This is a genomic window from Mycetohabitans endofungorum (assembly GCF_037477895.1).
Classification (GTDB): Bacteria; Pseudomonadota; Gammaproteobacteria; order Burkholderiales; family Burkholderiaceae; genus Mycetohabitans.
The window spans coordinates 1,672,476-1,787,818 of the sequence record NZ_CP132744.1 but is presented as its reverse complement, the minus strand read 5'-3'; the positions used below and the strand labels follow the sequence as shown (position 1 = coordinate 1,787,818).

Genomic DNA, 115,343 nt, shown 5'->3' with positions numbered 1-115,343 from the left:
GAGCAAGTCGGCATAGACCTGATCCTGATCCTGGTAAGGAACGACCTGGACGCCCTTGGGCGCCCAGTGCGTCTTTGCATATGTTTCTTGAATGGTGCCTTGTTCGACGCCCACGCGCTTACCTTTGAGCGATTCCGGCGTCGGCTGGATGCTCGAACCGACCTTGGCTACCAGTCGCGTCGGCGTGTTGAACAGCTTGGCCGAAAACGCAACCCGCTTGGCGCGCTGCGGCGTCATCGTCATTGACGACAGCACGCCGTCGAACTTACGCGCCCTGAGTGCGGGAATCATGCCGTCGAAATCGTTTTCGACCCACACGCACTTGGCATGTAAGCGACGGCAGATCTCGTTGCCTAGATCGATGTCGAAGCCGACCAGTTTGCCGTCCGCGGCCTTCGATTCGAAAGGCGGATAGCTCGCGTCGACGCCGAAGCGGATAGTGGACCAGTCCTTGGCGTAAGCGCTGGCGGATACGCTGAAGGCGACAACCGCGACAGACACAGCGGCAAATAGCTTTTTCACTTTTAGTTCCCTTTGAGTCTTGGTGGGTTGTGGATTCTCATGCATCCCTTCTGTGAAAGGAACGTTTCGGCGGATGCATCATGCACGAACCGGTGAGCCGTGCGTGCTGCTTCTGCGCCGCGCAGAGTAGCAGTCTAGAAACGCCGCGTCGAGAGGGCGGCGCTCAAGTATTATTAATAGGGACAGGCGGCTTGTCGGATATTGACCGTTGAAAGGTCGTGCGTTGGGCCGTTCATCCGGGCAAGCTCATCTGGCGCACTGATGATTCCATCGATTTCCATCGGCCTGCCGGCTTCGGCATCCTGCAACATCGATGTCTTGAATGCACCGAGTTGGCGCGTCTGAGCATTGCGTTGCTCGACACTCATGCCCATGTCCAACCCCAGCTTCGCACCGATGGCTTGCGCTTCCCGCATCACTTCGGCAACCAGGCGTGCTGTGAGCGGATCGTCCAAGATTACGTCGGCGGTTGAACTGGTGAGCACGCTGATTGGGTTCATCGTCACGTTGCCCCACAGCTTCGCCCAAATCTCATGTTGGATCGAAGAGGCGAGCGACCCGTCGAAACGGGCGTCTTGCAGCAGCCGGACAATGTCATGCTGGACCGCGTTGCCGGTGTCGTGCGGTGCCCGAGCGATCAGCAGATTCTCCTTGTTGCGCACGATCACACCGGAGTGCCGGATCAGGCATCGGTGACTATCGTAACGGCTTATCGATGTACGTGCAACCAATATGATGTGTGCGCACACATATTATAGGTGGGCGGACTAATGGAGAAGCTAACGCAGAGCGCTGGCAGAGGGATTTGATGGAGCAAATTGGTGGAGCGGATTGGCAGAGGGTATTGCCGAAAATTTTAATTAGGCGGCTTAAACAGAGCGTCGGGGTAGCAATGGTATGCTGGATGCTCGTTTCACCATAGATTGTCAATGTCCCGATCGTCCATGCGTACCCGACGTCCTGCTCCGAGCCCGTTCGAACAGCTTTTCACCTACCGGCTGCATTGGCTCAAAAAGCTGACCGACAAGGCAATGGACGACGCATTCGTTGCCCGCTTGGGGTTGCCCCTGACCGAGGCGCGCGTGCTGCTCAGCGTTGGCTCGTTCGGTCCGTTGTCGGTATCGGATCTCGGACGCGCGTCGAACCTGGATCGCAGCCAGGCGAGCCGCGCCACTGACGTGCTGGGCAAGAAGGGTTTGCTGACCAAAGAAGCGGATGAGGAAGACGGCCGTGGCGTGCGCATCGCGCTCACGGCAAAAGGCGCCTCGTTGTTTCGCAAGGCCGCATTGATTTCCCGCAAACGCAACGATGCAATTCTCGCGGTGTTGTCCGAGGCTGAACGCGCGACGCTAGCCCAGGCGCTGGACAAGATTCTCGCGAGCGTGTTGCAAGCGTAGCGTGTAGCGTGGGCATCCGGGCCGGCACATATCCGGGAAGCCAATGCCGCGTTCCCGCTGGAATGGATTGCCGCGATGATCGCATAAACGCCGTCCTCAGTATTGGAATGTTTGTTCGATCCATTTGAAGGTTTTTTCACGTAGATTAGATAGACAGGTGTGCCTATTATCGGTTTGTCGCGACTCCGATGGGCTACCCCTAGGCTTGCCCGTGCGCCGGTATCCGTCGTGGAGGACGGGATCGCGAAAATGGCGGACCTGGTTCGTGCAAGTGGCCGCGCGCTTCGGCCCTGGCGCGCCGCGGGTCCCGCTTTGCTTTACGGTATCGGCTATTCGTCGCCGGCGCGCTTGCAATTTTCAACGCATAAATAATATGGAGTCTGTCTTGAACCATTCGATTTCGAAGACGCTGACACGCATGTCTTGGGCTGTTGCGATGAGCCTTGGCCTGTTGACCGTCTCCGGCGTGGCACGCGCCGACGATGCGCAGCCGAACAGCGAACCTTGCGACGCGCCTTGGGACGCCAAGACGATCTACCAGGGCGGTGAGGTGGTCAGTTACGCTGGGCGAAACTACACTGCGGCCTATTGGACGCAGGGCAACGCGCCGGACCTGAATAGTGGCGACGGCAATACTGGCCAGCCGTGGCGTGTCGGGCAAACTTGTAACGTGGTTGCCAACGTGGCCAGCGGTAATCCGGACGCCAATTTCTCTCCTGCGACCCTGCAGTTCTTGAAGAAGAACACGGGTTTGGACGGCGAGCAGTGGAACAACATCATGAAGTTGATCAACAAGCCGGAGCAGGACTCGCTGCAATGGACAAAGTACTATGGGTACTGTCAGAACATCCACGATGATCGTGGCTATACGATCGGGATTTTTGGCGCGACCACGGGCGGTTCGAACGATACCGGGCCTGACGGTCCCGAGCTGTTCAAGACGTTCGATGCGCTCAGCGGTGCCAAGATTCTGTCTGCGGAAGGCGGACTTGCCCGCATTGGCGCGCATGGCAAGATGTCCGGCTCAATCTTGAAGATCTCGGACAGCAGTAAGACCTTTTGCAGCAAGGTGGGTGCGCAACAGAACAACCCGACGTGGCGCGAGGCGATGTGGCGCACATTCTACAACGTGGACATCCAATACAGTGTGCAACAGGCTCGTCAGCGCGGCTTTAACAGCGCGCTGACGATCGGCTCGTTCGTCGACACGGCGTTGAACCAGGGGGCGGACGGCGGCGGGGACTCGCTGAAGGCGCTGCTCGCGCGCTCCGGCGATAGCCCGAACGAGAAGACCTTCATGACGCGGTTCTATGCCGAACGGGCTAAGGTCGTCGACACGCACGACTACAATACGTCGCCCAACGGGAAGAACCGGGTCAAGCAATGGAGCAAGCTAATGGACCAGGGCGAGATGAACTTGAAGAATGCCGACGCGGCGATCGTCAAGGTCACGAACTGGCAATTGCACTAGCCGTCGGGCGCCAAGGGGCCGTGAGCCGCGGTCGATGATGGCACCTGGGCCGCCAGGTTGTCAGCCGCGGCCGATGTATCGCACCTCGATCGCCATCACGGTTATGAACTGCACGTTCGCGTCCAGCGGCAAGCCAGCCATGTAGAGCACTGCGCTGGCGACGTGCGACACGTCTATCGTCGGTTCAGCGACTGCCTGGCCGCTTAGCTAAAGGACGCTGGCGGCCCTGCGCCCGGTCAGCTTGGTCGCCCGCATTGCCGATGTCAATCTGGCCGCACGCAATGTCGTGCGCGCTACGACACGGTGGACGAGGACGCCGGCGCGACGGCGGCCATGGCATGTACTATCAAGGGGACGGCTTAGCCGGCGGAAGCGCAGGGGGCTCAGACGCTGAGCAATTCCACCTCAAATACGAGCGTTGCATTCGGCGGGATGACACCGCCTGCGCCGCGTGCGCCATAGCCCAATCGCGGCGGGATCGTTAGCCGGCGCACGCCGCCCACACGCATTCCCTGCACGCCTTCGTCCCAACCTTGGATGACCATGCCGGCGCCCAACGCGAACGAAAACGGCTGGTTGCGATCCTTGCTGGAATCGAACTTCTGTCCGTCGGTAAGCCAGCCGGTATAGTGCACGTTGACCGTCTGGCCTGCTTGAACCTGCGTGCCAGTGCCTTCAATCAAATCATCGTATTGCAGCCCGGAGACAGTCGTTACAGTGGCCATGGCGAGATTCCTTGAGTCAAAAACCGACATCGTAGCGCAAACGGCCGGGCACCGGCGGGATCGAGCTTTGCTAGAAGGGTGAGCTTTGCTGAGGTTCGGCTTCAGCCTGCCCAGCAGCGCGAGCTGGATCCTTCGCCGGCGCGGATCGTGACAGCGCCGGCGCGATGCCTATAATACCTGTCACGGCTTGGCGTTCCGGTCCGTGCTTTGCCAAACGGAGAAATTGTATTGAGTCGCTCTATTCCTGCATCGGGCAACTTCGACGGTGAGCCCGACGATGCGTTGGTCGCTCGCGCGGCCTACCTGCAGACCGTTGCCGCTTTATTTGCGCGCGATCGCGTGTTGTCGGCGGTGTCGCATGACTTGCGCAGTCCGCTCAACGGCATTCACAGTTGGATCTACGTCCTGGAGAGCAAGTTGGGGCAGGCCGAGCCCACCATTGCACGGGCATTGACCGGCTTGCGCACGGGCGTGGAACAGCAGGTACGCATCATCGAAGATGTCATTGATGCTACTCGCGAGCAAAGCAAGGCGCTGCCGCTAAACAAGACGATGCTCGACGTCGAACGTGTCGTCGCGCACGTTGTGCAGTGCCTGGATGCGACTTTCGCGCGCGAACGTGCCACGGCGATCGAAGTGTGCTGGCCGCCGTCGCGTATCTCGATTGTAGCGGACGGCGCGCGCATTGCGCAGGCGCTGTGGGCGGCGTTGGCGTATGCCGTGGACGCGTCGCGCCCTGGTGGGACGGTTAGCATGGAAAACGTCTTTGACGACGGTGTATGGCGGTCGGTCATCCGGTTCCAACCGTCTGATGCGCTGACTAATCCGGACTTGCCCCATGCGTTCGAACCATTCTTGCGCGGGACGACACCGGTGCAGGGCGCCGACGGGATGCCGCTCGCGCTGTCCGTCACGCAGCGCGTCGTGCTGGCGCACGGCGGCAAATCGAGCGCGGCGAGCGGGACCGATGGTTTCACCTCGATCGCGCTGACGTTGCCCGAGCGCGGATGAGCCAGCCGCCGGGCGCCGACCTGTCAACCGCTGGCCCGCTGTGATCATAGCGCGTGCGGCGTGCGCGTCTCGTTGGCCGTGGCGCCGGCTTGCGCGCTGCGGTGCGCGTCGGCCAGCAGCCGACCAGCGTCTGGTACAGCATCGCTTCGGCCGCGGCACCCGGCGTCCAGCCGTCGGCTTGTCCGCTGGCAACGGCGCGACGCTGCGACGTATTGAGCTTGGACCAACTGCGCCACGCGGCCAGCCATCCGTCGGTTAACTCGGACAGCACGGCCAGCCTGGCGCGCACGTCCTCGCCGCGCTTGTGGTCGTGGGTGGCGGTGTTCAGCGGTCTTCGACTCATCGCGATGTCGTTCCAACAGTTGAGGCGGCGCGCGATGCCGTGCAGCCGGGCTGTCCGGCGTCCGATACGTTACACGAGGCGCATACGGAGACGGTGCGACGGGGCTATCATCGACATCATGAACGATGCTGCTTACCGTTTTGTCGCGTGCCATCCGTGGAATGACACAGGACGCGATTTCGTCGTCGGTGACCTGCACGGCTGCACTGATGCGCTGCGCTATTTGCTAGCGCAAGTGAGGTTCCATGCGGCGCACGACCGTCTGTTTTCGGTCGGAGACCTGGTCGATCGCGGCGATCATCCCGTCGAGGCGCTTGCGTTGTTGGAGATGCCATGGTTCTTCGCGGTCAAGGGCAATCACGAAGAGGTGATGTGCGACGTGGCCGACGGCGTGTTGCCACAGACAGCCTGGGACTCGATAGGCGGTGCGTGGGCGCGCGCCCTGCCGGCCGGGATGCTGAGCCACTACGCGGCGCGCGTTAGGCGCTTGCCACTGGCGCGTGTCGTAGGCACCGGTGCGCGGCGCTTCAACGTGCTGCATGCCGAATTCTTTGGCGACGACCTCACGCTGGATGCCGCGCAATTCGACGAGCGCACGCGCGCGCACTTGCTGTGGGGACGGCAGTTGATCGCGGGCGCAGGCGACCCACGCGTGCAGCGGGGACTGTCGCATACTTACTGCGGGCATACGCCGGTGCCCGAGGTCCGCACGGTCGGCGCGCAGACGTTCGTCGATACGGGCGCGTTCTCGCCGCATGGTGCACTGTCGATAGTGGACGTGCATAGCGGCCGCATCCATGCGATCTCGACTCGCGAGGCGCTGCGGCGTGGCGCCGCGTCGTTGGACTGGCCAACGCACGGTTAGCCGACCTGGGTCAATTCGAACACGACGTCGATGCGGTTGCCGTTCCAGTTGTATTCCAGGTAGGCGGCATGGTGGCATTGCCGTAGCAGCGTGGTCCGGAACGCCGCCAGGCACTCGCCATGCGGGTCGCGCACGGAGGGATATGCGATGCCCGCGTGGCCTGCATGGCGAGCGGCTGTACCGAGCGCCTGGCCGAACGTGTAATCGTGTGGATGCAGGATGGTCGGCGCGAGGGCATCTCGTTGGTCACGCAGATCCAGCACGCTGCCTTGCGCGATAACGGTGTAGAGCCGCATGGGCTGACGCATCGGCGGCTCATGCGTCGCAGACAGGAACAACGCGGTGTGATAGCGGGTTTCGGCGATCGCGGTCCGTGCGTCGCGTGCGCAATAGAACACGCCGAATGTACCCGGCGAGAAGCGACTGCCAGCGGGATTCAGATGGGTGAGCGCCGCCATGATTGGACCGTAGCCTGGACCGAAGCGGCGCTCTTCGGGCGGCACCAAGTCGATTTCGCCGACTTCGGTGCGCAGGCGATCGTTGGTGATCGCCTCGAGCGCGTACAGCGTGTCGAAGTCGCTGGCCGATGCGACGCGATCGAATAGGTTGATCGCCGGCAAGCGTGTCGGCACGACACGGTAGGCAGGCTGCCATTGGACCCTGGCGATGGGCCAGCAGCCCGGGTCGCGCAGTGCCGCAAGTGACGGCTCGCGGGCCCTGTCTTGGATGTTGCCGGAAGGCTGGGCAGTGCTGTGCTTGTCGTTCAAGCCCAACCTCCGCGCATCGCGTCAAGATATTGCCGCACGGCGACCAGGTCGCTGAGATTGCCTGCTAGCATCCGGTCCAGCGCGCGTTTGCCGTTGAACGGTGGTGCACTGTTGGGTCGCTTCACCCAGCCGTCGGCGGCATCCGGCTGCGGTAGCAGGATCTGCAGCGCCTTGTAAATGCCGAGCAAATGCGAGAGTCGCTCGAGTGTATCGCGTGACAGTCGTGCCGCATCGGGCGCGGCTTTCCACTTGAAGAACGTCGAACGCCCCGGGGAGCCTAGCAGCACGAGTTGTTCATCAACCGACAGTTGCCAGTCGTGGGCAATATTGAAGAATGCGCGCAGTCCAGCGGCGGACATTTCGGCCAGTGTTGGCTGACGGGCAGGCGGTATCGGTGCGGCGGCGCCTTCAGCGATTCGGATCGGACGGCTCATCGGGTACCCTATCTATATATGAACTATGAATCTAATATAGTCCAGATAAAGATTTTTACAAGTCGGCCAAACGGCTAATTCGCTTCTTTAGCGCTCCGCGCTCGGTTTTGGCGTGCGAACAGCAAGTGATCTGCCACCCACACTGCGATTAACGAAAGCGCGAGACGGGGTCGCGTGGGCGTGCACACCGCGTGGTGCGTTGGCTGCCGTGCACAGCGTCGCGACAGGCGGTCTTCGAGCGGGTGAGTGCGCGTGCCGGTCATCGTGGCGGCAAACGGGGCGCGCGGCCATTAACATGCGTTGCGGCCGCTGTACCGCGCGCCGGTCGCGATTATGCGATCGTATCGACCACACCACCGTCCACACGCAATGCGGCACCGGTTGTGGCGCTGGCTTGTAGCGAGCACACGTACACGACCATGTTTGCGACTTCCTCGGGCGTGGCTGCACGACGCAGGATCGAGCTGCCGCGATGGGCCATGACGAATTCGTCAGCGACTTGCTCGACGCTTTTACCTTGTTCAAGCGCCGGTTGTTCGACCATTGCACGAAAGCCCGCCGACAGCGTGGGCCCCGGTAGTACGGCATTGACCGTGACGCCGCTGCCGGCTGCGTATTTCGCGATGCCGCGCGCGATCGACAACTGCGCGGTCTTGGATAAGCCGTACGCAAGCATGTCTGGTGGGATGTTGAGCGCCGATTTCGATGAGATGAACACCACGCGTCCCCAGCGGCGCTCCATCATGCCTTTCAAGTAGCTGCGTGTCAGCCGCACGCCAGACATGACGTTCGCTTCGAAATAGCGGTGCCAATCCTCGTCGGGCGTTGAGAAGATGTCACCGGACCCGAACACGCCGAGGTTGTTCACTAGGATGTCGACGTCGGGGAACGCGGCGCTGAACGCATCGCAACCGTGCGCATGCGACAGATCCGCGGCGAAGCCGCGCAGCGCGGCTTCCGGCACGGCCGCGCGGATCGTGCGCAATGCGTTGTCCACGCAATCCTGCTTGCGGCCGTTGACGATCGTGAGCGCGCCGGCTGCGGCCAATCCTGTTGCGATCGCGAGTCCAATGCCAGCGGTCGAGCCGCTGACGGCGGCGGTTTTTCCTGACAGATCGATTTTCATCGCGAATGCTCCCCTTGTTGAAAGTGAAAGGAGGTCGTCAGGGGGCATCGTAGCGGAAGTTTGCCCGGCCGGCTTGGCGCGCTGACCGGCACGATACCGTGCGTGTCGTTATGCGTTCAATCGTAGCGTATGCGTCGCCGGCATGAGAATCCGGTGGGGTGTCACGCCACAAAAAAATGCCGCAACTCGGGGCACATTCCCCGGTTGCGGCACCCGCTCTATGTACGCGCCGCACGACGGGCGCGGCATGTGCGTTGCGTGCTTACGCTGCAGCGTCCTTGAGCTTCTTCAGCGCGCGTGCCTTGATGCGAACCGTGGCCGGCTTTGCATCGAACCAGCGTTCCTCGCCGGTAAACGGATCCTTGCCGAAACGGCGCTTCTTGGCCGGCACGGCTTGCACCGTGATTTTCAGTAGACCGGGCAGCGTGAATTCGCCCACCCCCTTCTTGTGCACGGCGCCGAGGACCGTCTGCTCCAGCGCGGCGAGCACGGCCTTGGCGGCTTTGGGCTCGACTTGTGCGCGTTCGGCGATATGGGCGCTGAGGCTGGCCTTCGTGAAAGTCTCCTTGATCGGTGCAGCGACGCCGTTGGCGACAGCCGCCTTTTTCGCCGGGGCTTTCTTTGCAAGGGCCTTCTTAGTAGGGGCCTTGGTCGCAGCGGCTTTTTTCGCTACAGGTTTTGCAGAGGTTTTCGTCGTTGGTTTTTTCGTGGCCATCGTATTGAAATGCCCAGTAGTTGAGAACCCTCGCCGGAGCCGAGCGTTACACGTTCATCCGACGAGTGGCTTATTCTACGTTGGCTGATGCGCTTATCGCTAGCTACGTTCTCTTAAGTGCAACATCGTTGACGTCTTTTGGCTCGGCGCGCATGCAGCGATGAGGCATGTGTACCCGCATGCTGAACGCTTAGCATCGGGATATTCCTTCATCCATCCAAGAGGGGATGGTCCCGGCGGCGTGTCAGTCCGTCCGCGAGCGGCATGTACAGCGTATCCGAGTCAAGCGGTTCCGGTACGCGCTTGGATTGTTGCACCGATGTCCGCGCGCCGCGCAATGGCGCCAGCTGAGCGTGGCCTCCGCCATTCAGAGCGCGCTCGGCGCCGGCAATGACGCGGTGATCGCGTTGCAGCTGGCTGCACGGCTGCTGCTCGGTGACATGCAACGCGGGTTCATCCGCGACTATGCGGCGGCGAGACAGTCGATCAATGCTGCCCCGGACCCGCAATTGTCCCCATTGGAATGGCCGAAGCCGGCTAAGGCGGCTCGCGGTGCGAAAGCATTGCTATGAGCGCGGCCGCCTGTCGATCGGCTGCACGTCGAGCGCCTGGCTCAGTATCGGCGGCCGGTAGGCTTTCCAGCGTACTCGCACGAATGGTCGCTCGTGGCCGGACAGGTACAGGGCAATCCGTGTGACCCACCGGTGAGTCGGTGCATGATAGCTGTGCAGTGATACGGCGAGCCCGAGCAGGCTCGCGGCTACGACCCAGCGCGATACACGTGCGGCCGGGTTGGGCTCGCGCGTCGCTGCCCATGCGATCCAGCCCAGCGACACAGCTGCGCCAAGTGCGCAGCCGGCAACCACTTCGGACACCGAATGTGCATCTAGCGCGACCCGCGATACGCCGATCGCGGCACCCGCGATGAGTCCCGCGGCTAGCACTGCCAGTCGCAGCATGACCGGTGCGCCGCGCGTGCTCAGGAACGCTGCGGCCGGCAGTACCGCGCTCGCCAGCATCGAATGGCCGCTAATGCCAGTGAAATCCAGTGAGCGTATGCCAATGCCCCAGCCGAGGAAGGCCACCTTGGTAACCAGCACGAGCGCGATACCAGCAGCGAGAAAGCTGGACCACGCAAGCGCGCTGCGCCAGGTATGGCTTACGGCGAGCCACAGCGCGATGGCCGCGGCAACAGGCAGCATGGCGCCTGCTCCGCCGAACGCGGTAATGAGGGCCCAGGTGGTCGGCGCAAGGTCTGGCATGGTGGGGACAATGACGCGAAATCGACAAGGGACGGGTTGCGGTATGGCACAAGTATAACCGCGTGCATGGCGTGCCTTGGCCGCGACATTCGGCCGGGCGCCGACAGCGTTCGCGCAACAGCGGTATGGTGGCCGCGGCAAGCGCGAATCATGTCGACTGACCTGCGCGCGGGCGTTCCAGGTTCGGCAGCAGGATGGTGACGATGCCGATCAACGGCAGGAATGCACACACATGGTAGACGAACCGCACGCTGGTGATATCGGCCAGCCAGCCGAGCACGGCGGCACCCACGCCACCCATGCCGAACGCAAAGCCGAAGAACAGGCCGGCGATCATGCCTACCTTGCCGGGGACCAGCTCCTGCGCATACACGAGGATCGCGGAGAAGGCCGACGCGATCACCACGCCGATGATGACCAGCAGCACGCTGGACCAGAACAGGTTGGCGTACGGCAGCGCCAATGTGAAGGGGGCGACGCCGAGAATCGATGCCCATATGACATACTTGCGACCGATCCGGTCACCGATGGGCCCGCCGATCACCGTGCCGGCGGCGACTGACGCGAGGAAGATGAACAAATGAACCTGTGCCGATTGCACCGACAGGTGGAATTTGTCGATCAGGTAAAAGGTAAGGTAACTATTGATGCTGGCCAAGTAGAAGTATTTCGAGAATATTAACAGCATCAGCACACCGATGGCGGTTGCGATGCGCGATCGTGCCAACGCCACGCGGGCCGTGCTGGAGCGGGGCTTCTTTGTAGACGGATGGCTACGGTACCAGCGTCCGACATTGAACAGGATCACGATGCCGACCAGCGCCGCGAGCGAGAACCAGGCGATGCTCGGCTGCCCGTGCGGGATCACGATCCAAGCGGCCAGCAACGGTCCGAGCGATGTGCCGAAGTTGCCGCCAACCTGAAACAGCGACTGTGCGAGTCCGTGACGGCCGCCAGAGGCCATGCGCGCGACACGCGAGGATTCGGGATGGAACACCGACGAGCCGCAACCGACTAGCGATGCGGCCAGCAACAGTATCGGGAAAGTGCTGGCCACGGACATCAGGAGCAATCCACACAATGTGAAACCCATGCCGATAGGCAGCGAGAACGGTTTCGGGTGCTTGTCGGTGTACAGGCCCACGAGCGGCTGCAGCAGCGAGGCAGTGACCTGGTAGGTCAGCGTGATCAGCCCGATCTGGCCAAAGCTCAATTGGAAGTTGGCTTTGAGCATCGGATAAATTGCCAAGATCAATGACTGAATCATGTCGTTGAGTAGGTGCGAGACGCTGATTGCACCGAGCACCGGGAACACGATTGCGTTGGTCCGCGTGGCGGCGGCGCTGAGTGTGGCGCCGCCGGAAGTCCCAGCGGTGGCCGCGGTCTGCTTGTCGAGCGTGGACATCGATTTTTCTCGTCTGTGGGTCGAGGGCTGAGGTAGCCGATGCGGGCGTACCATCATGGTGCGACGTTGAGTTTAATTTGGCTTAAACGCGCTGTCAGGACAATTATCGTCGAGAATCTGTCAAGCTAGCCGAGCGTATCGGCGCTGCGAGCACCGTGACCGAAAAAGCCGCCGGCTCGCTTACGTCAGGCCGAGTTGACGCGAACAAGCGAGTTGATCAGTTGCGCGACAACCCTCGCCATTCATGGCGGGGAAGGATAGCGCGGATGCCGGCAGCATCCTTCTATGGCGCTAGTGCGGCGTTCGCTGCTGTTCGATGTACTGACGGACGAATTCGATGGGCGCACCACCCAACTACCGGCGAAGTAGGATGGGGACCATCGCGCACCGCCCCACGGCTTGCGCCGAATGCTCGGAGCGCTTTTCTTTCGCACCAAACGGCTCGATACACCTTTCAGGCTGTTCACCAGCGCGGACAGCGCGACCTTCGGTGGGTAGTTCACCAGAAGGTGAACGTGGGCATCCTCGCCGTTCCACTCCGGCTGGCCTGCGAATTCGGCGGCAAGCGCCCGGCAAGCAGACCGGATGCGCCGATGATGGCCGCTTTAGCGCCGCCGCGCGGCACAACGAGCTGACTCATTCTGCCTCGCTTATTCATTCACGGTATAGCCGGCATCCTCGATCGCCGCTTTCAGCGCGGCGCGGGGTTGGGTACTGTCGACCGTCACGTGGCCTCGTTCGAGGTGGACATCGACTCGGGCATGCACATCGCGCGCGTGGAGCGACTCGGTAACTGCTTTGACACAATGCTGGCAGTTCATGCCGGATACATTGAATTCGATCATGAGGGGCTCCTGTCAATAAAGCGCAAATTGATCAAATTAATCCACATCAGCGTACACCTTCCCATTGTGGCAAGGTGTAGCATTTTTACTGTATTGAATCGCACGCGGTGCATCGACAATCATGAACATAGGCCAGGCCGCGCGCGCGTCAGGCGTCAGCGCAAAGATGATCCGCTACTATGAGAGCATTGGGCTCGTGATGCCGCGCAGCCGCACCGATGCCGGCTATCGCGTGTATGGCGACAAGGAGGTTCACGCGCTGCGGTTCGTGCGCCATGCGAGGCGGCTGGGTTTTTCGGTCGTCGATATCCGGCGATTGCTGGCGTTGTGGGACGATCGCGAGCGAGCCAGCGCACAGGTCAAGTCAATCGCGCTAGGTCACGTCGCCGAACTCGAGCAGCGCATCGCGGAGCTGTCGGCGATGCGTGACACACTAGCGCACCTGGCTGCGCATTGCCATGGCGATGCGCGGCCGGATTGCCCGATCATCGAACATCTGGCGTTGGCCGACAGTGGCCCATGTACGCATTATGCATCGCTACTGCCCGAGGCAGGCGTGGCCCGCAGCCGTCGTGCGGCACGCGGACAACGTGTTGAGGCCGCGCTCACTGACGCAGCAGCATTACCCCAAAGCAGAAGTTCGCGTTCGCGAGGCTGAACACCTGTTGCCAGCGCTTTGTACGGCGAGTCGATCAGCGTGGCCGCGCCGCTCCACTGCATGCCCCGGAATAGGCGTGGTGACGATGCCGGACGGGTCGCTCGAGTCCAACGGATAGTCGCAGGACCGTGCCACATGGCGCGCCGGAGCCGAGCGCGGCGCGCAGCGGGCCACCGGATAGGCGCACCAAAAGTGTGCATTTATCAGGCTGACGATGGGCCGTGCAACGCGCTTTTTCACCGTAGTGCGTGGCAGGGCGGACGGATCCGGCGGTTCACACTGAATGGGCATCCCAAACGGGCATGCCCATTATTCGTGCAATTCGCTGGACTTTTTAGAGGCGGATTTCTATACTCGGGTTAACCCGATTAAGGGAAATCCCTGACGTCATTCCGGCGGGACGTCCCCCGGCTCCCTGGAGAATTGTGATGCTGACCTATCTGATGATGGCCTTATCGAACTGGTTCGAGAACGCCGAACGTCGCCGTCGCGAGGCTTATTTGGCGCAGTCGGCTGATATTTTCGAACTCGAGCGGCGCATTCGCGCGCTGGAACACAACGGTTACCGCTCATTCTAATCCTACGCTGCGCGGTAGGGGGAGCCGACCGAGTCGGGTTAGGATTGGCTTGATACTTGGCGGTGAAACGGGTAGGGACACCTGCACCGAAGCCGGTACAGACCACATACCGCGGCCCTGATATTCTACGCGACCCAAGCTCGTCGCCGACGAATCCTTCCCTGTCCGACTTGCCGTCGAACGGCGCGCAATGCGACATTCCGCCGCCGCGCGCGACCGGCGGCGTTCATCTGCTGCCGTCTCGTCTCTCCCGAATGGGGCCGTTGATGGCGTCCGGTTTGCCGAAACTGACGAAGCCGTCAACCGCCGGGTTCTCGTGCGCTGCGGTGACGGGAGACCGCGTTGCCGTCCGCATTCAAGCGAAACGATGTCCCATTGGCCTGGGACAACTTCATATTAATTATGCCGGTGCCGCAATGCAGTGTGGTTTGCCGCACCGCGCCGCGTTAGTCTCCCGTTTTCAGTCGCTGCCTACCTCCAGTACAAAGCGGGCTTGCCGGTCGACGCCCAGTGCGTCGACGAGCCAGGGCAAGGTTTCGTGCAGCGCCGCAGTCAGTGTATACGGCGGATTGAGCACGAACATGCCGCTGCCGTACAGCCCCAGACCGTCTTTGGGCACCGTGCCGACGCTCAGTGCTACATGCAGCCAACGGTCTTGCCGCAAGCGCTTGAGTTGAGCGGGAAAGCGCTGCGCTTCGGGCCGTGTGACTTGCGGGTACCAGATCGCATAGACGCCCGTCGCAAAGCGCTTCAGGCACTCTTGGACGCAACCCAGTGTGCGCGCATAGTCGCGCTTGTCCTCGTAGGAAGGATCGATCAGTGTCAGGGCACGCCGCGGCGGAGGCGGCAGCAATGCCTTGATTGCCTCGAAGCCGTCGCCGCCGGCGATGATCGCGCGCCGCCCGGCATCGCGAAAATTGCTGCGCAGCACGTCGATCTCTGTCGTATGCATCTCGAACAGCCGCATTCGGTCCTGCTCGCGCAGCGTCTGCCAAGCGAGATAGGGGGAGCCGGGGTAGAAACGCAGTTCGTTATCCGGATTCAATGCACGTACGGCATCCACGTAATCGGCCAGCGGCGCCGGTAGATCGGTGCGTTTCCACAGCCGCGCAATACCTGTTTCGAATTCGAGTCGCTTCTGCGCGTAACCTTCGTGCAGCGCGTACGCACCGGCGCCCGCGTGCGTGTCGATATACCAGAACGCCTTGTCCTTCTGAGCAAGATAGCGCAGAAGGTGCACGACGACGCAATGCTTGAGTACGTCGGCATGATTGCCGGCGTGAAAGGCGTGACGGTAACTGAGCATGATGCTGGGTGGGCGGGCGCGGAAAGCTCGCTATTCTACGCCTGTGAACCGGGCGCATTGCATTGCCGGGATGCGAGCGCGGCGCTGTCACTGGTGCGCGGTGCCCACAATGTGCTCAATGCCCCAGAAGAATTTCGTCGATACGATATAGCTGGCACGCGGCCAGCGAAGCGCACGCAGTGCCCCACCCATAATTTGCTCGGAGTGGCCGCCCGCGTACACCTCGGCGTTATCGAAAAAGTTCACACCGGCGTCGCGCGCGAGCCTGACGGCTATCGCATTGCAGCACGAGCCCCGGTTCCAGGCACAATAGCGCAATTCGTTCGCCGCGCGGTGTCAGACTGGGCCTGGGCATCGGTCGCCGGTCGCGATGACGCGTCACGTTAACGTTACCCACTGGCTAGGAGAAAAATCGATGTCGACTTTGAATACGAATCTGAGCGGCAAGACAGCCATCGTCACCGGTGCGGCAAGCGGGATCGGCCGCGAGATTGCCCGCGTCTACGCGCAAGCCGGCGCCGCGGTCGGCATCGCCGATCTGAACCTCGAAGGTGCGCAGGCGGTCGCACGGGAGATCGCCGAGCAAGGCGGCCGGGCGCTCGGCGTTGCGATGGACGTGACGGACGAGGATGCGGTCAATGCCGGCATCGACCAGGTTGCCGAGGCGTTCGGCTCGATGGACATTCTGGTGTCCAATGCCGGCATCCAGATTGTCAATCCGATCGAAAGCTATGCGTACTCGGACTGGAAGAAGATGCAGGCGATTCACGTCGATGGTGCGTTTCTGACCACCAAGGCGGCGCTCAAATACATGTACGCTGGCGATCGCGGGGGCGTCGTGATCTATATGGGCTCAGTGCATTCACACGAGGCGTCGCCGCTGAAATCGGCGTATGTGGCCGCCAAGCACGCACTGCTTGGCTTGGCGCGTGTGCTCGCGAAGGAAGGGGCCGCGCATCACGTGCGCTCGCACGTGATCTGTCCAGGATTCGTGCGCACGCCGCTGGTGGACAAGCAGATTCCGGAGCAGGCCAAGGAACTGGGCATCAGCGAGGAAGAGGTGGTTAAGCGCGTGATGCTTGGTGCCACCGTGGACGGCGAGTTCACTACCGCTGACGACGTCGCGCAACTGGCGCTATTTCTGGCCGCGTATCCGAGTGCAGCACTCACTGGCCAGTCGTTTCTCGTCTCGCACGGTTGGTCGATGAAGTAGCCTGCCATGAACCCCGACCCATCCGAGCGATGGGCCCCTGCTTGCGCCACCGCCGCCGTACGAGACGGTGGCATTGGTGTTGCGGGCGGCGGTGCGCTCGGTGCGATGGCACGGCGGGCGTCGCGCCATCGCTCGCCCAGGTCACTTCAATACTTGCGCGATGGCGTCGGCCACCACGTCAAGGTTGCGCGTATTGAGCGCGGCCACACAGATCCGTCCAGTGCTGACCGCATAGATACCGAACTCTTCGCGCAGACGCTCGACTTGCGCGGCGTTGAGCCCCGAATACGAGAACATGCCGCGTTGCCGGTTGACGAATTCGAAATCGCGTTGCACGCCGGCGTCCTTAAGCTTTTGTACCAGGCCGCCGCGCATCGCGCGGATGCGCTCGCGCATTTGACCAAGCTCCTGTTCCCAGAGCGCGCGCCATTCGGGATTGCCGAGCACCGCCGCCACGATCGCGCCGCCATGTGTCGGCGGATTCGAATAGTTGGTGCGAATCACACGTTTCAATTGCGACAGCACGCGCGCGCTTTCCTCATCGCCATGCGTGATGATCGTCAGCGCACCGACCCGTTCGCCGTACAGCGAGAATGACTTGGAGAATGACGAGGAGACGAATACGTCGATACCCGCCGACGCGAACAGGCGTACCGCCGCGCTATCTTCGTCGATGCCTTGCGCGAAGCCCTGGTAGGCCATATCCAGGAACGGCACCAGTTCGCGAGCCTTGACCACATCGACGATTTGCCGCCACTGCGCCTTGTCCAGATCGACGCCTGTCGGGTTGTGGCAGCAGGCGTGCAGCACCACGATCGTGCCGGCTGGATAGCTGTTCAGCGCGGCAAGCAGCGCGTCGAACTTCACACCGTGGGTCGCCGGGTCGTAGTAAGGATATGCCACAACTTCGAAGCCGGCGCTTTCAAACAGTGCGCGATGATTTTCCCAGCTCGGGTCACTGATCGCCACCTTCGCGTTCGGCTCGATGCGCTTGAGGAAATCCGCGCCGATTTTCAGCGCACCGGTTCCGCCAAGCGCCTGCGCGGTAACGACGCGGCCCTCAGCGATCAGCGGCGAGTTGTTACCCAACAACAGTTTTTGTACTGCTGTATCGTATGCGGCGATCCCATCGATCGGCAGGTAGCCGCGCGGCAACGCTTGCTCCAGCCGGGCTCGTTCAGCCTCGCGTACCGCGTGCAGCAGCGGAATCTTGCCTTCCTCGTTCGTGTAGACGCCCACGCCCAGGTTGACCTTTGTCGGACGGATATCGGCATTGAAAGCTTCGTTCAAGCCCAGGATCGGGTCGCGCGGCGCGAGTTCGACGACGGAGAAAAGAGACATGATCGTATCGGCAGTGAGTTCGAAAAGACGGCGAACGGCGGCCATGGCATGTTTGGAATCGACGCCATGCAACCACCCATTCCAGCATTGTAACCAATGCCGGCCGCATTGTTCCGCGTCGGCGGGCAGCAGAGAACTATGCCCCATTGATCTGCTCCGACGCATGGCTTGCGCCTGTGTATGGTTGCGCTGCCTTCCCGGTCACGGTGCCCGTGCTGGGACTCGAATGGGTGCCGGTGCGCGGCCGGGCGTGGCGATTTCACCGAGACTCGGCCTCATGTCGTGCCAAAACGCTATTCACCGAGACCCCGCTCGGCCTCGTGTCGTGCCAAAACGCTAGAATGTACGTTTGCTTGTCCCGGCCGGAAGGAATGACCCATGTCCGCATCGCACACCGAGAACGATAACGTGCTCGACGAGAGCAAATTCGTTGTCTTCGATGGATCGCCCTACCAGCTGTATCAGCCGTTTCCACCGGCAGGTGACCAGCCGGAGGCCATCCGCCAGCTGGTCGAGGGTATCCAGGACGGCCTCGCGTTCCAAACGCTGCTCGGCGCGACCGGCTCGGGCAAAACGTTCACGATGGCCAACGTGATCGCGCGACTCGGCCGCCCGGCGATTGTATTCGCCCCGAATAAGACGCTGGCCGCACAGCTGTATTCTGAGTTCCGTGAGTTTTTTCCGCGCAACGCGATCGAATATTTCGTGTCGTATTACGACTACTACCAGCCCGAAGCGTACGTACCGCAACGCGACCTGTTCATCGAAAAGGACTCGGCGGTCAATGAGCACATCGAGCAGATGCGGCTGTCGGCCACCAAGAGTCTGTTGGAGCGGCGTGATGTCGTGATCGTCGCGACGGTCTCGGCGATCTACGGGATCGGCAATCCGTCGGAATACCATCAGATGATCCTCACGCTGCGCGACGGTGACCGCATCGGCCAGCGCGATATCATCGCCCGGCTAATTGCCATGCAGTACATGCGCAATGATGTCGATTTCCAGCGTGGCACATTCCGCGTGCGGGGCGACACCATTGATGTGTTCCCAGCCGAGCATGCCGAAATGGCATTGCGCGTCGAGTTGTTCGACGACGAAGTCGAATCATTGCATTTGTTCGACCCGCTGACCGGGCGGGTGCGGCAACGTATCCCGCGTTTCACCGTCTACCCGTCGTCACATTACGTGACGCCCCGCGACACGGTGTTGCGAGCGGTTGAGACGATCAAGGAGGAGTTGCGCGAGCGGCTCGCGTTTTTCCACCAGGAGGGCAAGCTTGTCGAGGCGCAGCGGCTTGAGCAGCGCACCCGGTTCGATCTCGAGATGCTTCAGGAACTCGGTTTCTGCAAGGGCATCGAGAACTACTCGCGGCATTTCTCGGACGCCGCGCCTGGCGAGCCCCCGCCAACGCTGTGCGACTATCTGCCGGCTGACTCGCTGATGTTCTTGGATGAGTCGCATGTGCTGATCGGCCAGCTCAACGCTATGTACAACGGGGACCGATCGCGCAAAGAAAACCTGGTCGAGTACGGGTTCCGGCTGCCGTCCGCACTGGACAACCGCCCGCTGAAGTTTCACGAATTCGAGCGCAAGATGCGCCAGGCGGTGTTCGTGTCGGCGACGCCGGCTGCCTACGAGCAGCGCAACGCGGGCCAGGTCGTCGAGCAGGTGGTACGTCCCACCGGGCTGGTTGATCCGCAGATCGAGGTCCGTCCCGCTAGCTCGCAAGTCGATGACGTGCTGTCGGAAATCAACCAGCGCGTGGTGGCTGGCGATCGGGTGCTGGTCACCGTGCTAACCAAACGCATGGCCGAGCAACTGACCGAGTTTCTTGCCGACCACGGTGTGAAGGTACGCTACCTGCATAGCGACATCGATACGGTTGAGCGGGTGGAGATCATCCGCGACCTGCGTCTGGGCACCTTTGATGTGTTGGTCGGCATCAATTTGCTGCGCGAAGGGCTTGACATCCCGGAAGTGTCGCTCGTGGCGATTCTGGACGCGGACAAGGAGGGGTTCCTGCGCGCCGAGCGCTCGCTGATCCAGACGATCGGGCGGGCTGCGCGCAACGTCAACGGCTGCGCGATCCTGTATGGCGACACGATCACCGACTCGATGCGACGCGCGATCGACGAGACCGAGCGGCGTCGTCGTAAGCAGATCCAATACAACGAGCGCAACGGCATCGTGCCGCGTGGCGTCGTCAAGCGGATTAAGGACATCATCGACGGCGTCTACGACGTGGACGACGCGCGTGCTGAACTTCGCGCACAGCAGGAGCGCGCGAAAATCGAGGATATGTCGGACAAGCAGCTTGCGAAGGAAATCAAAAAGCTCGAAAAGCAGATGCTGGACTACGCAAAGAACCTCGAGTTCGAGAAGGCGGCGCAGACCCGCGACCAATTGGCGCGGCTCAAGCAGCGCGCGTTCGGCGCGAGCGTCGGCGACCACGTGCCGGACCTGCGCTAGACCGCGGCCGCGACGCCGCGTGGGGCGCGGGGCGCCCGGGAGTGCCCGGAGTGCCCGGAGTGCCCGGGAGTGCCCGGAGTGCCCGGAGTGCCCGGAGTGCCCGGAGTGCCCGGAGTGCCCGGAGTGCCCGGAGCGCGAGCCCGCGTGACGACGCGGTGACGAGATGTGCCGGTGCGGCGCACATTGCCGCTTGGGGTAACGCACGGATCAGTGCTACACTGGTAGTGTATTGAGAATTGTTCTTATTCCAGTTTTCACACACATTACAACGAGGAATGTCGATGGCAGTTTTTCGTCTAGTTCGTACCGCCACCGCGGTGGTGTCATTTGCACTGGCAATGGGCGCCGCAAGCGTAGCGTCGGCAGCCGAGTATCCGATTGGCAAACCGCAGATCCAGGGCGGGATGGAAGTCGGTGCGGTGTATCTGCAACCGATCACGATGGACCCGGAAGGCATGATGCGCAAGGCGTCCGACTCGGACATCCATCTGGAGGCGGACATCCATGCGGTCAAGAACAACCCGACCGGCTTTGCCGAAGGCGATTGGATGCCGTACTTGCAGGTGCGCTACGAATTGACCAAGCCCGGCTCGAACTATGTGCAAAAGGGTGATCTGATGGCGATGGTAGCGAGCGATGGCCCGCACTACGGCGACAATGTAAAGCTCGCGGGACCGGGCAAGTACCACCTGAAGCTGTTCATCGCGCCGCCCGCGCAGACCGGGCATATGGCGTTCGGCCGCCACGTTGACAAGGAAACCGGCGTCGGTCCGTGGTTCAAGCCGTTCGAGTTGAACTATGACTTCCCGTTCGCCGGCATCGGCAAAAAGGGTGGTTACTAATCGATGAAGCGCACGCTCAAATTACAGGTTGCGGCGTGGCTGCTTGCGTGGAGCGCCGCGTTCGGCGGCGTCGCCCGCGCTGCGGACCTGCCCACGTTCCGGCTCGAGATGGCGGACGGCAAGCTCAATCCGGCGCGCATCGAAGTGCCGGCCGGCCAGCGCATCAAGATCGAGATTTACAACACTGGCAAGGGCGCTGTCGAGTTCGAGAGTGTGCAACTGCGCAAGGAGAAGGTGCTGGCGCCGGGCGCCCAGTCGTTTGTCGTGATCGCGCCGCTGTCGCCGGGTGAGTACAAGTTCTTCGATGATTTTCATCAGAGCGCGCAAGGCGTGATAGTGGCAAAGTGATGGGCCGTGCAGCCGCGCGAAGGAAGATGTAATGGGTCAAATTCTGTTCATCGTATGGCGGGAGAGCGTCGAGGCGCTGCTCGTGGTCGGCATCTTGCATGCCTGGTTGACTAATGGCGATGCCGACGCGCGTAAGGGGTTGCCGTGGCTGTGGCTTGGCGTCGGTGCGGGATTGCTGGCGGCAGTCGGTCTGGGTGCCGCGCTAGTCGGCTTTACCGAAGTGCTGTCCGGTGATGCGCAGGATTATTTTCAGACGGCGATGGTGCTGGTCGCGTGCGTGCTGATCGTGCAGATGGTGCTGTGGATGAAGCGGCATGGCCGCACGCTCAAGCGCGACATGGAAATGTCGTTGGCCGAGAGCCGGCGTAATGCAAACTGGTGGGGTGTCGCCGTACTCGCGGCACTAGCGATCGCGCGCGAAGGCAGTGAAACGGTGATCTTCCTGTATGGGCTGGGCTTCGGCCGGTCGGGCCACGTCGATGTGATGCAATGGCTGGCCGTGCTGATCGGTCTAGCGCTCGCGTTGCTCACGTTTTATCTGCTGCAACTGGGTGGCCGGATATTCTCGTGGCGCGCGTTTTTCCGCGTCACCGAGGTCATGCTGTTATTCCTCGGCGCGGGGCTATTCGAGGCGGGTATCGACAAGCTGATCGACAAGGAAATCGTGCCGACCGGCATCGATATGGTGTGGGACACGTCGCACATCCTGGACGACTCGAGTACAGTCGGCTCGCTAGTGGCGACGCTGACCGGCTATCGGGCCCATCCGGCACTGGCTAACGTCATTGCGTATGCATTGTTCTGGCTGGTGGTCTGGGTATTGCTGCGCCGGACCCGGCAGCGCCAATCCTCGGGCGCGCAGAGGAAGCCCGCATGAGTGTGATGCTTGCTCCACGCTCCGGCTGGTTGGCCGAGGCTGGGCACTGGATGCAGCGCCATCACACGGTGATCCGCAACGTGCAGTGGGTTGTCGTGCTCATTTATGCGCTGTTGATCCTGGTGCCGGCTTTCATGCCGCTGCCGGACGATACCTCGCATATCTGGTCGAACCTTACGGTATTCGCGCAGTTCGTATTCTGGGGCATCTGGTGGCCGTTCGTGCTGCTGTCGATGGTGATGCTCGGGCGTGTATGGTGCGGCGTGCTGTGCCCGGAAGGCACATTGTCCGAGTTCGCGAGCAAGCATGGGCTGGGCCGTCCGATTCCGCGCTGGATACGCTGGGGCGGGTGGCCGTTCGTCGCGTTCGGACTCACGACGATCTATGGGCAAATGGTCAGCGTGTACCAGTATCCGAAGGCGGTGCTGCTGGTGCTCGGGGGATCGACCGTTGCTGCCATCGTGATTGGCCTGCTGTACGGCCGGGAAAAACGGGTGTGGTGCAAATACCTGTGTCCGGTTAATGGCGTATTTGCGCTGCTGGCGCGGCTCGCCCCGCTGCGCTATCGGGTGGATGAGCAGGCGTGGCGCCGTTCATACACGCAGGGCGAGCATGGGCACCGTGTGATCCCGGTGAACTGCGCGCCGCTCGTGCCGTTGCGAAACATGAAGGGCGCGTCGGCCTGCCATATGTGTGGTCGTTGCAGCGGCCATCGCGATGCGATTGAGCTGACATGGCGCTCGCCGGCGCAGGAAGTCGTTGAGCTGGGCGAGGAGGGGGCGAACCGGTGGGACACCGCGTTGATTCTGTACGGGCTGCTCGGCATCGCGATCGGCGCGTTCCACTGGACCGTCAGCCCGCTGTTTGTCTCGATTAAGCAATCGCTGGCCGCGTGGCTGATTGACCACGACATCATGTGGCCACTGCAGACCAACGCGCCATGGTTCATTTTCACGCACTATCCGGAGCAGAATGATGCGTTCTCGTGGCTCGACGGCGGCCTGGTGATCGGCTATATCGTTACCACGGGCTTGTTGTATGGCACGGCGCTGCTGGCGTGCATCGCGACTGGCAACCTACTACTCGGCCGGTGGCGTACGTCGCGGCTGCATCACTTTGTGCAGGCATTGATCCCGCTGGCCGGCATGGGCGTGTTCCTTGGTTTGTCGGCCACCACCGTGTCGCTGCTGCGCGCCGAGCATTTGCCGCTTGGCTGGGTGCCAGACGTGCGGCTCGCGTTGCTGGCGATGGCCAACACGGCAAGCTTGTATCTCGCGGTGAAAATCGTCGTCAAGCACGTACACGGCAGCAGCGCCGGTGTCGCACGGGGCGTAGGTGCACTACTGTGCTTTGTCGCGGCGTTGGCGGTTGTCGACAGCGCATGGTGGCTGATGTTCTGGGGCTGGGCCTGAGCACGGGCCTCGCAAGACCTGAATCGCGCTGAAGTCCAAATGGATAACGAAATCCGGCTGGCGCAGAGGCCTGGCGAGGTCCGACCTGTGACAGGGTTGGATCTGTGACAAGTTTCGACCTGTGACAAATTACAGCATGTGGCAAGTTCCGACATGTGGCAAAGTCCGCTGTTGCGGCAACGTCTGCCTGTGGCACGGCCTGCCCTACGGCAAGGTTGCCCCCTTGAGGGCCGGACCGTGGTGGCCCGGGGACGTCTGAACTTCTCTTGTGACGAAGCCCGAGTCGGCGCTTAGATCAGGATTCGGAGATTGGGCGGGGAATCGCCGCAAAAAAACGGCTTCGCTGGCTATGGCGGCAGGCTTGTCAGGCGCGAAGGGGTCTAGGTCTCGCGATGATGCCGTCAAGGCTGGCTAGTGCCAAACACCTCGGTTTGAGGTGGTCCCCACAATACTCGGTTGGACATGCCGCCTGGTAATTGCCGGGCAGCATGCCGGTCATTTGGTCAGAATCAGCTTGCCCAGCCGCGTTGCGCGTAGCTGATACGTTTCACCGTTGTGCAGGATGCTCACGTGCGTGCGACCTTGCAGTAAGTCGCCGCTTTGCAACGCATGCGTGGCATGAGCCGTGCCCACCGGCTGCGGGGCCGACGTGGTGAGCGCTGCTGCGGCACGCCGGTCCCCGGGCTGGGCAGCGGAACTGCACATCGGGCGGGTCGTCGTCCCCGAAGGCAGACGCAGAGTGCTGGAAAAGCGGTTGACGGTCGTCATCGAAGATGCGGTGTGTTGATCGTTGACGACGAGTTTAAATGATAATTATTCTTATTTGCAATTGCGTCTATTAATCGTCGCAGCAAGTTGATAGCCCACGCAGCGGGTCAATGCACGTGTGTAGACAGCCGACCGTTGCCCGCATATTCTCGGATCAGCCGTACGGTATCGAGATCCGCCTCGCGATAGGCCGACTTGACGATTTCAGTCATTTGCTCGTCATCGGAACCTTGCACGGCGCTGGGTAGCGTGGTGCGGTACTCGAAGCGCACGAACAATTGCACCGGGTCTGGCTGCTCGATCGTCATCGTTAGCGATCCGCCGACGTGGGCGTCGGTCGCCTTGATGTCATACCGGACCTGGTGCCCGGGGCTTAGCGTCACGCGATCACGCACCGTGGCCGTTCCGTAGTGCAACTCTCGTTCCAGTGTATCGCCGTGGCGTGACAGGATCGTGCAGCTGTCCAGGCCGAGCACGAACAACTGTGGCTGTTCCGCACGCAGCACGAGACCGGCCCACAGTTCGTCACGAGTCAGTGTAGTGGTCAACGGGTTCAGCGGGTCGTTGACTTGAATCAGGTGTTCGAAGTTCAAAGCAGCAGTGTCCTTCAACAGGCAAGCGCCGTGTGCCGCGATGATAGCGCGGATCGACGTTAGTTTACGCGACCGCTGCCAGCCCGCTCTGAATGGCGATCGGATGCGTCAACAGCTGATGGACTGGGCACGCATTGGCGATGTGCAACAATCGTTCCCGCTGCTCGTTGTCTAGCTCGCCGTGCAGCACGATTGTGCGACGGATAGTGGACCCCTTATCGTCCTTCACGATATCAAGCGAAACATCGACGTCGGCTAGGGGCCATTGCTTGCGCTGCGCATACATTTTCAATGTAATCGACGTGCACGCACCCAGGCTGGACAGCAGCAGCGACAGGGGCGTGGGCCCGCGGTCGCCGCCGCCGGCTGACGCCGGCTCGTCCGCTAGCCAGTTGTGGGTGCCATCGTCGAGCAGGACCCGATACGCGTGGTGGCCGATGTGCGCGGTGACGCTTGCTTCTTTCATTGTCGTCAGTCCTCCAAGTTGGCCAAAGTGGCTGAGCCACGGTCGGCGAGTCATCATTGTGACCGAAACGACTGCCGCACGCATGCGTGCACGATTGCGCTGCCATCACGTCTTGGCTGCCATCCTTGAATTGTGCCGCAGGGTGCTCGCTGCCCCCTGCTCAGGCAGCGATGTGTCCAAATTTGCCGCTGCGGTAGTCCGCGACGGCTTGGCGGATCTCGTCCTCGGTGTTCATCACAAATGGACCGTAGCGCACGACAGGTTCATTGAGCGGCACGCCGCCGATCAACAGAAATTGCAGTGGCCGATCGGTGGCGCTGATCGTGATCGTATCGCCGACGTTGTCAAACATCACCATCTGCCGTGCGCCGGCCGCCGTCTGCTGGGCGCCATAGCGGCCGCCATTGTCGAGCGTATAGGCAAATACACGAAAGCCATCCGGTATCGGATGCACCAGGGTTGCACCGGGCTGCATCCGGAAATGCTGGAACAGGATCGGGGTACGTGTCTGAATCGCGGCGTTTACCCCGAGTGCTTCTCCGGCGATGACCTTGACGTCAATGCGCCCATCCGGCGTGCGTCCAACTGGAATGTGCGCACTGGGTAGTTCCTGATAGCGCGGTGCCATCATTTTGTCGCGGCGCGGCAGATTGACCCACAACTGGAAGCCGTGTGAGCGTCCGCCGTGTTCGAGCAGCGAAGCGGCTGGCATTTCGCTATGGACCACGCCGACGCCGGCCGTCATCCACTGGACGTCGCCTGGGCCGAGTGTACCGGCGTGACCTGCGGAGTCCCGATGAGCGAATTCGCCTTCTAGCATATACGTGACCGTCTCAAAGCCGCGATGGGGGTGTGCGGGTGCACCGACGGCCTGGCCCGGCGCGTAGTCAACCGGGCCCATCTCATCGAGCAGCAAGAACGGATCGAAGTCCGTCAGTGTCCGCGTCGGGAACGGCCGGTATACGACAAATCCCGCACCCTCCACGGTGCGCTGCGCGGGAACCACTTGCCGGACTGCGCGGGCCCCCATGTCCCGCAAGTGTGCTGACGCGACAGTGTGGCTGAAGTGATCGATCATCAGAATCTCCGTTATTCAACTGGAGTATTTGCATCATTTATGCAACATGAGATGATTATAGGCGCGGTGTTGTGGGTTGCCAGCGGGCCGTGCTGCAACGAATTGTTTTACTGATGGAACGGCGACGTGAACCTCGGTCATCATGATCTGAACGACCTGCTGTACTTTTCGCAGGTGGTCGAATACGGTGGTTTTTCTGCTGCCGAGCGCGCGCTGGGTATTTCCAAATCGCGCTTGTCACGGCGGCTGTCCGACCTGGAGGCGGCGCTCGGGGTGCGGTTGTTGCAGCGCTCGACGCGCAAGCTTGCGCTGACCGAGGCGGGTGCGCTGTTCCATCGGCATTGTGTGGCGATGCTCGGCGAAGCGCGGGCCGCGCTGGATGCCGTTCACCAACTCGGCTCGACACCGCGCGGCACGGTGCGTGTCAGCGTGCCGATGACCGTCTCCCAAACGATGCTGGCGCATTGGATGCCGGAGTTCCTACGTCGCTACCCAGACGTGAAAGTGGTGGTGCACGTCACAAACCGTGTGATTGACCTGTTCGAGGACGAGATCGACGTCGCGTTGCGGGTGCGCTCGGAGCCGCACGCGAACGCGAATATCGTCGTGCGGCCGCTATGGCGCAGGGAGCAAATGCTGGTCGGCTCGCCGAGCCTGTTGGACACGAACCATCCGCCGATGGTGCCGGCTGACTTGGCGCGCTATGCGACGCTGTCGGTGCCCAGTGCCGACGGCCGGTACGTATTCAAGCTGATTGCGCCGGATGGCAAGCGTCATGACTACGAGCATGAACCGCGGCTGGTGACCGCCGACTTGCTGATGATCCACCAGGCGGTATTGGCTGGTGTGGGTATTGCGGTACTGCCGGACAATATCTACCAGGCGGCGATGAACGCCGGGCAATTGTCGCCGGTGATGCCCGGCTGGACATTGCCGCCGCCGCAGCTTTACGCGGTGTTCCTGTCCCGACAGGGATTGCTGCCAGCGGTGCGCGCGTTCATCGATTTTCTGGTCGAAATGATTGAGAAGAGCACGGGGACGCCGCATGCTGACCTGGTTGACGCGTCGCGCCCGGATTCGACGCGGCATAGCTGGGGGGACGCGGCCGACGGTTAGCGCGTCGGCATTGACGCTCGCATTTGCGATCGAGCGACGTCATACTCCACTGTCGAAGGCGTCAAATGCAAGGCCCTCCTTGTGAGGGCCTTTTTCATGAGCCGATCGACCGTTCAGCATTGTCGTATCGTCGTTATAGATAACTAATGTAGTGCCGGCTGTGTACTGCACCGTCAATCTTTGATTAGGAAGCGATTGCGGTTTTTGCCGTTGATCCAGGCCGGCGCACGGCCACGGCCGCTCCATGTCGCGCCGGTCTGCGGATCCCGGTATTTGGGTTGCGCGCCCGGGTGCGCCCGTGGCCCGCCGCGCTTGGCTTGGCCGAATACTTCTTTTTCGGTCAATTCATAGGTGGCGACGAGATCGCGGGCTTGAGCGAGCGCCGCTTCCCGTTCTTGAAGTTTTGCCGCTTCGGCTTGCTCGATCAGCGTGGCGAGCTGTGCCTGAAGTTCCTTGTAAGTGGCCATCGTGTCGGCTATCTCTAGTGAACAGTTAAGGTTGGAATGCATGGTGCACGATGCAACGATGCACAATGTTGGCTGACATTGCAACGCTGATATCATGGGGCAACGCATAAAAACCGTACGGCCGGTGCCGAAGGTTGGATGAATCGCCCGCTTCGGCGTGCAATGAAAGGCTGGCTTGGGACGTGGTTCAAGAGCCCGGCGGTTCTTGTTTCGCCGGGCACCTAGGCGCCACGCGTGCGGTTCGCGTGACTCAGCTTATTCGCCTGCGCTGGGTAGCCCACCGGCCACCGCGTTGAAGCCGCTGTCGACATAAGTGATCTCGGCGGTAATCCCGGAGGACAGCTCCGAGAGCAGGAACGCGGCCACGTTGCCGACTTCCTCGATGGTCACATTCCGGCGCAGCGGCGCGTTATGCTCAACGAATTGCAGGATCTTGCCGAAGTCCTTGATGCCGCTGGCCGCCAGCGTTTTGATTGGACCCGCCGAGATGCCGTTGACGCGCACGCCGCGCGGCCCGAGCGAGGCCGCCAGGTAGCGCACACTGGCTTCCAGCGAAGCCTTGGCCAGTCCCATCGTGTTGTAGTGCGGCACCACGCGCTCGGCGCCCAAGTACGTCAACGTCAGCAACGACGCAGTGTCCGCCAGCATCGGCGCGGCAGCCTTGACCATGGCCGGGAAGCTGTAGGCGGAAATGTCGTGCGCGATGCGGAACCCTTCGCGCGACAGGCCGTCCAGGAAATCGCCCGCGATCGCCTCGCGCGGCGCGAAGCCGATGGAGTGCACAAGCCCGTCCAGGCTGTCCCAATGCTGCTTCAGCGATGCAAACAACGCGTTGATCTGTGCGTCGTCGGCCACATCGCAAGGCAAGACTAACTCGCTGCCGAACCCGGCGGCGAACTCGGTGATGCGTTCCTTGAAGCGTTCGTCCACGTAGGTGAACGCAAGTTCGGCGCCTTCGCGATGCGCGGCCTGCGCGATACCGTACGCGATCGAGCGGTTCGACAGCAGACCCGTGATGAGGATGCGTTTGCCAGCCAGAAAACCCATGAATACTCCCTATGTCAGTCGTATGCCGGTCGGGGCCGTCGACGGCATGTCGCGCAACGGCGCGGGGTGCCCGATGCCGGTGCGGCGCCCGATTTTCTATAGAATTGTCGCACAGTGCAACCCTGGACCGTTTCCATGACCCCTGGCCTGCGATGGCTTCGTCGTCGATTGCAACCTTGTCTCATCGCCGCTTTACTGGTCATCTCCGAATTGGCTGCGTGCGCCGCGCATGGCGCCTATGCAATCGCACAGTACGGCGAGCCGAAGTATGCGCAGGGTTTTTCGCACTTTGACTACGTCAATCCCGACGCCCCGAAAGGTGGCACGCTGACGCTGGCTAACCCGAGCCGGCTCACGAGTTTCGACAAGTTCAATCCGTTCACGCTGCGCGGCAACGTCGCGCCCGGCATCGACTTGATGTTCGAGACGCTGATGACCGGCAGCGCGGACGAACTGGCGTCAGCCTACGGCCTGCTTGCCGATGACGTGCAGATTGCGCCCGACCGGCTGTGCGCGACGTTTCATCTGAATCCAAAGGCACGCTTCTCGAATGGCGACCCGGTGCAGGCGGAGGATGTCAAATATTCGTTCGATACGCTCAAGAGCCCATTGGCTGCCCCGCAGTTTGCTGCGGTGTTCAGCGATATCACGCGTGCGGTGGTGATCGATGCCGCGACGGTCCGGTTCGAGTTCAAGCGTCCGAATCGGGAATTGCCGCTGCTGGCCGGCAGTGTGCCCGTGTTCTCCCGTAAGTGGGGGCTGCGCGTGGATGGCTCGCGTATCCCATTCGACCAACTGGCGTTCGAGACGCCGATCGCCAGCGGCCCGTATCGGATTGAGCGCTACGACAATGGCCGCACCATCACGTTAAAGCGGGACCCGCACTATTGGGCAGCCGGGCAGCCGGTGCGGCGCGGCATGTACAACTTCGAGCGGATCACATACAAGCTCTATGGGGATAGCGTCGCCAAGCTCGAAGCCTTCAAGGCTGGAGAATTCGACGTGAACGTCGAGTACATTGCCCGCCAATGGGTGCGCGGCTATGTCGGCAAGCGGTTCCGCAGCGGTGCGCTAGTCAAGCGCGAGTTCCGCCACCACAATAGTGCGGGCATGCAGGGTTTCGTGGTCAACACGCGGCGCGCGCTGTTCCGCGATGTACGGGTGCGACACGCGCTCAGTTTGGCGCTCGATTTCGAATGGCTGAACCGGCAACTGTTTTATGGACAGTACACCCGGTTAAACAGTTATTTTGCCAATGGCGCGCTGGCTGCGCGTGCCATGCCGGATGCGGCTGAGCTTGCCATCCTCACGCCGTTGCGCGCGCAACTTGATCCGGCCGTGTTCGGGCCTTTGCCGGCGCAGCCGGTCACCGCGCCGCCTCCCCATTCGCTACGGGCCAATCTGCTTCAGGCGCGCGCACTACTCGCCCAGGCGGGTTGGACGTACCGCGACGGTGCATTGCGTGCACGCGACGGCACGCCGTTCGAGTTCGAGATCATCGACGATTCGGGCGGCGGCATGGCGCAGGTCGCGGCGCCGTATATCCGCAACTTGCAAAAGCTCGGCATCCGGGTCGCGTACCGGCAGCTGGATTATGCGGTGTTGCAGAAGCGGCTGGACGCATTCGATTTTGACATGACCGCGTTGCGGTATCCGGATGTCGAAGTGCCGGGCTCAGAGCAGCTGGCGCGTTTTGGCAGCCATGCGGCTGATGAGCCGGGCTCGGACAACTTGTTCGGCCTGAAATCGCCTGCGGTTGATGCTATCCTGCACGCGCTGCTGGCCGCGCGCACGATGGACGAGCTGTTGGCGGCGAGTCGCGCGCTGGACCGCGTGCTGTTGCACGGCTATTACGTGGTGCCGCAGTGGTACAGTCCGGTGCACCGGATCGCCTATCGTTGCACGCTGGCGTATCCCCGGATCGAGCCACCTTACTATACCGCCGAAGAGTGGGTACGCTCGCTATGGTGGCAGGCGCCGCAGGAGCGCCCATCCTCGAATGACGCACACTGAACCGGCATGTGGAGCTACATCCTGAAGCGCCTGTTGTTGATGATCCCGACGCTGTTCGGCGTATTGACGCTGACTTTTGTCGTGATCCAGTTCGTGCCCGGCGGCCCGGTCGAGCAGACCGTGCGCGAGTTGCGCAAGGGGCAGGAGCAGGGCGGCGCGCCGTTCGGCATGAGGGCGCACGCCGGCGTGGACGCGCAACAGATCGCGCAATTGAAGAAGCTGTATGGTTTCGACAAGCCGCCTCTGGAGCGCTACGTGTTGATGCTGTCGCATTATGCGCGATTCGATCTCGGTGACAGCTATTTCCGGCATCAGAGCGTCTGGTCGCTGGTGGTTTCCAAGCTGCCGGTGTCGATCAGCATCGGGTTATGGACGTTTTTGTTGACCTATCTGATATCGGTGCCGCTGGGCATTGCGAAGGCAGTGCGTAACGGATCGCGCTTTGATGTTTGGACCAGCATCGTCGTGCTGGTCGGCTACGCGATTCCTGGCTTCGTGCTTGGTGTGCTGCTGCTGGTGCTGTTCGGCGGGGGCACGTTCTTGCAACTGTTTCCGTTGCGCGGGCTGACATCGGATAACTGGTCGCAACTCAGCATGCTGGGTAAGATCGCCGACTACCTGTGGCATATTGCGCTGCCGGTGACCGCGTCGGTGGTCGGCAGCTTCGCGGTGGTCACGATGTTGACCAAGAATGCTTTTCTTGACCAGATCCGTCGCCAGTATGTGCTGACGGCGCGCGCCAAGGGCTTGCCCGAGCGCCGCGTGCTGTTCACGCACGTGCTGCGCAACGCGATGCTGCCGCTCGTCGTCGGCTTTCCCGCGGCATTCATCGGCGCATTCTTTACCGGCAGCTTGTTGATCGAGACGCTGTTCTCGCTCGATGGGCTGGGGTTGCTGTCCTATGAATCGGTGCTGCGGCGCGACTACCCAGTGGTGCTCGGCACGCTGTATCTCTTTACGCTGATTGGGCTCATCACGCAGCTGATTTCCGACGTGTGCTACGTGCTGGTCGATCCAAGGATCCAATTTGACAATTTGGAGCGTTGACGTGAGAGGGCGTGTAAAGCCCGGCCATGCGGCCGGCCCGGATGCGATGGCGCGCGGCGTCGTGCCGGCGCTCGCGTCGCCGTCGCCGTACCAGCGATTGTGGCGCCGCTTCAAGCGCAACCGCGTCGGTTATTGGAGTCTGGTGGTCTTTGTCGCACTGTATGCGTTCAGCCTGTGTGGCTTCTTCGTGTCGAACGACCGGCCGTTCATCGTGCGCTATCAGCATGCACTGTATTTTCCGTTGTTTCAGACGTATCCGGAAACCACATTTGGCGGGCAGTTTCCGACCCCGACCGATTATCTCGACCCGTATATTCGAGCGCGTTTCGAGCAACCCGGCAATTTCGCGATCTATCCACCGAACCCCTACTCGTACGATACGCTGAATTATTTTTCGCCAGTGCCTAATCCCGCGCCGCCGTCGCGCGAGAACTGGCTCGGGACCGACGGCCAGGGGCGCGATGTGTTCGCACGCCTGCTGTATGGTTTTGCTGTGTCGGTATCGTTCGGGCTGGCGCTGACGGCGATCGGCACACTGCTAGGCATCGTAATCGGAGCGCTGCAGGGGTACTTCGGCGGGTGCATCGATTTGGCGGGGCAGCGGCTGACCGAAATTTGGGGTTCATTGCCGGAACTGTATTTACTGATCATCTTCGCGTCGATTTTCGAACCCAGCCTCACGCTGCTGCTGGTACTGCTGTCGCTGTTCGGATGGATGGGGCTGGCCGCCTACGTGCGCGCAGAGTTTCTGCGCAATCGCACGCTCGACTATGTGAAGGCGGCGCGCGCGATGGGGCTGTCGCACTGGCAAATCATCCGCCGACACGTGATGCCCAACAGCATGACGCCGGTCATCACGTTTCTGCCGTTCCGCATGAGCGCGTCGATCTTGGCGTTGACGAGCCTGGACTTCCTCGGCCTTGGCGTGCCGCCACCCACGCCCAGCCTCGGTGAGTTGCTGGCGCAAGGCAAGGCGAACTTGGACGCATGGTGGATATCCATGTCGACGTTCGGTGTCCTGGTGCTGACGCTGACGCTGCTCACGTTCATGGGCGATGCGTTGCGCAACGCGCTCGATGCCCGGCTGGCCGATGCGCTGGGCGTGGCAGGCGGGCAGTGACGTGGTGTCCGCCGGTGCCGCGCCGTCGTGCTGCTCGGGTAGCCGCCTGATGAAATGAACCCTACGATGACAATGACGCAAGCATTCCCGCCGACAGTTGAGGTGGCCGTTCCGTCGGTTCAGTCGCAGCCGCTGCTGTCGATCGAGCACTTGCAGGTGCGTTTCGGCGAGTCGATCGCCGTTCATGACCTCAGTCTGGCCATTGGCCGGGGGGAGCGGGTCGCGTTGGTCGGCGAATCCGGATCGGGCAAGACCGTGACCGCGCTGTCCGTGCTGCGTCTGCTGCGCGACGCGCAACTGGACGGCGCGATCCGTTTCGCTGGCGAAGATCTGCTTACGTTGAGCGAAAGGCGCATGCGCAGTGTGCGCGGTGCCCAGATCGCGATGATTTTTCAGGAGCCGATGAGCGCGCTCAATCCGTTGTATACAATCGGCAAGCAAATCATCGAATCGATCCGATGGCATGACGGCGTGGACGAGCGCCAGGCGCGGCGCCGAGCGATCGCGTTGCTTGCCCGTACCGGCATCGACGACGCGCCTCGGCGGGTGGACGACTACCCGCATCAGCTCTCCGGCGGCCAGCGGCAGCGGGCAATGATTGCGATGGCGCTCGCGTGCCGGCCGCAGTTGCTGCTCGCGGACGAACCGACCACGGCACTGGATGTAACCATTCGGGGCCAGATCGTGGAGTTACTGCTCGAGTTGCAACAGGCGCGCGATATCCATCCACACGGCATGGCGGTGCTACTGATCACCCATGACCTGAACCTGGTGCGGCGCTTCGCGCAGCGCATTGCGGTAATGGAGCAGGGTAGACTCGTGGAGACGGGCACTGTCGAGCAAATTTTCTCCGCGCCGCAGCATCCGTACACGCAACGGTTGCTGGCGAGTCGGCCAGTGCGCAACATCTTGCCGGTGTTGCCGATTGCGCCGGTGCTGCTGGAGGCGCGCGACATTCGCGTGTCGTTCCCGAAGCGGCCTCGCACCCTTGCCGAGTGGTTCGCGCCGCGCCGCTTCGTGGCGCTAGAGGGCGCTAGCGTCGCCGTGCGCCAGGGCGAGACGTTGGGCGTGGTGGGCGAATCCGGTTCCGGAAAATCGACGTTGGCGATGGCGTTGCTCGGCCTGCAGCACACCGATACCGGCACGATCGAGTTTCGCGGTCGGCCTCTAGGCTCGTTCCGTGGACGCCAGCGCCGAGCGTTGCGCGCGCAGATCCAGGTCGTCTTTCAAGATCCGTTCAGTTCGCTTTCGCCACACCAAACGGTCGAGCAAATCGTCGGCGAAGGGCTCGCGCTGCATGCGCCGGGTCTGGACGAGGCCGCGCGGCGCGCAAAGGTGATCGCCACATTGCGGGAGGTCGGCATCGATCGTACCGCATTGTTACGCTATCCGCACGAATTCTCCGGTGGGCAGCGTCAGCGGATCGCTATTGCGCGTGCCCTCATTGTCGAGCCGCAGGTTCTGGTGCTAGACGAGCCGACCAGTGCCCTTGACGTGTCGATTCAGCAGCAAGTGCTGCATTTGCTATCGCGGTTGCAACAAAAGTACAACCTCGGCTATGTGTTCATCTCGCACGACCTGGAGGTCATCGCGGCGATCGCACATCGGGTTGTCGTCATCCAGGGTGGTACGGTCGTCGAAGTCGCACCCACCGAGGTGCTGCTGCATGCGCCGACCCATCCTTACACGCGTCAGTTATTGAAAGCTGCCAAATTTGATGCGAAGTCGGACGAGCGGGAACGAATAACCTTATGAAAATAATTGGAATTGCCTATTTTCTTTGACAGCGTAATAAACACTGGTTAGTATCGTCCAAACTTTTCCGCATCCCCCTGATTTCTCAAGTTTTCCCAGAAAATACTACCGATCCGATGCAGCATATCAATCTGAAACAAGCTTGCGTTCGAATTGTTGCTAGCGTGTTCCTCGGCGCGTTGATGGCTGGAGTAAATGGGGCGTACGCCGACGAAACAGGAAGTTGGCAAAAAAGTGCCAACCTGGGGCGGGGTTCCCGGCCACTGGCGGCACAAGACGGCGCGACGCAGAGCGGTGCCCAGGCTTCCCAGCAAAGCGCGAGCCAGACCTTTTCGTCCAATACCCATGCGTTTCTTTCCGGCATGGCCACTAAGGCTGGCGATGTGGTCGTCGGCGCGCTCAACATGATCGGGGTGCGTTATCGGTGGGGGGGCAACTCGCCCAGTTCGGGTCTGGACTGCAGCGGCTTCGTCCGTTACGTGTTCCAAGACACGCTCGGCCTGACGCTGCCGCGTCGCGCAGAGGAAATGAGCCGCGTCGGCGAAAAGGTCAAGATGAGCGAATTGAAGCCGGGCGACTTGGTGTTCTTCAATACGATGCGTCGCACGTTCTCGCACGTGGGCATCTATATCGGCGACAACAAGTTCGTGCATTCGCCGTCGACCGGCAGTACGATCCGCGTCGATGAACTGGATAGCGGGTACTGGGAAAAGCGGTTTACCGGCGCGCGTCGGCTTGACGCCGCGTATCCGGCGAAGGCTGACGCGTTGCGGCAACGCGTCAGCACATCGACATCGGACTGAACGCTCCCGGCCGCGCGCTGACCGGATCGCCCATGTCTGTGCGTTTACTGTGAGCGGGCCAGCGCGAGCCTTTGCTGCAATTGCGGGAAAATCCGATTAACGGCCTCTTCTCCGGCGAGGATCGCCGCGTTCCGCTGGCCGAAATCGCTGCCGCTCATCGCGGCGAGGTTGGGATGGACCACGATATCGGCATATTTGTCGAGTTCGTAGGTTTTGATCGACTGCCCCATGATCGCGAAGGTCTGCATCAGCACGTCGAACGAACTGCGTGTCAGACCGCTTTCCGGGCGCTGCGAGATGTCGATGGCGATCACGAAATCGGCCCCCATTTTGCGGGCGAACGCGGCTGGCACCGGGCTCACCAGGCCACCGTCAACATATTCGCGATCGCCGATGCGCACCGGCTCAAATATCGACGGCACGCTGCACGAAGCACGTACCGCGATGCCGGTATTGCCCCGCTGAAACAGGATCGGCTGGCCGCTTTTCAGGTCGGTTGCCACGATGCCCAGTGAACGGGCCATCTTTTCGATCGGCCGGTTGTTCAGCGTGGTGTTGATATAGTTTTGCAGCGCGACGCCTTTGAGGAAGCCGCGTGAGCGCAAGGGCAGCGCCCAGTCGCTGATCGCCGCCTCGTTCATCGTCAACGCAAGCTTGTTCATCTGCAGGCCGGTCATACCGGACGCATACAAGGCCGCGATGACTGAGCCGGCGCTGGTGCCGACAACCATATCGGCCTCGATGCCGCGCGCCTCGAGCGCCTTAATGACACCGATGTGGGCGAAACCACGCGCCGCGCCTCCGCCGAGCGCCAACCCGATCTTTAGCGGGCGGGGCGGTGTGGCGGGCGGCAGCGAGGGGGCGGCTATATTGGAGCGGGTCTTAGCGCCGGTGCATGCAGCAAGCAGCGTGGCCGTCGCGGCGCCGAGCAAGCGGCGGCGGGTGGGCGAAACAGCAAACAGCTTCAACGAAATCTCCAGCACGAAGTGGGCGCACAGGTCGATGTTGCCGCGACACGGCAACGACGGTGCCCCGCGCGCATTATAGGCGTATTGCCTTGACTAGGCGCATTGCTCTGACATTGCCCGGGGCGTCGCGGCCGCACCGGTATAATGATGGCTTGCCCGGTCCCGCGAGTCTTGCCTCGAACCGCGGGCCATGCCTCGAACCACCTGATCTGCAATGACCACCTCCGTACGTACCCGCTTTGCGCCGAGCCCGACCGGCTTCATCCATCTTGGCAACATTCGCTCCGCGCTTTATCCGTGGGCGTTTGCCCGCAAACATCACGGCACGTTTATTCTGCGCATTGAAGATACTGACATCGAGCGATCGACCGAGGCAGCCACGCAGGCGATCCTCGATGGCATGCAGTGGCTCGGGCTTGATTTTGACGAAGGGCCGTACTATCAGATGCAGCGGATGGACCGCTATCGCGACGTGATCAAGCAACTGCTCGATCAGGGTCTCGCGTATCCGTGCTACATGTCGCCCGAGGAACTGGATGCACTGCGCGAACGGCAGCGCGAGGCGGGCTTAAAGCCACGCTATGACGGCACCTGGCGGCCCGAACCAGGCAAGGTGCTGCCGACGCCGCCCGCCGGCGTGCAGCCCGTCGTGCGATTTAAGAATCCGCTGAGCGGCACGGTGGTATGGGACGATGCGGTCAAGGGGCGCATTGAGATTTCGAACGACGAGCTTGACGACCTGGTCATCGCGCGGCCCGACGGTACGCCCACGTATAACTTCTGCGTGGTGGTCGATGACCTGGACATGGCAATCACGCACGTGATCCGTGGCGACGACCATGTGAACAACACGCCACGCCAGATTAATATCCTGCGTGCGCTGGGCGGCACGCCTCCCGTGTATGCGCATTTGCCCACGGTGCTCAACGAGCAAGGCGAGAAGATGAGCAAGCGCAATGGTGCGATGAGCGTGACGGGGTATCGCGATGAGGGCTACCTGCCCGAGGCGGTGTTGAATTATCTTGCTCGGCTTGGTTGGGCGCACGGCGATGCGGAGATCTTCTCGCGTGAGCAGTTCGTCGAATGGTTCGACCTCGAGCACCTGGGCAAGTCGCCGGCACAGTACGACGCCAATAAGCTGAAGTGGTTGAATAACCATTATCTGAAGGAAGCCGACAACGCGCGCCTGGCGTCGCTCGCGTTGCCGATGCTGACCGCGCTTAGTGTCGATGCGACACGGGGGGCGCCATTGGACGGCGTTGTCGCGCTGTTTAAGGATCGTGCGAACACCGTCAAGGAGATCGCCGAGAGCGCGGTGATGTTTTATCGGACGCCGGCGCCGGCAGCGCAGGAGCTTGAGCGACATCTGACGGATGCCGTACGTCCCGCGCTTGCCGAGTTTATCGAAGCCCTTGCGGGGATCGACTGGACGAAGGAGGCGATCGGGACGGCGTTGAAGGCGGTGCTGGCAGCCCACAAGCTTAAGATGCCGCAGCTGGCGATGCCAGTACGTCTGCTGGTGGCCGGAACGACGCATACGCCGTCGATCGATGCGGTGCTGTATTTGTTCGGTCGCGAGACGGTACTCGAGCGGTTGAGGGCGGTGCTGTCTTGAGCGCGGTGACAGAATTTTGCGTCAAGGGGCTTTACAAATGGTCGGTTTGTCCCTAGAATCTCGTTCTCTGTCGGGGGTATAGCTCAGCTGGGAGAGCGCTTGCATGGCATGCAAGAGGTCAGCGGTTCGATCCCGCTTACCTCCACCAAGACATAGTCAACAGAAAGCCGAAGTAGCAAAAAAAGCTTTGAGAAATCAAAGCTTTTTTAATTTACCAGCGGCGTGCCCTCGGCCCGGCGGGGCAGTGAGGGCAGGCCACACGCTTGCCGGTAGCGGGCTAGCGCAACGATCCACTTTGGCGATCGCGGGCACGAGCCGCGCGCGTTGCCCCTTACCCACGATGTCAAGCCACTACTGGTCCTGTCCGTCCGGGCCTAGGTGCCGCGAGAAGTCGCCTATGGTGCCTTGGGCGACCTCGGAAAGGCGCAGGCCTTGTGTAGTAGAAGAGCGTGGTTAGACAGCGGCAGTGGGCGTAGTAAACGCTGCTGCGCTGCAGTTTCTTGGGGCAGCGGCTTGACAAAGTCTTTGACCTCGTCCCACAGCGAAAGAGATAAGTAGCGCGTGATGCACGGCGCCGGCCGTCGGCTGCGCTGGCTCAGCTAGTACGCGTGGGCTGCTTCAGGAGCCGTAAGCCGAGGCACGACAGTGCGTCGCGCACCCTTCAGTTGAACAGTTTGTCGGCGTCACTGACGTGCCGCGGTCCGCGCATCTGGACTGCCTTGTCTGCAAACGCGAAAAGCTTACTGCCGGCTTCCCGGTTTTCCGAAGGCTTATGCGTTGGCGGGCGCAATGCCCGCTGTTGACCAGCCATGATGTGAAGAAGGCAAACGCGGTAACCGCGATACTTGACACACGGCTTATTTTTTCATAAATGTTTGAATGTGACTGTATTGCAGTTTGATCGTTTAAATTGCTGTGATATTGACCGAATAATATTAGTATGAAACGTCAGTAACATAGTTAATTACCTCATTATCCACCTCGCGTGCACCGTTGCTTACATGGCGTTAAACACATCGCGCGGTGTCATCGCGCATCATTCCACCATGTCATCACCAGGTCAGTTGGATGGCAGGGCTAAAGGCTCATTTCTCCCGCTCCAATTCACTAGCTAGAGTCGGAGACTCTTACGCCCATAGTTCAACGTTGTCATTTAATCTAGTACAGGCTATTTTGATCATGCTGTGCTTAAGCTTTTCGACAAAAACAGCATCATTGAAGTGGTTGAAAAAGCGCGGTGGTTTGCTTTCTCATGTTATTTCAACAATAGGAGAAGTGACATGAGAAGCCGAAAACTCAGTGCAGTCGAGATGATCGCTGCGTTGCAAGCACGACAGGCCGGTGAAACGCTATCGCAGGTGTGCCGTCAGTGGTCAATCAGTGCGGCAACGCTGTATCGGATTCAAAAAGCATATGCAGGGTTGGATGTAGGCACACTCGCGCGCCTCGAAGTGCTGGAGCGCGAGAACGTACGGCTGCGCAAGCGCGTTAGGTATCTAGAGTTAGACAGTCAGTTACTGCAGGCAGCGCTGGGCGCACAGGGATTGTGCACCCATAAGAGGCGTGAGCTGGTGGTTTATCTAAGACGGCGTTTTAACGTGAGCTTGGCGCGAGCGTGCCGGCTGGCGGGGCTGTCGCGTGCGCTGTACCACTATCAAGCAAGCCCTTTTCGTCGTCCCGGTTAAGCGCGCCTGCGCCGCGTGTACCCGTCACGGGCGCGGCGGATTTTCTCAAAATAGGTTGTATTAATCGAACAGCGGCGCATCGTCTAAGCTTGATTTAACGGCGATGCACGCTTTGGGGCCGTAGGCGATCAGCGGATGAACGGTGCCGCGGGCCGGTCGCCGGTGCCGGGGCGTGCATGAGGAAACGATGGCGCAAGCCTAAGCGGAGCAAGCCCCCGATGAAAACGTTGAACAAGCTAATGGCATGGTTGGACGGGTGTACGTCAGCGCGCTGGCCCGCGCACGATCCGCTGGTGATGCTGCATAGGCTTGAGCAGGACAACGAGCAGTTACATGAGCAGCTGCACGAGCTTGAGCGCAAGTATGCGCGGCTGTACCGCCAATGCGCTGCGCAAACCGAGCAGAGCACGCGGCGCGTGAAGCGCTGAACTAAACCTGTGAAATGCACGGCGGCTCTGGCGCTAACTTGTGCCGCTTAATGGGAGAGGGCGCTTTGTGCTTGGCAAAGGCCCGAAATGGAGTGTAACAAAGCGAACCAATAAAGCTTTTTTAAGTAGGAGTACAAAACATGGCACTGGATTCAAAGACAATGGCGGCAACTTATCCGATACCGACCTATCGCTTTACGGTCACGGTGGGCAACGAGCAGATGGCCTTTAGCAGCGTGTCGGGGCTCGAGCAGTCGGTGGAAAAAATCGAGTACAAGGATGGGCTTGGTGGCCTGTACCAGATGCCGGGGCAAGCGCAATCGGTCACGCTTACGCTCAAGCGCGGGGTGATGCCTAAGCACAGCCAGTTGTATGACTGGATGAGTTCCATTTCACTAAATCGAGTGGATAAAAAAGACATTTCTATTAGCTTGACCGATGAGTCGGGCAAGGAGCTGTTAGTCACGTGGAACGTGAGTAATGCGTTTCCGACCAAACTTACCGCGCCGAGCCTGGAGGCGACGAGTAATGAGGTGGCTTTCGAAGAGCTGAGTCTGGCGGCGGACCGTGTGACGGTGAATTTCCATTGAGCCATTCGCACGATGTCAAGCGGTTGAGCCGATGAGTGGGCAACAAATGCAAAGAGGGGATCATGGCCGATTACAAGGTACCTGGGGTATATGTGGAGGAGCCGTTCGGGCTGGCGCTGTCGATTCAGACCGGGCAGACGGCGGTGCCGGTGTTTGCGTTTAACGCGACGAAGACCAGCACTGACGGCAATGATTTGAAGGAGTGGAACGAGGCGATCGATGGCACGAAAGTGACGCAGTTCGATTCGTGGCTGGCAGTTACCGCGGCACTGAACCCAAAGCGGCAAAATGTGGTACAGACTGCGATTAGTAAGCCCCCAAAAAATGGCGAAACAGACCAGGCCAAGCAAAAAGCAGCGGGTGACATGGCAGGCAAAAATTTCGATAATGCTCTTGCGAAAAACGCGCTTTACCAGTCGCTAAAACTGTACTTTTTGAACGGCGGCGGGTATTGCTATGTCGCGCCGGTCGATCAGCTCACTGCGTTGGTACCGGCGCTGGACGACGTAACGCTGCTGGTGCAGGCGGGTGCAACCCCCGGTAGTTTTCAGACTGCAGTGTCGACGTTATGCGGCGTGGGCAAGACGTGTTTTGCGATTTTCGATGGCCCGAAAAACGAACTGAACACGAATGGCAACAGTGACCCTAATGATGTAGTCAAACAGGCAGAGGGCTACCCGGACACGCCTTATGCTGCGGTGTACTACCCGTGGTTGACGATGGACGGCGTCGTCGATGCAAGCAAAAAGTCGATTCCTATTCCGCCGAGCGGGGCGGTCGCGGGTGTCTACGCGCGTGTGGATCGCGAGCGCGGTGTGTGGAAGGCGCCGGCGAACGTCGAGATTATCGGCGCACAGCCTGCGTTCAAGGTCTCGGATGCAGTAAATGCACAAGCCAACGTACCGGACTCAGGCGGCAAATCGATCAATGTGATCCGTGCGTTTCGCGGCACCGGCCCCCTGATTTGGGGAGCACGCACGCTGCAGTCGAATCAGACGACGTGGCGGTACGTGCCAGTGCGGCGTCTGTTCAACGCGGTGGAAAAGGATGTTAGGACGGCGATGAGCCCGGCGCTGTTTGAGCCGAACAGCGCGCCGACGTGGGAGCGGGTGCGCGGGGCGGTAGACAACTATTTGCACGGTTTATGGAAGCAGGGCGCGTTGCAGGGCAGTACCCCTGAGCAGGCGTATTTTGTACAGATCGGGCTGAATGTGACTATGACGAAAGACGATATTGACAACGGCCGGATGGTTATCAAGGTGGGGCTGGCGGCGGTGCGTCCGGCAGAGTTTATCGTGCTACAGCTGACGCAGAACGTGGTAACGGCCTGACGGCCAGCGAGCAAACTAGATTGGGCGGCGCCAGCCGGTGCCGCACACCATCGTTGGGGTGAGGACGGGTTATGAGCGAGGCGTATGCGGTGCCAGGCGTCTATGTGGAAGAAAGCAATGTACGGGCGTTGAGTATCCAGTCGGGTGAAACGGCAGTGCCCGTGTTTATCGGGCATTTTAATACGATTGATGGGGCACCGTTAAAAAGGTGTGTACCAGTGCAGAGTTGGCTGGCATTCACGAAGCGATTTAGTACGTTGGAGACGCTCACAATTGATGCTTCGGCGATACTGGCGGGACAGGAGCCTACGACGAAACAGGCGACAAATCCAACGCTTCCTCTCGGCTCGTACAGTGTACGGTTGTATTTCGAAAATGGGGGTGGGCCGTGTTACGTGCTGCACCTACCGGAACAAGAGGACGAATACTTAACCGAGATGGCCGCGGCGATCGAACACTGTCCGGACATCACGTTACTCGTGTGGTGCGAGTGCACGGAAAAAGACAAAAAAGTGTACGAGAAATTGGGTACGCTGTTAGGTGCCAGCGCGACGTCGGGCGGCAATCGCGGCCGGTTTTTGTTGGGGGATGCGCAGGCAAAGGACAGCAGTAATACGAATTTCGAGGTGCCGAACGTAGCAGAATCGACGCAGGTGGCCACGTATTTCCCGGCGCTAGCTACTGGCTATGTTCGTGAAGTGTCGGATGCTGGCGTGACGGTGACCGGGCTCTTGGGAGATCAGAATAATCTGATCAAGGAGGGTGTGCCGGATTGTAGACTGAGCAACCCGACCCTAGCGACTTTGAATCTCGCTATCAAATCGTTCCTGGGCAAAGCAAAGGGAAATAAAGATAAGGCGAAAGCGTTCACGAATAAAATCAAGGCTTTAAAAACCATTTGCGATGAGCCTTCTATTAGGAATTTGAGCGATAAAAAGAAGAAAATTGATCTTACGGCCCCCCAGAAAAAAACGATGATCGACGCGGGTATGCCGAGCAATGAATTGGAAGAATTAACCTTAGAGACTTTGCAGAAAAAAATTAAATCGCTCGACGAGGAAGCAAGTAAGAATGGGGATGAGGCAAAAAGGGCCGGTGAAAATGCCCAGAATTTACAAAAAACTTACGACGCGTGCCGTGCCTCCGCGCAACAGAAGATAGCCGGGCCTGTGATCGTGCGTGCGAGCGCGGCGATGGCAGGGGTTATTGCTCGGGTGGATCGTGAACGCGGTGTGTGGAAGGCGCCGGCGAACGTAGCGCTGGTGGGCGTGACGGAGTTGGCCTCGGTGCGGCAAGACGGGAAGGCTGAACCGATTCGCCTCGACGACGCGCTAAACGGAAGATTAGTCAATAACAAAATCAACGCAATCCGCGCATTTCATGGCCAAGGGATAAAGGTGTGGGGCGCGCGCACGATGGCGGATCTGAATCAAACCGCATGGCGCTACATTTCAGTGCGACGCTTATTCAATGCGGTCGAACGCGATGCGTGCGCGACGCTGCGCACGGTAGTGTTTGAGCCCAACAATGCACCGACTTGGGAGGCGGTGCGCAGCGCATTGGATCATTACTTATTTGCGCTGTGGCGCAAGGGCGCACTGCAGGGCGAGACGCCTGCACAAGCGTATTTCGTGCAAATCGGGCTGGGAGTGACGATGACACCGGACGATGTCGCTAATGGCCGAATGATAGCAAAAGTGGGGATGGCTGCGGTGCGGCCGGCGGAGTTTACCGTGTTGCAGTTCACGCAAGACATGGTGCCGAGCTAATTGTTATAGGCAAGCGCAGCAGCACTAAAGGGGCGCACGAGCCCTGGCTGCAGGCGGATCCTGAGCGAAGCTTACGCCGTGCTGGGTTGGTCAACGAAAGCTACGCACGGCCGCACTCAGAGGCGTGATAGATGTTCGATGGAATAGCTGATTGTGCAGATCAGGACTGCAAAGGATAGCGTAGCGCTGATTTGTCGTGAAGGCGAGCTAGTGGTGGCAGTTGATGATGACGGGATGGCATAGCAAGAGTGGGCACTATGAATGTGATGAAAACAACCGAAACAGCGTGGCCAGAGCCGGGCGTGAAGTTGATCTCGACGATCGATCCAGTGGATGCCAACGAGGATGTGCAAGCCAGTGCTGTGCCGGTGTTCATTGGCTGGTGGCCAGGCGCTGGACAGGCTGCGTTGAGACTGTGCAATGCTTCAATGGCAGTGAACGTGCCAGCCGGTGTACTGCACGACACACTCAAGCAGTACTTCGATAATGGTGGAGAGTGCGCCTTCGTATTGAGCTGGGCGGATCCAGAACCCGCCAACCAGGCCTCTTGCCAGATGTGGCAAACCTGGTGGAACCAGCGGCTGCAAAGTGACCTGGCGCCGATATTGAGCGAGCCGTCGATTACGCTGGTCGCGGTGCCGCAACTAGTTCCATGCATTGAAGCGTTACCCTCCTTTCATCACGACGATCAAACCATCAATGATCAAGTGGCCGACGCGCTGATTGAGGTGTGGCGCTCGCTGCTCAATGCAGTACATGCGAGCCGGTCGGATCTATTTTTTGTACTGGATGCGCCCAGTCAACCGGGGGTCGCAAAGCACTGCATTGACACGCTGCGAAAAAAACAGCCACTGGGTGAACTGGGCCAGCACGCCGCGCTGTATGGCCCCCATCTGATGACCGATTACCGCTCGAACAATAAGGTAGGGCTGAAAGAGTCGACGCCCAGACCGTATGACGAATACCGGATCGTGCCCCCGTGTGGGGCAGTGTTGGGCGTGATCGCGCGCACAGACCGCGAGATAGGGGTGTGGAAGGCGCCAGCCAATGAGGCGCTGTCGCATGTGCTTCAGCCAAGGTATCCAGAGACGCAAGCGAGTGGGTGGTTCGACGTATCCCGCGCGTCGATCAACCTAATTCGCAGCTTTCCGGGGCGGGGCACGCGCGTGTGGGGCTGCCGCACGCTAGCGGGCGAGGCTGACTCGCCCTTTCGGTATGTGCAGGTCAGACGATTGGTGACGTGGATTGAAGCCAACTTGCGTGAGCGATGCCGGTTTGCGGTGTTCGAGCCGAACCACGAGGTGACCTGGTTCCAATTGCGCGGGCTATGCAGCGCTTGGCTGCGGCAGCTGTGGCTGGAGGGAGGCTTGGCCGGTGCGGATGAAACGTCAGCGTATTCGGTGCAAGTGGGCCTGAATGAGACCCTGACGCAGGCGGACATCGACGCAGGCCGCTTGATGATAAGAGTGGCCGTGGCGGTGCTGCATGCGGCCGAGTGCATTGAGATCAAGCTGGTGCTGAAGCTGGGTGACACGACGGCGGCGGGAACCGAGACGGTGGGAGGGCCCTTGGCATGAAGACGATCGCGGCACGCATGACTGCGCCCAGCCTGGCGCACCGGTTCCAGGCGACGTTTTTTATCAAACGGGTGCCCAGTCCGCTGGATATGCATTTTGCGCAGATTTCGGGATTGGGACGTACGCTGGCGGTGACGGGCTTGCGCGAAGGCGGGGATAACCTGGGCACGGTGCAGTTGCCTGATCAGGTGCAGCACGGCACGTTGGTGCTGCAGCGCGGCGTGATGTCGGTCACGCCGGTGACGATGCTGTTCAACCACGTGCTGAGCAACGTGGCGAGCACGTATATAAGCGTGGTGATTTTGTTGCTCAACGGCGATTACCGGCCGGTGTGCAGCTGGACGCTCACCGATGCCTTGCCGGTGTCGTGGACGACTGGAGAACTAGATGCGTCAAAAAATGAAGTGCTAATTGATACGCTGGAGTTGGCGTACCGGCAAATGCATTGGGTGGGAGTACGGGGATGACCATTGAGATTCGGGAGTTGGTGATTGAAGCGCGGGTAGTCAGTGAATCGCCCACGCCATGCAACCCGACGACGGCGCTGCCGATGCGCAGCGAGCAGGAGTGGGTGGAGCAGGTGGCGCGTCGGGCGCTGGAGCTGCTGAACGAACAACGGGAGCAACTGTGATGGGGCTGCTCGAGCGAGGCCTGACGAAGTTGACGCTAGAGGCATATCAGGGGGCCAATGGGCAAAAGAAAATTGGCACGCTCACGGCGATGTATAACCCGCAGACGATTAGTTTGGACTATGCGGCGTCGTACCAAACGTCGAGTGGAATCAATCAGCATCATGACGTGAGTTGGTATCGGCAGGTCGAGCCGCCGACGTTAAGTCTGGAGTTGATTTTGGATGCACGAGGCCCTAACGGCGGCAAGCCGGTGGATGCTCAGCTGAGCCAGTTGCGTGCGCTGTGCTTTACCGTCGGGCCGAAAGGCGAAGCGCCGTTTCTGCGGGTCACATGGGGCAAGATGAGTTGGCACGGGCATGGCTTTTTTGCCGGGCGGCTGCAGCAGCTATCGGTGAGCTATACGCTATTCGATCGCAACGCAGCGCCGCTGCGGGCCAGCGCGACATTGACGCTCAAAGGCGAGACCAGTGATGACATGGCCAAGCTGCGGGCAGGACAGCCGGTGTCACGCCAACTGGTGAGCGCGGACGATAAGACACCGCTGCCGAACCTGCTCGAGCAGACAGGCGGTGCGGCGGGCAAGGCCGATTATTTGGCAGTAGCACGAGCCAACGGGCTATCCAATTTGAGCGAATTGAAGCCAGGCCGGTGGCTGGCGATTAAATGAGTCGGGTGGCGGTGGGCGCCGAAAGCGGACGCGCGGGCAAGGCGGGATAAAACCGTTGAGGGAACACGACGATGGGATTCGGATCATTTAAGGCGCGTATCAAACAGGCGGTACACCAGGCTGAGGCGAGCGTGAGCGAGGTGGCCGATCAGGCGGTGTCGGCCGTGGACCAGGTGGTGAGTCAAGCGAGCTCAGCAGTCGCGGGCGTGGCCGCAGACGCGCAGGCCGTGGTCACCCATGCAGTGAGCCCATGGGCGGACACGATCAGCCAGGCCGCGCAGTCGAGCGCGGCGCTATTGGAAGCCGGCTCGGCGCTGCGGGGCACCGCGGGCAGCGCGCACGCGCCTAATAGAACAGGGGCGGACGAAGCGCCAGCTGAGCTTGAGATTCGCTTAAATGGTCAACCGTTGGATCCCAAGCACGTATGGGTAGAGCGCATTGAAGTGCGTCGTGCGGTCAACGAAATTCCGACAGCAACGGTGCTGTTAACAATGCCGCAAGCGCCGCACGATGACTACTCGGTGCTCACGCGTCTGCTTGAACAGGGTGCGATTGGTCAGAGCTTAAGCATGAAGGCGGGCAAGCTGCTGCTGTTTGCCGGCGTGGTGGCGACGATGCAGGTCCAAGTTGGTAGCACGGGTCGGCGCCTGAAGGTGCGACTCAAGCACCGGTTGCAGGGGTTGAAGGCACGGCAGGACAGCCGGATCCTGAAGCAGGGTACGGATGCGAGCGTGTTACGGCAGGTACTGGGCGAGCATGGCGTGAAAGCGCAGGTGACGATGCCGGTCGCCGAGCCCGTGCAGCGGATGCAATGGAATTGCTCGGACTGGACATTCGTGCGAGCGGTGGCAGGCCAACACGGCGCGTGGTTGTGGCCGCAAGCCGATGGGGGCGTCAAGATTCACGCGCCCAAGCTGGGCGGCAAGACGCACCGGATTGGGGCTGCGGCGTCTCGACCAGGGATGAGTTTGCTCGAGGCCCGATGGGCGTATTCGGGGCTGACGCAACCGCAACAGGTATACACGAAAAGTTGGGACTTGAGTGCGCAGAGGGTGGTGGAGAAGACGGCGAAACCGGCCAGTCTGGGCGCAGGAGGACTAGCGCCCACTCGAATCAAGCCCCTGAAAGACGCGCGCTGGTTGGCGTCGCTAACTGGACAATGGGAGCCAGCGATCCAGCAAAGTGCGACCAATGGCTGGATCACGCAACAGCATGCGCAGGCGGTGCGAGGGCAATGGACGGTGGCGGGCTGTCAGGCGATCGAGTTGGGCGATACGTTGGAGTTAACTGGATTTGGCCCAGCGTTGGACGGGCGCGCAATCGTGACACAGCTCGAATACGAGATCGACTCGACGCTGCGGGTGGGCAAGACGATCGTGGGGATCGGATTGGACGAGGCGGCAGCAGTGGCACCGTCGCTACCTGCGCCGGCAGAATTGGTGATCGGTAAGGTGGCCAAGCACCAAACGGATGCGAAGCCGGCGACATGGAACCGGGTGCCGGTGACGGTGCCGATGTTAGGATCGTCAGTGCTGTGGGCGCGCATGGGGCACGCCTATGCGAGCACCCAAAGCGGGGTGACATTTTATCCGGAAGCCGAGGACGAGGTGGCACTGGAGTTCATGGGGCAGGACCCGGTGATTGTGGCGTCGCTGCATAACCCAAAACAAGTGGCGCCGTTCGCGCCGAGCGCTAAAAACGAGAAGAAGGCGATTGTGCTGCGGCATCAGGGCAAGCGGCTGGAGTTGAGTTTCGATCGAGAGCAGCATGCGTTGCAGTGGATGGTGGGGCAAGATACGACACCAGAACAGCAGCTCGTGATGAGCGAAGAGAAGGGGCTTTCGTTTGCCGCCAAGCAGGGGCAAGTGATGATGGAGGTCGAGGCGGGGGATGTGTCGTGGACGACAAAGAAAAACCTTAAGGTGAATGCGACCGAGCAAGTGACGCTAGAGGGCAAGGCGGGCGTGGCCGTGTCAAGCGAAAAGCATGTGAAGCTAGATGCGCAGACGAAGTTATCAGGGCAAGGCAAGCAAGAGGTGGCGTGGTCAAGCGAGCGTAGCCGGATGACGATGACGCCGGACAAAGCGAGCGTGTCGGCCAATGAAGTGGCGGTCGATGGCACGATGACGACAAAGCTCAGTGGCAATGAGGGCGTTCAGATCAAGGGTGCCAAGGTTGACGTGAAGGGTGACGCTGAGGTGAGCGTGGCGGGGCCCAAGGTGGCGTTCAATGGCCAAGCTCAGGCGAGCGTGACGGGCGCGCAGGTGAGCGTGGAGGGCCAGGCAACGACGAACGTGGGTGGCAGCGGAATCACAAACGTGAAGGGCGCGATGGTGAACCTGGGCTAGCGCCGACGCGGCGTCGACAAATAGGAGTCTTTGATGAGCGTTGAGGATACCGAATCGGATTTGTATGGTCAAGGCTGGGCGTTTCCGCTAACTTTTAAATTGCCCAAGCACGAGGGAGACAGTGGGGTGACGATGTCGGCTGGCGCGCATAACGTGGAGCAGAGTTTAAAAGTGTTGTTCCAAACTCAACCGGGCGAGCGGATTATGCGTAGTACATACGGCTGTGACTTGCAGGCGGCGGTGTTTGCGAGCCTGTCCGAAGGCGTGCTGGCGGGTTTGCGGCGCCGCATTTTGGAGAGTGTGGCGCGGGAGGAGCCGCGCGCCGAAGTGGTGGAAATCGATATGCAACAGGATGTGCACCAACCGGGATGGTTAGGGATCGAGGTGACGTACCGGTTGGCGGGGCAGGCGCAGACGCGGCGCGTCTCCGGTGCGCTGGACCTGCAGGACGGCACGGGCGGAGGCTTTTAATGGGTGAGCTGATGGTGGCTACCGGTGACGTGGTGATGTTTGAACCCAATTTCGGTAACCGGACGCTAATGGCGCCGGCGCAAGCGATGCTGGCCGGCACTGGGCGGTTCATGGTGAAGGGCAAGCCCGGGTGCGTGATCAGCGATTTGGCGAAGGTAGTCGTGCCGGGCGTGCCGTATGTGTCGGGCACCTTTACGGTGCCAGGCGTGGGCCTCATTCAGATGGTGATGGCCGCGCCCGATCAAATCGGTAAACAGGTGTTCAGTGGCGCACCGGTGCTGATTAAGGGGGGGCAATGTCAAGCGATGTTTATTCCGACGGCACCCGCGACGATGCCACCGCCGGCCAGCACCCCGGATCCAACGGTGGGCGTGCCTACGCCCGGTAAAGGGCGGTTTGTAGTTACGCAGGTCAACGTGAAGGCGGGTTGACGCACCGAAGAAATGCGACGATGCATTCAAGGACAGCAATGATGGCGACAGAGCAGCGCGCAAATAATGACGCAATATCGTTCGTGCTGGACGATCGATCAATCGGCGCGCGATTGGATGCCTTTCGCGCGTATTGTCAGCGGCTGCCGTTCCAAGACGCGCAAGAAAAGATCATTGGCACGTGGGCGCAAGTGCTGTTGGGTGTGGACGCGGGCAAATGGGATCCTAAGTGGGAAGAAAATAATTTCACCGAGCATGAGGAGGAACAGGCGCGTCAGAAGACGGAACAGGCGTGGGCAGTTGAGCGGCAGCGCCTGATCGACCTGTACGAGACACCACAGCAGGCAGACCAACGCCTGCCGGCCGAGCGCGCGTTTTTGCTCGCGTTGCTGGGGCTGCTGGAGACGCCGCGGGCGTTGCTCAATGCACTGCCGGCGCAGCATCGCGAGCTGTATTACAGGCAGATGCTGACACTTAAGCCACGGGCGGCGCAAGCGGACCGGGTAACCGTGCATTTTACGTTGGCCGACGGGATGCGGGAACTGGTGCTGCCGGCAGGGCTGCGACTCGATGCGGGGTACGATAGCGCGGGCAACGCGGTGCAGTATGCGCTCGAGCAACCGGTGACGGTGAATGCAGCGCGTCTCACGGATATGCGATGGGTGGTGCGCGATCCACTGGTGCGTACCGGGCGTCGAACGCGCGTGGTGTGTGACGAGGCAGCCGGCATTGCGTGGCCCAGTGGGGGCGTGCGGTTGTTTGAGGCGGCGCCGGTTAAAACGGGTGACGCTGCGCGACCGGATGCAGACCGGGCCGTGATGAGTGGTCGGGTGGTGGGCTCGCCGGTGTTGGCGGTGGCAGGCGGGCAGCGAGCGTGGACAGTGACCTTTAAGAAGAAGCCGCGCTCGGCAGTGAAGGCCGAACTCAGTATTGGGCAAGTATGGGTCGAGCTTCAGTGCAATGCGTGCAAATCGCCCAAGGAACTGACCTTCAGCCTGGGCTCCCAGGCGGGCGTGCCAACAGCAGTGTCAAATCTGGATGGCTTGCAGGCGGCAACGCCGCTGTTGCGACTGACGAGCGAGTCAGGTGAGTCGGTGCCAGAGGTGGAGCGCTTAGCCGTGTCGGTGAGGGGTGCGGTCAATGTGCAGTGTGTCACAGACGATGGCATGGCGCTCTCGGGCGGCGGCTTGCCGTTTGGCGAGCGGGCTGACCAGGGACGAGCAGTCAATTTGATGTCCCCGGAATGGTGGCGGTTGGGACCGAAATTGACGCAAATCACAGTGACGCCGAACTGGGTGGGATTGCCGCAAATGTCATTCAGCGACTGGTATGGGCCGGATCCGTCGCAAAGCGAGGAAAAATGGCTTAAGTTGGACGCGAACCTGAATGTCGATTTAAAGAACGGCCAAACGTTGGATCAGTTGGCGAAGCACCCAAGCGGCAGTCTCGCGCAGCGCGTGACGAATGGATCCGAGGTAGCCAAGCAGATCGTGGCGGACAGAGGTTACCCGAGCAGACCGACCAGCAACGCGGTCTTTACTGTACAAGCGTCGATTGCGCGACATACTCCGGACGGCGCGACGCCGCTAGGAGTATTGCCGCTGTTTGACCAAAAGGATGGATCAAAAGACGCAAATGGTGCACAGGAAAAGAATGGAGAAGAGAAGACTGGAAAGGAGGAGCCACCGACGCCACAGCCTTTGACGATTACGCTGAGCAATGCCGACTTGCCGCCAGTGGCGGCGCACACGCCCGCCCCCGAAGATGACGATCCGGCTGCCTGGCCGTGGCAGGTACGAGTCGAATTGCAACAATCGTTTTTGCACGCAGAGTATGACGTGCACCTACAGACACCGGCGCAAATGATTGTGCTCGAGACGCAGCACACAATCACGACGCAGGTGACTTGCTTACAGGATGTAGAAGGACAGAAAGTCCCGAAGCTGGTGGCCGTTGACGTACCGGGCGAGTCGAATAAGAAGATTCCGATGCCGGCGATGGAGGCACACACCGAGACCATTCGTACACCAGTGCCGGTGATGGTGCCCAAAGCCCAATGGCGCGCTCCGTATGTGCCGCAATGGTCAGCGCTGCAGGTTGACTATGAGGCCGCCGATACTGAGGTGACGCAGCAGGTGATTACGCCGTTTGGATATGCGCCGACTGACGAGCGCGCACTGTTCGCAGGTGCGCAACTGTATCTGGGGATAAAAGGCATCGAGGCGGGCCAATGGCTGACGCTGCACTGGCAACTACACAGCCCAGGGGCGCTCGAGCTGCAGTGGCAATACTTGGCGCCGGGCGAGCGCTGGCAGCGACTGCCGGTGGCCGATGGCACCGATGGGTTGAGCATGAGCGGTCAGTGGTCGGTGGACTGGCCAGGCGATGCGAGCAGCACATCAACGAGCTTGCCGGCGGGCCGGATGTGGCTGCGGGCAAGCGTTAGGACGCTGCCAGTGCGTGATCGGGAGCAGCCGTGGTTACCGGCGCTGCCGTGGCTGAGCGGATGGGTGACGAACGCAGCGCAAGCAACACGGGCAACCCCTTTTATGCAAGCGTTAAAGCCGGGCAGCGTGACGCAAGCGCTCGATGCGCCGGCCGGGTTACAGTCGGTTCAGCAGCCATGGCCGTCAACGGGTGGCCAAGCAGCGGAGACGCAGGCGCAGTTTGACGCGCGCATTGCGTACCGCTTACGGCACCGCGACCGAGGCTTGAACAATCAGGACCTGCAGACCTTGCTGCATGAACAGTATCCGCAGATCCGGGAGCTGGCGGTACCGCCGCCCAAGCGCGGTGAGAACGGCGCTTTGCAGCAGACGATCGCGATTATGCCGGGACCGGCGCTGAGCGACAGCGAGGATCGGTTGCGCCCGAGTCTAAGTAACGCGCATTTAAGCCAAATACAGACGTGGTTGAAGGCGCGCACATCGCCCTGGTTGAGCCTGGACTGCGTGAATCCGGACTATGTGACAGTGAGCGTGAGCTGGAAGGTCGACTACCAGCCGGGGCTGAGTCGCACGGTCGGCCATGCGCGTGTACAAGCAGCGCTGCAAGCCGCGTTTGTGCCGTGGGCGAGCAAGGACGACGATGGCAGTGTGCAAGCGATTGGTCGTGCGATCACACACGGCATGGTGCGGGACGTGCTGTGTTCGATGCCTGAGGTTGCAGAGGTGAAAGCGGTGTGTCTAAATGGGGACAATAACACGGATTTCGTCGTCTCGCCCCGACAGGTCGCGGTGCTCACGTGTGTACCGCTCGAATATGAAGGCTTGACGATTGCCTGGGTGAGACCCGAGCAAAACGGCCAGCAGACGGACTACCGCGACGTGACGATGGTGGGTAACGGACAGGAACAAGCGACGCTTCAGGTGGCGGTGCCCAAACAGATATCAGGACTGCACGATGAGCCGATCAAAACGGCGGCCGAGGTGGAGCTGGTAGACCTGGATACGGGGCTGACATTGCCAAACAAGTCGACTGAGGCGGGATTGTGGGTGCAAGACAAGCGAGCTCAGGAGTCGAATCAAAACGTAACAATCCACTCATTTGATGTGGTTGCCGACGAGCGTGCGTGCGGTGTGTATCGACTTGGCGCAGTGGTGAAGCTAAAGGATGTGCCGGATGTGACGTTGCACTCGGCGCAGGCTGGTCAGTTCGTGACGGTCAATGTGCACGCTGCGACATTGCCCGATGACGGCTTGCCGAGCAGCTAGCTTTCGGAGCGCGCAATGTCGCTATGGCACCAGAACAATGAGGTGAACGATGGCTGATACCACAAGGCCGGCCACCGAGGCCAATTCGACGGCGGACGATACTGCACAGGATCCAGTTCACTTCGATACGTTGTGGGCGACCGCACAGGATGCACTCACGGTATATGCGGGAAAAAGCTGGAGCGCGCGCAGTGATGCCGATCCCGGTGTAACGCTGCTGCAAGCGCTCACTTTTGCGGTGTCAGATGTGAGCTATCGGCACACACTACCGCTAACCGATTTATTGACGCCAGAATCGGTGCCCAACAAAAGCGCAACGTGTCTGAATCACGGCACTGACAGCGATAGCAGCATCTTTGCGCCGGAGTTCGGTCCGGAAACGGCGTTAACGTGTGGACCAGTGACCCTCAATGATTATCGGCGCCTTCTGTTGGATTTGACTGACACCGACAACGAATCTTCGACTTTTCTGTTCAGGGATGTGCAGATTGCGATCGTGTCGCCAGAGCAAAGCTACGCTTACATCTATGACACCGACCGCTATACGTTCCGGTTTGTAGGGGAAGAAAAAAATCATTTGAAACAGAAAAAAGCGAAACAGACTGGACAGGAAAAAAAGAATAAGGAGAGATACCGGGTCCCCGGACAGTACCGGCTATGGGCGACCCTGAATCCTGGTGTCGAAGAGGATGACGCGAAAAAGCGCTTGCAAACTTGTCTAAGGGACAACCGAAACCTGTGTGAATGGGAAATCACCGATATTTGCCTTTTAAGGCCCACGAAACAAGAGCTGCAGGTCTTCATCGAGTTGGAAGACGACCTTGCGGCCAGTCAAACCGCTCAAGTCGTCGCGCAAGCGATCTGGAAGGCCAATGACGCATTATTGCCGTGGCCGATACGTCAATGGGCTGCGGCTCGCCTTGCGCAAGGCGAGGCGGCGGAAGCAGTCTATGCGGGGCCGCATCTGAAACATGGCTGGATTGCCGGCTTGCCACCGTCACGTGAAATGGACGATCAAGGCAAGCTTACGACAGCGTCGTATTCTACGTTGACGGCCGCAATGATGACCGTGCGTGGCATTAAGCGGGTGTCGTGGGGCAGCCAAAACGCGCAAGCATCGAAAGGGACGCTTGAGATTGCCGCCAATGCGCAAGTGCAATTGTGGGTCGATCCGGCAAGTGGCCAGTTCGAGGACTCTTCGCTTGGCAGCACAATCATAGTGCGCAAGCGTGGACAAACTATCACGGTGGAATGTGGGGCAGTCGACAAGCACCTCAAAGCACTGCTGACGCAGGTGACACTAGCTAAACGCGATGAGACGAGACGGGTGCCATACGGCCAGTATCGGCATCCTGGGTATTACCGCAGTGCCGGGTCTTGGTTGCCACCGGTGTATGGCTTGCAGCAGACTGTCGAGCAGTTTGCTAAGAGTTTCAACGCGAAACAACTGCTGCGGTTTCTGCGTCCATTCGAGCAACAGGTCGCCGACAGTGCAGATCAATTGGAAAAGCTGCCGCGTCTGTTGGCCTTCGATAACCGGGATCCCGAAGCCGCGGTATGGGGCGCGGCCATTTGGCCGCAGGCGCATAAAGATCCGCTTGCCGACGAACAAACTAAGTGTGTGCTCACGGGGCATGACGCACTGAAACAGGAGAGCAAGCGCCAGTCGCAAAGCGATGAAAAAGCGTTGGCAATCGTCGATTATCTGTTGGGTTATTTTGGGGAGTGCCGCGCGTCACGCACGTTGTTGAAGTCCGACGCGAAAGAATTTCTTAATGTGCAACAGGGTTTTTTGCGACAGGTGACGCGACTGTCGTATGAGCGAGCGGCAATCAGTATCAGCAAGATCTCAGCGTTGCAGCGCAAGATTGCAGCGCGCTTGGGTATTGGCAAGATTGCGCGCTTGGATAAAACGCTGTTCGATGAAACGCTGCAACAAGACAATGCTCAGTTTCCAATTGAAGATCTGCCCTTCTATTTGATCGAGCACCAAGAGCTATTACCGAAGGCGCCTGATCCGGCACTTGTAGACTTGGGAAATCGGTGGAAAGGGCAGGTCACTGTCTATAGCGACACACCAGGCCAGCAGGACAGGTCTACTCTCCTGAGCCTGGCATTGGAGGGGATAACAAACGGTCAACTGCGTGCAGGACAGCTGATCGAACTGCAAGCTTACCAGTCTAAAAATGAATTTGAACCAATCACCGGCATCGTAATTCACAAGGTGGGAGATAATAGCGCCGATTCACCTGCGAAGATCAAGGTTGATTTAACTCAACACCAGCGTTTGAAACGAAGTGTTCCGTTGCTGCAGGATAAAAACTATCAGTGGAAATGGAGAATCAGTTCGACTTGGCTAAAGCGAGTGGTGTACGACCTTCGCTACATCGATAATAACGTTCCTCAGGACGATACCGCAACGCTGATGGTGCAACCGTCGTTTCCAACCGATCTGGAAATTGGTGATGAATTTGCGTTGCGGCCTAAAGCAAGATGGCAGAGTATGCCGACGGACGCCGAACTGAATGAAGTTAAGGGCAAACCGGATATTGTTGTCAAGGTGAAGAAGATTGATCCGATCCAAGGAGCCGTGACTGTCCAATGGATAGGCGAAAGGGGGCCGGAAGTTACTAAAGATAAAGAGGGCTATCCCAAAGTCAGTCCAGTTAATTTATGCATCACCTCTTCAAAAATGGCGCCAAAACCGGCATGGCCGGTAGCAGCCATGCCGGTCCTTTACGGATGGTCTGTCCCCTACAAAGAAAATACGTTCGCGTTCACCTTAAGCGTGGTATTAGATCGAAGCTGGTTGGGTCAACACGGTAACCCGAGTGAATTAAACCATTGGATCGAGCAAATAGTTCGGCAAGAAGCCCCTAGTCACTTGAATATTCAATTGCATTGGCTAGATAAGCAGCAATTTAAAGATTTTGCGTTTAAATATCAGCAGTGGCAAAAAGGGGGGCGACCGGTTGGTGATCAGTCGTACGGGCTATTGAATTTGCTTGGTGTGGGAGATCGGCCCACGGATGAGCGCGTCGGTATCGGGTTCGTGCAAATCGCGGATCCGGAGACCCGCACAAAACTCGAAAACGATATTTCGGAAAAAGACGTGAATAAATCACGGAAAGCTCGTATTGAGCAGCAGGTGGTCTATGTTGAAGGTTCGAATGATACCTCCCTGCCTCGGCCGAAGAAGATCACATAAGACGGCGCAGTCTGGATCGTAAAAATTCATTGGAATAGGAATACTGAAAATGTATCAAATGAAAAAAAACGATTTGGTAGAAAAGTTTAGTGCATGGAAAGTGCCTGGTGAGGCAGAGTTTGGGGAGTTGATCGATTTCGCGAGCGTTGCCCCATCGGCGGGTAACGGCTTGGAGATGGAGTCGAATGGGCGTTTGAAAGTGAAGTGCACACCCAATAGCGGACTGGTGGCCGATAGCGAGGGACTGGCGGTGCAATGCGGTGACGGTTTGACGACGCAGGATGGCCGGCTATCGGTTTGTTATGAAGAGGGCATCACGCATGAAAATAATACATCAACCCAAGTTGACGAACTAAAACTTCATGCCGCGCAAGGGTCTGCGCTTGTCGATGATGGGACGTTGCATGTGGTGACCGGGTCGGGCGTGACGATCGACGGAGACGGTCAACTTGCGTTGGACTGCGACAACCGAACGTTGGTCATCGAAAAGCATCAAGACCGAGGTTACTTGGAGTTAAACGTGGATTCCGACGGCGGATTAATTGTCAAGGACGGCAAGCTGACATTGAACATCGCGAAATTTATGCCTTAAGACAGCAATGCGGTATCAATGCGAAGTATCGGCGTACTGGGGTCGATCTGCAAACCTAAATCAGGAGAGCCAAGATGGCGAATTCAAAGGCAAGTGAATTGAAAAAGAAATTTGTGACGGGCGCAACGCCTAGCGAGGCGGATTATCATGAGCTAATCGAATTGGCTAATGTGGGACGCAAGGCGGTGGGCGCTTCCGAAGGAGAGGATAAGCCAACGGCGGGCGAAGGGCTAAATTACGACCTGAAAGACGGAAAATTGAGCGTCAGACTGAAAGAGAAGAGCGGGCTAGCGGTCAGCGACACGGGTCTCGAGGTCAAAGCAGGGGGAGGAGTAAAGCTCGATGCTAACGCAGTCAAACTTGCAATAAAGGAACAAAGTGCGTTATGCACGGAGGGAGGTGCCCTACACATCAAAACGGGCAACGGTGTGACGGAGCAAGACAGACAGCTGACATTAAATGTAAACGAGTCCAGCGGCTTATCGACGGACGGCGGCAAACTGCAAATGAATTTTGAACCAGAGACTTCTGGACTGAAATTGGACAACGGTCGACTCGCCGTTAAATATAACGAAGATCATTTCACGGCTGGCGATAAGGGGTTGACGCTAAAGGAAGGTCACATTGAAAGACTGGCGTCACAATTCGAGGGCGCGCTCAATAAAGCAAGCGAGGGCACGAAAATTGGTTTTCGGGATAATGTCAACTCGGATCAGTCCGACCTGGAAAGAAAGATTGCTACTGAGCTTCGCAATGCCTATCGGCAAGGAAGCAATCCAGTGGAGGCATTGAAGGCGCTGACAGGATTTTTTAAAAAATTCCGAAATGAAAATAAGGCAAAGCTAAAAGGTGACATTGCGCTGTCGCCACAATCTGGTAATACTTGCTTGTATGGAAATAATGGCGAAAAATTTACCAAGAACTGTTTATACATCGTGGATCCCTACACGCCCGGTCAAAGTCAACAAGCCGATCATGAGGAGTTAAGTCAGTTTGGAACCGGGATATATGGCGTGTATGGCGCGACAAACACCGACGGCAACCCCCGGGGAACAGGGCAGGATGGGAAGGATGGGCAGAACGGAGGGTGGACCCAAAACGCGTTAATGGTCTTGGTTGGACAAGGCAATTTCGCAGCGGTCTTGGGCAGCTGGGACATGGCGTCAGCAGACGCCCCTTGGGATGGCGATAAAGGGCAATTTTCTTGCATTCCCACTACGGATCCGAAGCAGTACCAAACCGGGTATGCCGATGGATATACGAAGCCGACGGAGCTCGCAAGGATCGTGGCGGAGGGCATCGGGTATTTGGAAAAAGAACAGCGTGGCCCGGCTGTTGAAGAAATCGAGGTTGATGACAGCCTCCCGAAGGCGGAACGTTGGAAGGTTGCCGCGAAGCAGATATGGACGCGATGGTTAAAACCGTTGGCCCCCCCGGACCCCCCCGGAGGTCCCCTCAGGATTGAGTACCCCACGCCTCGCATCGTATCGGTACCGACTGGAGTCGCGAAGCGAGTCCGGGGAGTGACGACCGACGAGGGCGTGTTGGCGGTTGAACCCCACGAAAAAGGCATATTGCTGGTACCCCGGGGCATCGGGCGGGCGCTGGTCGGGTTGTCACGGGAGGCGAGGCCGGCTGGGACAGAGGTCCGCTCCCACGCGGTCATGTACGAGGTTGAAGTACGTTACCCCGAGACCGTCGTCGTGAGTGTGTCCGTAGCTCTAGGGCAGGGCATCCCGGGTTTCTGTCGGCTGCTGGAGGAGAAACGCGGTGTTGCCGGGGCGGGAGCAGAGTACTCGACAGCGGCGGTCGACGAAGAAGTGGCAGGCAGGATACCCCTTCCGTGTTTTTACAAGGTCGAACTGGCCTCGCGTATCCCGTCCGGGCCGCCGAGCAGCGTGGAACTAGTCGGGGTGAGCCTGACAGCACCGTGGATACGGGAGGTGGATGTTGACCTGGATCGAAGTTGGACGAGCACGTCGGGCGGCTCTCTCGCGGGTGTTTGGAAATGGACGAGGGGAGTCCTTGTCGCATTGCGCGGGGGAGGGGGAGAGAAGCAAGTGACAGGGGGATGTCCCACGGGTGCAATCGGGATCCGGGTGGGAGGAGCGCTGTGGTCGGTGAAGATTGTCGGCGCGTGATCGGTGGGGGTGCGGAGAGCGGAGTGTTAGCCTGCCCCCACGAAGGTCCGACGATTCTAACGTACAGGTCCAAGGGTTTCCTCGGTGACTAGCCGTTTCCCGCCCCGGGCTTCACAGTTCGATTGTTGTGCTCGCATGGTGCCGTCTCGAACCGATTCCCACGCGCATTGCCCAGGAGGCAAACATGCGAACCTCCCATATCGAACCGCCTTTCCGTCCTCGCCCACGTCGCCCACCGCTGTCGATACTCCGCCACGCGCCGCAGCCCTTCGGCAAGGTCACCGCGTCGCGCCTGCTCATAAAGCCGGCGAAGTTTCAGTGCATGGTTGGTTAAGGCGCGAGGCGCCACGGCGGCGCAGCCGTCGGCGGTAAAAAGAAAGCCCATCCAGTCGAAGCCTTTTTCGACTTTGCCAATAAAGGTTTTGTCGGGGTGCTGTTCGAAACCATAGGAGGCCAGAAATTGATTCAATTGTTTGACGGCTTTTCGCAAATGCCATCGGGTTTTCGCAAAGAGCAGAAAGTCGTCCAGGTAGCGCACATAGACCAGGTGCGGAAGGGCCGCGAATGCGTGATCGATGGCATACAGATGAAACGCGGCGAACAGCGGGCTGATCGCACTGCCGCGGGCAATGCCTTTGACCGGCGTATGAAACTCGCCGCCCGAGACCACCGAGTAACGGACGATTTGCGACAGCAGATCGAGCAATTTGGGATCGGCGATGTGCTCACGCAGCTGGGCGAGGAGAATCGATTTATCGATGTTGGCATAGTACTGCCGGATATCGGTGCGGCAGATGAACGGATACTGTCTCAAGCATACAAGTTGGTGTACGCGTGCCACGGAAGCGACGCCGCCACCGTGCCCGCGCACATGTTCGCAGGCTCGATGAACGGGCAAGTGCGCTTGCAGCAGCAGTGTTAAACATTTGATCACAAGCGCGTCGGCCGATGACCACACCACGACCGCCTCGCCCGACGCCTTGGTGACGCGCGACATTGGCTCGAAGCGATACGTGCCGCGCGCGAGCGTTTCCTGGATCCGGTTGCGTTCGGTATGCCAATGAAAACGCAGGTGCCAGATATCGGCGTGATCGGGAAAGTGGCGACGCTGCGTGCACAGCCATCGATAAGCGTCATCGATGAGGGCATCGGACAGCTTGCCCAGGCGGACAGATGGCATGAAAAGGGAACGCGGGGCCGAATGACAGACGTTTTGTGGTTTCGTGATGATGTGATTGTACATGGCGTGTAGCGCTGAGCTGCGGATGCAGTCAACCCAAAATGGGTCGGCGTTGCCGGTACGTGAAGGTTGGCCGGATAACAGGAGTATTGCGATGAGTGCAATTCATCCAGGCTGGGAAGCGCAAAGTTTATTGAGATCAGCTGCTTCGGTATGCCCGGTTGCACACGCGGCGTACCCGATGGTCAATCACGGCTTGGCTGGGGCTTAAATGATGCACAACAGAATCGATCGGTTTCGCTTTAAGCTGCGAGCGCCCTTTCATGACGCGGAGTGCATGCAACGCCGTTGCAGTCTACTGTTTCACGATGCGCTGCGTGTGCACATCGCGCGGGCGATCGAACAATGTGACGACGGCAGTCTTCACGAGCCGCGTCAGCTTGACCGGCTGGTGGTTCAAGTGGGCGACATTGCGCTGGCAAGGCTCGAGGCAGAGTTACTCGATCGGGTGCCCGTCGAGCTGGCGCGTGTGTTGCGAGCCGCGCTGAATGCGCGTTCAAGCGAAGGGGGCAATAGCGCACGATTGCCGATAGACACAGCGGCGCACCGGCACGCGACGCGCTCGGCAATGCTGCACCCGACGGCGATGGCCGATACCGGTCCATCCGGTTGGGCGTCACTGCTGCGTTACTTGGACACAGGCGTGTGGAGGGCGCCCAACAGCGCGCCTAGCGGATCAAGCGGCGGCCGCCTCCTCAGTCCGCATGCTTATATGATGCATCTGATGCAAACGAGCCAGGCGGGCTTGAGTGATGACTCGTCTGGCTCCCGGCTCGCGTTAGCCGAACGCTGCTTGCAACCGAACGCCCGACACCGGTTGATCGCCGGATGTGGCAATGCCGCGTTGCGCTCGTTGTTCGCTTGGTGGATTACGCCGGCCCACATTGAACTGCCCTCACAACCGGACTGGTCGCTCCTGTTGCCGCTCGGAGCGTTGCTCGTGCTGCAGCGCTACCCGGTGGCGACGCAGGTGAAGGTCAGCCAAAGGTACACGTCAGCGGGCATCGCGCCGACATCACGCCCGTTGCCGTTTTCTGGCTATCAAGCCATCCCTGTGACGGCGATCGATGCGGTACAGCGTCATTCGGTTGTGTCCCAGAGGTCGGTCAGTGCAGCATGTCTTTCACACGACGCGTCGAAGGCTGCATTAAGCTCGAATCACTCGCTCCAGGCGTGTCTTGATGCGTTGCTGGCTCGTCCGCTGACCGAGCCGATGCGGCGTATGCTGCGCGACCTGCTGATGTCGCGGTTCGACGATACCCATTCGGCGCCTTGGCTGACAACCCTAACGGCCAGCCTGCGCGAACGACTTGTTGTGGCCCTTGACCTGCGTAACGTACATCCGACGCTACATGCCACGGCATCGGTGTCGCGTGCGACCCGTTCGGCAGGTCACGTGCCACGGGAACGTGACGCGCTGGCCGCCGAGCGCGCAATGTGGGCCAAGCAAGCGCTTGCTCCCACGCAACGCCGCTCGAACCCGCTTGTTGAAGCCGAGCCGCTGGTCGTAGCCAACGCGGGTTTGGTGCTGCTATGGCCGGTGTTGCCGCGCTTGTTTCAGACCTTCGAGTTGGTCGATGCCGACAATCGCTGGCAGCCGGATGCCGCACTGCGCGCCGTCGCGCTGCTGGACTGGCTGGCAGGAGGACAGACGCCGCCGGCCGATTGGCGCTTACCGGTGCCGCGCCTGCTATGCGGTTTGTCGCCGCTGCCGCAGGACGCGACGTCGATCAACTGGCCCGTGCTGGACGGGCCACAACAAGTCTATGCTGACAGCTGGCTCAACACGACGCTGGCGGTGCTGCCGGGTCTGCAGCGCTTAAGTGTGGCCGACGTGCGCGCGTTTTTCCTGCAACGCACGGGCATGCTGACAGCAGACACAAAGCATCTCACCTTGGCGGTGGAGCGGGATGCAACCGATGTGCTATTGACCCAGGTGCCATGGCCGCTGACGCAGGTAGCACTACCTTGGCTATCAAGCCCCATTGAAGTGGAGTGGCTCGCATGAAAATTTTCACTTCTCAATCGCTCAATGCACCCGCGCCGGGCACGCAGTGGCACCCGTTGGCCGAGCCGGCCGAGGCGCAAGGCGGGCGGGCGCCCGTGAGCGCGGCATTCGAGGCGCTGGGGCCGTGGCTGGAATATGTTGACCAGGTGGTGCAGCAACTGCTCATCTGGCAGCAGCAACATGAGGACGACCGTTTCGACCTCGCCGGGTTGCTCCAGCCGGTGGAGGCGCTCGAAGCCAGCTGCACACACCCGCGCGGCATGCCGTATTGGTGCAGCGACGATGCCGCGTCGTGGACAACGCTACATGCGCCGGCAGCACACGGGCGACTGGCCGAGGTGATCGAGCGATTCGGGCTCACCTTGTTCGAGACGCAGGTACTGGTGTTGTGTGTGCTGCCGCTATTCGAGCCGCGTTATCGCGTACTAATCGCCTATTTGCAGAGGGACGAAGGCGCGAGTTGGCCTAGTGTGGAATTCGCGTTGACGCTCTTTAGTGCGACGCCCGTGCAGCGCATCGCGCACCGCCACTTGCTTGGCACAGACGCTGGCGCTCTGGTGCATCATGGCCTCGTCTACTTGGCGGAGCGCAACGGCCGCGCGAGTACGCGCGACGACGCTGCGTACCTGCGCGTGGATGAGACCGTCTATCGCTACTTAAGCGGCGCAGACGCGACATCGCTGCCCACGGCGCTCACGCAGGTGGCGCAGTGGTGGCCCGCTTCCCGCGCCGGTGACGTACTGCGTGACGGCCCGTGGGCCGCTTGCGCACAACAGATTGCCGCGTGCTGCTTTGAGACTGAGCCGGGCCGTGCCCCGTTATTGCTGTTGCATCCAGCCGACGGTTGCCTGGCGTTTATCGCGCAGCTGGCGCGCGACGCGAGCCGCCCGACGCTGGTCGTTAATCTGGCGGTATTACCGGACGAGGCGGACGAGGCATGGCCAGTGTTGCTCGCGGCGCTGCGCGAAGCGCGCTTGCACGGCAGCGTGCTGGTGCTGCAACAGCTCGCTGACGGTGTGGCGCGGCATGGTCGATTGCTCAACGCGCTGGCGCCACGCTTGGCGGGGCAGCCGGTAGTGGGCCTATGCTCCGAGCAGGACGCGGACAACGTGTTTGCTACGCTGCCGCGGGTGCGCGTGACGCTGCCGCCGCGCACCCGCGAGGACGATGCACGGTTATTGCAAGCTAGTTTGGGCCCGACCGGTGACGCGTGGGACCTGACGGCGTTGCTGCAGCACATGCGGGTCAATCCGGATGCACTCGAGTCCACGCTGCAGGAGGCGCACGGCTATCGGGCGCTGCGCGACGCGCAGGCGCCGCTCGCGCCAGCCGATCTGCATCAGGCGCTGCGCGTACGGGGCCAGCAACACTTTGGCTCGCTCGCGCAGCGCGTGTCACCGCGGCGCACGTTCGATGACTTGATTGTTAGCGCTAGCGTTACCGAGCAGCTGCACGAGATAGTTGCGGCGATCCGGCAGCGCGACGCGGTGCTCGCGCGCGGGTTTGCGCGCAAGCTCGGCCACGCAACGGGCATCAGCGCGCTGTTCTACGGCGAGTCGGGCACCGGCAAGTCGATGGCTGCCGAAGTGCTCGCCGGTGAATTGGGCGTGGAGCTGATTCGTGTCGATCTGTCGACGGTGGTCAACAAATATATCGGCGAAACGGAAAAGAACCTGTCGCGGATCTTTGATCTGGCGGTAGCCGACACGGGCGTATTGCTGTTTGACGAGGCCGATGCGCTGTTTGGCAAGCGCAGTGAGGTGAAGGACGCGCACGATCGACACGCGAATATCGAGGTGTCGTACCTGTTGCAACGGCTCGAGCAATACCCGGGGCTCGTAGTGCTAACTACGAACAACCGCGCACACCTGGATGACGCATTCACGCGACGGCTGACGTTTATCACGCGTTTTGAGGCGCCGGATGCGGCGCTGCGTGAGCGCATGTGGCAAGCGATCTGGCCAGATCAGATGCAAGTGAACCAGGAAGTGGATTTTGCGCGGCTCGCGGCAGTCACGGAACTCACCGGCGCGGGCATTCGAAACGTAGCGTTACTCGCCAGCTGGCTAGCGGCTGAGCAGGATCGGGCGGTGAGTCAGGCCGATATCGAGCGTGCAGTGCGGCGCGAACTGAGCAAAACGGGACGGATTATGCCGCGCCTGGCGGCATGACGAAACGATGGTGCATGCAGCCATGGGGCGGCGTGCGACGATGATAAAGCAAGGAGGCGGATATGCCGGACCCCGGACAACCCACAGTCAGCGACGAATCGTTGCTCAAACTCAATGTGCAGATCGACAAGGCACTGAAAAAGTATCTCCCGATCATCGGGGAAAATAGCATCGAGATCCGATTCGACATGCCGGATAAGGACAAGCTGCCGAATGACCCGACGCTGTGCGTGTTCCTATACGATATCCAAGAGGACCTGGAGCTGCGGCACGCACGCACTCGTCCGTATCAGGCGCATGACCACACGCTGGGTCCCCGTCTGGTCCACGTGCGTTGCTGCTATTTAGTGACGTATTGGGGAAAGGAGCCGGATTCGAAGAGCGGGCCGAAAAATCAGCCAATGCAAGTGATGAACGCGGTACTCAACGCGCTGCTGAACGCAAACCTGGAGCAGACAATGCCGCCGTCCTTCTCGCGCGTGATCGCTCCCTCTGAGCATTTATCGAGCATGGGCAATTTCTGGCAATCGCTGGGCGACCGTCCACGGCTGTGCTTGAACTTCACGGTTACGATTCCGGTGGCACTCCATACCGATGAATCTGACCAGCAGATAACGCCGGTACGGGAGACGAAACTTGAGATGCCTGAGGCGCAATCGTGGGAACAATATGACAAATCGTTGCGGTTCAAGCGCGTGCTGGCGAACAAAGTACTGGCATCACTGAAAGACGTGGATCAAGTGCAATCAGCGCGTGTGCAACTGGCGCGTCTGTCGGTGACCTGCAAGTACGAGCAATTGAATACCGAGCCGAAGGTACAGGTGGTTGGCTTACTCGATGCGGAGATTTTTTCATTGGTGATGAAAATAATTGAAGATAAAGAAAGCCAAAAGGAATGGAAAGAGATTGGCGTGCAAGTGTCGCTGGATATTGATAAATTAATTAAATCTTAAAAATATGGTGATATTAATTTATAAGTGACACATAAGCTTCTAATTTGTTGTTTCCTAGCGTGGTTTTGGAATGAAGATGTTTGTATTTGGGTAGGGAAAGTAATTTTTTTGATGAGGAGATTAAAGTTATGCAAAAAAAAGCGAAGCGATGGAAAAAAAGAAGAAAGGCGAACGTTGATGAAAATATAAACGTAAAAGATAGGGAGTTGGTATCATATCAAGATATGATGAAAAATTACAATGGCGAGAAACAGACGTTGCATGAAGTGGCCTCAATCCTCGGGGCATGGAGTAAACGAACTCGTCTTATGCATGAAGTTGACAAGCGTATCCAGCTTTTTAAGGAATGGGTGACAGGCGAACAGCATCAAAGCGTATCTATGCATGTGCTGGGGCGTTTGCGGGGAGAACATAGGGATGATCCGCACACTGGCGTATATAATTGGCTACAGAATATGCGAAAAATAGGGCAGGAACCTGCTAACGGTACATACCTTAATATCAATCCACCTTCAAAGTGGGCCGGCGCAATCAATCATGGTTGGCTCCAGGGAGCGATTGATAGAGGGAACATATTTTATTTGGTAACTCCTGTCCCACAGGAGGTTGTGACGATCCATAACGCGACGGCCCAAAATCCAACAGAAGAAAATGTTAATATTTATAAAGATATCCTAAAAGTGTCAGGGTGGGAGCATTGGGATACAATTTACGCAAAAGAGTTAATTTTGTGTGCTAGAAATCGATACTTTATTCATGGAGATGAAAGTGATATACAGATTTGCAGCGGAGCAGCGCCTTAATATCTATTTTAATTACCTAATTTGGTTCGGGGCGAGTTCATATCCCGGCTGAATATCGGTGAGGTGCTATATGCTGTGCCACATAACAGTACTGCCTGGAGCTGGTCGCTGACGCGGGCCGGATGACTAACAAGTCGGGGGGCTTCCGTCACGGCGAAACCCATAAAACACTTGGTATTTTGGCGTGTGTGTAAGAAAGTTTCTCCACTGCTCAAATAAATTAGCGTGCAACAGCGCTGTGGAAGGACGAGATGGTAATGGCCTGTAGGCAGGTCATGATATTTGCTGTGTCTTCAGTGATTAATTATTTGAGCATAAGATGATGAAGGACTATTAGTGTCATGTTTGACTTGATGGTGTTTGCTGATTGCTTTATATATAGACAATATTTTGGACCGTATTTTTCTGGTAAGTTAATTTTGGAGGGTGTTGTGGTTAATAAATTTGATTTTAGGTTTGATGATGGTAATCAATATTATTGCTCGATAGAAGAGCTTATCAAAAAAGCCAGTGATGATATTGGGCATATCCCAGGTATCCGAGCGACAAAAAAATATAGCAATGATGTGTGGCTCATTAATTTTCCTGGCGTTGAGAAGGCGAATGGGTTAAGTCTGGCTATGTGGGAAAGGAATTTGTATATAGTGGGATTTGTTCTGGATAAGAAGTTTTATAGATTTTCTGATGATGAGTTTAAAGGTATTAGTGTTGAGGGCGCTGAGATTTCGGATTTGGGAGTAAAATCGAATTATCAAGATCTTAGAAATATAGCGGGAAAGGATGGGGGGGATACAATACAAATCTCTCAGAAATCGATAGAAGACGCTGCTATTAGTTTGAAAAAATTTTCTGGAAAATTTGACGAAAAATTGGCAAAATCCATTATTGTACTCGCAGCGGCGATACCAGAGGCAATGCGAATGAGATCTGTGTTCTATGGGATTAAAAATGCCATTAATAAAGGCGAAAGCTTTGCGCTTGATGATAAAGTAATGGGAACTATAAAGAACTGGAGTAAATTCAGTAAATATGTCAAAGGAATCAATGATTTTTTTAAAAATCTTGAGCAAAGTGGATGTGACGTAGATAAAGAAGTTTTTGAGGTAGGTGAGAAGGTAAAGCAAACAAGGGCGCAGATAGCAACTAGGCTACGTGGTTATTCACCTAGACTTGCTATTGTGCACAGATAGACATAATGATCCAATGTCATACTGCCTTTGATGCCGCCCAGCCGGACTTTGTGGAACAGCCCCGTGATCTTGGGAAGCATTCGTTTCACCTACACGCCCAGAACCGCAAGGGTAAAGATGAACCGCACCGGGTTTGGTGGAGGCTCCAACTCTTGAGAAAATGGAGCCATGAACAAGAAGCCAAGCAAATTTTCCCCGGAAATGCGAGAGCGCGCAGTGCGCTTGGTACGCGAGCAGCGTAGTGAGCACCCATCGATGTGGGCGGCAGTCGAATCGATTGCACCGATGATCGGCTGCACGCCGCAAACGTTGCTCGATTGGGTCAAGCGTGAGCAGGTTGACCGCCGGGGGCGCGATGGCGTGAGCACCGCCGAGCGCGAGGTCAAGAAACTGCGCCGTACCAACGAGATTCTCAAGCTGGCGAGTGCGTTTTTCGCGCAGGCGCAGCTCGAGCGCCGATTCAAGTCCTAAAGGCCTTCGTCGATCAGCATCGCGACACCTTCGGGGTCGAGCCGATCTGCAAGGTCTTGCGGATTGCCCCGTCGGGCTACCGACGCCATACGGCGCTGCTTCGCGACCCGTCGAGACGCTGCGCCCGTGCAAAACGCGATGAGATGCTGCAACCCGAGATCAAGCGTGTGCGCACAACGATTGCCGATATGAGCGCGCCGCGCCCGCTGGACCGGGTCAACCGCCAGTTCAAAGCTGACCGACCGAATCAGCTCTGGGTGTCGGACTTCACCTATGGTACGCCCAGCCAGCGTAGCCCGTCCGTACGGGGGGTGAGCTGCTTGAGCATGTCTGGAATGCAGTACCCGGAGGAATTGATGTTGTAGCACTGGGACATGCCCTTCCTCTGCTGCGAGAGGAAGTGAGCCGAAGCGGCGGTGACTTGCCGACACTGGCAAGGTGACGTAGTCCGTGGGAAACGGGGCTTGCGGCGAAGCGGTTACGCCAAGATGAGCCTCCAGGCTGAGCATGGGACGGTTGAGGAACACGAACCTGTTAAACCGCATCTGAGGGTTGAAGTGTCACCTCTGCCCACACCGCTTTATGGGCAGAACGCGCACTGTTGCCGGTTACACGTATGGCCCGGCAGCACGAGGGCTGACTGGATATGTATGCTGGTCGGCAGGGAACCACGGGGAGCGCGCAGCTAGACCGTGGTGTTCGCGAGGACTTGCGGCAAGCAAGGATAAAGACTGCGACAGGTAACCTCGCCCATGCGTTGAGTCCGACATGTGAACTGGGGAAGGTCTGCACGGATGCCAAGGGAGTGTGCCCCCGATGACGTGCAGGCTGGCGGAGCCTCCGTAGTAGTCCGAGGTCGGGGGAGCCGGCCACACGGCGAAGGGAGGCAGTTGAAGTGGTTTGCTTGGTTAATTAACTGACCATAGTGAGGTGAAGACCTTTGATAATCAGTGAAATGCAAAGCAAACTGGCGACGTGGTCAACGGAGAACAAAGAGCGCAAGTTCAATCGACTCCTGAGGCTGATTGCCGATAGAGATTGGCTGAGCGAAGCGGCTCGCATTACGCTGGTATCCAGCGGAGCTCGCACGCCGGGTGTGGACGGAGTCGACAGACGCACGTTGGAAGCAAATCTCCAGCATGAACTGGCGAGGATACGCGAAGAACTGCTGGCGGGATCGTATAGTCCGCTGCCCGCACGACGCGTGTACATACCGAAAGCGAACGGCAAGCTCAGGCCGCTTGGCATTCCGAGCCTGCGTGATCGGATCGTACAACGGGCCATGCTGATGGCGATGGAGCCGATATGGGTAAGCGATTTCCATCCGGCTTCATATGGCTTCAGACCGGCCCGTAGTGTTCATCACGCGATTCGCACGGTGAAGCTTCAGCTACAAGACGGTGGCGAACACAGTGTCTCCGGTCGCTGGGTTATCGAGGGTGATCTCGCCAGTTACTTTGACACCGTTCATCATCGTCTTCTTCTAAAGGGGATCCGCAAGCAGATTGCCGACCAGCGCTTTCTTGCCTTGCTGTGGAAATTTATCAAGGCGGGGTGCGTTGATCGTGATCTGTTTCGTGCCGCGAGTGAAGGCGTTCCTCAGGGCGGTATCATCTCACCCCTGTTATCCAACATCATGTTACACGAATTCGATGCGTGGATGGAAAGGAACTACCTGGGCAAGAAGGTGCGCAAAGATCGGTGGGCGTGGAACTTCGCCATTTTCAAACAGCGTCCGATTACTGTGCGAGAAAACCGCCAGTGGAAACCAGCTGTCGCCTACTGTCGGTATGCAGACGACTTTGTGATCGTGGTCAAAGGAACACGGGAACATGCCGAGGCAGTGCGCGAAGCATGCCGAGAGTTTCTCGAAGGAGAACTGAAGCTCACGCTGAATATGGAGAAGACTCATATCACGCATGTAAACGATGGCTTTGTCTTCCTTGGTCACCGAATCATACGCAAGCGTGGATCACGCGGTCGCATGCGGCCTGTAACGACCATTCCGTGGGAGAAGTATCGAGGCTTTGCCTCGAGGCTCGTCAAGCAACTATCAGGCAACTATGGCATGAACCGGATGGATCTGATGGAGAGCCTGAACCGGCAGATCGCCGGCTGGGCTGCCTTCTATCAATACACCGACTTCACGGCCACCATGTTTAGAAAACTGGACCGCACGGTCTTCTGGAAATTCGGCTACTGGCTCGCGCCCAGGTATCGGCGCGGGTTCAGTTCGCTGATGCGTGACTATATCCGGGCACCAGAACCGGGACAGGCTACGACATGGGTGCTGCAAGGCCAAAACAGTCGAGGTTGGTATGGGGTGGTGGCGCTTCGGCGTCTTGTTACCAGCCGGAAGGGCCAATTCAGGTGGCGTACGCCGTCGGAAAATCCGTACATTATGTGCGATGAGGCCCGGAACACCATCGAGTCGCGCTATGCCGATGTCGCCTTTGCTATGAGCAACGCTTGAATGGAGAGCCGGATGCGCTGAGAGGTGCAAGTCCGGTTCGGGGAGGAGAGGCAGGGAGATAGTTCGACTACGCCCTGCCTCTTACTCCACTTTCGACATGGCAGGGCTGGTTGTACGTGGCGTTCGTGATCGACGTGTTCGCCCGTCGCATCGTTGGCTGGCGCGTCAGTTCGTCGATGACCACGTCTTGTGGGCGGCGATCCGGTAACGCTCGCTTCTATTGTGCGCGGAATGAATCGATAGCTCGACGCGCCCAGGCGAAATAAGTTAATATACTCAATGAGTATTTCCTGGGGAGCCCGTGTGCCTACAATCAGCACCTTTTTCGGAATCGTCATCAGCATGTACTGGCGAGATCACAACCCAGCCCACTTCCACGCCCGGTATGGCGATCTTGAGGCGCTAATCCGCATCGATACGCTGGAGGTTATCCGGGGATCACTGCCGAAGCGGGCGCTCGCGCTCGTGTTGGAATGGGCATCGGAGCACCGGGCCGAACTCAACGAGAATTGGGAACTGTGCCGCGCCCTCGCGACACCGAAACCCATTCTTCCTTTGGAGTGAGCATCATGATTGCATGGAACATAACCGCGTTGAAGGTGTTACCGGGTCATCGACTCGAAGTTTCGTTTGCGGACGGTCTGCGAGGCGTGGTCGACATGTCGAAGGACGATTTCAGCGGCGTGTTCGCCCCGCTGGCTGATGAGTCATATTTTGCGCAGGCAACGATTCGCGATGGCGTGGTGGTCTGGCCGAACGGCGTCGATATCGCGCCCGACGCGATGTATGACGAAGTGAACGGGCACAAGTCGGGGATCGCAGCGTGAAGAAGGGAGTGCCGCCTCAAACGCAGCAGGAGTTTTTGCGTCACGCGATGAGTGAGCTGGGCATGACGCGCGAGCAGTTCGCGGAGCGGATCGGCACGAAGAAGCGCACATTGGATAACTGGCTACTTTCGCCTGATTCTAACGAGTATCGGAGCATGCCCAACATGGCGTGGAAGTTCATGCGGGAGATCCTGGAGCATCAATCAAAAAGCGCTTGAAGCGTCAACACCGGTCATGTCGGTGCACACATCGACCTGCGGAACATAGACGATACGTAACGAAAGCGCATGTCGGTATCGTTTCCGATGCGACGAAATACATCTGCTGAAGTTGCCATGCTGCGCATGGCTTTGGTTGAGCGCGCGGCGCTTCCAGTGAGCAATTTTGGTTCACGAAATCAACAGTTAGTGGGAAGCGCGCAAGCGCTTACACGCTCAGCGGCATCCGGAACTGTCTGTCGGCAATGACTTTTGCTGGCAGTTGTAGCTGACGCCAGGCAGGGAGCGTCGCGCCGCGACGCAGGAGCGGGCATTCGCACATTGCGCTGACAAGATGAATGAAAAAATGCTTGCCGACCCGAAACCAGTCTGCGTATAATCTCGGTCTCTGCTGATGACGGAAGCGGCGTTGTTCCGAGACGGACACATTGTGAAGTTTTGGCAGAAATGAGTGAAGTCTTCGTTGAAACGAAGGAAACGGATCAAAAAGACTTCACAAACGGAAAAAACGTCGTTATAATGTTGTTCTTTCTGAGCTGTTAAACAAAACAGCGAGACAGAATCTGAAAAGATTATGTCCCCTTCGTCTAGAGGCCTAGGACATCACCCTTTCACGGTGAGTACAGGGGTTCGAATCCCCTAGGGGACGCCAGATATCAGGCGCACCAAAAAGTGCGCGCAGTATAGTATGCAAGAGTAACCAACGCTTGCACGCTAAGATGTCGAATTGGAGTGGTAGTTCAGTTGGTTAGAATACCGGCCTGTCACGCCGGGGGTCGCGGGTTCGAGTCCCGTCCACTCCGCCAAAGTTAAAAAAGCCCGCTTATGCGGGCTTTTTTATTTCATATTGCCAGGCGCCGCTGGCATGATGCGGCGAATCATGCGCATTCGTGCTCACCGCATCCAGCGGTGGCCCGCTTCTGGACCGAGCGACGCCGCCTATGCGTGTATCCTTTTGCTGACGCTTGACCAATAGACCAGCAGCCCAGCCGCTGCCAGCGCGAGGCTTAGCGTATTGGCGTACCAAAAGCCGCGCGCGCCAGTCAGTGCCGCGGGCATCCAATGTAGTGGGTCGAAGCCGGCGAGGTATCCGCCGCCCAGGCCGACGCCCCATAGCGCGATGGCGTAGATTATCGTCGGGACCACGGCGACCTGGTACGCACGCAGCGCGAACGCAGTAGTGATCTGCAGCGCGTCGCACAGGTGGTAGACAGCGACGATCGTCAACAGCGGCATGGCGGCGGCAACCACATTCGGGTCGGGCGTATAGGCGGTGATCAGCCACGGCCTCATCACGATGATAACCGTTGCGTACAGCAGCGCGATGCCTGAGGCCAATCCGATCCCATGCGCGGATAGGATGCGTGCAGCGGCGAATTCGCGCGCACCGAGCCGTTGGGCGACCAGCGTGGATGTCGCGATGCCAATCGACAATGGTGTCATATACAGGACTGCGCTGACATTGCCGGTAATCTGGTGCCCGGCAAGCGTCGTGGTGCCGAAACGCGCGATGAACAGCGCCATGAATGTGTAGGATGTGACTTCAATCAGGTAGGACAGGCCCATTGGGACACCAAGCTTGAGCAACGCCAGTTGTTGCCGCCAGTGAGGCCACGAGCATTGCGCGAACACTGCAAACTGGCGATAGAAATCGACGCGCAGCAGTAGCACGATGCCGACGAGGGCCGATAGCCAATTGATGATCGAGCTGGCGAGGGCGGCGCCTGGACCACCCAGCGCCGGCAGGCCGAACGCGCCGTGGATCAGCAGCGCATTGAGCGGTACCTTCAATATCAGTCCGCCAAGCTGGATCAGCATGACCGGCCGCGGCTTCGCGACTGCATTCGATAGTGAGCTAAAGAGACGGAACAGCAGGCTGGCCGGCAGCCCGAGCGACAGGATGCGCAGGTAGGCGAGCGCGCGCTCATTGAGTTCCGGCGGTGCGTCGGCAATGCGCAGCAACGGCGTCGGGAAGTACAACAGCAGACAGCCGGGCAGCGCCAGTATGATGGCGAGCCAGGCCGATTGCCGTACTTCTTCGCCGATTTGCGCGTGGCGGTGCGCGCCGAATAATTGTGCCGCGATGGGCTGCAGCGCGACCAGGATGCCCGTCAGACCGATATAGACCGAGATGTAGATCGACGAGCCGAGTCCAAGAGCGGCCAGGTCCGTGGCACAATACCGTCCGACCATGGCAGTATCGATGACGCCGAACGCAATGATCGCCAACTGGCCGACCAGCACGGGCCAGGCGAGGGAGAGAATTTGACGGGCGTCGGTCAGCATGTCGGGCGTGGGTTGGACGGTGGGTTGAGCGGACAGCGCGGCTATCGGCCGGCGGCACCCGGCAGCCTATGGTCTTGAGGATTGGCTATTGGACCGTGCGATGCCTCATACCACGGTGCGGTGGCGCCTTCGTTCGCTCAACCCTGACATACAACCGGAACAACTCGTCGCGATCCGCGGTCCGGCGTCCTTCCCATGCGAGGTGCCATGCGTATGGCGGCAGGGCACCCGGCGCGCTGAAATCGTGCGTGTCCTGTCGCAGCAGTACGTCGCAATCCTCATCGCCAAATGCAAAGCGCATATTGCCGAAGTACGCGAAGGTCGCCAATTGAGCGTTACCCAGACGCACCGGCTGGATACATGCATAGTCAGATGGCAAATGCGTGGCAATTTGCGTGGCGACGTCACGGTAGGTCCGGCTGTAGTTCACCACGGGCAACCATAGCGTCATCAGCAGCACCCACATCAGTGTCGTGCCGCCGCTGGTCAGCACGACACTGCGCCAGATTACCCTCGGTTGCCGCGAGATGCGCCAGCGTACCAATGCGATCCAGCCGAGCGTAACGACAAGCGCGCACAGGAACGACAAGGGCGCGAATTCGGGCTGGAATCCGGGCACCAGCCGCGCGAGGTTGCGGGCTAGCGGATGCGGGAAGCCGGTCAAGCTCGCGAGCCAGACCAGCCAGACGAACGAGCCGAGGATTGTGAAGCTGAGCACCGCGAACCAGTCGATTGCGTTGATCGCGCCGCGCTTCAGCGTGGGCAGGCCGAACGCGGCGAGTACCGCGAGCGGCGGAATCAGCAGCATGAAAAACCGGTTGGTTTGATGGCTTTGCAGCACGACCAGCACCAGCAGGGGCCAGAACACGAACATCGGAATTGCCACATGCGGTGCGCGGCGCAGGCCGCCCCAGCTGTACCAGGACCAGATCGCAAGTGGCCATGCGGGCCATGTGAACAGGGGCAAGTTCTTAATCGCGTAGAACAGCGCCTTGGACGGCGGCCCAGCATACTCATCGAAGTTGCCGTGGAACCACGTGCGTAAGAAATCCGGTGCATGCGCTGGGAACACCCATAGCGCGACCAGTGGCCACGCCAGCCCCAGCGCGAGGGCCAACGGCATCGTGACCACGGCAAACGGCTTGGTCTGGACGCCGTGGACCAGACCGACCGTGGCAACGATCGCCACGAGCAATGCGGTTGCCAGCACCGGATTGCCCGCCAATGCGATGCCACCTAGTGCAACGCCAGTCCATGCCGCACCTTGCAAGGGCTTGTCGAGGCTGCGCACTAGCCCGTACAGCAGCATGGCGACCGCAGTCATTTCAGCGATTTGCGGCGTCGTCTCGTGGCCGCGCTCGGCCAGCCCAAAGCAACCCAGCACGATCAGCAGCGCGCCATCGGCCAACGTGCGCCCGTAGTCTCGTGGCAACGGTTCGCCGCCAAACGCATATTTAAACGGCTGCACTTCTGGGCGCCGGCCAAGCAGGTACGCACCATACCAGACGAACGCGCAGGTCATGCAGAAAAACACGCCGGTGTAGAGGCGCGATGCGTTGCTCGGATCGACCAGCGGATCTAGCCATCGGATAAAGGAGGCACCGACCCAATAGGCAAGTGGCCCATCTGTCGTCACGGGCTTGCCGACCAGGTTCGGCAGCAGCCAATCGCGCCAGGTACCGCTTGCCATCGTCCACATGACGCCGAAGCCGGCGGCATCCTCGTTCTTCCAAGGATCACGGCCGAACAGGCCGAATGCTGCATAGACGACGCAAATCGTCAGCAAGGCCCAGCGTGGCAGGGCGTTGGTGGCCGCGGCCGTGAGTCGGACAACGGGTCTCATGCGTAGCGATTGGACCTATTCTTGTGATCGGCGATCCAGCAGTGTAGTCGTGCTGCGGGTGCCGTTGACAGAAAAGGGCAGCCGAGGCTGCCCTTGATGGAAATTGTCCCGGCCTGCGCGGCGCGCCGCAAGCGGCGTTGCCAGGTACCGGGTGGCCGCCAGCGCGGGCGGCCGCTCCGCGGCCGGGCTTACTTCGCGACCTTCGCGCCGGCACGGTTGCCAAACTTTTGGCGGAACTTCTCGACGCGGCCGGTCGTATCCATGAACTTGTTCTGCTCGCCCGTGTAGAAAGGGTGCGATTCGGAAGACACTTCAACCTTAGCGAGCGGATAGGTTTTGCCGTCAAGCTCGATCGTCTCACGCGTCTGGATCGTTGAACTGATGATGAACGTCTTGCCGTTGGACATGTCCTGGAACACGACCTCGCGGATATCGGGGTGAATGCCTGTCTTCATGATACGTTCCTTGGTTTCAAGCGGTAGCCAGCCCGCCGCGTCACCCTGTCGACAGTCCGCTGCCGGTGCGCGAGCCACTTTCCGAAGGTGGAAAAGGCAGAATTATGCCCGAAAATCAGTTGGTTGGCGAATTTTTCAGGATCCCGGTGCCGGCTGGGTCCTGTCGATAATAGCGCGCGAGCAGCCGGTACAGCTGCGGATACTGCTCAGCGAAGGCGTGTGGCCGCACGAACAGCGCCTCGCTGCAGACCGCGAAGAATTCCGACGGGTGTTCGGCGGCATACGGGTCGATCAGCGAATCGCGCTCCAGGCGTGCCCAGAGGTGCGGTGGAACCGCGTCCACGCGCGCGCAGAACTGATCGTACGCGTTATCGAAGATGTCGCCCCATTCAGTGCACTCCAGCGCTGCATGCCAGCGGCGAATCAGCGGCGGATGGCCGTCGGCATCGCCGTCCAGCATGTCGATCTTGTGGGCGAACTCGTGGATCACGACGTTGTACGCATCGCGACCATCGGTCATCTGCACGTCTTCCCAGGACAGGATCACCGGGCCGCCTTCCCACGCTTCGCCGCTGGCATCCTGCGTGATCTCATGGACCACACCGGCTTCGTCTTCGACGGTCTTGCGGATCACAAACTCGCCTGGGTAGACGATGATGCCGACCCATCCGCGATACAGCTCCAAGCCCAGGTTCAGCACCGGCAGGCAGGCCTGCGTGGCAATGTCCACGCAGATCTCGTCGGTCAACTCGAGCGCGTGTGTGGTCGTGAACGTCTTTTGCGCCAGGAACAGGCTGACCAGCTCGCGCAGCCGCGCCTGATCGCCGTCGGTCAAATAGCATAGGAATGGCAGCCGCGCGCAGGTGTGTGCCCATAGCGCGTCAGAAATCGCGAACTCGCGCAGCGCGCGCTCGCGGCGCCGTCGCTCGAGCCAGCCGGAGACTTTGCTGAACATCGGGTCCTGCCCGCGATTCAGTCCAATGCACGCTGCCATGCAGCGAACAACCCGCCGACGAGCGCTATCGCGGCAAGAAAGTAAAAGCCATCCAGCGAAGCGAGGAAATTCGCCTGCTGCGCGACACTGCGGGCGAGCAGCGCGATGGCGACGCCGTGCGAATCACCGGACGGATTGCCGGTGGCCAGTACGCTGCGGCTGAGCGTGTCCAGTGCCGCAGAAAAAATCGGATTGTATGGGTTGGCGGCTTCGACGAGGCGGGTTTCATGCAGCGCGAGCCGATGCTGCTCGAGCATGATGATCGACGCGGTGGCGAATGAGATGGCGAGTTGCCGCACCAGATTCTTCAACCGGTAGCCGTGGGCGAACGCCTCAATCTCGAAGACGCGGAAGGTCAGGTTCGCGACCGGCAGCACGATGAACAACAGCAACAGGCCGCGCAGCAGCAGCGGAGCGGCGAGTGCGTCGTGGCCGGCCTGGGGCGACATCTGCGCTGTCCACAGCGCGGCCAATGCCGCGAGCGCGAATCCGGGCACGATGATCCATTTCTTGCGCGGCACGTGCTTCGAATAATGCAGGTAGACAAAGAGCAGCATGCCGGATAGCAACGATGTGACGCCGTTAAAATATCCCGTGCTCTCGATCGTAAAACCCAGTCCGCGTTCCATCAGCCGGGGCAGCAGGTAGCTGAACCCCGTCGATAGGTAGTAGTAGAACACATAGAGCACCAGCCCGACCTGAAACGTAGGCTCGCGCAGCGCGTGCATGCGTACCAGCGGCGCCGGGTGATGCCATTGGTGGTGGACAAACCAGGCGAGTCCGGCAATGCCGCATACGGTCAATACGATCAAGCCAGGCGAGCCGGTGAACAGCTGGAAGCGCAGCTGCGTCATGACAATCTGCAACGCGGCCTGCGCGAATGCGAACACCAGATAGGCCCAATAGTGCGGCTCGGTGCGGTGCGCCGGATCGACGTCCCCAGTATCGGGCAGCGACAACAGCGCGAGCACGCCGAGCACGAAGCCCGCGGGCGCAGTGCAAGCGAAGAGTGCCCGCCAGTCGAAATGCGACACCAGCCATGCGCCAGCGATCGGGGCGAGCGCACTGCCCAAGACGATCAGCGTAAGAAACACCCGCAGCGCGTCGGCTCGGCGCTGCGCGGTGAAGCTGATCTGGATCAGGATCCGGCATGCGCCGAGCATCGGACCCACGAAGTAGCCCTGTATGCCTCGCGCGAACAGCAGTTCTGCGGAGCTGTCGCAGAGCGCCGCCAGCAACGCGCCGGCACTGTAGAGACCCATGCATCCGGCGATGTAGCGGCGATAGCCGATTCGCTCGACCCACCAATGCTGTTGCAGGATGCCCAGCACAGCGCCCAGCGCATAGGCGCTCGAGGCCCACACCAGTTCGTCGGGGGATGCGTTGATGCCGCCGGCGATGTAGGTAGCGAAGAACGAGAAAATGGCATTGTCGAAATAGTCTAGCCCGATGACCGCCGCGAGCACCCATGACATCACCGCGTTGCCGTGGTGGGATGCGTGTGCGGCTGCGGCGCTGGTTGCCGGAGCGGCGTTCATCGGTTGCCGCCGTGGCTCAGCCCACGTGGCGCGGGGTGGGATACTGGACGCTGACAGGCCAGCGCCGCGTCGGCATCGCGGATGACTTGGCTTTCGTGGCCAGTGTTGAGCGGTCTGGCGGTTCCGCTTGCCGGTACCGTCTTCGTGCCGCCCCGCCCACGGGCGCCGCCACGCGCCTTGCGCCGCTGTAGCGCAACGTCCACCGGGATGCCAGCAAGTCGCTGGTCGACATAGTCCAGGTCGTGCCGTAACTGCGTCCGTAGCGCTTGTGCGGTTTTCAGTTCGTTGCGCATCTGGGCGACACGTCGATCCAGGATGTCCAACTGCGTGGCCAGTGAGGCGCGCCATGCGGCGAGCGCGGCAGGCGACAGACGCGGGTGGTTCTCGCTGGCCGGCGCCTCGAACGGTTGCTTTAGCAGCGCAGTGATCGCCGTGAGTGAAAAACCCAATGAGCGCATCCGCAAAATGCGCGCGAAGCGATCGAGATCGGTTTGCTCGTACAGCCGGTAACGTCCCTTGCTGCGGGTGGGCGTGGCTAATCCCAGTTCCTCATAGTACTTCAGCGTACGCGGTGTCACGCCGAGCCGAGTGGCGGCTTCGCTGACGGTCACCAGTGCGTAAGGGGGATCGGCAGGGCGCATCGCGCGGTTCGGTTCGACGAGGGGGAAAACCGATTATATGTGCCATACCGTGCCAACAGCGCAGCCGCATGAAAAAACAAACCCCATGTTCCGAAAACATGGGGTTCGTCAGCCGCCTGAGTGCCACGCCGGCGGCCAGGCGGATCGGCGACGCGCGTGCTGCGCTTAACCGCCGCGGCGCATCATGTCGAAGAACTCCGAATTGCTCTTGGTCTGCTTCAGCTTGTCGAGCAGGAATTCCATGGCTTCGATTTCATCCATGTCATGGATGAACTTACGCAGCACCCAAATCTTTTGCAGGATTTCTGGCTTGATCAGCAATTCCTCGCGACGGGTGCCCGATTTGTTCAGGTTGATCGACGGATAGACCCGCTTTTCCGCGAGGCGCCGTTCCAGATGCACCTCCATGTTGCCGGTGCCCTTAAACTCCTCATAGATCACGTCGTCCATGCGGCTGCCGGTTTCAATCAGCGCAGTGCCGATGATCGTCAGCGAACCACCTTCTTCCACATTGCGCGCCGCACCGAAGAAGCGTTTCGGGCGTTGCAGCGCATTGGCGTCGACGCCCCCGGTCAAGACCTTGCCCGAGGCCGGCACCACGGTGTTATAGGCGCGTGCGAGCCGCGTGATCGAGTCCAGCAGGATCACCACGTCGTGCTTCATCTCGACCAGCCGCTTAGCCTTCTCGATTACCATTTCGGCGACTTGCACGTGACGCGATGCGGGTTCGTCAAACGTGGACGCAATCACCTCGCCGGCCACCGAGCGCTGCATTTCAGTGACTTCTTCCGGGCGCTCGTCGATCAGCAGCACGAACAATGTGACGTCCGGATGGTTTGACTTAATCGCATGCGCGATGTGCTGCAGCATCACGGTCTTGCCCGACTTCGGCGACGCGACCAGCAGTCCGCGCTGGCCTTTGCCGATCGGTGCAATCATGTCGATGATGCGGCTGGTGATATTTTCCTCGCCGCGCACGTCGCGCTCGAGCGACAGCGGCTTGTTTGGATGCAGCGGCGTGAGGTTCTCGAACATGATCTTGTGTTTCGAGGCCTCGGGCGGCTGTCCGTTGACTTTGTCGACCTTGACCAGCGCGAAATACCGCTCGCCGTCTTTCGGCGTACGTACCTCGCCTTCGATCGTGTCGCCGGTGTGCAGGTTGAAACGGCGGATTTGCGACGGACTGATGTAGATGTCGTCGGTGCTTGCCAGATACGATGTCTCGGGCGAGCGTAAAAAGCCAAAACCGTCCGGCAGCACTTCGAGGGTGCCGTCGCCGAAGATGGTTTCACCCGTCTTGGCGCGCTTTTTCAGAATTGCGAACATCAACTCCTGTTTACGCAGGCGGTTCGCGTTTTCGATCTCCAGGCCATTGGCCATTTCGATCAAAGCAGATACGTGTTGCGACTTGAGCTCGGATAAATGCATACAGGAATCCCGCCAGGGAAAGAGGAGAAGCGACAGAAAGGGGAGGGGGGTCGTCGGGCGACGGGCCCGGTTAGGATGTTATACGATTTGAAACGTATTCAACTTTTCTAATCTTAGCATAGCATAGCGATGCTAATTCGAGCATAGTCGCGATGCGGCGCCCGTTGCATCCTTGCAACAAGCGCCGTCCCGATGCGGGCGCCGCCGCGGGGCTCAGATATGGCTGTCGATCAGCGCCGTGATTTGGGCCTTCGACAATGCGCCGACCTTCGTCTGGGCCACCACGCCGTTCTTGAATAGGATCAACGTCGGAATGCCCCGCACGCTAAACTTGGCCGGCGTCGACGGATTCTGATCGACATCAATCTTGGCGACCTGCAGGCGGTCGCTGTAGTCGCGTGCTACTTCGTCCAGTAGCGGCGCAATCATCTTGCACGGGCCGCACCATTCCGCCCAGAAGTCGAGAAGGACGGGCTTGTCCGACTTGAGGACGTCCTGTTCGAAAGAAGCATCGGTGATGTGCTTGATTTGTTCGCTCATTATCGCGTTACCTCTAAAGGCACCCGAGGTGCGGCCTCATGATGGCCCCCCGATATGCCCAATCTCCAAAAACCCGTCCGGCGGCATGCTGCTGCCGCGCGGCGGCCCTCGCGAAGCGCAACGGCGGGATCCGCCCGCCCATTCGCAGGTCATTCAGCCGTCATCTTAACGTAATTCGCTTCCCATCGTGCACAGTGGCGTCACGATGCGATCCAGTGCTAGAATACGCGGTGACGGGCCTCCTCGCATGGTGGCGCGGTCAACCGGGTCAGGTCGGGAACGAAGCAGCCACAGCCGTTTTCTGCCAGTGCCGAGGGTTGGGCTCGTCACCTTCCTCTTTCTCCGATTGCCCGATCGGGCTGTTCTGCTTCCGCTCCCATCATTGCCAGTGTCAACGCAACGTGCAGTCGTGTCATGCGCTCCGGTGGTGCGCGGCCGACTCCGCGCGTGGTACGCGCGAGCGTTGCTGATACAATTTCGTGATGATCTATCAAGTTCTCGCACGCAAGTGGCGGCCCAGGGATTTCGCATCGCTCGTCGGCCAGGAGCACGTGGTGCGCGCGCTCACCCATGCGCTTCAAGCGCAGCGGCTGCATCACGCTTATTTGTTCACCGGCACGCGCGGCGTTGGCAAGACCACGCTGTCGCGGATCTTGGCCAAGGCGCTTAATTGCGAGGCCGGCATTACCGCCACGCCATGCGGCGTATGCAAGGCGTGTCGCGAAATCGACGAAGGGCGCTTCGTCGACTACGTTGAAATGGATGCAGCCAGCAACCGGGGCGTCGACGAGATGGCAGCGCTGCTCGAGCGCGCCGTCTACGCGCCGGTCGATGCGCGTTTCAAGGTCTACATGATTGACGAAGTCCACATGTTGACCCATCACGCGTTCAACTCGATGCTCAAGACGCTCGAGGAGCCACCGGCGCATGTAAAGTTCATTCTCGCGACGACGGATCCGCAGAAGATTCCTGTCACCGTGTTATCGCGCTGTTTGCAGTTCAATCTCAAACAGATGCCGGCAGGCCATATCGTGTCGCACCTGGAACGTATCCTGGCCGACGAGGGTATCGGTTTCGAAACGCAAGCGCTGCGCCTGTTGTCGCGCGCCGCGGACGGTAGCATGCGCGATGCGCTGTCGTTGACCGACCAGGCAATTGCGTACGCGGCAGGCGCGGTAACCGAACAGGCCGTGCGGGGCATGCTCGGCGCACTGGACCAAAGCTACCTGGTGCGCTTGCTGGATGCGGTTGCCGTGCGCGACGGCGCCGCGGTGCGCTCGGTGGCTGACGAGATGGCAGCGCGCAGCCTGTCGTTCTCGACCGCGCTGCAGGATTTGTCCAGCCTGCTGCATCGGATTGCGTGGGCGCAGGTGGTGCCCGACTCGGTGCTGGACGAATGGCCGGAAGCAGCGGACGTCCGGCGTTTTGCGCAGCAGCTGACGCCCGAAGCCGTGCAGCTCTATTACCAGATCGCGACGATTGGTCGCGCTGAACTGGGGCTGGCCCCAGATGAGTATGCCGGTTTCACGATGGCGCTGTTGCGCATGCTTGCGTTCGGTACTGTCGACGTGATAAGCGGGCGTGTACCGGCGGATATGCCGCCGGCAGCCGGCACGCCAGAGGCAGGCGCGCCGGGCGCCGGCGGCGGCCCGACAGCCAGTGACGCGCGCGCCGTCGGCGCCACGCAACGCGAACCTGCACAGCGCTTGCACGCCCGTGCAGCGACGCAGGCTCAGGCTTTCGCCATGCCCACCCATGCCGTCGAGGCGGTGCAGACGGCTGCACGTTCGCCTGGCGTACCTGCGGCTGCGCGCGGCGGGGCTGACGCGGATGAGGCAATGCAGGAAGGGGTCCGCATGGCGGTGGCGTGCACGAACGCGACGCAGACGAGCACCGCCAACACTGATGCGACCGGCATGGGCGCGGCCCAGACGCAGCTGGAGGGGACCAGCGTGCCCCACACGGATGATGGTCCGACGGACGCGGTCGAGGCCAATCCGAGCCAACCCGCATTGCAGGAGGACGTTGCCGCTCCATCGTCGCCACAACCGGTTTCTTCGCACCCGGACCCATCGCGCGCCGGCAGTCCGGCCAGCGCGGCGCTTGGCATGCTGCGGGGCAAGGGAATCCGCGTTTCAAGCGAGCGCGGCCGTGCGCCGGCGGCTGCGTCGGGCGCCATCCGATCTGAGGCGACGACGGCGCCGGGTGCGGACGGCGACGGCACCGCCGCGCCGCCTCGCGCGAAAGCGGCGTCCGCGGCAGCACAGCTCGCCGAACGGCTGGCGGCCAGCGCTGCCGCCGGCACCCGGCGCCCGGTGCCGCGCAGCAAGGGCCAACAGCGGGTCGCTGCCGCGTCAGGTGGCGCGACGCGCGCGTCGGGTGCGGCCCCCGGCGCGGGCGACGCACAGGGCCCTACTCGCGCCTCGGCGCCGGCGGTGGCGCCCTGGGATGACACGCCGCCCGACGACGAGTTCGTGCCGCTGTCTGCGTATGACGGCGCCTTCGATGTCGGCGAGCCCAGTTTCGCCGCGCTGGCGGATGACTCGGCGCCCGACGTGCCGGCTGCCGTGCAGTCGCCGGCACCAGTCGATGATACGCCGTTGCCGTCGGCTGTGTCGCTTGCACCGCTCGGCTACGACGGCGACTGGCCGACATTGGCCGCATCACTGTCGCTGCGCGGCATTGCGTACCAGCTTGCGTTTCACAGTGAGCTTATGGCGTGTGACGGTGACGAGCTGACATTGCGTGTGCCGGTGCCGCAATATGCGGACGCGGCACATGCCGGCAAGCTGAAGGCCGCGCTCGAAGCGGCCCTAGGCAGGCTGGTGCGCGTGACCGTATCGGTTGGCCCAGCACGCCGCACGGCCGCAGCCGTGGAGGTCGCGCGGCGCGCGCAGCAACAGCAGCAAGCCGAGCGCGAGATCAACGCGGACCCGTTCGTGCAGACGCTGATCCGCGAGTTCGGCGCGACGATCGTGCCGGGTTCCATTCGCCCGCTTGGCGTTGACCACCGCGCATCCAGCGCATGACCGGCCAACGCAGCATTCCCCCGCTATTCGAAGGAGTTTCATGATGATGAAGGGTCAACTCGCCGGCTTGATGAAGCAGGCGCAGCAAATGCAGGAAAACATGAAGAAGATGCAGGAGCAGCTTGCGCAGATCGAGATCGAGGGCCAGTCTGGCGCCGGTCTCGTGAAGGTGACGATGACCTGCAAAAACGAAGTGCGTCGCGTTACGATCGATCCGAGCCTGTTGGATGATGACAAGGACATGCTCGAGGACCTGGTCGCCGCCGCGTTCAATGATGCGGTGCGCAAGGCGGAGGCGACGGCGCAGGAGAAAATGTCCGGCATGACCGCGGGGTTGCCGCTGCCACCGGGCTTCAAGCTGCCATTCTGATTTGCGTGGGCCGTTGATGAACGAACGTGTCGTGTTTCGACTCCCGGCGTGCGTTGGCGCGCGACGCACATGAACGTGAAGCCGCCGTCCGCGCTGGCCGCGCTGATCGAAGCGCTGCGCACGTTGCCCGGTGTCGGACCGAAGTCCGCGCAGCGCATCGCCTATCACCTAATGCAGCATGACCGGGACGGGGCGCAGCGGCTCGGGCGGTCGCTGCTGCACGCGACGCAGGTGCTCAAGCATTGCGAGCGGTGTAACACGTTTACCGAGCGCGACGTATGCGAGCTGTGCAGCGATGAGCAGCGCGATCCGACGCTGCTGTGCGTGGTCGAGACACCCGCCGACCAAATCATGCTCGAGCAGACGCTTGCTTATTGCGGGCTGTATTTTGTGCTGATGGGACGCTTGAGCCCGCTTGACGGCATTGGGCCGCGCGAGATCCATTTCGACCGGCTGATGCGCCGGGCGACCGACGGCATGGTCAGTGAGGTCGTGCTGGCTACCAACTTCACGAATGAAGGCGAGGCGACTGCCCATTACCTGGGCCAGATGCTCAAGGCGCGCGGCCTGACGGTCACGCGGCTGGCCCGCGGCGTGCCCGTCGGCGGTGAACTCGAATATGTCGACGCTGGCACGATCGCCCGCGCGGTGCTGGATCGGCGCTCGGTCTGAACGCGTATCGTCGATCAAGTCGAACGCGTTGTAGGAGGCACAATGGCCGCGATGCCGGCGGCGCTCAGCACCGGCATCGTTTCGTCCGGCTGAAGCGCGGCGCGGTTCGCCAGCGCAGGGTGCGATGTGCAGTAGGTCAGCGTGAATGCAGCGGCAACGTCAAAGCCGATTTCCGGTGGCAGCGGCAAGCACGCGGCCGCGGGCGCGGCCACCTGTTCGGCGAAGGCGCCCATGCCGATGTATGCGACGACGCGATCCCCGGGCTTGAAGCGCGTCCAGGGTAGACTATTGCGAACGCTCGTGCCTTTTATTCGGTACGACTCGGCGGCCGGGATGACTGCTGCTGTGCGTCGCATGATCGAGTGGTGCGCTCGATTGCTCTCCGTTGGCAAAACATCCTCGGTTACAATCGCCTGATGAAGATCCTGCTTAGCAACGACGACGGTTATCTGGCGCCCGGGCTCGCGGCGCTCTACCACGCACTTGCGCCATTGGGCGAGGTGGTCGTGGTCGCGCCGGAGCACAACTGCAGTGGCGCATCCAACTCGCTGACGCTGTGGCGGCCACTGTCCGTCTTTACCGCCGCAAACGGCTTTCGCTACGTGAACGGCACACCGACTGATTGCGTGCACGTGGCGTTGACCGGGCTGCTCGACGGCAAGCCAGACCTGGTGGTGTCCGGTATCAACAATGGGCAGAACATGGGCGAGGACACGCTCTATTCGGGTACCGTCGCGGCAGCTACCGAGGGGTTCCTGTTCGGCGTGCCGTCGATCGCGTTCTCGCTGGTCGACAAGGATTGGGCGCATCTGGATGCGGCCGCGCGCGTGGCCGCGGATATCGTGCAGCATTGGTTACGCGTGCCATTGCCTGCGCATACGCTACTGAATGTGAATATCCCAAACCGGCCGTATGCTGAAATGGGGACCTGGCGCGTCACACGGCTCGGTAAGCGGCACCCATCGCAGCCGGTGATTTGCGCGAGCAATCCGCACGGTGAGCCGGTCTACTGGATCGGGGCGGCCGGGGCCGCGCTCGATGCGAGTGAAGGTACGGACTTTCACGCGGTGGCGGCCGGCGATGTCTCGCTTACGCCGCTGCAATTGGATTTAACCGATACGCGATTGCTTCCGGCGCTATGCGAATGGACGCGCGGTGGGCGGCAGCCGGGGCAGCCTGCATGAGCGCCGGGCGCGCTAAGCGGTTCCCGCTCGGGTTGTCCGACGTGATGCGTGAGCCGCGCGGTGCGCCAGCCCGGCCCGGCGTGGCCGGATCCACGTCCGCCAGCGCCGCGGCCAAGCCCATGCCAGGCGGCGCGCGCACGCGCGAAGGCCTTGAGCGGATGCGGCCGTTTTCCGACAGGGGGGTGTCGGCCGCACCCGCGCACGAGTCCTTGTCGCCACAATTGGCGCTAACTTCGGAACGTGTTCGGCAACGGATGGTCGAACGCGTGCGCGCGAGCGGCGTCGCTGACGCACGCGTGCTTGACGCACTCGCGGCGATACCCCGGCACCAGTTCGTCGATCCTGGGCTTGCCGCGCAGGCTTATGAGGATGCCGCACTGCCCATCGGGCATCAGCAAACGATCTCCAAGCCGTCGGTGGTCGCGCGCATGCTGGAGTTGGCGACAGCCGGGCGTGCGCTGGAGAAAGTATTGGAGATCGGCACAGGTTGCGGATATCAGGCGGCCGTGCTGAGCCACCTTGCGCGCGACGTGTATTCGATTGAACGGGTAAAGCCATTGTACGAGCGGGCGAAAACGAACCTGCGTCCGTTGCGCGTGCCGAACATCCGGCTGCATTACGGTGATGGACGGCTCGGCTTGCCAAGCGCCGCGCCGTTCGACGCCATCGTGATCGCTGCTGCGGGTTTCGATGTGCCGGCCGCGCTACTCGAGCAATTGGCCATTGGCGGCCGCCTGGTGGCGCCGGTGGGCTCACGCAGCAGCGGCAACGAACAGGTGCTCACGTTGGTCGAGCGCGTGTCCAGCGCCCAGTGGCGTGAGTCACAGCTTGATCGTGTTTTCTTTGTCCCCTTAAAATCGGGAGTGATTTGACGTTGAACAGCATGTTGCGGAGTGAGAGCGTGAATGCGAGTCTGGTGACGATCCAGCGAACGGTTTGTGTGGCTGCCGCGCTAGCCATGCTGACGGCGTGTTCGACCCGGCTGGAGCCCGCTCCCGTCATCGACCGCAGCGGCGCGCCGCTTTCTACCACCGGTGTGGGATCAGCGCAGGCCGTGCCATTGGGCCCACCGCCGCCCGGATACTACCGTGTGAAGCCAGGTGATACGCTGTATCGGGTCGCGCTCGAGAATGGGCAGAACTACCGCGACATCGCGGCGTGGAACAACCTGACGAACCCGAACCAGATCGAAGTCGATCAGTTACTGCGGGTCGTGCCGCCGGGAGCCAGCGTCGCCGCATCGCCACCGGGTGTCGCGGCTGCGCCGCTCGGTGGCGCGGCAGTGCAGTCGCGCCCGCTCGGCGGCCCGGCTGCGCCCGGTGCCGCGTCGACTCCTTCGGCCGCACCGCCTTACGGCTCGGCGCCAGCGATCGCATCGATTCCGCCCCAGCCGGATGCGGTGGCCGGCAATGTCAACTTCGCGTGGCCAGTACGCGGGCCAGTGCTCAATGCATTCGACGAAGCGAAGAACAAAGGGGTGAACCTCGGCGGCGCGCTTGGTGCGTCGGTGAAGGCGTCGGCGGATGGGCGCGTCGTTTATGCGGGAAATGGGCTGCGCGGATACGGCAATCTCATTATCATCAAGCATGATGCGACGTACCTGACCGCGTACGCGCACAACCGTACTTTGCTAGTCAAGGAAGGCGACCCGGTGAACAAGGGCCAGACGATTGCCGAGATGGGTAGTACCGATTCGGATAAGGTGATGCTGCATTTCGAGGTCCGCAAGCAGGGCAAGCCCGTCGATCCCATGAAGTATCTTCCGCCACAATAGAGCGAATTACCATGGCCAAAACGAAGCGCCGTCCTTCGACCGACATGTCGGATCCCGTTGGCGATACCTCCGGTGAGTTGGACGACGGCGAGCGCTTCGCGCAACACGCTGACGAGCCATCTGTCGAACAAGGAGTGGACGATGAGCCGGTGTCGAAGCAAGGTGCTGCGGAAGAGGCGGCGGTCGCGGAGCCCGATCCGGACGATTTTCGCACACTGCTGCAGGCTGAACTGACCGCTGATACGATCCAGCACTACCTAAACTGCATCAGCGTGAAACCGTTGCTGACGCTCGAGGAGGAGCAGCGCTATTCGCGGTTGGCCAAGGCGGGGGAGTTCGACGCTCGGCAGATGATGATCGAGCATAATCTGCGGCTGGTCGTCAGCATTGCGAAGGCCTACCTGAATCGCGGCGTGCCTTTACTGGACCTCATCGAGGAAGGCAATCTGGGGCTGATGCACGCAATTGAGAAATTCGATCCGACGCGTGGTTTTCGCTTCTCGACCTATGCAACGTGGTGGATCCGCCAGAGTATCGAGCGCGCGATCATGAATCAGGCGCGCACCGTGCGCCTGCCGGTTCACGTGATCCGCGAGTTGAACCAGGTGCTGCGCGCCAAGCGCCATCTGGAGCGGACCGCTAGTGCACCGGCGAGCGGCGCCGGCGAGCGCTGTGACGCGAGCGTCGAGGATATTGCCTACCTGATTGGCAAGACACCCGAGGAGGTAGCGGACATTCTCGCGCTAAATGAGCACACTGCCTCGCTGGACGCGCCGCTGGAGTTGGACCCGGCTAGTAGCCTGCTGGATCTGCTGTCGGACGAGCAAAGCCAGCCGCCGGACGCCGAGGTGCAGCACCGCGAACTGGAGACGCTCACACGGGTATGGCTCTCGCGTCTGCCTGATAAGCATCGTCACGTGATCGAGCGGCGTTTCGGGCTGAACAGTATCGAGCCGGCCACGCTCGAGGAATTGGCCGATGAGATGGGGCTCACGCGTGAACGTGTGCGGCAGATTCAGCAAGAGGCGCTGGCGCGCCTGAAGCGCTATTTCGCCTCCAACGGCGTGCCCAAGGACGCCGTGCTGTGATCCCGGTACTCGTCTTCGATATCGAGACCATTCCCGACGTGGCCGGCATTCGCAAGCTGGAGTCATGGCCCGCGACGATGTCCGATGCCGACGTCGCTGAGTGCGCGTTTGCCGCGCGCCGCGAAAAAACAGGTTCTGATTTCCTGCCACTGCATTTGCAGCGGGTGGCCGCGATCTCGTGCGTGTTCCGTGACCGGGACGGGTTTCGCGTACGCTCGCTGGGCACGCCACAGGATCCGGAAGCCGTGCTGATCCAGTTGTTTTATCGGGTGATCGAGAAGTACACGCCGCAATTGGTGTCGTGGAACGGGTGCGGCTTTGATTTGCCGGTCCTGCACTATCGTGCGCTGGTCAATGGTGTCGTTGCACCGAAATATTGGGACCTCGGTGACTGTGATCGGGACTTCAAATGGAATAACTACATCAGCCGGTATCATGCTCGTCATACTGATCTAATGGACGTGTTGGCGATGTACAACGCCCGCGCGAACGCGCCGCTGGACGCATTGGCCAAGCTGTGCGGGTTTCCGGGCAAGATGGGCATGGATGGCTCACAGGTATGGGACGCGTTCCAGCAGGGCCGCATCGCCGAGATCCGCCACTACTGCGAGACAGACGTTGTAAACACGTATCTGCTGTATTGCCGCTTCCAGCTGATGCGCGGCGTGTTGAGTGCGGCGGACTATGAGGACGAAGTCACATTGGTGCGCGACGCATTGGCCCGCGAAAGCGCACCCCATTGGCGGGACTATCTGGCGGGCTTTGCTGACTGACGGGGCAGGCGCGCGGCGGCAGGCGCGCCGTGGTCACGCTTCAATTAAACTCGAATACGAGCGTCAATACCGCATCCCCATTGGATATGCTAATCCATGATCCGCATCGGGGGCTTTGGCGGTGAAGAATAAAGCTGCCGGGCCCAGCATCGCTAGTCTACAATTTCAATTTTCGTCACAAACCAGGAAGTTTCAAGGTGGTTCACACCGTACAGCCGAAGGCCACCACGTTGGCTGACGCCGCATCGGCCGATGTTGTGTCGATTAGCGCAAGCCCTGCCCGCGCGACGTTGTCGAGCGTGGCGACTGCACCGCGCGTTGCGCCCGTGGTCGACATCGAGTCGCTCGATATGGAAGCGCGCGGTGTGGGGCGGCAGATCGATGAGCAGGGTGTGCCCGGTAAGGTCATCTTCGTCGAGGGTGCGTTGCCGGGCGAAACTGTGTCGTACTCGAGCTTTCGCAAGAAGCCGAGCTACGAGCAGGCGCAAATCGTCAAGATATTGCGCGCCAGCAGTATGCGCACCACGCCGCAATGCCAGTTTTTTGGCACCTGTGGCGGATGCTCGATGCAGCATTTGGACGCGCGCGCGCAGGTCGCGGTCAAGCAGCGGGTGCTGGAAGACAATCTATCGCACTTGGCTAAGCTGCGCGCGGAACAAATCTATCGGCCGATAGGCGGTCCGTCATGGGGATACCGCTATCGTGCCCGACTCACCGTGCGCAACGTCGTGAAAAAGGGCGGCGTGTTGGTCGGGTTCCATGAAAAGAAAAGCAGCTACGTGGCTGACATGACGCGGTGCGAGGTGCTGCCGCCGCACGTATCGGCGCTGCTCGTGCCGTTGCGCCGGCTGGTCGGGTCGCTATCGATTCGGGACCGGCTGCCGCAGATCGAGTTGGCGATCGGTGACGCGCTCACCGCGCTGGTATTGCGGGTGCTTGAGCCGCTGACCGAACAGGACGAGGCACTGCTGCGCGCGTTTGCTGACCAGCACGGCGTGCAATTCTGGCTGCAGCCTAAGGGGCCCGACAGCGTCATGCCGTTCTACCCGGTCAATGTCGAACTGGCCTACACGCTGCCGGAGTTCGACATCCGGATGCCGTTCAAGCCGACCGACTTCACGCAGGTCAATCACCAGATCAACCGGGCGCTGGTTGGCAGGGCAGTGCGGCTGCTTGCGCCAGCGCGTACCGACCGCGTGCTAGATTTGTTCTGCGGGCTGGGCAATTTCACGTTGCCGCTGGCACGGCGCGCGCGCGAGGTGGTCGGCATTGAAGGCAGTGAGGCACTGACGCAGCGCGCGCAGGCCAATGCCCGTGTCAATGGTCTCGAGGCACGCACATCGTTTGCCACGCGCAATTTGTTCGAGGTGGGCGCCGCCGATTTGCACGCGCTCGGCCGGTTTGACAAGTTCCTCATCGATCCGCCGCGCGAAGGCGCGCTGGCCGTGGCAAAAGCGCTGAGCGAGCTGGCACAGAACGGCGACGCGGCGTGCTTGCCAGGGCGGATCGTCTATGTGTCATGTAATCCGGCTACGCTGGCGCGCGATGCTGGGTTGCTGGTGCACGAGGCTGGCTATCGGCTGGTTGGCGCGGGCGTCGTGAACATGTTTCCGCACACGTCGCACGTCGAGTCGATCGCCTGTTTCGAGCATGCATGACCCGCAGCGGCTGACGGCCAGAAAGGATGGGGGGCGGTAAGGGCGGTGGTAGGGGTGCGCGCTGTGCAGGCAGCGTGCGTGCGACAGGGCAGCGCTGGGATGCGCCGATGAAAAAAGCGCGGAGGCTCGCCCCCGCGCTTGCTAGTTTAGACGTGCCCCGTGCGCCGTGCCCCGTGCCCCGTCACAGCGCTGGGGCGTGACGGCTTAGTTGCGGTTGCCGCCAAAAATGCCGAGCAGCGCTAGCAGATTCGTGAACACATTGTACACGTCTAGATAGATCATCAGCGTCGCGCTGATATAGTTCGTTTCGCCACCGTTGACCACGCGTTGCACGTCGAACAGCATGTAGGCCGAGAAGATGACGATCGCCAAAACCGACACCGTCAGCATCAATGCCGGCAGGTGCAGGAACACATTCGCAACCGAGGCCAGCAGCAGTACGAGCACGCCGACGAACAACCATTTGCCCAAGCCAGAAAAGTCGCGCTTGCTGACCGTGGCGACCGTTGCCATCGCCGCGAAGATCAGACTGGTGCCACCGAAGGCAAGCATGATCAGCGACGGGCCGTTCGTGAAGCCGAGAATAAAGCTCAGCAGACGCGACAGCATCAGGCCCATGAAGAACGTAAAGCCGAGCAGCACAAACACGCCCACTGCGCTGTGCTTGGTCCGCTCGATCGCGAACATGAAGCCGAACGCGATCGCGAGGAAAGCCAGCACGCTCATCATTGGCGAGGTGGCGGCAAATAGCGAAAAGCCGGTTGCGACTCCGAGCCACGCGCCGAACACGGTCGGAACCATCGACAGTGCCAGTAGCCAGTACGTGTTGCGCAGTACCCTATTTCGCGTTTCGGTTGAGACGACGGTGCCAGTACGCCCAAACCCGTAGGTACGAGAGTCAGCCATGGTTTCTCCTTGCGTTATCTTGACTTGCAAACGGTGCCGGCATCACCCGCCGCTTCTTCGCGGCAGTCCGATGGCCGAACCACACGTGACATTAGAGCCTTACAGTGCTGTAAGGGTTCCCTGCCAATGATACACCGGCTCGTGTTAGAATGGCGGATTCGGTGGACTTCGTAACTTCCTCATTTTCCCGGAGTTTTTTTCATGGCGATCGAGCGCACCCTGTCGATTATCAAACCCGATGCTGTCGCAAAGAATGTGATCGGTCAAATCTACAGCCGGTTCGAGCAGGCCGGGCTGAAAATCATCGCGGCCCGCATGGTCCATTTGTCGCGCGCGGATGCGGAAAAGTTTTACGCGGTGCACAGGGAGCGGCCTTTCTTCAAGGATTTGGTCGAGTTCATGGTGTCGGGCCCGGTCATGATTCAGGTGCTCGAGGGCGAAGGTGCGATCGCGAAGAATCGTGAGCTGATGGGTGCGACCGATCCGAAGAAGGCGGAAAAGGGTACCATTCGGGCGGATTTCGCGGACAGCATTGATGCCAATGCGGTGCACGGCTCCGACGCGCCGGAAACGGCAGCTATCGAGGTCGCCTTTTTCTTTCCGGAAGTGAACGTCTACTCGCGCTGAGCGACGGTAAGCCGGCTGCGCCGGCTAAGCCCGCGCCTGCGAGCACGGGTTGGATGGGCGGCGCGGTGTGCCGCCGCTGCGGGCGCCATCTGAGACGGCAGGCATGACAATGACTGACACGGTCAATCTTTTGGATTTCGATGCTGCGGGCCTCGTTGCGTACTGCGCGAGCCTTGGCGAGAAGCCGTTTCGCGCGCGCCAATTGCAGCGGTGGATCCATCACGGTGGCGTCAGCGATTTTGACGCGATGACCGATCTCGCAAAATCGCTGCGCGACAAGCTGAAGACCTGCGCATCGATTCATCATCCCGCGGTGCTGCAAGACCACACGTCCGCGGACGGCACGCGCAAGTGGCTGCTCGACGTGGGCGAAGGCAACGCGGTAGAGACCGTGTATATCCCGGAGCAGGGACGTGGCACGCTATGCGTGTCGTCGCAGGCTGGCTGCGCGGTGAACTGTCGCTTCTGCTCGACGGGCAAGCAGGGCTTTTCGCGTAACCTTGGCGTCGGCGAGATCATTGGCCAGTTGTGGATGGCTGAGTTCGCGCTGCGCGCTGCGCTCGGTGGCCTTGCTCCCGGTGAACGGGTGATCACGAACGTCGTGATGATGGGCATGGGCGAGCCGCTGCTGAATTTCGATGCGGTGGTGCCGGCCATGCGGCTGATGCTTGACGACCACGCGTACGGATTGTCGCGTCGCCGCGTGACGCTGTCCACGTCGGGCGTCGTGCCGATGATTGACCGGCTGGCGGCCGAATTGCCGGTGGCGCTGGCTGTGTCACTGCACGCCCCTAACGACGCGTTGCGCGACGAATTGGTGCCACTGAACCGAAAGTACCCGCTTGCGGAATTGATGGCGGCATGTCACCGGTATTTGCGTGTTGCACCACGCGATTTCATTACGTTCGAGTATTGCATGCTGGACGGCATCAATGACAGTGATGAGCACGCGCGGCAATTGCTCGCGCTGACGCGCGACGTGCCGTGCAAATTCAATCTGATACCGTTCAATCCGTTTCCTGAGTCCGGGCTGTTGCGCTCCCATCCGGAGCGGATCAAGCAGTTCGCGCAGATCCTGATCGATGCGGGTGTCGTGACGACCGTGCGCAGGACGCGCGGCGATGATATCGATGCGGCCTGCGGGCAGTTGGCCGGCGAGGTCCGCGACCGTACCCGCGTGGCGGAACGCAGGCGGCGCGACGCGCGTACCGGTCTCGCGGCGATCGGGGTGCGCGCGGTATGACGTATGGCGGCGGAGGCAGGACGGGGCAAAAATGGGGACTTGCCCCGGCAGGGCCGGGATCGCGACGATCAGGTCCCGATGTGTGCGTCGCGGGATTTTGTGCCGTGTACCGCGGTCGTACGCATGATTTGAGTCATTCCGGTGCCGGTGAACGACGGTTTGCCGGCCTTGCTCCATTTGGGCTCATCGTTTAGGCGAGATCAGCTCGCGGCGCCGCGAGCAACGAAAAGAATTCCAGTGAGGAATTAGGGATGAGTGACCAGCAGCATCTGACACCGCACGACTCGAGCGCCACGGCCAGACGGCCGGATCCGGGCGCCGCGGCGGAGTCCGCGCGGCAGGTCGGTGCGCAGCTCGAAAAGCTGCGCGAGGCCAAAAGATGGTCGATCGAGGATGTGTCCGCGCGGCTGAAAGTCGCGCCGTACAAGTTGCGTGAGTTGGAATCAGGCGATCACAGTCACCTGCCGGATACGACGTTTGCGATTGGCGTAGTGCGCAGCTATGCGAAGATGCTCGGGGCCGATCCGACGCCGCTGACCGATACGCTGCGACGCACCAGCGGGCCGATCGAGCCCGACCTATCGCTGCCATCGAACAGTGGCGCGGGGCTGCCGCGGGGGCGTGTCGTGATGAATTTGGGGGGCGCCCCTAGGCGCCGGCCATGGGTGTGGATCGTCGCGTTCGTGATTGCGCTGGTGGCGGTCATCGCAGTATGGCGCACTGGCGGCGAGGCGGGCGGAGGCTGGATCGCCCGCCTGAAGATCGGCGGTGCGGACGCAGTTGAGCACGACGGCGCTGCATCGCCGGGCGCCGCGCCGGTGGGTGTGCAGCTGGCGTCGGCGACGAGCACGCTGACTGAATTGCCGCGGCCCGCGGCGCTTGATGCGTCGTCGGGCGCGGACGCGTTGTCCGCAGCATCGACGGCCGCGGCGCTCGCGTCAGCGCCGGTGTCGCCTGCGATTGCGGCCAATGCCCGGACGGGCGACGCGTCGCCAACGTCGGAGGCCGCACCGGTGCTGGCCGACGGCGAGGCGGCGGTAACCATCAAGGTGTCGCAAGACAGTTGGTTCAGCGTGCGGCAGCGCGATGGCGAGCCGTTATTTTCCGGTTTGCTGCGCGCGGGAGACGAGAAGCGTGTACAAGGCATTGCGCCGTTTCGCGTGACAGTGGGCAACAAGGCGGGTATCGAGGCGATGTCGCTCGACGGCAAGCCGGTTCCGTCTGCAAAATACGATGGCGCGCAGGGCAACATCGCGCGTTTCAGTCTGCCGTAACGAAGGATAGGGCGAGCGCGGCAAGGTCAAGGTCAGTGGCGATCAGCCCCGTGCAGCCGTGCGTCTGTCGCAACGCGGTCGCACGGTGCTCAATAGGATGAGTGTGTCATGCAATCGGGTAATTCGATGCAGTCCAATATTCTGTTTGAATCCGGCGGTGCGCCGGTAGCAAGCCGGGTCGCGTCGGACGAACCGGTGTTCGGTGGCCCTGCGCTAAGGCGTCGCACGCATGTGGTTACGGTGCGTTGGCAGGACCATACGGTGACGATTGGCGGTGGCGCGCCGGTGCGCGTACAGTCGATGACGAACACCGATACTGCCGATCCGATCGGTACCGCGATCCAGATCAAGGAGCTTGCGCAGGCCGGCTCCGAGTTGGTGCGCATCACGGTTAACACGCCCGAGGCCGCGGCCGCGGTGCCGGCCATCCGTGAGCAACTTGACCGCATGGGCGTGAACGTGCCGCTGGTCGGCGACTTCCACTACAACGGTCATCTGCTGCTGCGCGACTATCCGGATTGCGCGCAGGCGTTATCGAAGTACCGAATCAACCCGGGCAACGTCGGTCAGGGCGCCAAGCGCGGCACGCAATTCGCGCAGATGATTGAGGCGGCGATCCGCCATGACAAGCCGGTGCGCATCGGCGTGAATTGGGGAAGCCTGGACCAGGACCTGCTTGCGCAGATGATGGACGAGAATGCGCGGCGTGCGACGCCCTGGGACGCGCAAAGCGTGATGTACGAGGCACTGATCCAGTCCGCGATCGGCTCGGCCGAACGGGCTGTCGAGCTGGGCTTGGGGCGCGAGCGCATCGTGCTTTCATGCAAGGTCAGTGGCGTGCAGGACCTGATCGCGGTCTATCAGGCGCTGTCGCTGCGCTGTGGCTTTGCGCTGCATTTGGGGCTGACCGAGGCGGGCATGGGTTCAAAGGGCATGGTCGCGTCGGCCGCTGCGCTGTCGGTGCTGCTGCAGCAGGGCATCGGCGACACGATTCGGGTCTCGCTGACGCCGGAGCCGGGCGCTTCGCGTACCGGTGAGGTTGTCGTCGCCCAGGAGATTTTGCAGACGATGGGGCTACGCTCGTTCACGCCGATGGTGATCGCGTGTCCGGGTTGCGGCCGCACGACGAGCACCGTGTTCCAGGAGCTGGCGTCACGAATTCAGGACTATCTGCGCACGCAGATGCCGGTGTGGCGCAAGCAGTATCCGGGCGTGGAGACGATGAATGTCGCGGTGATGGGCTGTATCGTCAATGGTCCGGGCGAGTCCAAGCACGCGAATATCGGCATCAGCCTGCCGGGAACCGGCGAAAATCCAGCCGCGCCCGTGTTCATCGACGGCGTGAAAACGACCACGCTGCGCGGCGCGCGCATTGCGGAGGAATTTCAGGATATCGTCAACGACTATGTCCAGCGCACCTATGGCACGACGCCAGCGAGTGAAGTGGCGTGCGAAGCACGGTCTCCAGCCCGGGTCATCATTGAATCGACATGACAGAACAGAAACGTAAACTAGAGAAGCTGACCGGCGTCAAGGGAATGAACGACATCCTGCCGCGCGACGCCGGGCTGTGGGAGTTTTTTGAGAGCACGGTCAAATCGATGCTGCGCGCCTACGGATACCAAAACATCCGTACGCCGATCGTCGAGCATACGCCATTGTTCACCCGTGGTATCGGCGAAGTGACCGATATTGTCGAAAAGGAAATGTACAGCTTCGTCGATTCGCTGAACGGCGAGCAATTGACGATGCGTCCTGAGAACACCGCTGCCGTGGTGCGTGCGGCGATCGAGCACAACCTACTGTACGACGGCCCGAAGCGGCTCTGGTATATCGGACCGATGTTCCGCCACGAGCGGCCACAGCGCGGTCGCTACCGGCAGTTTCACCAGGTCGGCGTCGAGGCGCTCGGTTTCGCTGGCCCGGATGCCGATGCGGAGATCATCCTGATGTGTCAACGGCTTTGGGACGATCTGGGCCTCACGGGCATCCGGCTGGAGCTTAATTCGCTCGGACAGGCGCAGGAACGCGCCGCTCACCGCAATGAGTTGATCGCGTACCTGGAGCGGCACGTCGAGTTGCTCGACGATGATGCGAAGCGTCGGCTGTATACGAACCCGTTGCGCGTGCTCGACACGAAGAACCCCGCGATGCAGGACGTTGTAGCGAATGCGCCGAAGCTGATCGACTTTCTGGGGGACGCGTCGCTTGCGCATTTCGAAGGCGTGCAACGGTTGCTGAGTGCGAACAACATTCCATTTACGATCAACCCCCGGCTCGTGCGGGGGCTGGACTACTACAACCTAACGGTATTCGAGTGGGTGACTGACAAGCTTGGCGCGCAAGGTACTGTCGCCGGCGGCGGCCGATATGACCCGCTGATCGAACAACTCGGCGGCAAACCGGCGCCGGCGTGCGGCTGGGCCCTGGGCGTCGAGCGCATTCTGGAACTGCTGCGCGAGGATCAACTGGTGCCGCCCGATGAAGGCTGCGACGTGTACATCGTGCACCAGGGTGACGCGGCGCGCGAGCGTGCGTTCGTGATCGCCGAGCGGTTGCGTGACACGGGGCTGGATGTGATCCTGCACTGCAGTGCCGACGGCGCACCGGCGAGTTTCAAGTCGCAGATGAAGCGCGCCGATGCGAGCGGTGCCGCGTATGCGGTAATCCTCGGTGACGACGAGGTTCAGTGCGACGAGGTGTCGATCAAGGCGTTGCGTGGCGATCCGGCGGGCTCAGATGGCGTGCAGCAACGGGTGCCGGCTGAACGCTTGACCGAATTCCTGATCGATGCGATGGTTGCACCCGCTGACAAGGCGACGAATGAATGACCAGGCGAGTATCCATTAAATGAGTTACCACCACGAACAAGAAACCCTCGACGACCTGAAGGCCTGGTGGGCGAAGTGGGGCAATGCGCTGACCTGGGTCGTGCTCGCTGCGCTGCTGGCGGGGGCCGCCTATAACGGTTGGAACGGGTGGCAGCGGCGCCAGGCGGCGCAGGCCGCGGTGTTCTATGACACGATCCAGCAAGCGGTGGCCTCAGGGGACAAAACACAGATTGCTCGGGTTGCGGCGGACATGGAAGCGCGCTTCGGCGGCACCGCCTATGCACCGCTCAGCGCGCTGGCGGCCGCCAAGGCGTTGTATACGGCAGGGGATGTGGCCGGCGCAAAAGGGCAGTTGCAGTGGGTCGTCGATCAGGCGCGCGGCGACGAGTTCAAGGCGATCGCGAGGTTGCGGCTCGCCGCGCTGTTGATCGACGAAAAGGCTTATGACGCAGGCTTGAAGCTGTTGTCCGACCCGCCGCCGCAGGCATTTAGCGGTCTGTACGCGGATCGCCGCGGTGACCTGCTGGCCGCGCAGGGTAAGCGTGACGATGCGCGCGCCGCGTACCAGACCGCGCTGGCGGCGCTCGAGCACGGTGATTCGTCCGTGCGTCAGCTGATCCAGTTCAAGCTCGATGCGCTCGGTGGCTGAAGCCCCGTGCAGTTCGATTTCCGATTGACCCGTCAATGCGTCACTGATCCATGAATTTTGTCATCCGCTACGTCCGGCCGCTCGCGTGCCTGCTTTTGCTGACCGTGCTGGCCGCGTGTTCGTCCACGAAGGATGCGCGTCGCGTGCCGACCGAGCTGGCCCCGATTAAGACTGTGCTCGAGGTGCGTGAGGCGTGGAAGGCCAGCGTGGGTAAGTCCGGACGCTACCTGTTCGCCCCCGCCGCGGTCGGCGATTATGTGTACGCGACCGGCGCGAACGGCTCGGTGGTCAAGATCGATGCGACCAATGGCAAGGAGGTCTGGCGCACGAAGGTGGGCGCGGATCTGTCGGCCGGTGTTGGCAGCGACGGCACGCTGACCGCGGTCGGCACGCTCAAAGGTGACGTGTTCGTGCTCGGCGGCGATGGCAAGGTACTGTGGAAGGCGAATGCGCCCGGTGAGATCGTCACGCCGCCGGCAGTGGGTCAGGGCTTCGTGCTGGTGCGTACGATCGACGGGCGCATCACGGCATTTAACGCGCAGACCGGCGAGCAGAAATGGGTCTATGTGAACCGCGCGGTGCCGCTGAACCTGCGGACTGCGACCGGCATGACGTTCGCTGGCAACAGTGCGGTGCTGGCGGGGTTCCCGGGCGGCTCGCTTGCCGCAATCAATTTGCAAAGTGGCGATGCGTACTGGCAAACACCGGTTTCGTATCCGCGCGGTGTCACCGAAGTTGAGCGGATCAACGACGTAGTCGGCGCGCCGACGTTGGTCGGCTCGCAGACCTGTGCGGTGACGTTCCAGGGCCGGATCGGTTGCTTCGACGTGTTGAGCGGACGCGCGCTGTGGGAGCAGCCGTTCTCCAGTTATGGTGGATTGGCGCAGGACGATCGTGCCGTGGCGTCGACGGACGACTGGTCGATCGTGTCGCTGTACGATGCGATGACCGGCGAGTCCCTGTGGCAGAACACGCAGCTGAAGGGCCGCGACGTCAGTACGCCGGCGATCGTCGGCCGCGCGGTGGTGGTCGGCGACTACAAGGGGTTTGTGCACTTCCTGTCGCGTGACACCGGTGAATTCGTCGCACGGATGAGGACAGGAGGCGCGATCATCGCGCAACCGGTCGTTGCCGGCAATACGTTGGTCGTGCAGACTCGCAACGGCGACCTGTACGGTTTCCGGCCGCAATAGGCCGGCGGCCGGCATTCGCGTATGCGCGCCGCCGGCCGCTGCCGGACGGCGCGCGTGCGTTTTTGGAAAAAGCAACATGAAGCCCGTAATCGCCCTTGTTGGGCGCCCCAATGTGGGGAAATCCACGCTGTTTAACCGATTGACGCGCTCGCGCGATGCGCTTGTCGCGGATCTGCCCGGGCTCACGCGCGACCGCCATTATGGCGAGGGCCGCGTCGGCGAGCAGCCGTACCTGGTCGTCGATACGGGTGGTTTTGAGCCGGTCGCCAAGGACGGCATCCTGCATGAGATGGCTCGGCAGACGCGCCAGGCGGTCGAGGAGGCCGACGTAGTCGTGTTCGTAGTCGATGGCCGCAATGGCCTTGCGCCGCAGGACAAGACGATTGCCGACTATTTGCGCAAGACGGGCCGCCCGATCTTTCTGGTCGTCAACAAAGCCGAGGGCATGAAGTACAGCGCGGTAGCCGCGGACTTCTATGAACTCGGCCTGGGCGACCCACGCGCGATCTCCGCCGCACACGGCGACGGCGTCAGCGAGATGATCGCACAGGCGCTCACCGTCGCCTATGCGAATCGTGCGCCGCACGACGAAGCGCGCGCGGACCACGGCGTGAAAATCGCCATCGTTGGCCGGCCCAATGTCGGTAAGTCGACATTGGTCAATGCGTTGCTCGGCGAGGAGCGCGTCATTGCGTTCGACCTGCCCGGCACGACGCGCGATTCGATCTATATCGACTTCGAGCGTCAGGGCCGCCAGTACACGCTGATCGACACGGCCGGGCTGCGCAAGCGTGGCAAGGTGTTCGAGGCGGTCGAGAAGTTCTCGGTGGTCAAGACGCTGCAATCGATTGCCGACGCCAACGTAGTGATTCTGCTGCTCGACGCACGGCAGGATATCTCGGAGCAAGACGCGCATATTGCCGGTTTTGTCGTCGAACAGGGCCGCGCGCTCGTGATCGGCGTGAACAAATGGGACGGCCTGGATGAACACGTACGCGAGCGTACCAAGGCCGATTTGGCTCGCAAGCTCAAATTCCTCGACTTTGCGAAGTCACATTACATTTCGGCGGCGGAAAAAACGGGGATCGGTGCGTTGATGCGCTCGGTGGATGCCGCCTACGCGGCCGCGATGGCCAAGCTGCCGACGCCCAAGCTTACGCGGGCGCTGATCGACGCCGTGCAATTCCAGCAGCCGCGGCGCCGCGGTCCGATCCGACCAAAGCTGCGTTATGCGCACCAAGGGGGGCAGAATCCGCCGATCATTGTGATCCACGGCAATGCGTTGGATGCGATCACCGATACGTATAAACGTTACCTCGAAGGCCGGTTTCGCGAAACTTTTGGCCTCGCCGGCACTCCATTGCGCATAGAGTTTCGTTCGAGCCGGAACCCCTATGCCGATAAAGACTAATATGTCGCGACGGTTTGGCCGGCAACTTTACGGCCTTGAAAATTCGGCTATAGTGTAGCGATTGGCGGCGTTTTCTTTTTCTCGTCGCCGATATTATTAACCTGCAAAAACAACTCGGAGTTTGCTATGAGCAACAAAGGGCAACTGTTACAAGACCCGTTTCTGAACGCACTGCGCAAGGAGCATGTGCCGGTGTCGATTTATCTCGTCAACGGTATCAAGCTGCAAGGCAATATCGAGTCGTTCGACCAATATGTCGTGTTGCTCCGCAATACTGTTACGCAAATGGTGTACAAGCACGCGATCTCGACCGTTGTGCCTGCACGCCCGGTGAACTTCCATCCCGATTCGGAAGGGGCCTAATCCGATTGTCCGGCGGGCGCAGCCAGCCGGCTTGACGCCTGTCCTCCACGCTAACTGTTTCATCGATTTGATCAACGCAGCGCTTGTCAGCATAGATTTCGGAAAGATCGATTTTCAGGCCAGTCTTGAAGAACTGAGCCTGCTCGCCACTAGTGCCGGCGCTCATCCAGTGTTGACGCTGACGGGCCGGCGCTCGAGCCCGGATGCCGCGCATTTCATCGGCAGCGGCAAGGTCGAGGAGCTTCGACTCGGCGCGCAGGCCAACGACGTCGATATCGTCATTTTCAACCACGCATTGTCACCTGCGCAGCAGCGCAACCTGGAGCGTGCGATCGAGCGGCGTGTTGTCGATCGCACTAGCCTGATTCTCGATATCTTCGCGCAACGCGCGCGCAGCCATGAAGGCAAGCTGCAGGTGGAACTGGCGCAGTTACAATACCTGTCCACGCGCCTGGTTCGAGCGTGGACGCACTTGGAGCGGCAGAAAGGCGGGATCGGCTTGCGTGGCCCAGGTGAGACGCAGCTGGAAACTGACCGGCGATTGATCGGTGAACGCATCAAGATGTTGCGCGGCAAGTTGCGCAAGCTGCAGCGTCAGCACGGCACGCAGCGTCGTCAGCGTGAGCGCAATCGCACGCTGTCGGTGTCGTTGGTCGGCTACACGAACGCCGGCAAGTCAACGCTGTTCAACGCGCTGACCAAGGCGCAAGCCTATGCGGCTGACCAGTTGTTTGCGACACTGGATACGACGTCGCGCCGCGTCTATCTGCGCGAAGCGGGCAGTGTCGTGGTTTCCGACACGGTCGGCTTCATCCGAGACTTGCCGCATCCATTGGTTGCGGCGTTTCGCGCAACGCTAGAGGAAACCGTGCATGCGGACCTGCTGCTGCATGTCGTCGATGCGTCCAGCGCGGTGCGCGCAGATCAGATCGAGCAGGTCAACGACGTGTTGCGCGAGATCGGCGCGGCCTCGATTCCGCAGATTCTCGTGTTTAACAAGATCGACCAGGTGCCTGAGTTGGCAAGCCGGGCCGATCGGGTTGAAAGGAACGAGTATGGTAATATCACGCGCGTCTTTTTGAGTGCGCGAACCGGTCAGGGACTCGACGCGTTGCGTGACGCGGTGGCCGAGGTGGCGCTCGGTGCGCAGGCGTTCAAGCGTGACCCGGACGGCATGGGCGCCGACGATCACGACCCGCGTCGCGACGCCGATGGTTCACACTCGGACGAGGCCGGGTCGACGGCCGGCGTCAATGCATCCGACGACGAGCGCGTTCGCCAGGCGAGCCGCAGCGTCCACCAACAGCGTATCTGACAACTGCATTCCGCAATAACCGGCTGTGACATGGTGAACGACAAGAATATCCGAAGTACGTGGCAGCGCGCGCGTGCCGTCTTTTCAATCAATGATCCGCGCTGGGGCAGGGGCCAGGGGGACAACGACGCGTCCCGGCGTCCGCAGGATCAGCGCAATAGTGGCAAGGACGGCCAGGAAGGTCCGCCCGACCTGGACGAGTTGTGGCGCGATTTCAATCGCCGGATCAACCGGCTGTTCGGTCGCAAGGGCGGCGGCGACGGCGGCAGCCCAGGTCCAGCGAATTTGGGTAACGGCCGCGGCGGGCATCTGGGGCTGGGGCTTGTCGTCGGCGTGCTGGTTGCGATCTACCTAGCCAGCGGCGTCTATATCGTGCAGGAAGGGCAGGCCGGTGTCGTGCTGCAGTTCGGCAAGTACAAGTACACGACCGGCTCGGGGATCCAGTGGCGGTTGCCGTATCCCTTCCAGAGCAATGAGATCGTCAACATGTCGCAGGTGCGCTCGGTCGAGATCGGCCGCGACAACATGATCCGTTCGACGAATCTGAAGGATATGTCAATGCTGACCAAGGACGAGAACATCATCGATGTGCGTTTCGCGGTCCAGTATCGCGTGAAGGATCCGGCCGCGTTCTTGTTCCACAACGTCGATGCGGAAGGTACGGTGACGCAGGCCGCCGAGACCGCAGTGCGCGAAATCGTCGGCAAGAACACGATGGATTACGTGCTGTATGAGGGACGCGAGCAGGTCGCGCTGCAATTGTCGCAGCAGATCCAGCGGATCCTGGACCAGTACAAGACGGGCATTATCGTGAGCAGCGTGACAATGCAGAACGTGCAGCCGCCGCAGCAGGTGCAATCGGCGTTTGACGACGCAGTGAAGGCCGGGCAGGATCGCGAGCGGGCGAAGAATGAGGCGCTGGCCTATGCGAACAACGTGGTGCCGCTCGCGCAGGGCACCGCCGCGCGGATGGTGGCGGACGCGCACGGTTATCGCGCGCGCGTGGTGGCCCAAGCTGAGGGTGACGCCGCACGCTTTAAGCAAGTGCAAGCCGAGTACGCGAAGGCGCCAGCCGTCACGCGTGAACGAATGTATCTGGACACGATGCAACAAATCTACTCGAACGCAACGAAGGTGATCGTGGACAGCAAAGCCAGTAGCAACCTGCTGTACCTGCCGCTGGACAAGGTCATGGCACAGCATCGCGCCCGTCCGCAAGTTGGCGCGAGCCCGGGGGCTACGGACAACGGCGGGCAGGGCGGGGCGTCGCCGGCCGGCAGCTCGGCTGGTGGGCCAGCCGTGCCAGCGCAAGTGATGCCGGGTGCGTCTGTCGGCGATGACGCGAGCCGTTCCCGAGACCTGTTTCGCAGTCGCGGCCGCGACGACGGTCAATAAGAGGGGCAGGTCATGAATCGAATCATCACCCTCGTCGTTGCCGTGCTTGTCGTATTGTTCGTCGGCTCCTCGATGATCTTTGTCGTGGACCAACGCAAGTACGCGATCGTGTTCGCGTTCGGTGAAGTCAAGCAGATCATCTCGGCGCCCGGACTGCATTTGAAGGCGCCGCCGCCGTTCCAGAACGTGATCTACATGGATAAGCGCATCCAGACGATCGACAATCCGGAAGCGGACCGCTACATCACCGCGGAAAAGAAGAACCTGCTGGTCGACCTATTCGTCAAATGGCGGATTGTCGATCCGCGCAAGTTCTACATCAGTTTCCGCGGCGACGCATCACTCGCGCAGGACCGATTGACCCAGGTCATCCGCGCGGCGCTGAATGAGGAGTTCACGAAACGCACGGTCTCGGAGGTGGTCTCCAACGAGCGCGAGGTCGTGATGCAGGCGGTGCGCAAGAAGGTCGAGCGCGACGCATCGAACCTGGGCATCGACATCGTCGACGTGCGGCTGCGCCGCGTCGATTTGCTCGAGAACATTAGCGAATCGGTCTACCAGCGGATGAAGGCGGAGCGCCAGCAAGTCGCCAACGAGCAGCGCTCGACGGGTGCCGCCGAGGCCGAACGCATTCGTGCCGATGCAGACAAGCAGCGCGAAGTGGTGATCGCCGAGGCGTACAAACAGGCGCAGGAGATCAAAGGGGACGGCGATGCCAAGGCTGCGGCGATCTATGCGAATGCATTCGGCCGTGACCCGCAATTCTATGCGTTCTACCAAAGCCTGGAGGCCTATCGGCGCAGCATTGGCAACGGGGACATAGTGGTTGCGGATCCAAACAGCGAATTCTTCCGCTTCATGAAAAATCCCGTCGGCGCGGCGGTGGGCGGTGCTGCGGCCACGCCTGCCGCGCCGGGTCGCAGGCACTAGGCGCACGAGCGCCGCGCGGGCATGCGGCGCGTGTGCCCGCGCGAAAAAAAGAAGCAGGCCCATGGCCGCCACACTCTTGCTCGCCATTGCGCTGATGCTGATCATCGAAGGGATTTTCCCATTCGTGTCGCCGACGTTGTGGCTGGATACGTTTCGTAAAATAACGCAACTGCCGCCGGCACAGGTGCGGCTCGGCGGGCTGATCGCAATCGGTCTTGGGTTGCTCCTGCTGATGCTGGCGGGCTAATTGTGTCGCGCTGCGTCGCGCCACTGGACTTAAGCTGATGCCGACCTGGTTATTGCCTGAGAATATCGCCGACGTGTTGCCCTCCGAGGCACGCAAGCTCGAAGAGTTGCGTCGCGTGCTGCTCGACCGTTTCCGTTCGTATGGCTACGAGATGGTCATGCCGCCGCTGCTTGAATACCTTGAGTCATTGCTGACGGGCAGCGGCAGCGACCTAGCGTTGCGCACGTTCAAGCTGGTCGACCAGTTGTCCGGCCACACGCTGGGGTTGCGCGCGGACATCACGCCGCAGGTGTCGCGTATCGACGCGCACTTGCTGAACCGGCAGGGCGTCACGCGGCTATGCTATGCGGGGCACGTGTTGCACACGCGCCCCCGCGGCCTGCATGCGACGCGCGAGCAGATCCAGATCGGGGCCGAAATCTACGGACATGCGGGCTTGGAGGCGGATGTCGAGATCCAGCAACTGATGCTCGATAGCCTACGGCTCGCCGGGCTCGGGCCGGTGCGACTGGACCTGTGCCATGCGGGTGTGCTGGCTGCGCTGCTGGGCGCCGACGAGCGCGCACTCGGGCTGGGCCCTGCGCTGTATGCGGCGTTGGCCGGCAAGGATGTGCCCCGGCTGGACGAGCTTACGCGCGAGCTGGCGAAGCCGGTGCGCGACGCGCTGCTCGCGTTGCCGATGCTGTACGGTGATGCGTCGGTGATCGACGAGGCGCGCGAGCGGCTTCCCGCATGGCCAGCGCTCACGCGCGCGCTCGATGAGCTTGCGTTTCTTATCGCACAGATCGGCGATGCGCACGTGGCGATTGACTTGGCCGACCTGCGCGGCTACGCGTATCACAGCGGTGTGATGTTTTGCGCGTATGTCGATGGCGTGCCGAACGCCGTGGCACGCGGTGGGCGCTATGATCATGTCGGCCTTGCGTACGGGCGGGCGCGGGCGGCAACCGGCTTTTCGCTGGACTTGCGCGAGGTGGCACGGATTTCGCCGCGGCAGGCTCGCTCCAGTGCCATTCTGGCTCCGTGGAATCACGACGCGGCGTTGCGGGCCACCGTGGCGGCCCTGCGCGACAGCGGCGAGACGGTGATCCAGGCGTTGCCCGGCCACGAACATACGCTGGACGAATTCGCTTGCGACCGCGTGCTTGTGCAGCGTGGCGACGCGTGGACCGTCGAGCCGCGCTGAAGACGTCGCACGTGCCGGCTGCCTAAAAAAACGGCAGTCGTGTGCACGAACCTAGGTAGAATACGTTTTTAACCAGCTCAAGTAACACCATGTCCGCCAGCGTAGCTCAATCAGGTCAAGCGGCAGCCCAGTCCGGACGCAATGTCGTCGTGGTCGGCACCCAGTGGGGTGACGAAGGAAAGGGCAAGATCGTCGACTGGCTCACCGATCATTCCCAAGGCGTCGTGCGCTTTCAAGGCGGGCACAACGCGGGCCATACGCTGATCATCGGCGGCAAGAAAACCATCCTGCGGTTGATCCCATCGGGCATCATGCGCGATGGCGTCGCATGCTACATCGGCAACGGCGTCGTGCTGTCGCCGCAAGCGCTGTTCAAGGAGATTGGCGAGCTCGAGGATGCCGGCGTCGACGTGCGCAACCGGTTGTTCATCTCCGAAGCGGCCACGCTGATCCTACCGTATCATATTGCGATCGATCAGGCGCGCGAGGCGCGGCGCGGCGCCGGCAAGATCGGCACCACCGGGCGCGGCATCGGGCCGGCGTACGAGGACAAATTTGGCCGGCGCGCGCTACGCGTGCATGACCTATTCGACGCGGCGACGTTCGCGGACCGGCTGCGTGAGAACCTCGATTTCCATAATTTCGTGCTCACGCAATACCTGGGCGCGCAGGCGGTCGACTTCCAGCAAACGCTGGATACGATGCTCGGCTACGCGGACCGGCTCGCGCCGATGATCACCGATGTGTCACGGCGGTTGTATGACGAGAACAATGCCGGACGCAACCTGCTGTTCGAAGGCGCGCAAGGCACGTTGCTGGACATTGACCACGGTACGTATCCGTTCGTCACGTCGAGCAATTGCGTCGCAGGTGCCGCGGCGGCCGGCGCCGGCATTGGCCCGCACAAGCTTAACTACGTCCTCGGGATCACGAAGGCCTATTGCACGCGCGTGGGCGCCGGGCCGTTCCCGAGCGAGCTGTACGACACGGACAATCCGCAACGTCAGGACCCGGTCGGTTTGACGCTGGCCAACGTCGGCAAGGAATTCGGTTCGGTGACGGGCCGCCCGCGCCGCACCGGCTGGCTCGATGCAGCCGCGCTCAAGCGCTCGATTCAGATCAACGGCGTGACGGGTTTGTGCATCACGAAGCTGGACGTGCTTGACGGGCTCGACGAAGTGCGGCTGTGCACCGGCTACAGGATCGATGGCCGGGACGTGGACATCCTGCCGCGCGGCGCGACGCAAGTGAGCCGCTGTGAACCTGTGTACGAGACGTTCCCCGGCTGGAAGGCGAGCACGATCGGCATCAACGCCTGGGATGCGCTGCCTGCCAATGCGCGCGCGTATCTGACGCGACTGCAGCAAGTGGCCGGCGTGCCAATCGATATGGTATCGACCGGTCCGGATCGCGACGAGACGATCCTGCTGCGTCATCCGTTCAAGGCTTGATGGTACTGCGCGATCCCGATTTTCCTATGATGAAAGAAATAAGTTCGGACCCGCGCAACGACGAACAGCACCTGTGGGTCGGCTGGGACGATTATCATCGGCTGATCGAGCGGCTTGCGTTGAGCGTGCACGAGTCGGGTTGGAAGTTCGACAAGATTTTGTGCCTGGCGCGTGGTGGGTTGCGCGTCGGCGACCAGTTGTCGCGGATCTATGACTTGCCGCTGGCCATTCTTGCCACGAGTTCGTATCGCGAGGCTGCGGGCACGCAGCAGGGCGATCTCGATATCGCGCGGTACATCACGATGACGCGCGGCGAGTTGTCCGGCAATGTGTTGCTGGTGGACGATCTCGTCGATTCGGGGGTCACGCTGGCGCGCGTGCAGGAGCATTTGAAGGAGCGGTATCCGGCTATTACGGCGGTGCGCTCGGCGGTACTATGGTACAAGGCATGCTCGAAGGTGAAGCCGGATTACTTCGTCCAGCACCTGCCGACCAATCCGTGGATCCATCAGCCGTTCGAAGAATGGGACACGGTGCGTCCGCACAACCTGGCCGCGTGGATCAAGCGCGGCACCGGCGGTACTGCGCCGGCAGCGTGATTTGCGCCAGGTGACGGTATCGACAATGGACGAACATAAGGCGGCTGCTTCTGGCAGCCGCTTTTTTATCGTCGAGGGGCGCGGCGCGCGGTCTGTCCCGTAGTCAATCGCAATCGCAATCGGAACGGCGCCGCAAGCTTCCGTGGTGGGACAACAACATCGCATGCCCCGGCTTACTCCTTGAGTCTGCATGGATAGAATATCGTCTCGTTTTCGCGACACGACGCCCGACATGACGAATGCTCTCCACAGTCATCCAATCCGTATCCAACCGTTGCCCGCCTTGGCGGTGGCCGCAATCGGCGTCGTGTTCGGCGATATCGGCACCAGTCCACTGTATGCGCTGAAGGAGGCTTTCAGTCCGCAGCACGGTATCGCGTTGACGCCAGAGAGCATCCTCGGCGTGATCTCGCTGCTATTCTGGGCGATTGTCATCGTGGTGTCGTTGAAATACGTACTTTTCGTGATGCGGGCCGACAACGATGGCGAGGGTGGCGTGCTCGCGCTGATGGCGCTCGCGTTGCGCGGGTTTCCGCGCGACGGCAAGTGGATCGGCGTGCTGATGGCCCTCGGCATCTTTGGCGCCTGCATGTTCTATGGCGATGCGGTGATCACGCCGGCGATCTCGGTGATGTCCGCAGTCGAGGGGTTGGAAATCGCCGCGCCATCGCTCGCGCAATATGTGCTGCCGATCACGCTGCTAATTCTGATCGCGCTGTTCATGCTGCAGAAGCATGGCACTGAGGTCGTGGGGCGGTTGTTCGGGCCCGTGATGATCGTCTGGTTCGTTACGCTTGCGCTGCTGGGCCTGTACCATATCGCCACCGCGCCTCGTGTGATTGCGGCGCTCAATCCATGGTATGCGATACGCTTCATGCACGACCATGCGGTGCAGGCGTATCACGTGCTCGGCTCGGTGTTCCTCGTGCTCACCGGCGCCGAGGCGCTGTACGCGGACATGGGGCATTTCGGCGCAAAACCGATTCGCGTCGCGTGGTATGGGATGGTGATGCCTGCGCTGGTGCTGAATTATTTCGGACAGGGCGCGTTGTTGCTCAGTGATCCGACCGCAATCCAGAATCCGTTCTATCTGCTCGCGCCGGACTGGGCACTGCTGCCGTTGGTGGTGCTTGCCACGGCGGCCACCGTGATCGCGTCGCAGGCGGTGATCTCCGGCGCATTCTCGCTGACCAGCCAAGCGATCCAGCTTGGCTACGTGCCGCGGATGAAGATCCAGCACACGTCCGCGAGCGCGATTGGGCAGATCTACATCCCGATCGTGAACTGGCTGCTGCTGTTTGTAATCCTCATTATTGTGCTGGGTTTCAAGAGTTCGGACAATCTTGCGGCGGCCTACGGGATCGCGGTCACTACGACCATGGTGATCACGACGATACTCGCGTGTGTCGTGATGGTGCGCGTTTGGAACTGGAACAAGCTGTGGGTGGCGACGATCATCCTGGGCTTTATCACGGTTGACCTGTCGTTCTTCGGTGCGAACCTGCTGAAGCTGCGCGAGGGCGGCTGGCTGCCATTGCTGATCGGCGCATTCCTGTTCTTCCTGTTAACCACTTGGTACAAGGGCCGGCAGATCGTCAAGGAGCGCACCGCGGCCGACGGTATTCCACTGATGCCATTCGTGCAGGGGCTGCTTGCTCATCCGCCGCATCGCGTGTCGGGTTCGGCCATTTACCTGACCGGCAACGATACGCTGGTGCCGGTCAGCTTGCTGCATAACCTAAAGCACAATAAGGTGTTGCACGAGCGCACGATTTTCATGACGTTCATCACGCTGGACATACCGTATGTCGATGACCATCGGCGCATTGACATCAAGGAGCTCGGCGGCGGGCTATACCTGGTGCGCGCGACGTACGGTTTTAACGAGACACCGGACTTAAATGGCGTGCTTAAGCTGCTCGAGCAACAGGAAAACATGTCGTTCGACTTGATGGATACGTCGTTCTTCCTCGCCCGGGAAACTGTCGTGCCGACGCAATTGCCGGGCATGTCGGTGTGGCGCGAGCGGATTTTTGCCTGGATGCACCAGAACGCCGCGAAGCCTACTGACTTTTTCAGCATCCCGGCCAATCGGGTCGTCGAGCTCGGCACAAAGATCGAGATTTGATTGGCCTGCCCCCACCGCGTGCTATCACCTGTCACTGTACTTCAGCAGCCGCGCAGTGCAGCGCACGTTACCGCAGCCGCCGCCTCCGTCAGCGCAGTTTGAGCTTGGCGAACGCGGCTGCCATCGCGCTTTGCGGTTCCGTCTCCCGGCTGCGTCCGCCGCGGCCCTGACCGCCGCGTCCACCGGTATCTTGGTCACGCGATGCTGCGCTGCCCGTGCCGGCCCCGCCTGCCGTGGCGTCGTCTGACAGACGCATTGTCAGCGAGATGCGCTGCCGTTTCAGGTCTACCTCGAGGACCTTAACGGTGACAACCTGGCCCGCTTTGACGACCTCGTGCGGGTCCTTCACGAACTTCGTTGACATCGCGGACACGTGCACGAGCCCATCCTGGTGCACGCCAATATCGATGAACGCGCCGAATGCCGCGACGTTGGTGACCACGCCTTCGAGAATCATCCCGGGCGACAGGTCGGCAAGCGTCTCGACGCCTTCGCGGAACGTCGCAGTCTTGAACTCGGGCCGTGGGTCGCGCCCCGGCTTTTCGAGTTCGCCCAGGATGTCTCGCACGGTGGGCAAGCCAAAGCGTTCGTCGACGAATTCGGCTGCGGACAGCTTCGACAGCACGTCACGATTGCCCATCACATCGGACACCGACTTGTTGATCTTCGCGAGGATGCGCTCGACCACCGGATAGGCTTCTGGGTGCACTGCCGAGCGGTCCAGCGGGTTCTCACCAGAGTTGATGCGCAGGAAGCCGGCCGCCTGCTCGAAGGTCTTGTCGCCCAGGCGCGGCACCTTTTTCAAGTGCTCCCGGGACGGGAAGGGGCCATGGGTGTCGCGATACTCGACGATGTTGCGTGCGAGTGTTGCGTTCAGGCCAGATACCCGGGCAAGCAGCGCAATCGATGCGGTATTCGCGTCCACGCCCACCGCGTTGACGCAATCCTCGACGACCGCATCCAGCGTGCGTGCCAATTCTCGCTGATTGACGTCATGTTGGTATTGGCCCACACCAATTGCCTTCGGCTCGATCTTCACCAGCTCGGCGAGCGGATCCTGTAGGCGGCGCGCGATCGAGACCGCACCGCGCAGCGATACGTCCAGTTCGGGGAATTCCTTCGCCGCCAGTTCCGACGCCGAGTACACTGACGCGCCCGCCTCGGAGACGACGATTTTTTGCAGCTTCAGTTCAGGATGTCGTGCGATCAGCTCGCTGGCCAGCTTGTCGGTTTCGCGTGATGCGGTGCCGTTGCCGATGCTGATCAGCTCAGCCTGCGTCGCTTGGGCGAGCCGCGCGAGCCGAGCCAGCGACCCGTCCCAATCGCGGCGCGGTTCATGTGGATAAATCGTATCGGTGGCCAGCAGCTTGCCGGTGCGGTCGACTACCGCCACCTTGACGCCGGTGCGTAGCCCCGGGTCCAACCCGATCACCGCCCTGGGGCCAGCCGGCGCGGCCAGCAATAGGTCCTTTAAGTTTCGCGCGAACACATTGATCGCTTCGTGCTCGGCGCGCTCGCGCAACTGGGTCAGCAGGTCGTTTTCCAAATGCGGTTGCACCTTCACGCGCCAGCACCAGCGGCACACGTCGCTGAGCCACTTGTCGGCCGGCCGCCCTTGGTTGGTAATGCCGAAGTGGCGCGCGATCATCGCTTCGCCAGGATGCGGCACTTGTGCATCGAGTTCCTCGCCTAGGCCAAGCTTGACGAACAGCACGCCGGCATTGCGGCCTCGGAACAGCGCGAGCGCGCGGTGCGACGGCACCGTCTTGATCGTCTCCGCGTAATCGTAGTAATCGCGGAATTTCTCGCCTTCCTCTTTTTCCTTGCCCTCGACGACAGTGGAGATCACTACGCCCTGGTTCCACAGATAGTCGCGCAGTCGGCCCAGCAACTCGGCGGTTTCACCGAACTGTTCGGACAGGATGTCGCGCGCGCCGTCCAATGCTGCCTTGAGGTTGGCAATGCCTTTGTCGGCATCGACGAAGCGGGCGGCTTGCGCTTGCGGATCGCGCGTCGGATCCGCGAGCAACGCATCTGCCAGAGGCTGCAACCCCGCCTCGCGCGCGATTTGCGCCCGGGTGCGACGCTTGGGCTTGTATGGCAGGTAGAGATCCTCGAGCGTTTGTTTCGCGTCAGCAGCTAGAATCGCGGTGCGCAATTCATCAGTCAGCTTACCCTGCTCGTCAATGCTTTGCAGAATCGCCGCGCGACGATCCTCCAGCTCGCGCAGGTACAGCAGCCGCTCCTCGAGCAAGCGCAGTTGCGTGTCGTCCAAGTTGCCGGTGACTTCCTTACGGTAGCGCGCGATGAACGGAACCGTTGATCCTTCGTCAAGCAGTTGTACGGCGGCGGCGACCTGCCGTGGCTGGACATTCAACTCGGTGGCGATGCGCTGTACGATTTTCAGTGCTACGTTGTCCGTCATGGATGAGGCTTGTGCGGGTTCGAGCCGGGCATTTTGCCATAAGCGCGATGCGGGCCGGTCGTGACACCAGACCGCGATGATAGAATTCCGACATGTACGACCGCCTACCGACGTCCTCCCCTGTACCGCGCCAGCGCGCTCGCGAATCGATGCCGCTCAGCGGGTTCCTATC

Annotated in this window: 101 protein-coding genes, 3 tRNA genes, 1 other RNA gene, 6 pseudogenes and 1 other annotated feature (2 of these 112 cut by a window edge); of the genes and pseudogenes, 77 read left to right on the top strand and 34 right to left on the bottom strand. The window is 60.7% G+C overall.

All coding sequences use genetic code 11. From position 1 onward, the window contains the following. Both RA167_RS07725 and RA167_RS07720 read right to left on the bottom strand, forming a co-directional pair. Positions 1 to 522, bottom strand: partial view of an ABC transporter substrate-binding protein gene (locus RA167_RS07725; protein ID WP_076787250.1) — the 5' portion only. The gene continues 264 nt to the left of window position 1, outside the view; 522 of the gene's 786 nt are visible here — the first part of the coding sequence; it begins with the start codon at positions 520 to 522; its stop codon lies off the left edge, out of view. Positions 523 to 695: 173 nt separating this feature from the next. Continuing rightward, on the bottom strand, positions 696 to 1,190 hold the full coding sequence (locus RA167_RS07720; RefSeq protein ID WP_237574251.1) for a ketopantoate reductase C-terminal domain-containing protein: 495 nt from the start codon (positions 1,188 to 1,190) through the stop codon (positions 696 to 698). Positions 1,191 to 1,466: 276 nt separating this feature from the next. On the opposite strand from RA167_RS07720, the gene RA167_RS07715 reads away from it, so the two are divergent. Continuing rightward, a complete protein-coding gene (locus RA167_RS07715) occupies positions 1,467 to 1,919 on the top strand; it encodes a MarR family winged helix-turn-helix transcriptional regulator (protein ID WP_076785106.1) in 453 nt (150 codons plus the stop codon). Positions 1,920 to 2,304: 385 nt separating this feature from the next. After that, complete coding sequence (locus RA167_RS07710) at positions 2,305 to 3,390, top strand: chitosanase (protein ID WP_237574252.1); 1,086 nt, start codon at positions 2,305 to 2,307, stop codon at positions 3,388 to 3,390. Between the two features lie 383 nt (positions 3,391 to 3,773). Here the strand turns inward: RA167_RS07710 and RA167_RS07705 are convergent, their stop codons facing one another. Then, the gene (locus RA167_RS07705; protein ID WP_076785104.1) at positions 3,774 to 4,115 is read right to left on the bottom strand and encodes an FKBP-type peptidyl-prolyl cis-trans isomerase; all 342 of its coding nucleotides are present in this window, start codon (positions 4,113 to 4,115) and stop codon (positions 3,774 to 3,776) included. Between the two features lie 228 nt (positions 4,116 to 4,343). Here RA167_RS07705 and RA167_RS07700 point away from each other — a divergent pair, with 228 nt between their 5' ends. Continuing rightward, positions 4,344 to 5,126: a sensor histidine kinase gene (locus RA167_RS07700; protein WP_083705960.1), complete on the top strand. Its 783-nt coding sequence runs from the start codon at positions 4,344 to 4,346 to the stop codon at positions 5,124 to 5,126. A gap of 103 nt (positions 5,127 to 5,229) precedes the next feature. Here RA167_RS07700 and RA167_RS07695 read toward each other — a convergent pair. Next, a pseudogene (locus tag RA167_RS07695) lies at positions 5,230 to 5,454 on the bottom strand (hypothetical protein); the annotation flags it as partial. 133 nt (positions 5,455 to 5,587) lie between these two features. On the opposite strand from RA167_RS07695, the gene RA167_RS07690 reads away from it, so the two are divergent. Then, positions 5,588 to 6,334: a metallophosphoesterase gene (locus RA167_RS07690; protein ID WP_076785102.1), complete on the top strand. Its 747-nt coding sequence runs from the start codon at positions 5,588 to 5,590 to the stop codon at positions 6,332 to 6,334. On the opposite strand, the gene RA167_RS07685 is transcribed toward RA167_RS07690, so the two are convergent. From RA167_RS07685 to RA167_RS07670, 4 genes are all read right to left on the bottom strand, one after another. Further along, positions 6,331 to 7,026: an RES family NAD+ phosphorylase gene (locus tag RA167_RS07685; protein ID WP_076787246.1), complete on the bottom strand. Its 696-nt coding sequence runs from the start codon at positions 7,024 to 7,026 to the stop codon at positions 6,331 to 6,333. The genes RA167_RS07690 and RA167_RS07685 overlap by 4 nt on opposite strands. A 71-nt stretch (positions 7,027 to 7,097) precedes the next feature. Beyond that, positions 7,098 to 7,535, bottom strand: coding sequence for an MbcA/ParS/Xre antitoxin family protein (locus RA167_RS07680; RefSeq protein WP_076785101.1), 438 nt, complete (start codon positions 7,533 to 7,535; stop codon positions 7,098 to 7,100). A 331-nt stretch (positions 7,536 to 7,866) separates the two neighbouring features. Continuing rightward, complete coding sequence (locus RA167_RS07675; protein ID WP_076785100.1) at positions 7,867 to 8,661, bottom strand: SDR family NAD(P)-dependent oxidoreductase; 795 nt, start codon at positions 8,659 to 8,661, stop codon at positions 7,867 to 7,869. Between the two features lie 262 nt (positions 8,662 to 8,923). Further along, a complete protein-coding gene (locus tag RA167_RS07670; RefSeq protein ID WP_076785099.1) occupies positions 8,924 to 9,376 on the bottom strand; it encodes an HU family DNA-binding protein in 453 nt (150 codons plus the stop codon). A gap of 227 nt (positions 9,377 to 9,603) precedes the next feature. On the opposite strand from RA167_RS07670, the gene RA167_RS07665 reads away from it, so the two are divergent. After that, on the top strand, positions 9,604 to 9,948 hold the full coding sequence (locus RA167_RS07665; protein ID WP_076785098.1) for a CHAD domain-containing protein: 345 nt from the start codon (positions 9,604 to 9,606) through the stop codon (positions 9,946 to 9,948). Here RA167_RS07665 and RA167_RS07660 read toward each other — a convergent pair. The 4 genes and pseudogenes from RA167_RS07660 to RA167_RS07645 form a co-directional block, all read right to left on the bottom strand. Continuing rightward, positions 9,943 to 10,638 (bottom strand): phosphatase PAP2 family protein, encoded by a 696-nt coding sequence (locus tag RA167_RS07660; protein WP_076785097.1) that lies wholly within the window; start codon positions 10,636 to 10,638, stop codon positions 9,943 to 9,945. The genes RA167_RS07665 and RA167_RS07660 overlap by 6 nt on opposite strands. Before the next feature lie 148 nt (positions 10,639 to 10,786). Continuing rightward, positions 10,787 to 12,043, bottom strand: coding sequence for an MFS transporter (locus tag RA167_RS07655; RefSeq protein ID WP_076785096.1), 1,257 nt, complete (start codon positions 12,041 to 12,043; stop codon positions 10,787 to 10,789). 291 nt (positions 12,044 to 12,334) lie between these two features. Then, positions 12,335 to 12,582: pseudogene (tnpA, locus tag RA167_RS07650) on the bottom strand (IS200/IS605 family transposase); the annotation flags it as partial. Positions 12,583 to 12,693: 111 nt separating this feature from the next. Then, positions 12,694 to 12,888, bottom strand: coding sequence for a heavy-metal-associated domain-containing protein (locus RA167_RS07645; RefSeq protein ID WP_076785095.1), 195 nt, complete (start codon positions 12,886 to 12,888; stop codon positions 12,694 to 12,696). Positions 12,889 to 13,009: 121 nt separating this feature from the next. Here RA167_RS07645 and cueR point away from each other — a divergent pair. Next, positions 13,010 to 13,399, top strand: a pseudogene (gene cueR, locus RA167_RS07640) (Cu(I)-responsive transcriptional regulator); the annotation flags it as partial. Positions 13,400 to 13,974: 575 nt separating this feature from the next. Next, a complete protein-coding gene (locus tag RA167_RS07635) occupies positions 13,975 to 14,124 on the top strand; it encodes a DUF3563 family protein (RefSeq protein ID WP_076785094.1) in 150 nt (49 codons plus the stop codon). Positions 14,125 to 14,584: 460 nt separating this feature from the next. On the opposite strand, the gene RA167_RS07630 is transcribed toward RA167_RS07635, so the two are convergent. Both RA167_RS07630 and RA167_RS07625 read right to left on the bottom strand, forming a co-directional pair. After that, the gene (locus RA167_RS07630; protein WP_076785093.1) at positions 14,585 to 15,430 is read right to left on the bottom strand and encodes a 23S rRNA (adenine(2030)-N(6))-methyltransferase RlmJ; all 846 of its coding nucleotides are present in this window, start codon (positions 15,428 to 15,430) and stop codon (positions 14,585 to 14,587) included. 93 nt (positions 15,431 to 15,523) lie between these two features. Next, positions 15,524 to 15,691 (bottom strand): annotated as a pseudogene (locus RA167_RS07625) (aldo/keto reductase); the annotation flags it as partial. 154 nt (positions 15,692 to 15,845) lie between these two features. Here RA167_RS07625 and RA167_RS07620 point away from each other — a divergent pair. Beyond that, a complete protein-coding gene (locus RA167_RS07620) occupies positions 15,846 to 16,643 on the top strand; it encodes a 3-hydroxybutyrate dehydrogenase (RefSeq protein ID WP_076785092.1) in 798 nt (265 codons plus the stop codon). 141 nt (positions 16,644 to 16,784) lie between these two features. On the opposite strand, the gene RA167_RS07615 is transcribed toward RA167_RS07620, so the two are convergent. Then, positions 16,785 to 17,984, bottom strand: a complete 1,200-nt coding sequence (locus RA167_RS07615) for an amino acid aminotransferase (RefSeq protein ID WP_076787244.1) — start codon at positions 17,982 to 17,984, stop codon at positions 16,785 to 16,787. 378 nt (positions 17,985 to 18,362) lie between these two features. On the opposite strand from RA167_RS07615, the gene uvrB reads away from it, so the two are divergent. The 5 genes from uvrB to RA167_RS07590 all read left to right on the top strand — a co-directional run bounded on the left by uvrB (position 18,363) and on the right by RA167_RS07590 (position 23,932). Further along, positions 18,363 to 20,453, top strand: a complete 2,091-nt coding sequence (gene uvrB, locus RA167_RS07610; protein ID WP_076785091.1) for an excinuclease ABC subunit UvrB — start codon at positions 18,363 to 18,365, stop codon at positions 20,451 to 20,453. Positions 20,454 to 20,734: 281 nt separating this feature from the next. Continuing rightward, entirely contained in the window at positions 20,735 to 21,295 is a 561-nt protein-coding gene (locus RA167_RS07605) for an iron transporter (RefSeq protein WP_076787242.1), read from the top strand. A gap of 3 nt (positions 21,296 to 21,298) precedes the next feature. Next, positions 21,299 to 21,643: a cupredoxin domain-containing protein gene (locus RA167_RS07600; protein ID WP_076785089.1), complete on the top strand. Its 345-nt coding sequence runs from the start codon at positions 21,299 to 21,301 to the stop codon at positions 21,641 to 21,643. A 31-nt stretch (positions 21,644 to 21,674) separates the two neighbouring features. Beyond that, the gene (locus RA167_RS07595) at positions 21,675 to 22,520 is read left to right on the top strand and encodes an FTR1 family iron permease (protein WP_076785088.1); all 846 of its coding nucleotides are present in this window, start codon (positions 21,675 to 21,677) and stop codon (positions 22,518 to 22,520) included. Next, positions 22,517 to 23,932 (top strand): 4Fe-4S binding protein, encoded by a 1,416-nt coding sequence (locus tag RA167_RS07590; RefSeq protein WP_076785087.1) that lies wholly within the window; start codon positions 22,517 to 22,519, stop codon positions 23,930 to 23,932. The genes RA167_RS07595 and RA167_RS07590 overlap by 4 nt, the downstream gene beginning before the upstream one ends. A gap of 495 nt (positions 23,933 to 24,427) precedes the next feature. On the opposite strand, the gene hemP is transcribed toward RA167_RS07590, so the two are convergent. From hemP to RA167_RS07570, 4 genes are all read right to left on the bottom strand, one after another. After that, positions 24,428 to 24,700, bottom strand: coding sequence for a hemin uptake protein HemP (hemP, locus tag RA167_RS07585; protein WP_076785086.1), 273 nt, complete (start codon positions 24,698 to 24,700; stop codon positions 24,428 to 24,430). 107 nt (positions 24,701 to 24,807) lie between these two features. Continuing rightward, a complete protein-coding gene (locus RA167_RS07580) occupies positions 24,808 to 25,293 on the bottom strand; it encodes an SRPBCC family protein (protein WP_076787240.1) in 486 nt (161 codons plus the stop codon). Positions 25,294 to 25,357: 64 nt separating this feature from the next. Continuing rightward, positions 25,358 to 25,759, bottom strand: a complete 402-nt coding sequence (locus tag RA167_RS07575) for an OsmC family protein (protein WP_076785085.1) — start codon at positions 25,757 to 25,759, stop codon at positions 25,358 to 25,360. A gap of 160 nt (positions 25,760 to 25,919) precedes the next feature. Then, positions 25,920 to 26,837 carry a pirin family protein gene (locus RA167_RS07570; protein WP_370642929.1) on the bottom strand — a complete coding sequence of 306 codons (918 nt, stop codon included), beginning with the start codon at positions 26,835 to 26,837 and terminating at the stop codon, positions 25,920 to 25,922. Positions 26,838 to 26,963: 126 nt separating this feature from the next. On the opposite strand from RA167_RS07570, the gene RA167_RS07565 reads away from it, so the two are divergent. Continuing rightward, positions 26,964 to 27,953 carry a LysR family transcriptional regulator gene (locus tag RA167_RS07565; RefSeq protein WP_076785084.1) on the top strand — a complete coding sequence of 330 codons (990 nt, stop codon included), beginning with the start codon at positions 26,964 to 26,966 and terminating at the stop codon, positions 27,951 to 27,953. 173 nt (positions 27,954 to 28,126) lie between these two features. Here the strand turns inward: RA167_RS07565 and RA167_RS07560 are convergent, their stop codons facing one another. Both RA167_RS07560 and fabI read right to left on the bottom strand, forming a co-directional pair. Further along, entirely contained in the window at positions 28,127 to 28,420 is a 294-nt protein-coding gene (locus RA167_RS07560) for an H-NS family nucleoid-associated regulatory protein (protein WP_076785083.1), read from the bottom strand. 255 nt (positions 28,421 to 28,675) lie between these two features. Then, the gene (gene fabI, locus RA167_RS07555) at positions 28,676 to 29,467 is read right to left on the bottom strand and encodes an enoyl-ACP reductase FabI (protein ID WP_076785082.1); all 792 of its coding nucleotides are present in this window, start codon (positions 29,465 to 29,467) and stop codon (positions 28,676 to 28,678) included. Positions 29,468 to 29,602: 135 nt separating this feature from the next. On the opposite strand from fabI, the gene RA167_RS07550 reads away from it, so the two are divergent. The 5 genes from RA167_RS07550 to RA167_RS07530 all read left to right on the top strand — a co-directional run bounded on the left by RA167_RS07550 (position 29,603) and on the right by RA167_RS07530 (position 36,205). Further along, positions 29,603 to 31,480, top strand: a complete 1,878-nt coding sequence (locus RA167_RS07550) for an extracellular solute-binding protein (protein ID WP_076785081.1) — start codon at positions 29,603 to 29,605, stop codon at positions 31,478 to 31,480. 6 nt (positions 31,481 to 31,486) lie between these two features. Further along, positions 31,487 to 32,527 carry a microcin C ABC transporter permease YejB gene (locus tag RA167_RS07545; protein ID WP_076785080.1) on the top strand — a complete coding sequence of 347 codons (1,041 nt, stop codon included), beginning with the start codon at positions 31,487 to 31,489 and terminating at the stop codon, positions 32,525 to 32,527. Positions 32,528 to 32,573: 46 nt separating this feature from the next. Continuing rightward, the gene (locus RA167_RS07540; protein WP_076787236.1) at positions 32,574 to 33,647 is read left to right on the top strand and encodes an ABC transporter permease; all 1,074 of its coding nucleotides are present in this window, start codon (positions 32,574 to 32,576) and stop codon (positions 33,645 to 33,647) included. Between the two features lie 72 nt (positions 33,648 to 33,719). Further along, positions 33,720 to 35,402 carry an ABC transporter ATP-binding protein gene (locus RA167_RS07535; protein ID WP_076785079.1) on the top strand — a complete coding sequence of 561 codons (1,683 nt, stop codon included), beginning with the start codon at positions 33,720 to 33,722 and terminating at the stop codon, positions 35,400 to 35,402. A 116-nt stretch (positions 35,403 to 35,518) separates the two neighbouring features. Next, positions 35,519 to 36,205 (top strand): C40 family peptidase, encoded by a 687-nt coding sequence (locus RA167_RS07530; RefSeq protein WP_076785078.1) that lies wholly within the window; start codon positions 35,519 to 35,521, stop codon positions 36,203 to 36,205. 44 nt (positions 36,206 to 36,249) lie between these two features. Here the strand turns inward: RA167_RS07530 and RA167_RS07525 are convergent, their stop codons facing one another. Beyond that, entirely contained in the window at positions 36,250 to 37,203 is a 954-nt protein-coding gene (locus RA167_RS07525) for a patatin-like phospholipase family protein (protein WP_370642930.1), read from the bottom strand. A gap of 184 nt (positions 37,204 to 37,387) precedes the next feature. Between RA167_RS07525 and gltX the strand changes: the two genes are divergently transcribed. From gltX to RA167_RS07435, 18 genes are all read left to right on the top strand, one after another. Beyond that, the gene (gene gltX / locus RA167_RS07520) at positions 37,388 to 38,788 is read left to right on the top strand and encodes a glutamate--tRNA ligase (protein ID WP_076785077.1); all 1,401 of its coding nucleotides are present in this window, start codon (positions 37,388 to 37,390) and stop codon (positions 38,786 to 38,788) included. A 72-nt stretch (positions 38,789 to 38,860) separates the two neighbouring features. Then, positions 38,861 to 38,936 (top strand) — tRNA-Ala (locus tag RA167_RS07515). A 1,132-nt stretch (positions 38,937 to 40,068) separates the two neighbouring features. Next, on the top strand, positions 40,069 to 40,473 hold the full coding sequence (locus tag RA167_RS07510; protein WP_083705958.1) for a transposase: 405 nt from the start codon (positions 40,069 to 40,071) through the stop codon (positions 40,471 to 40,473). A gap of 218 nt (positions 40,474 to 40,691) precedes the next feature. Then, a complete protein-coding gene (locus tag RA167_RS07505) occupies positions 40,692 to 40,901 on the top strand; it encodes a hypothetical protein (RefSeq protein WP_076785075.1) in 210 nt (69 codons plus the stop codon). 140 nt (positions 40,902 to 41,041) lie between these two features. Further along, complete coding sequence (locus tag RA167_RS07500; RefSeq protein ID WP_013436258.1) at positions 41,042 to 41,491, top strand: phage tail protein; 450 nt, start codon at positions 41,042 to 41,044, stop codon at positions 41,489 to 41,491. A 62-nt stretch (positions 41,492 to 41,553) separates the two neighbouring features. Beyond that, on the top strand, positions 41,554 to 42,822 hold the full coding sequence (locus tag RA167_RS07495; protein WP_076785074.1) for a phage tail sheath family protein: 1,269 nt from the start codon (positions 41,554 to 41,556) through the stop codon (positions 42,820 to 42,822). 71 nt (positions 42,823 to 42,893) lie between these two features. Further along, positions 42,894 to 44,591: a phage tail sheath family protein gene (locus tag RA167_RS07490; protein ID WP_076785073.1), complete on the top strand. Its 1,698-nt coding sequence runs from the start codon at positions 42,894 to 42,896 to the stop codon at positions 44,589 to 44,591. A 257-nt stretch (positions 44,592 to 44,848) separates the two neighbouring features. Beyond that, positions 44,849 to 46,168, top strand: a complete 1,320-nt coding sequence (locus RA167_RS07485) for a phage tail sheath family protein (RefSeq protein WP_076785072.1) — start codon at positions 44,849 to 44,851, stop codon at positions 46,166 to 46,168. Further along, positions 46,165 to 46,635 carry a phage tail protein gene (locus tag RA167_RS07480; RefSeq protein ID WP_076785071.1) on the top strand — a complete coding sequence of 157 codons (471 nt, stop codon included), beginning with the start codon at positions 46,165 to 46,167 and terminating at the stop codon, positions 46,633 to 46,635. The genes RA167_RS07485 and RA167_RS07480 overlap by 4 nt, the downstream gene beginning before the upstream one ends. Beyond that, positions 46,632 to 46,799, top strand: a complete 168-nt coding sequence (locus tag RA167_RS07475) for a DUF5908 family protein (protein ID WP_175972398.1) — start codon at positions 46,632 to 46,634, stop codon at positions 46,797 to 46,799. Before RA167_RS07480 ends, RA167_RS07475 begins: the two co-directional genes overlap by 4 nt. Further along, positions 46,799 to 47,467, top strand: a complete 669-nt coding sequence (locus RA167_RS07470) for a hypothetical protein (RefSeq protein ID WP_076785070.1) — start codon at positions 46,799 to 46,801, stop codon at positions 47,465 to 47,467. The genes RA167_RS07475 and RA167_RS07470 overlap by 1 nt, the downstream gene beginning before the upstream one ends. 71 nt (positions 47,468 to 47,538) lie before the next feature. Further along, the gene (locus RA167_RS07465; protein WP_076785069.1) at positions 47,539 to 49,815 is read left to right on the top strand and encodes a contractile injection system protein, VgrG/Pvc8 family; all 2,277 of its coding nucleotides are present in this window, start codon (positions 47,539 to 47,541) and stop codon (positions 49,813 to 49,815) included. 33 nt (positions 49,816 to 49,848) lie between these two features. Then, on the top strand, positions 49,849 to 50,286 hold the full coding sequence (locus tag RA167_RS07460; protein WP_076785068.1) for a GPW/gp25 family protein: 438 nt from the start codon (positions 49,849 to 49,851) through the stop codon (positions 50,284 to 50,286). Next, complete coding sequence (locus tag RA167_RS07455) at positions 50,286 to 50,717, top strand: hypothetical protein (RefSeq protein WP_076785067.1); 432 nt, start codon at positions 50,286 to 50,288, stop codon at positions 50,715 to 50,717. The genes RA167_RS07460 and RA167_RS07455 overlap by 1 nt, the downstream gene beginning before the upstream one ends. A gap of 41 nt (positions 50,718 to 50,758) precedes the next feature. After that, positions 50,759 to 54,430, top strand: coding sequence for a hypothetical protein (locus RA167_RS07450; RefSeq protein ID WP_139336964.1), 3,672 nt, complete (start codon positions 50,759 to 50,761; stop codon positions 54,428 to 54,430). A 49-nt stretch (positions 54,431 to 54,479) separates the two neighbouring features. Further along, on the top strand, positions 54,480 to 57,638 hold the full coding sequence (locus RA167_RS07445) for a hypothetical protein (protein ID WP_076785065.1): 3,159 nt from the start codon (positions 54,480 to 54,482) through the stop codon (positions 57,636 to 57,638). 49 nt (positions 57,639 to 57,687) lie between these two features. Beyond that, positions 57,688 to 58,230, top strand: a complete 543-nt coding sequence (locus RA167_RS07440; protein ID WP_076785064.1) for a hypothetical protein — start codon at positions 57,688 to 57,690, stop codon at positions 58,228 to 58,230. Positions 58,231 to 58,304: 74 nt separating this feature from the next. Further along, on the top strand, positions 58,305 to 60,371 hold the full coding sequence (locus RA167_RS07435) for a hypothetical protein (protein ID WP_076785063.1): 2,067 nt from the start codon (positions 58,305 to 58,307) through the stop codon (positions 60,369 to 60,371). 88 nt (positions 60,372 to 60,459) lie between these two features. Here the strand turns inward: RA167_RS07435 and RA167_RS07430 are convergent, their stop codons facing one another. Continuing rightward, the gene (locus tag RA167_RS07430) at positions 60,460 to 61,614 is read right to left on the bottom strand and encodes a reverse transcriptase domain-containing protein (protein WP_139336963.1); all 1,155 of its coding nucleotides are present in this window, start codon (positions 61,612 to 61,614) and stop codon (positions 60,460 to 60,462) included. A 274-nt stretch (positions 61,615 to 61,888) separates the two neighbouring features. On the opposite strand from RA167_RS07430, the gene RA167_RS07425 reads away from it, so the two are divergent. The 12 genes and pseudogenes from RA167_RS07425 to RA167_RS07370 all read left to right on the top strand — a co-directional run bounded on the left by RA167_RS07425 (position 61,889) and on the right by RA167_RS07370 (position 73,531). Further along, positions 61,889 to 63,619: a contractile injection system tape measure protein gene (locus RA167_RS07425; RefSeq protein WP_139336962.1), complete on the top strand. Its 1,731-nt coding sequence runs from the start codon at positions 61,889 to 61,891 to the stop codon at positions 63,617 to 63,619. Beyond that, on the top strand, positions 63,616 to 65,790 hold the full coding sequence (locus RA167_RS07420) for an ATP-binding protein (protein WP_237574352.1): 2,175 nt from the start codon (positions 63,616 to 63,618) through the stop codon (positions 65,788 to 65,790). Before RA167_RS07425 ends, RA167_RS07420 begins: the two co-directional genes overlap by 4 nt. A gap of 62 nt (positions 65,791 to 65,852) precedes the next feature. Next, on the top strand, positions 65,853 to 66,743 hold the full coding sequence (locus RA167_RS07415) for a DUF4255 domain-containing protein (protein ID WP_076785060.1): 891 nt from the start codon (positions 65,853 to 65,855) through the stop codon (positions 66,741 to 66,743). 128 nt (positions 66,744 to 66,871) lie between these two features. Continuing rightward, positions 66,872 to 67,546: a hypothetical protein gene (locus RA167_RS07410; RefSeq protein ID WP_139336960.1), complete on the top strand. Its 675-nt coding sequence runs from the start codon at positions 66,872 to 66,874 to the stop codon at positions 67,544 to 67,546. A 341-nt stretch (positions 67,547 to 67,887) separates the two neighbouring features. Next, positions 67,888 to 68,736, top strand: a complete 849-nt coding sequence (locus tag RA167_RS07405) for a ribosome-inactivating family protein (RefSeq protein WP_076785059.1) — start codon at positions 67,888 to 67,890, stop codon at positions 68,734 to 68,736. A 168-nt stretch (positions 68,737 to 68,904) separates the two neighbouring features. Further along, positions 68,905 to 69,482, top strand: a pseudogene (locus RA167_RS07400) (IS3 family transposase); the annotation flags it as partial. Continuing rightward, positions 69,162 to 69,278: a sequence feature (AL1L pseudoknot), on the top strand. (Overlaps the previous pseudogene by 117 nt.) Positions 69,483 to 70,147: 665 nt before the next feature. Further along, positions 70,148 to 71,680 (top strand): group II intron reverse transcriptase/maturase, encoded by a 1,533-nt coding sequence (ltrA, locus tag RA167_RS07395; protein ID WP_338876618.1) that lies wholly within the window; start codon positions 70,148 to 70,150, stop codon positions 71,678 to 71,680. A gap of 279 nt (positions 71,681 to 71,959) precedes the next feature. Beyond that, positions 71,960 to 72,244 (top strand): DUF4160 domain-containing protein, encoded by a 285-nt coding sequence (locus RA167_RS07390; protein WP_237574255.1) that lies wholly within the window; start codon positions 71,960 to 71,962, stop codon positions 72,242 to 72,244. A 5-nt stretch (positions 72,245 to 72,249) separates the two neighbouring features. Then, a complete protein-coding gene (locus RA167_RS07385) occupies positions 72,250 to 72,507 on the top strand; it encodes a DUF2442 domain-containing protein (RefSeq protein WP_083705956.1) in 258 nt (85 codons plus the stop codon). Continuing rightward, positions 72,504 to 72,725, top strand: a complete 222-nt coding sequence (locus RA167_RS07380; protein ID WP_083705955.1) for a transcriptional regulator — start codon at positions 72,504 to 72,506, stop codon at positions 72,723 to 72,725. The genes RA167_RS07385 and RA167_RS07380 overlap by 4 nt, the downstream gene beginning before the upstream one ends. Positions 72,726 to 73,301: 576 nt before the next feature. Further along, a tRNA-Glu gene (locus tag RA167_RS07375) sits at positions 73,302 to 73,377 on the top strand. Between the two features lie 77 nt (positions 73,378 to 73,454). Continuing rightward, positions 73,455 to 73,531: transfer RNA gene (locus RA167_RS07370), tRNA-Asp, on the top strand. 133 nt (positions 73,532 to 73,664) lie between these two features. Here RA167_RS07370 and RA167_RS07365 read toward each other — a convergent pair. The 8 genes and pseudogenes from RA167_RS07365 to trxA all read right to left on the bottom strand — a co-directional run bounded on the left by RA167_RS07365 (position 73,665) and on the right by trxA (position 82,450). Further along, a complete protein-coding gene (locus RA167_RS07365) occupies positions 73,665 to 75,011 on the bottom strand; it encodes an MATE family efflux transporter (protein ID WP_076785053.1) in 1,347 nt (448 codons plus the stop codon). Between the two features lie 85 nt (positions 75,012 to 75,096). Continuing rightward, positions 75,097 to 76,854 carry an ArnT family glycosyltransferase gene (locus tag RA167_RS07360; protein WP_076785052.1) on the bottom strand — a complete coding sequence of 586 codons (1,758 nt, stop codon included), beginning with the start codon at positions 76,852 to 76,854 and terminating at the stop codon, positions 75,097 to 75,099. Positions 76,855 to 77,042: 188 nt separating this feature from the next. Next, entirely contained in the window at positions 77,043 to 77,309 is a 267-nt protein-coding gene (locus tag RA167_RS07355; RefSeq protein ID WP_076787226.1) for a type B 50S ribosomal protein L31, read from the bottom strand. A 115-nt stretch (positions 77,310 to 77,424) separates the two neighbouring features. Further along, positions 77,425 to 78,264 (bottom strand): zinc-dependent peptidase, encoded by an 840-nt coding sequence (locus RA167_RS07350; protein WP_076787224.1) that lies wholly within the window; start codon positions 78,262 to 78,264, stop codon positions 77,425 to 77,427. Between the two features lie 17 nt (positions 78,265 to 78,281). Continuing rightward, on the bottom strand, positions 78,282 to 79,841 hold the full coding sequence (locus tag RA167_RS07345; RefSeq protein WP_076785051.1) for an MFS transporter: 1,560 nt from the start codon (positions 79,839 to 79,841) through the stop codon (positions 78,282 to 78,284). 143 nt (positions 79,842 to 79,984) lie between these two features. After that, positions 79,985 to 80,482, bottom strand: a pseudogene (locus RA167_RS07340) (MerR family transcriptional regulator); the annotation flags it as partial. A 165-nt stretch (positions 80,483 to 80,647) separates the two neighbouring features. Next, entirely contained in the window at positions 80,648 to 81,910 is a 1,263-nt protein-coding gene (gene rho / locus RA167_RS07335; protein ID WP_013435079.1) for a transcription termination factor Rho, read from the bottom strand. 213 nt (positions 81,911 to 82,123) lie between these two features. After that, positions 82,124 to 82,450, bottom strand: a complete 327-nt coding sequence (trxA, locus tag RA167_RS07330; protein ID WP_076785049.1) for a thioredoxin TrxA — start codon at positions 82,448 to 82,450, stop codon at positions 82,124 to 82,126. Positions 82,451 to 82,682: 232 nt separating this feature from the next. On the opposite strand from trxA, the gene ffs reads away from it, so the two are divergent. The 4 genes from ffs to recR all read left to right on the top strand — a co-directional run bounded on the left by ffs (position 82,683) and on the right by recR (position 86,521). Further along, positions 82,683 to 82,781, top strand: an RNA gene (gene ffs, locus RA167_RS07325) — signal recognition particle sRNA small type. A 151-nt stretch (positions 82,782 to 82,932) separates the two neighbouring features. Further along, entirely contained in the window at positions 82,933 to 85,479 is a 2,547-nt protein-coding gene (gene dnaX / locus RA167_RS07320) for a DNA polymerase III subunit gamma/tau (protein WP_076785048.1), read from the top strand. 43 nt (positions 85,480 to 85,522) lie between these two features. Continuing rightward, the gene (locus tag RA167_RS07315; RefSeq protein WP_076787222.1) at positions 85,523 to 85,849 is read left to right on the top strand and encodes a YbaB/EbfC family nucleoid-associated protein; all 327 of its coding nucleotides are present in this window, start codon (positions 85,523 to 85,525) and stop codon (positions 85,847 to 85,849) included. A 69-nt stretch (positions 85,850 to 85,918) separates the two neighbouring features. Then, positions 85,919 to 86,521: a recombination mediator RecR gene (gene recR, locus RA167_RS07310; RefSeq protein ID WP_139336959.1), complete on the top strand. Its 603-nt coding sequence runs from the start codon at positions 85,919 to 85,921 to the stop codon at positions 86,519 to 86,521. A 14-nt stretch (positions 86,522 to 86,535) separates the two neighbouring features. Here recR and RA167_RS15660 read toward each other — a convergent pair whose 3' ends face one another. Further along, the gene (locus RA167_RS15660; RefSeq protein ID WP_076794839.1) at positions 86,536 to 86,877 is read right to left on the bottom strand and encodes a hypothetical protein; all 342 of its coding nucleotides are present in this window, start codon (positions 86,875 to 86,877) and stop codon (positions 86,536 to 86,538) included. A 60-nt stretch (positions 86,878 to 86,937) separates the two neighbouring features. Between RA167_RS15660 and surE the strand changes: the two genes are divergently transcribed. From surE to rlmD, 6 genes are all read left to right on the top strand, one after another. After that, entirely contained in the window at positions 86,938 to 87,705 is a 768-nt protein-coding gene (surE, locus tag RA167_RS07300) for a 5'/3'-nucleotidase SurE (protein ID WP_076787215.1), read from the top strand. After that, on the top strand, positions 87,702 to 88,577 hold the full coding sequence (locus tag RA167_RS07295; protein ID WP_076787218.1) for a protein-L-isoaspartate(D-aspartate) O-methyltransferase: 876 nt from the start codon (positions 87,702 to 87,704) through the stop codon (positions 88,575 to 88,577). The genes surE and RA167_RS07295 overlap by 4 nt, the downstream gene beginning before the upstream one ends. A gap of 11 nt (positions 88,578 to 88,588) precedes the next feature. Then, on the top strand, positions 88,589 to 89,479 hold the full coding sequence (locus tag RA167_RS07290; protein ID WP_139337130.1) for a peptidoglycan DD-metalloendopeptidase family protein: 891 nt from the start codon (positions 88,589 to 88,591) through the stop codon (positions 89,477 to 89,479). 11 nt (positions 89,480 to 89,490) lie between these two features. Next, a complete protein-coding gene (gene rpoS / locus RA167_RS07285) occupies positions 89,491 to 90,567 on the top strand; it encodes an RNA polymerase sigma factor RpoS (protein ID WP_076785045.1) in 1,077 nt (358 codons plus the stop codon). Then, positions 90,564 to 91,340: a 3'-5' exonuclease gene (locus RA167_RS07280; protein ID WP_076785044.1), complete on the top strand. Its 777-nt coding sequence runs from the start codon at positions 90,564 to 90,566 to the stop codon at positions 91,338 to 91,340. Before rpoS ends, RA167_RS07280 begins: the two co-directional genes overlap by 4 nt. Before the next feature lie 257 nt (positions 91,341 to 91,597). After that, positions 91,598 to 92,998, top strand: coding sequence for a 23S rRNA (uracil(1939)-C(5))-methyltransferase RlmD (gene rlmD / locus RA167_RS07275; RefSeq protein ID WP_370642933.1), 1,401 nt, complete (start codon positions 91,598 to 91,600; stop codon positions 92,996 to 92,998). A gap of 204 nt (positions 92,999 to 93,202) precedes the next feature. On the opposite strand, the gene RA167_RS07270 is transcribed toward rlmD, so the two are convergent. Next, positions 93,203 to 93,904: a Bax inhibitor-1/YccA family protein gene (locus RA167_RS07270; protein WP_076785043.1), complete on the bottom strand. Its 702-nt coding sequence runs from the start codon at positions 93,902 to 93,904 to the stop codon at positions 93,203 to 93,205. Between the two features lie 201 nt (positions 93,905 to 94,105). On the opposite strand from RA167_RS07270, the gene ndk reads away from it, so the two are divergent. The 17 genes from ndk (at position 94,106) to RA167_RS07185 (ending at position 112,746) form a co-directional block, all read left to right on the top strand. Then, the gene (ndk, locus tag RA167_RS07265) at positions 94,106 to 94,531 is read left to right on the top strand and encodes a nucleoside-diphosphate kinase (RefSeq protein WP_076785042.1); all 426 of its coding nucleotides are present in this window, start codon (positions 94,106 to 94,108) and stop codon (positions 94,529 to 94,531) included. 103 nt (positions 94,532 to 94,634) lie between these two features. Continuing rightward, the gene (gene rlmN, locus RA167_RS07260) at positions 94,635 to 95,774 is read left to right on the top strand and encodes a 23S rRNA (adenine(2503)-C(2))-methyltransferase RlmN (protein ID WP_076785041.1); all 1,140 of its coding nucleotides are present in this window, start codon (positions 94,635 to 94,637) and stop codon (positions 95,772 to 95,774) included. Between the two features lie 251 nt (positions 95,775 to 96,025). Next, positions 96,026 to 97,048: a helix-turn-helix domain-containing protein gene (locus tag RA167_RS07255; protein WP_076785040.1), complete on the top strand. Its 1,023-nt coding sequence runs from the start codon at positions 96,026 to 96,028 to the stop codon at positions 97,046 to 97,048. 126 nt (positions 97,049 to 97,174) lie between these two features. Further along, on the top strand, positions 97,175 to 98,542 hold the full coding sequence (ispG, locus tag RA167_RS07250; RefSeq protein WP_076787212.1) for a flavodoxin-dependent (E)-4-hydroxy-3-methylbut-2-enyl-diphosphate synthase: 1,368 nt from the start codon (positions 97,175 to 97,177) through the stop codon (positions 98,540 to 98,542). Next, a complete protein-coding gene (gene hisS / locus RA167_RS07245) occupies positions 98,539 to 99,879 on the top strand; it encodes a histidine--tRNA ligase (protein ID WP_076785039.1) in 1,341 nt (446 codons plus the stop codon). The genes ispG and hisS overlap by 4 nt, the downstream gene beginning before the upstream one ends. Positions 99,880 to 99,898: 19 nt before the next feature. Beyond that, positions 99,899 to 100,528: a tetratricopeptide repeat protein gene (locus tag RA167_RS07240; RefSeq protein ID WP_076785038.1), complete on the top strand. Its 630-nt coding sequence runs from the start codon at positions 99,899 to 99,901 to the stop codon at positions 100,526 to 100,528. 50 nt (positions 100,529 to 100,578) lie between these two features. Further along, on the top strand, positions 100,579 to 101,721 hold the full coding sequence (gene bamB, locus RA167_RS07235) for an outer membrane protein assembly factor BamB (RefSeq protein ID WP_076785037.1): 1,143 nt from the start codon (positions 100,579 to 100,581) through the stop codon (positions 101,719 to 101,721). A gap of 76 nt (positions 101,722 to 101,797) precedes the next feature. After that, complete coding sequence (der, locus tag RA167_RS07230; RefSeq protein WP_076785036.1) at positions 101,798 to 103,132, top strand: ribosome biogenesis GTPase Der; 1,335 nt, start codon at positions 101,798 to 101,800, stop codon at positions 103,130 to 103,132. 126 nt (positions 103,133 to 103,258) lie between these two features. Continuing rightward, a complete protein-coding gene (hfq, locus tag RA167_RS07225; protein WP_076785035.1) occupies positions 103,259 to 103,495 on the top strand; it encodes an RNA chaperone Hfq in 237 nt (78 codons plus the stop codon). Between the two features lie 67 nt (positions 103,496 to 103,562). After that, entirely contained in the window at positions 103,563 to 104,810 is a 1,248-nt protein-coding gene (hflX, locus tag RA167_RS07220; RefSeq protein WP_076785034.1) for a GTPase HflX, read from the top strand. Positions 104,811 to 104,840: 30 nt separating this feature from the next. Next, positions 104,841 to 106,205 (top strand): FtsH protease activity modulator HflK, encoded by a 1,365-nt coding sequence (gene hflK, locus RA167_RS07215; protein WP_083705954.1) that lies wholly within the window; start codon positions 104,841 to 104,843, stop codon positions 106,203 to 106,205. 12 nt (positions 106,206 to 106,217) lie between these two features. Beyond that, positions 106,218 to 107,135: a protease modulator HflC gene (hflC, locus tag RA167_RS07210; RefSeq protein WP_076785033.1), complete on the top strand. Its 918-nt coding sequence runs from the start codon at positions 106,218 to 106,220 to the stop codon at positions 107,133 to 107,135. A gap of 61 nt (positions 107,136 to 107,196) precedes the next feature. Beyond that, complete coding sequence (locus tag RA167_RS07205) at positions 107,197 to 107,382, top strand: DUF2065 domain-containing protein (RefSeq protein WP_076785032.1); 186 nt, start codon at positions 107,197 to 107,199, stop codon at positions 107,380 to 107,382. Between the two features lie 37 nt (positions 107,383 to 107,419). Beyond that, a complete protein-coding gene (locus tag RA167_RS07200; RefSeq protein WP_076785031.1) occupies positions 107,420 to 108,568 on the top strand; it encodes an ATP phosphoribosyltransferase regulatory subunit in 1,149 nt (382 codons plus the stop codon). 89 nt (positions 108,569 to 108,657) lie between these two features. Then, positions 108,658 to 110,019, top strand: a complete 1,362-nt coding sequence (locus RA167_RS07195; protein WP_076785030.1) for an adenylosuccinate synthase — start codon at positions 108,658 to 108,660, stop codon at positions 110,017 to 110,019. Positions 110,020 to 110,045: 26 nt separating this feature from the next. Beyond that, complete coding sequence (locus tag RA167_RS07190; RefSeq protein ID WP_076787207.1) at positions 110,046 to 110,618, top strand: phosphoribosyltransferase; 573 nt, start codon at positions 110,046 to 110,048, stop codon at positions 110,616 to 110,618. Positions 110,619 to 110,850: 232 nt separating this feature from the next. Then, positions 110,851 to 112,746 (top strand): potassium transporter Kup, encoded by a 1,896-nt coding sequence (locus tag RA167_RS07185; RefSeq protein WP_076785029.1) that lies wholly within the window; start codon positions 110,851 to 110,853, stop codon positions 112,744 to 112,746. Positions 112,747 to 112,834: 88 nt separating this feature from the next. On the opposite strand, the gene RA167_RS07180 is transcribed toward RA167_RS07185, so the two are convergent. Further along, positions 112,835 to 115,171, bottom strand: coding sequence for a Tex family protein (locus tag RA167_RS07180; protein ID WP_076785028.1), 2,337 nt, complete (start codon positions 115,169 to 115,171; stop codon positions 112,835 to 112,837). Positions 115,172 to 115,263: 92 nt separating this feature from the next. Between RA167_RS07180 and RA167_RS07175 the strand changes: the two genes are divergently transcribed. Next, positions 115,264 to 115,343, top strand: the beginning of a protein-coding gene (locus tag RA167_RS07175) for a hypothetical protein (RefSeq protein ID WP_237574256.1). Its footprint extends 955 nt past the window's final position; 80 of the gene's 1,035 nt are visible here — the first part of the coding sequence; it begins with the start codon at positions 115,264 to 115,266; its stop codon lies beyond the right edge, outside the window.

Excerpts from the sequence above, each read along its gene's own strand:
- RA167_RS07715 (WP_076785106.1), top strand. The coding sequence starts at position 1,467 with ATGCGTACCCGACGTCCTGCTCCGAGCCCGTTCGAACAGCTTTTCACC.
- RA167_RS07705 (WP_076785104.1), bottom strand. The coding sequence starts at position 4,115 with ATGGCCACTGTAACGACTGTCTCCGGGCTGCAATACGATGATTTGATT.
- RA167_RS07690 (WP_076785102.1), top strand. The coding sequence starts at position 5,588 with ATGAACGATGCTGCTTACCGTTTTGTCGCGTGCCATCCGTGGAATGAC.
- RA167_RS07680 (WP_076785101.1), bottom strand. The coding sequence starts at position 7,535 with ATGAGCCGTCCGATCCGAATCGCTGAAGGCGCCGCCGCACCGATACCG.
- RA167_RS07675 (WP_076785100.1), bottom strand. The coding sequence starts at position 8,661 with ATGAAAATCGATCTGTCAGGAAAAACCGCCGCCGTCAGCGGCTCGACC.
- RA167_RS07670 (WP_076785099.1), bottom strand. The coding sequence starts at position 9,376 with ATGGCCACGAAAAAACCAACGACGAAAACCTCTGCAAAACCTGTAGCG.
- RA167_RS07665 (WP_076785098.1), top strand. The coding sequence starts at position 9,604 with ATGGTCCCGGCGGCGTGTCAGTCCGTCCGCGAGCGGCATGTACAGCGT.
- RA167_RS07660 (WP_076785097.1), bottom strand. The coding sequence starts at position 10,638 with ATGCCAGACCTTGCGCCGACCACCTGGGCCCTCATTACCGCGTTCGGC.
- RA167_RS07655 (WP_076785096.1), bottom strand. The coding sequence starts at position 12,043 with ATGTCCACGCTCGACAAGCAGACCGCGGCCACCGCTGGGACTTCCGGC.
- RA167_RS07645 (WP_076785095.1), bottom strand. The coding sequence starts at position 12,888 with ATGATCGAATTCAATGTATCCGGCATGAACTGCCAGCATTGTGTCAAA.
- RA167_RS07635 (WP_076785094.1), top strand. The coding sequence starts at position 13,975 with ATGCTGACCTATCTGATGATGGCCTTATCGAACTGGTTCGAGAACGCC.
- RA167_RS07630 (WP_076785093.1), bottom strand. The coding sequence starts at position 15,430 with ATGCTCAGTTACCGTCACGCCTTTCACGCCGGCAATCATGCCGACGTA.
- RA167_RS07620 (WP_076785092.1), top strand. The coding sequence starts at position 15,846 with ATGTCGACTTTGAATACGAATCTGAGCGGCAAGACAGCCATCGTCACC.
- RA167_RS07615 (WP_076787244.1), bottom strand. The coding sequence starts at position 17,984 with ATGTCTCTTTTCTCCGTCGTCGAACTCGCGCCGCGCGACCCGATCCTG.
- uvrB (WP_076785091.1), top strand. The coding sequence starts at position 18,363 with ATGTCCGCATCGCACACCGAGAACGATAACGTGCTCGACGAGAGCAAA.
- RA167_RS07605 (WP_076787242.1), top strand. The coding sequence starts at position 20,735 with ATGGCAGTTTTTCGTCTAGTTCGTACCGCCACCGCGGTGGTGTCATTT.
- RA167_RS07600 (WP_076785089.1), top strand. The coding sequence starts at position 21,299 with ATGAAGCGCACGCTCAAATTACAGGTTGCGGCGTGGCTGCTTGCGTGG.
- RA167_RS07595 (WP_076785088.1), top strand. The coding sequence starts at position 21,675 with ATGGGTCAAATTCTGTTCATCGTATGGCGGGAGAGCGTCGAGGCGCTG.
- RA167_RS07590 (WP_076785087.1), top strand. The coding sequence starts at position 22,517 with ATGAGTGTGATGCTTGCTCCACGCTCCGGCTGGTTGGCCGAGGCTGGG.
- hemP (WP_076785086.1), bottom strand. The coding sequence starts at position 24,700 with ATGACGACCGTCAACCGCTTTTCCAGCACTCTGCGTCTGCCTTCGGGG.
- RA167_RS07575 (WP_076785085.1), bottom strand. The coding sequence starts at position 25,759 with ATGAAAGAAGCAAGCGTCACCGCGCACATCGGCCACCACGCGTATCGG.
- RA167_RS07570 (WP_370642929.1), bottom strand. The coding sequence starts at position 26,837 with ATGATCGATCACTTCAGCCACACTGTCGCGTCAGCACACTTGCGGGAC.
- RA167_RS07560 (WP_076785083.1), bottom strand. The coding sequence starts at position 28,420 with ATGGCCACTTACAAGGAACTTCAGGCACAGCTCGCCACGCTGATCGAG.
- fabI (WP_076785082.1), bottom strand. The coding sequence starts at position 29,467 with ATGGGTTTTCTGGCTGGCAAACGCATCCTCATCACGGGTCTGCTGTCG.
- RA167_RS07550 (WP_076785081.1), top strand. The coding sequence starts at position 29,603 with ATGACCCCTGGCCTGCGATGGCTTCGTCGTCGATTGCAACCTTGTCTC.
- RA167_RS07545 (WP_076785080.1), top strand. The coding sequence starts at position 31,487 with ATGTGGAGCTACATCCTGAAGCGCCTGTTGTTGATGATCCCGACGCTG.
- RA167_RS07540 (WP_076787236.1), top strand. The coding sequence starts at position 32,574 with ATGGCGCGCGGCGTCGTGCCGGCGCTCGCGTCGCCGTCGCCGTACCAG.
- RA167_RS07535 (WP_076785079.1), top strand. The coding sequence starts at position 33,720 with ATGACGCAAGCATTCCCGCCGACAGTTGAGGTGGCCGTTCCGTCGGTT.
- RA167_RS07530 (WP_076785078.1), top strand. The coding sequence starts at position 35,519 with ATGCAGCATATCAATCTGAAACAAGCTTGCGTTCGAATTGTTGCTAGC.
- gltX (WP_076785077.1), top strand. The coding sequence starts at position 37,388 with ATGACCACCTCCGTACGTACCCGCTTTGCGCCGAGCCCGACCGGCTTC.
- RA167_RS07510 (WP_083705958.1), top strand. The coding sequence starts at position 40,069 with ATGAGAAGCCGAAAACTCAGTGCAGTCGAGATGATCGCTGCGTTGCAA.
- RA167_RS07505 (WP_076785075.1), top strand. The coding sequence starts at position 40,692 with ATGAAAACGTTGAACAAGCTAATGGCATGGTTGGACGGGTGTACGTCA.
- RA167_RS07500 (WP_013436258.1), top strand. The coding sequence starts at position 41,042 with ATGGCACTGGATTCAAAGACAATGGCGGCAACTTATCCGATACCGACC.
- RA167_RS07495 (WP_076785074.1), top strand. The coding sequence starts at position 41,554 with ATGGCCGATTACAAGGTACCTGGGGTATATGTGGAGGAGCCGTTCGGG.
- RA167_RS07490 (WP_076785073.1), top strand. The coding sequence starts at position 42,894 with ATGAGCGAGGCGTATGCGGTGCCAGGCGTCTATGTGGAAGAAAGCAAT.
- RA167_RS07485 (WP_076785072.1), top strand. The coding sequence starts at position 44,849 with ATGAATGTGATGAAAACAACCGAAACAGCGTGGCCAGAGCCGGGCGTG.
- RA167_RS07480 (WP_076785071.1), top strand. The coding sequence starts at position 46,165 with ATGAAGACGATCGCGGCACGCATGACTGCGCCCAGCCTGGCGCACCGG.
- RA167_RS07475 (WP_175972398.1), top strand. The coding sequence starts at position 46,632 with ATGACCATTGAGATTCGGGAGTTGGTGATTGAAGCGCGGGTAGTCAGT.
- RA167_RS07470 (WP_076785070.1), top strand. The coding sequence starts at position 46,799 with ATGGGGCTGCTCGAGCGAGGCCTGACGAAGTTGACGCTAGAGGCATAT.
- RA167_RS07465 (WP_076785069.1), top strand. The coding sequence starts at position 47,539 with ATGGGATTCGGATCATTTAAGGCGCGTATCAAACAGGCGGTACACCAG.
- RA167_RS07460 (WP_076785068.1), top strand. The coding sequence starts at position 49,849 with ATGAGCGTTGAGGATACCGAATCGGATTTGTATGGTCAAGGCTGGGCG.
- RA167_RS07455 (WP_076785067.1), top strand. The coding sequence starts at position 50,286 with ATGGGTGAGCTGATGGTGGCTACCGGTGACGTGGTGATGTTTGAACCC.
- RA167_RS07450 (WP_139336964.1), top strand. The coding sequence starts at position 50,759 with ATGGCGACAGAGCAGCGCGCAAATAATGACGCAATATCGTTCGTGCTG.
- RA167_RS07445 (WP_076785065.1), top strand. The coding sequence starts at position 54,480 with ATGGCTGATACCACAAGGCCGGCCACCGAGGCCAATTCGACGGCGGAC.
- RA167_RS07440 (WP_076785064.1), top strand. The coding sequence starts at position 57,688 with ATGTATCAAATGAAAAAAAACGATTTGGTAGAAAAGTTTAGTGCATGG.
- RA167_RS07435 (WP_076785063.1), top strand. The coding sequence starts at position 58,305 with ATGGCGAATTCAAAGGCAAGTGAATTGAAAAAGAAATTTGTGACGGGC.
- RA167_RS07430 (WP_139336963.1), bottom strand. The coding sequence starts at position 61,614 with ATGTACAATCACATCATCACGAAACCACAAAACGTCTGTCATTCGGCC.
- RA167_RS07425 (WP_139336962.1), top strand. The coding sequence starts at position 61,889 with ATGCAACGCCGTTGCAGTCTACTGTTTCACGATGCGCTGCGTGTGCAC.
- RA167_RS07420 (WP_237574352.1), top strand. The coding sequence starts at position 63,616 with ATGAAAATTTTCACTTCTCAATCGCTCAATGCACCCGCGCCGGGCACG.
- RA167_RS07415 (WP_076785060.1), top strand. The coding sequence starts at position 65,853 with ATGCCGGACCCCGGACAACCCACAGTCAGCGACGAATCGTTGCTCAAA.
- RA167_RS07410 (WP_139336960.1), top strand. The coding sequence starts at position 66,872 with ATGCAAAAAAAAGCGAAGCGATGGAAAAAAAGAAGAAAGGCGAACGTT.
- RA167_RS07405 (WP_076785059.1), top strand. The coding sequence starts at position 67,888 with ATGTTTGACTTGATGGTGTTTGCTGATTGCTTTATATATAGACAATAT.
- RA167_RS07390 (WP_237574255.1), top strand. The coding sequence starts at position 71,960 with ATGAGTATTTCCTGGGGAGCCCGTGTGCCTACAATCAGCACCTTTTTC.
- RA167_RS07385 (WP_083705956.1), top strand. The coding sequence starts at position 72,250 with ATGATTGCATGGAACATAACCGCGTTGAAGGTGTTACCGGGTCATCGA.
- RA167_RS07365 (WP_076785053.1), bottom strand. The coding sequence starts at position 75,011 with ATGCTGACCGACGCCCGTCAAATTCTCTCCCTCGCCTGGCCCGTGCTG.
- RA167_RS07360 (WP_076785052.1), bottom strand. The coding sequence starts at position 76,854 with ATGAGACCCGTTGTCCGACTCACGGCCGCGGCCACCAACGCCCTGCCA.
- RA167_RS07355 (WP_076787226.1), bottom strand. The coding sequence starts at position 77,309 with ATGAAGACAGGCATTCACCCCGATATCCGCGAGGTCGTGTTCCAGGAC.
- RA167_RS07350 (WP_076787224.1), bottom strand. The coding sequence starts at position 78,264 with ATGTTCAGCAAAGTCTCCGGCTGGCTCGAGCGACGGCGCCGCGAGCGC.
- RA167_RS07345 (WP_076785051.1), bottom strand. The coding sequence starts at position 79,841 with ATGAACGCCGCTCCGGCAACCAGCGCCGCAGCCGCACACGCATCCCAC.
- rho (WP_013435079.1), bottom strand. The coding sequence starts at position 81,910 with ATGCATTTATCCGAGCTCAAGTCGCAACACGTATCTGCTTTGATCGAA.
- trxA (WP_076785049.1), bottom strand. The coding sequence starts at position 82,450 with ATGAGCGAACAAATCAAGCACATCACCGATGCTTCTTTCGAACAGGAC.
- dnaX (WP_076785048.1), top strand. The coding sequence starts at position 82,933 with ATGATCTATCAAGTTCTCGCACGCAAGTGGCGGCCCAGGGATTTCGCA.
- RA167_RS07315 (WP_076787222.1), top strand. The coding sequence starts at position 85,523 with ATGATGAAGGGTCAACTCGCCGGCTTGATGAAGCAGGCGCAGCAAATG.
- recR (WP_139336959.1), top strand. The coding sequence starts at position 85,919 with ATGAACGTGAAGCCGCCGTCCGCGCTGGCCGCGCTGATCGAAGCGCTG.
- RA167_RS15660 (WP_076794839.1), bottom strand. The coding sequence starts at position 86,877 with ATGCGACGCACAGCAGCAGTCATCCCGGCCGCCGAGTCGTACCGAATA.
- surE (WP_076787215.1), top strand. The coding sequence starts at position 86,938 with ATGAAGATCCTGCTTAGCAACGACGACGGTTATCTGGCGCCCGGGCTC.
- RA167_RS07295 (WP_076787218.1), top strand. The coding sequence starts at position 87,702 with ATGAGCGCCGGGCGCGCTAAGCGGTTCCCGCTCGGGTTGTCCGACGTG.
- RA167_RS07290 (WP_139337130.1), top strand. The coding sequence starts at position 88,589 with ATGTTGCGGAGTGAGAGCGTGAATGCGAGTCTGGTGACGATCCAGCGA.
- rpoS (WP_076785045.1), top strand. The coding sequence starts at position 89,491 with ATGGCCAAAACGAAGCGCCGTCCTTCGACCGACATGTCGGATCCCGTT.
- RA167_RS07270 (WP_076785043.1), bottom strand. The coding sequence starts at position 93,904 with ATGGCTGACTCTCGTACCTACGGGTTTGGGCGTACTGGCACCGTCGTC.
- ndk (WP_076785042.1), top strand. The coding sequence starts at position 94,106 with ATGGCGATCGAGCGCACCCTGTCGATTATCAAACCCGATGCTGTCGCA.
- rlmN (WP_076785041.1), top strand. The coding sequence starts at position 94,635 with ATGACAATGACTGACACGGTCAATCTTTTGGATTTCGATGCTGCGGGC.
- RA167_RS07255 (WP_076785040.1), top strand. The coding sequence starts at position 96,026 with ATGAGTGACCAGCAGCATCTGACACCGCACGACTCGAGCGCCACGGCC.
- ispG (WP_076787212.1), top strand. The coding sequence starts at position 97,175 with ATGCAGTCCAATATTCTGTTTGAATCCGGCGGTGCGCCGGTAGCAAGC.
- hisS (WP_076785039.1), top strand. The coding sequence starts at position 98,539 with ATGACAGAACAGAAACGTAAACTAGAGAAGCTGACCGGCGTCAAGGGA.
- RA167_RS07240 (WP_076785038.1), top strand. The coding sequence starts at position 99,899 with ATGAGTTACCACCACGAACAAGAAACCCTCGACGACCTGAAGGCCTGG.
- bamB (WP_076785037.1), top strand. The coding sequence starts at position 100,579 with ATGAATTTTGTCATCCGCTACGTCCGGCCGCTCGCGTGCCTGCTTTTG.
- der (WP_076785036.1), top strand. The coding sequence starts at position 101,798 with ATGAAGCCCGTAATCGCCCTTGTTGGGCGCCCCAATGTGGGGAAATCC.
- hfq (WP_076785035.1), top strand. The coding sequence starts at position 103,259 with ATGAGCAACAAAGGGCAACTGTTACAAGACCCGTTTCTGAACGCACTG.
- hflK (WP_083705954.1), top strand. The coding sequence starts at position 104,841 with ATGGTGAACGACAAGAATATCCGAAGTACGTGGCAGCGCGCGCGTGCC.
- hflC (WP_076785033.1), top strand. The coding sequence starts at position 106,218 with ATGAATCGAATCATCACCCTCGTCGTTGCCGTGCTTGTCGTATTGTTC.
- RA167_RS07205 (WP_076785032.1), top strand. The coding sequence starts at position 107,197 with ATGGCCGCCACACTCTTGCTCGCCATTGCGCTGATGCTGATCATCGAA.
- RA167_RS07200 (WP_076785031.1), top strand. The coding sequence starts at position 107,420 with ATGCCGACCTGGTTATTGCCTGAGAATATCGCCGACGTGTTGCCCTCC.
- RA167_RS07195 (WP_076785030.1), top strand. The coding sequence starts at position 108,658 with ATGTCCGCCAGCGTAGCTCAATCAGGTCAAGCGGCAGCCCAGTCCGGA.
- RA167_RS07190 (WP_076787207.1), top strand. The coding sequence starts at position 110,046 with ATGATGAAAGAAATAAGTTCGGACCCGCGCAACGACGAACAGCACCTG.
- RA167_RS07185 (WP_076785029.1), top strand. The coding sequence starts at position 110,851 with ATGACGAATGCTCTCCACAGTCATCCAATCCGTATCCAACCGTTGCCC.
- RA167_RS07180 (WP_076785028.1), bottom strand. The coding sequence starts at position 115,171 with ATGACGGACAACGTAGCACTGAAAATCGTACAGCGCATCGCCACCGAG.